At 69.5% G+C, this 115,343-nt stretch carries 95 protein-coding genes, 3 tRNA genes, 1 other RNA gene and 4 pseudogenes (2 of these 103 only partly in view); 59 read left to right on the top strand and 44 right to left on the bottom strand.

Annotation, left to right across the window (positions count from 1 at the left end; genetic code table 11):
- Positions 1-177: the 5' end (the start) of an APC family permease gene (locus QE410_RS04460; RefSeq protein ID WP_307328436.1), read on the bottom strand. It extends 1,296 nt beyond the left edge of the window; 177 of the gene's 1,473 nt are visible here — the first part of the coding sequence; it begins with the start codon at positions 175-177; the stop codon falls past the left edge of the window.
- Between the two features lie 200 nt (positions 178-377).
- Between QE410_RS04460 and QE410_RS04465 the strand changes: the two genes are divergently transcribed.
- The 3 genes from QE410_RS04465 to ffs all read left to right on the top strand — a co-directional run bounded on the left by QE410_RS04465 (position 378) and on the right by ffs (position 2,723).
- Positions 378-1,877, top strand: a complete 1,500-nt coding sequence (locus QE410_RS04465; protein ID WP_307328438.1) for an APC family permease — start codon at positions 378-380, stop codon at positions 1,875-1,877.
- A 40-nt stretch (positions 1,878-1,917) separates the two neighbouring features.
- A complete protein-coding gene (locus tag QE410_RS04470; RefSeq protein WP_307328441.1) occupies positions 1,918-2,574 on the top strand; it encodes a helix-turn-helix domain-containing protein in 657 nt (218 codons plus the stop codon).
- Positions 2,575-2,626: 52 nt separating this feature from the next.
- Positions 2,627-2,723: signal recognition particle sRNA small type (gene ffs, locus QE410_RS04475), an RNA gene on the top strand.
- Positions 2,724-2,740: 17 nt separating this feature from the next.
- Here the strand turns inward: ffs and QE410_RS04480 are convergent.
- Complete coding sequence (locus QE410_RS04480; RefSeq protein ID WP_307328445.1) at positions 2,741-3,589, bottom strand: transposase; 849 nt, start codon at positions 3,587-3,589, stop codon at positions 2,741-2,743.
- Between the two features lie 412 nt (positions 3,590-4,001).
- A complete protein-coding gene (locus QE410_RS04485) occupies positions 4,002-4,670 on the bottom strand; it encodes an NUDIX domain-containing protein (RefSeq protein WP_307328447.1) in 669 nt (222 codons plus the stop codon).
- Between the two features lie 88 nt (positions 4,671-4,758).
- Here QE410_RS04485 and pta point away from each other — a divergent pair, with 88 nt between their 5' ends.
- From pta to QE410_RS17090, 6 genes are all read left to right on the top strand, one after another.
- Positions 4,759-6,936: a phosphate acetyltransferase gene (gene pta, locus QE410_RS04490; RefSeq protein ID WP_307328449.1), complete on the top strand. Its 2,178-nt coding sequence runs from the start codon at positions 4,759-4,761 to the stop codon at positions 6,934-6,936.
- On the top strand, positions 6,933-8,162 hold the full coding sequence (locus QE410_RS04495; RefSeq protein WP_307328451.1) for an acetate/propionate family kinase: 1,230 nt from the start codon (positions 6,933-6,935) through the stop codon (positions 8,160-8,162). The genes pta and QE410_RS04495 overlap by 4 nt, the downstream gene beginning before the upstream one ends.
- Positions 8,163-8,249: 87 nt before the next feature.
- Complete coding sequence (locus tag QE410_RS04500; protein ID WP_307328453.1) at positions 8,250-9,374, top strand: glycosyltransferase family 2 protein; 1,125 nt, start codon at positions 8,250-8,252, stop codon at positions 9,372-9,374.
- A 100-nt stretch (positions 9,375-9,474) separates the two neighbouring features.
- Positions 9,475-10,209, top strand: coding sequence for an HAD family phosphatase (locus QE410_RS04505; protein ID WP_307328456.1), 735 nt, complete (start codon positions 9,475-9,477; stop codon positions 10,207-10,209).
- 118 nt (positions 10,210-10,327) lie between these two features.
- Positions 10,328-12,865, top strand: coding sequence for a glycoside hydrolase family 65 protein (locus QE410_RS04510; protein WP_307328458.1), 2,538 nt, complete (start codon positions 10,328-10,330; stop codon positions 12,863-12,865).
- Positions 12,866-13,290: 425 nt separating this feature from the next.
- On the top strand, positions 13,291-16,890 hold the full coding sequence (locus tag QE410_RS17090) for a DNA polymerase III subunit gamma and tau (protein ID WP_373459361.1): 3,600 nt from the start codon (positions 13,291-13,293) through the stop codon (positions 16,888-16,890).
- 627 nt (positions 16,891-17,517) lie between these two features.
- On the opposite strand, the gene QE410_RS04525 is transcribed toward QE410_RS17090, so the two are convergent.
- Positions 17,518-18,918 (bottom strand): threonine/serine exporter ThrE family protein, encoded by a 1,401-nt coding sequence (locus QE410_RS04525; protein ID WP_307328460.1) that lies wholly within the window; start codon positions 18,916-18,918, stop codon positions 17,518-17,520.
- Positions 18,919-19,103: 185 nt separating this feature from the next.
- On the opposite strand from QE410_RS04525, the pseudogene QE410_RS04530 reads away from it, so the two are divergent.
- From QE410_RS04530 to QE410_RS04560, 7 genes and pseudogenes are all read left to right on the top strand, one after another.
- Positions 19,104-20,391: pseudogene (locus QE410_RS04530) on the top strand (aspartate kinase).
- A 237-nt stretch (positions 20,392-20,628) separates the two neighbouring features.
- Complete coding sequence (locus QE410_RS04535) at positions 20,629-21,699, top strand: aspartate-semialdehyde dehydrogenase (protein ID WP_307328463.1); 1,071 nt, start codon at positions 20,629-20,631, stop codon at positions 21,697-21,699.
- Positions 21,700-21,801: 102 nt separating this feature from the next.
- Positions 21,802-23,274, top strand: a complete 1,473-nt coding sequence (locus tag QE410_RS04540; RefSeq protein WP_307328466.1) for a malate:quinone oxidoreductase — start codon at positions 21,802-21,804, stop codon at positions 23,272-23,274.
- Positions 23,275-23,281: 7 nt separating this feature from the next.
- Positions 23,282-23,887 carry a thymidine kinase gene (locus QE410_RS04545; RefSeq protein ID WP_307328469.1) on the top strand — a complete coding sequence of 202 codons (606 nt, stop codon included), beginning with the start codon at positions 23,282-23,284 and terminating at the stop codon, positions 23,885-23,887.
- 166 nt (positions 23,888-24,053) lie between these two features.
- Entirely contained in the window at positions 24,054-25,082 is a 1,029-nt protein-coding gene (gene galE / locus QE410_RS04550) for a UDP-glucose 4-epimerase GalE (RefSeq protein ID WP_307328472.1), read from the top strand.
- 64 nt (positions 25,083-25,146) lie between these two features.
- On the top strand, positions 25,147-25,887 hold the full coding sequence (locus QE410_RS04555) for a FadR/GntR family transcriptional regulator (protein WP_307328476.1): 741 nt from the start codon (positions 25,147-25,149) through the stop codon (positions 25,885-25,887).
- A 9-nt stretch (positions 25,888-25,896) separates the two neighbouring features.
- On the top strand, positions 25,897-26,718 hold the full coding sequence (locus tag QE410_RS04560) for a siderophore-interacting protein (protein WP_307328479.1): 822 nt from the start codon (positions 25,897-25,899) through the stop codon (positions 26,716-26,718).
- 61 nt (positions 26,719-26,779) lie between these two features.
- Here the strand turns inward: QE410_RS04560 and QE410_RS04565 are convergent, their stop codons facing one another.
- Positions 26,780-27,559: an HAD-IIB family hydrolase gene (locus QE410_RS04565; protein ID WP_307328483.1), complete on the bottom strand. Its 780-nt coding sequence runs from the start codon at positions 27,557-27,559 to the stop codon at positions 26,780-26,782.
- A 312-nt stretch (positions 27,560-27,871) separates the two neighbouring features.
- Between QE410_RS04565 and QE410_RS04570 the strand changes: the two genes are divergently transcribed.
- Entirely contained in the window at positions 27,872-28,951 is a 1,080-nt protein-coding gene (locus QE410_RS04570) for an IS1249 family transposase (RefSeq protein WP_307334339.1), read from the top strand.
- 133 nt (positions 28,952-29,084) lie between these two features.
- On the opposite strand, the gene QE410_RS04575 is transcribed toward QE410_RS04570, so the two are convergent.
- The 4 genes from QE410_RS04575 to QE410_RS04590 form a co-directional block, all read right to left on the bottom strand.
- Positions 29,085-29,161 (bottom strand) — tRNA-Pro (locus QE410_RS04575).
- 220 nt (positions 29,162-29,381) lie between these two features.
- Complete coding sequence (locus tag QE410_RS04580; protein WP_307328486.1) at positions 29,382-30,902, bottom strand: hypothetical protein; 1,521 nt, start codon at positions 30,900-30,902, stop codon at positions 29,382-29,384.
- A gap of 115 nt (positions 30,903-31,017) precedes the next feature.
- Complete coding sequence (locus tag QE410_RS04585; RefSeq protein ID WP_373459319.1) at positions 31,018-31,947, bottom strand: metallophosphoesterase; 930 nt, start codon at positions 31,945-31,947, stop codon at positions 31,018-31,020.
- On the bottom strand, positions 31,938-34,637 hold the full coding sequence (locus QE410_RS04590) for a transglycosylase domain-containing protein (protein WP_307328495.1): 2,700 nt from the start codon (positions 34,635-34,637) through the stop codon (positions 31,938-31,940). The genes QE410_RS04585 and QE410_RS04590 overlap by 10 nt, the downstream gene beginning before the upstream one ends.
- Before the next feature lie 117 nt (positions 34,638-34,754).
- Between QE410_RS04590 and QE410_RS04595 the strand changes: the two genes are divergently transcribed.
- The 3 genes from QE410_RS04595 to QE410_RS04605 all read left to right on the top strand — a co-directional run bounded on the left by QE410_RS04595 (position 34,755) and on the right by QE410_RS04605 (position 36,387).
- On the top strand, positions 34,755-34,973 hold the full coding sequence (locus tag QE410_RS04595) for a DUF4177 domain-containing protein (RefSeq protein ID WP_058232572.1): 219 nt from the start codon (positions 34,755-34,757) through the stop codon (positions 34,971-34,973).
- Positions 34,970-35,437, top strand: a complete 468-nt coding sequence (locus QE410_RS04600) for a RidA family protein (protein WP_307328501.1) — start codon at positions 34,970-34,972, stop codon at positions 35,435-35,437. Before QE410_RS04595 ends, QE410_RS04600 begins: the two co-directional genes overlap by 4 nt.
- A gap of 158 nt (positions 35,438-35,595) precedes the next feature.
- Complete coding sequence (locus QE410_RS04605; protein ID WP_307328503.1) at positions 35,596-36,387, top strand: hypothetical protein; 792 nt, start codon at positions 35,596-35,598, stop codon at positions 36,385-36,387.
- Positions 36,388-36,503: 116 nt separating this feature from the next.
- On the opposite strand, the gene acs is transcribed toward QE410_RS04605, so the two are convergent.
- Positions 36,504-38,471: an acetate--CoA ligase gene (acs, locus tag QE410_RS04610; protein ID WP_307328508.1), complete on the bottom strand. Its 1,968-nt coding sequence runs from the start codon at positions 38,469-38,471 to the stop codon at positions 36,504-36,506.
- A gap of 478 nt (positions 38,472-38,949) precedes the next feature.
- On the opposite strand from acs, the gene QE410_RS04615 reads away from it, so the two are divergent.
- The 11 genes from QE410_RS04615 (at position 38,950) to QE410_RS04665 (ending at position 49,215) form a co-directional block, all read left to right on the top strand.
- Positions 38,950-39,930 (top strand): TadA family conjugal transfer-associated ATPase, encoded by a 981-nt coding sequence (locus tag QE410_RS04615; RefSeq protein ID WP_373459320.1) that lies wholly within the window; start codon positions 38,950-38,952, stop codon positions 39,928-39,930.
- 2 nt (positions 39,931-39,932) lie between these two features.
- Positions 39,933-40,829, top strand: coding sequence for a type II secretion system F family protein (locus tag QE410_RS04620; protein ID WP_307328510.1), 897 nt, complete (start codon positions 39,933-39,935; stop codon positions 40,827-40,829).
- Positions 40,830-40,973: 144 nt separating this feature from the next.
- A complete protein-coding gene (locus QE410_RS04625) occupies positions 40,974-41,210 on the top strand; it encodes a DUF4244 domain-containing protein (RefSeq protein WP_307328513.1) in 237 nt (78 codons plus the stop codon).
- Entirely contained in the window at positions 41,207-41,536 is a 330-nt protein-coding gene (locus QE410_RS04630) for a TadE family protein (protein ID WP_307328516.1), read from the top strand. The genes QE410_RS04625 and QE410_RS04630 overlap by 4 nt, the downstream gene beginning before the upstream one ends.
- Complete coding sequence (locus QE410_RS04635) at positions 41,536-41,865, top strand: Rv3654c family TadE-like protein (protein WP_307328519.1); 330 nt, start codon at positions 41,536-41,538, stop codon at positions 41,863-41,865. Before QE410_RS04630 ends, QE410_RS04635 begins: the two co-directional genes overlap by 1 nt.
- Before the next feature lie 59 nt (positions 41,866-41,924).
- Positions 41,925-44,837, top strand: a complete 2,913-nt coding sequence (gene topA, locus QE410_RS04640; protein ID WP_307328522.1) for a type I DNA topoisomerase — start codon at positions 41,925-41,927, stop codon at positions 44,835-44,837.
- Positions 44,834-45,508: a dTMP kinase gene (gene tmk, locus QE410_RS04645; RefSeq protein ID WP_307328525.1), complete on the top strand. Its 675-nt coding sequence runs from the start codon at positions 44,834-44,836 to the stop codon at positions 45,506-45,508. Before topA ends, tmk begins: the two co-directional genes overlap by 4 nt.
- Before the next feature lie 123 nt (positions 45,509-45,631).
- A complete protein-coding gene (locus QE410_RS04650) occupies positions 45,632-46,810 on the top strand; it encodes a DNA polymerase III subunit delta' (RefSeq protein ID WP_307328528.1) in 1,179 nt (392 codons plus the stop codon).
- Positions 46,807-48,348 (top strand): alpha/beta hydrolase, encoded by a 1,542-nt coding sequence (locus QE410_RS04655; RefSeq protein WP_307328531.1) that lies wholly within the window; start codon positions 46,807-46,809, stop codon positions 48,346-48,348. Before QE410_RS04650 ends, QE410_RS04655 begins: the two co-directional genes overlap by 4 nt.
- 45 nt (positions 48,349-48,393) lie before the next feature.
- Positions 48,394-49,065: a deoxyribose-phosphate aldolase gene (deoC, locus tag QE410_RS04660; protein WP_307328534.1), complete on the top strand. Its 672-nt coding sequence runs from the start codon at positions 48,394-48,396 to the stop codon at positions 49,063-49,065.
- 77 nt (positions 49,066-49,142) lie between these two features.
- A tRNA-Thr gene (locus tag QE410_RS04665) sits at positions 49,143-49,215 on the top strand.
- A gap of 103 nt (positions 49,216-49,318) precedes the next feature.
- Here the strand turns inward: QE410_RS04665 and QE410_RS04670 are convergent.
- On the bottom strand, positions 49,319-50,428 hold the full coding sequence (locus QE410_RS04670) for an IS1249 family transposase (RefSeq protein WP_307328537.1): 1,110 nt from the start codon (positions 50,426-50,428) through the stop codon (positions 49,319-49,321).
- 145 nt (positions 50,429-50,573) lie between these two features.
- Here QE410_RS04670 and QE410_RS04675 point away from each other — a divergent pair, with 145 nt between their 5' ends.
- From QE410_RS04675 to QE410_RS04685, 3 genes are read left to right on the top strand one after another with little or no spacing between them, the layout of a single operon-like run.
- Positions 50,574-51,023: a hypothetical protein gene (locus QE410_RS04675; RefSeq protein WP_307328541.1), complete on the top strand. Its 450-nt coding sequence runs from the start codon at positions 50,574-50,576 to the stop codon at positions 51,021-51,023.
- A 41-nt stretch (positions 51,024-51,064) separates the two neighbouring features.
- Entirely contained in the window at positions 51,065-53,272 is a 2,208-nt protein-coding gene (locus QE410_RS04680) for an efflux RND transporter permease subunit (RefSeq protein WP_307328544.1), read from the top strand.
- Between the two features lie 47 nt (positions 53,273-53,319).
- The gene (locus QE410_RS04685; RefSeq protein WP_307328547.1) at positions 53,320-53,898 is read left to right on the top strand and encodes an isochorismatase family protein; all 579 of its coding nucleotides are present in this window, start codon (positions 53,320-53,322) and stop codon (positions 53,896-53,898) included.
- Between the two features lie 6 nt (positions 53,899-53,904).
- Here QE410_RS04685 and QE410_RS04690 read toward each other — a convergent pair whose 3' ends face one another.
- The 6 genes from QE410_RS04690 to QE410_RS04715 form a co-directional block, all read right to left on the bottom strand.
- Complete coding sequence (locus QE410_RS04690; protein ID WP_307328550.1) at positions 53,905-54,924, bottom strand: PAS domain-containing sensor histidine kinase; 1,020 nt, start codon at positions 54,922-54,924, stop codon at positions 53,905-53,907.
- A gap of 188 nt (positions 54,925-55,112) precedes the next feature.
- On the bottom strand, positions 55,113-56,702 hold the full coding sequence (locus QE410_RS04695; protein WP_307328553.1) for a molybdopterin-dependent oxidoreductase: 1,590 nt from the start codon (positions 56,700-56,702) through the stop codon (positions 55,113-55,115).
- 97 nt (positions 56,703-56,799) lie between these two features.
- Positions 56,800-56,985 carry a hypothetical protein gene (locus tag QE410_RS04700; protein WP_307328556.1) on the bottom strand — a complete coding sequence of 62 codons (186 nt, stop codon included), beginning with the start codon at positions 56,983-56,985 and terminating at the stop codon, positions 56,800-56,802.
- A gap of 137 nt (positions 56,986-57,122) precedes the next feature.
- A complete protein-coding gene (locus QE410_RS04705) occupies positions 57,123-58,163 on the bottom strand; it encodes an aldo/keto reductase (RefSeq protein WP_307328559.1) in 1,041 nt (346 codons plus the stop codon).
- A gap of 90 nt (positions 58,164-58,253) precedes the next feature.
- Positions 58,254-59,282, bottom strand: coding sequence for a methionine synthase (locus QE410_RS04710; RefSeq protein ID WP_307328562.1), 1,029 nt, complete (start codon positions 59,280-59,282; stop codon positions 58,254-58,256).
- A gap of 20 nt (positions 59,283-59,302) precedes the next feature.
- On the bottom strand, positions 59,303-60,295 hold the full coding sequence (locus QE410_RS04715; RefSeq protein ID WP_307328564.1) for a putative oxygenase MesX: 993 nt from the start codon (positions 60,293-60,295) through the stop codon (positions 59,303-59,305).
- A gap of 122 nt (positions 60,296-60,417) precedes the next feature.
- On the opposite strand from QE410_RS04715, the gene QE410_RS04720 reads away from it, so the two are divergent.
- Positions 60,418-61,359 (top strand): LysR family transcriptional regulator, encoded by a 942-nt coding sequence (locus QE410_RS04720; protein WP_154922794.1) that lies wholly within the window; start codon positions 60,418-60,420, stop codon positions 61,357-61,359.
- Positions 61,360-61,475: 116 nt separating this feature from the next.
- Here the strand turns inward: QE410_RS04720 and QE410_RS04725 are convergent, their stop codons facing one another.
- Both QE410_RS04725 and QE410_RS04730 read right to left on the bottom strand, forming a co-directional pair.
- Complete coding sequence (locus QE410_RS04725; protein WP_307328568.1) at positions 61,476-61,640, bottom strand: hypothetical protein; 165 nt, start codon at positions 61,638-61,640, stop codon at positions 61,476-61,478.
- An 11-nt stretch (positions 61,641-61,651) separates the two neighbouring features.
- Positions 61,652-62,818 carry a glycosyltransferase family 2 protein gene (locus QE410_RS04730; RefSeq protein WP_307328570.1) on the bottom strand — a complete coding sequence of 389 codons (1,167 nt, stop codon included), beginning with the start codon at positions 62,816-62,818 and terminating at the stop codon, positions 61,652-61,654.
- Positions 62,819-63,253: 435 nt separating this feature from the next.
- On the opposite strand from QE410_RS04730, the gene QE410_RS04735 reads away from it, so the two are divergent.
- Both QE410_RS04735 and QE410_RS17095 read left to right on the top strand, forming a co-directional pair.
- A complete protein-coding gene (locus tag QE410_RS04735) occupies positions 63,254-64,714 on the top strand; it encodes a family 16 glycosylhydrolase (protein ID WP_307328576.1) in 1,461 nt (486 codons plus the stop codon).
- 482 nt (positions 64,715-65,196) lie between these two features.
- A pseudogene (locus QE410_RS17095) lies at positions 65,197-65,334 on the top strand (helix-turn-helix domain-containing protein); the annotation flags it as partial.
- Positions 65,335-65,679: 345 nt separating this feature from the next.
- Here QE410_RS17095 and QE410_RS04740 read toward each other — a convergent pair.
- A complete protein-coding gene (locus tag QE410_RS04740; RefSeq protein WP_307328579.1) occupies positions 65,680-66,168 on the bottom strand; it encodes a hypothetical protein in 489 nt (162 codons plus the stop codon).
- Between the two features lie 54 nt (positions 66,169-66,222).
- Positions 66,223-66,387, bottom strand: coding sequence for a hypothetical protein (locus QE410_RS04745; RefSeq protein ID WP_307328582.1), 165 nt, complete (start codon positions 66,385-66,387; stop codon positions 66,223-66,225).
- A 505-nt stretch (positions 66,388-66,892) separates the two neighbouring features.
- On the opposite strand from QE410_RS04745, the pseudogene QE410_RS04750 reads away from it, so the two are divergent.
- Together QE410_RS04750 and QE410_RS04755 are read left to right on the top strand one after the other, a co-directional pair.
- A pseudogene (locus QE410_RS04750) lies at positions 66,893-67,609 on the top strand (fatty acid desaturase); the annotation flags it as partial.
- A gap of 130 nt (positions 67,610-67,739) precedes the next feature.
- On the top strand, positions 67,740-68,069 hold the full coding sequence (locus QE410_RS04755) for a hypothetical protein (RefSeq protein ID WP_307328585.1): 330 nt from the start codon (positions 67,740-67,742) through the stop codon (positions 68,067-68,069).
- Position 68,070: 1 nt separating this feature from the next.
- Here QE410_RS04755 and QE410_RS04760 read toward each other — a convergent pair.
- Positions 68,071-68,965 (bottom strand): IS5 family transposase gene (locus QE410_RS04760; RefSeq protein WP_307327282.1). Its coding sequence is split into 2 segments (ribosomal slippage): positions 68,071-68,613 and positions 68,615-68,965, totalling 894 coding nucleotides; the frame shifts between segments, so codons are not numbered across the junction.
- Positions 68,966-69,478: 513 nt separating this feature from the next.
- On the opposite strand from QE410_RS04760, the gene QE410_RS17100 reads away from it, so the two are divergent.
- Complete coding sequence (locus QE410_RS17100; protein WP_373459362.1) at positions 69,479-69,646, top strand: helix-turn-helix domain-containing protein; 168 nt, start codon at positions 69,479-69,481, stop codon at positions 69,644-69,646.
- A gap of 16 nt (positions 69,647-69,662) precedes the next feature.
- On the opposite strand, the gene QE410_RS04765 is transcribed toward QE410_RS17100, so the two are convergent.
- The 6 genes from QE410_RS04765 to QE410_RS04790 form a co-directional block, all read right to left on the bottom strand.
- Positions 69,663-72,242, bottom strand: coding sequence for an AAA family ATPase (locus tag QE410_RS04765; RefSeq protein ID WP_307328588.1), 2,580 nt, complete (start codon positions 72,240-72,242; stop codon positions 69,663-69,665).
- Between the two features lie 842 nt (positions 72,243-73,084).
- A complete protein-coding gene (locus tag QE410_RS04770; RefSeq protein ID WP_307328591.1) occupies positions 73,085-74,884 on the bottom strand; it encodes a hypothetical protein in 1,800 nt (599 codons plus the stop codon).
- Positions 74,885-75,045: 161 nt separating this feature from the next.
- Positions 75,046-75,351: a hypothetical protein gene (locus tag QE410_RS04775; protein WP_307328594.1), complete on the bottom strand. Its 306-nt coding sequence runs from the start codon at positions 75,349-75,351 to the stop codon at positions 75,046-75,048.
- Between the two features lie 605 nt (positions 75,352-75,956).
- Positions 75,957-76,032 (bottom strand) — tRNA-Lys (locus QE410_RS04780).
- Positions 76,033-76,071: 39 nt separating this feature from the next.
- Positions 76,072-77,082: an iron chelate uptake ABC transporter family permease subunit gene (locus tag QE410_RS04785; RefSeq protein WP_307328597.1), complete on the bottom strand. Its 1,011-nt coding sequence runs from the start codon at positions 77,080-77,082 to the stop codon at positions 76,072-76,074.
- Positions 77,079-78,125, bottom strand: a complete 1,047-nt coding sequence (locus QE410_RS04790) for an iron ABC transporter permease (RefSeq protein ID WP_307328600.1) — start codon at positions 78,123-78,125, stop codon at positions 77,079-77,081. Before QE410_RS04790 ends, QE410_RS04785 begins: the two co-directional genes overlap by 4 nt.
- A 185-nt stretch (positions 78,126-78,310) precedes the next feature.
- Between QE410_RS04790 and QE410_RS04795 the strand changes: the two genes are divergently transcribed.
- Positions 78,311-79,201, top strand: a complete 891-nt coding sequence (locus QE410_RS04795) for an iron-siderophore ABC transporter substrate-binding protein (protein ID WP_307328602.1) — start codon at positions 78,311-78,313, stop codon at positions 79,199-79,201.
- 108 nt (positions 79,202-79,309) lie between these two features.
- Here QE410_RS04795 and QE410_RS04800 read toward each other — a convergent pair whose 3' ends face one another.
- On the bottom strand, positions 79,310-79,984 hold the full coding sequence (locus tag QE410_RS04800) for a fasciclin domain-containing protein (protein WP_307328605.1): 675 nt from the start codon (positions 79,982-79,984) through the stop codon (positions 79,310-79,312).
- A 317-nt stretch (positions 79,985-80,301) separates the two neighbouring features.
- Here QE410_RS04800 and sigK point away from each other — a divergent pair, with 317 nt between their 5' ends.
- The 4 genes from sigK (at position 80,302) to QE410_RS04820 (ending at position 83,516) form a co-directional block, all read left to right on the top strand.
- Positions 80,302-80,904: an ECF RNA polymerase sigma factor SigK gene (gene sigK / locus QE410_RS04805; RefSeq protein WP_307328608.1), complete on the top strand. Its 603-nt coding sequence runs from the start codon at positions 80,302-80,304 to the stop codon at positions 80,902-80,904.
- Positions 80,901-81,722 (top strand): anti-sigma factor, encoded by an 822-nt coding sequence (locus tag QE410_RS04810; protein ID WP_307328611.1) that lies wholly within the window; start codon positions 80,901-80,903, stop codon positions 81,720-81,722. Before sigK ends, QE410_RS04810 begins: the two co-directional genes overlap by 4 nt.
- Before the next feature lie 52 nt (positions 81,723-81,774).
- Positions 81,775-82,413, top strand: coding sequence for a DNA-directed RNA polymerase subunit beta (locus QE410_RS04815; protein WP_307328613.1), 639 nt, complete (start codon positions 81,775-81,777; stop codon positions 82,411-82,413).
- 218 nt (positions 82,414-82,631) lie between these two features.
- On the top strand, positions 82,632-83,516 hold the full coding sequence (locus QE410_RS04820; protein WP_307328615.1) for an aminodeoxychorismate lyase: 885 nt from the start codon (positions 82,632-82,634) through the stop codon (positions 83,514-83,516).
- 277 nt (positions 83,517-83,793) lie between these two features.
- On the opposite strand, the gene pstB is transcribed toward QE410_RS04820, so the two are convergent.
- The 4 genes and pseudogenes from pstB to pstS all read right to left on the bottom strand — a co-directional run bounded on the left by pstB (position 83,794) and on the right by pstS (position 87,839).
- On the bottom strand, positions 83,794-84,573 hold the full coding sequence (gene pstB / locus QE410_RS04825; RefSeq protein WP_307328618.1) for a phosphate ABC transporter ATP-binding protein PstB: 780 nt from the start codon (positions 84,571-84,573) through the stop codon (positions 83,794-83,796).
- A gap of 18 nt (positions 84,574-84,591) precedes the next feature.
- Positions 84,592-85,693: pseudogene (gene pstA, locus QE410_RS04830) on the bottom strand (phosphate ABC transporter permease PstA).
- Positions 85,694-85,695: 2 nt separating this feature from the next.
- Positions 85,696-86,649, bottom strand: coding sequence for a phosphate ABC transporter permease subunit PstC (pstC, locus tag QE410_RS04835; RefSeq protein ID WP_307328621.1), 954 nt, complete (start codon positions 86,647-86,649; stop codon positions 85,696-85,698).
- Positions 86,650-86,729: 80 nt separating this feature from the next.
- Complete coding sequence (gene pstS / locus QE410_RS04840) at positions 86,730-87,839, bottom strand: phosphate ABC transporter substrate-binding protein PstS (protein ID WP_307328624.1); 1,110 nt, start codon at positions 87,837-87,839, stop codon at positions 86,730-86,732.
- A 159-nt stretch (positions 87,840-87,998) separates the two neighbouring features.
- Here pstS and QE410_RS04845 point away from each other — a divergent pair, with 159 nt between their 5' ends.
- The gene (locus QE410_RS04845) at positions 87,999-91,943 is read left to right on the top strand and encodes a Pls/PosA family non-ribosomal peptide synthetase (RefSeq protein ID WP_307328627.1); all 3,945 of its coding nucleotides are present in this window, start codon (positions 87,999-88,001) and stop codon (positions 91,941-91,943) included.
- Entirely contained in the window at positions 91,940-93,235 is a 1,296-nt protein-coding gene (locus QE410_RS04850) for a M1 family metallopeptidase (protein WP_307328631.1), read from the top strand. Before QE410_RS04845 ends, QE410_RS04850 begins: the two co-directional genes overlap by 4 nt.
- A gap of 300 nt (positions 93,236-93,535) precedes the next feature.
- Here QE410_RS04850 and QE410_RS04855 read toward each other — a convergent pair whose 3' ends face one another.
- The 6 genes from QE410_RS04855 to QE410_RS04880 form a co-directional block, all read right to left on the bottom strand.
- Positions 93,536-93,994, bottom strand: coding sequence for a GNAT family N-acetyltransferase (locus QE410_RS04855; protein ID WP_307328634.1), 459 nt, complete (start codon positions 93,992-93,994; stop codon positions 93,536-93,538).
- Positions 93,995-94,332: 338 nt separating this feature from the next.
- Positions 94,333-95,808, bottom strand: a complete 1,476-nt coding sequence (locus tag QE410_RS04860; RefSeq protein ID WP_307328636.1) for an HNH endonuclease signature motif containing protein — start codon at positions 95,806-95,808, stop codon at positions 94,333-94,335.
- 521 nt (positions 95,809-96,329) lie between these two features.
- The gene (locus QE410_RS04865; RefSeq protein WP_307328641.1) at positions 96,330-97,037 is read right to left on the bottom strand and encodes a hypothetical protein; all 708 of its coding nucleotides are present in this window, start codon (positions 97,035-97,037) and stop codon (positions 96,330-96,332) included.
- The gene (locus tag QE410_RS04870; RefSeq protein WP_307328643.1) at positions 97,034-97,972 is read right to left on the bottom strand and encodes an NUDIX hydrolase; all 939 of its coding nucleotides are present in this window, start codon (positions 97,970-97,972) and stop codon (positions 97,034-97,036) included. Before QE410_RS04870 ends, QE410_RS04865 begins: the two co-directional genes overlap by 4 nt.
- Positions 97,969-100,137: an RNA degradosome polyphosphate kinase gene (locus QE410_RS04875; protein ID WP_307328646.1), complete on the bottom strand. Its 2,169-nt coding sequence runs from the start codon at positions 100,135-100,137 to the stop codon at positions 97,969-97,971. The genes QE410_RS04870 and QE410_RS04875 overlap by 4 nt, the downstream gene beginning before the upstream one ends.
- Before the next feature lie 113 nt (positions 100,138-100,250).
- Positions 100,251-100,943, bottom strand: a complete 693-nt coding sequence (locus QE410_RS04880; protein ID WP_307328649.1) for a response regulator transcription factor — start codon at positions 100,941-100,943, stop codon at positions 100,251-100,253.
- Positions 100,944-101,058: 115 nt separating this feature from the next.
- On the opposite strand from QE410_RS04880, the gene QE410_RS04885 reads away from it, so the two are divergent.
- From QE410_RS04885 to QE410_RS04900, 4 genes are all read left to right on the top strand, one after another.
- Positions 101,059-101,349 (top strand): hypothetical protein, encoded by a 291-nt coding sequence (locus tag QE410_RS04885; protein WP_307328652.1) that lies wholly within the window; start codon positions 101,059-101,061, stop codon positions 101,347-101,349.
- 130 nt (positions 101,350-101,479) lie between these two features.
- The gene (locus QE410_RS04890) at positions 101,480-102,079 is read left to right on the top strand and encodes an FABP family protein (protein ID WP_307328654.1); all 600 of its coding nucleotides are present in this window, start codon (positions 101,480-101,482) and stop codon (positions 102,077-102,079) included.
- 57 nt (positions 102,080-102,136) lie between these two features.
- Positions 102,137-103,171, top strand: a complete 1,035-nt coding sequence (locus tag QE410_RS04895) for a folate-binding protein YgfZ (RefSeq protein ID WP_307328656.1) — start codon at positions 102,137-102,139, stop codon at positions 103,169-103,171.
- Complete coding sequence (locus QE410_RS04900) at positions 103,168-104,277, top strand: FUSC family protein (protein WP_307328659.1); 1,110 nt, start codon at positions 103,168-103,170, stop codon at positions 104,275-104,277. Before QE410_RS04895 ends, QE410_RS04900 begins: the two co-directional genes overlap by 4 nt.
- Before the next feature lie 99 nt (positions 104,278-104,376).
- Here the strand turns inward: QE410_RS04900 and QE410_RS04905 are convergent, their stop codons facing one another.
- Positions 104,377-105,174, bottom strand: a complete 798-nt coding sequence (locus QE410_RS04905) for a class I SAM-dependent methyltransferase (RefSeq protein WP_307328662.1) — start codon at positions 105,172-105,174, stop codon at positions 104,377-104,379.
- 51 nt (positions 105,175-105,225) lie between these two features.
- Here QE410_RS04905 and QE410_RS04910 point away from each other — a divergent pair, with 51 nt between their 5' ends.
- A complete protein-coding gene (locus QE410_RS04910; RefSeq protein ID WP_307328665.1) occupies positions 105,226-105,972 on the top strand; it encodes a phosphoglyceromutase in 747 nt (248 codons plus the stop codon).
- 63 nt (positions 105,973-106,035) lie between these two features.
- On the opposite strand, the gene phoU is transcribed toward QE410_RS04910, so the two are convergent.
- The gene (gene phoU, locus QE410_RS04915) at positions 106,036-106,719 is read right to left on the bottom strand and encodes a phosphate signaling complex protein PhoU (protein ID WP_307328668.1); all 684 of its coding nucleotides are present in this window, start codon (positions 106,717-106,719) and stop codon (positions 106,036-106,038) included.
- 172 nt (positions 106,720-106,891) lie between these two features.
- Between phoU and QE410_RS04920 the strand changes: the two genes are divergently transcribed.
- Positions 106,892-108,106 carry a cell wall metabolism sensor histidine kinase WalK gene (locus tag QE410_RS04920; RefSeq protein ID WP_307328671.1) on the top strand — a complete coding sequence of 405 codons (1,215 nt, stop codon included), beginning with the start codon at positions 106,892-106,894 and terminating at the stop codon, positions 108,104-108,106.
- Entirely contained in the window at positions 108,103-108,786 is a 684-nt protein-coding gene (locus QE410_RS04925; protein ID WP_307328673.1) for a response regulator transcription factor, read from the top strand. The genes QE410_RS04920 and QE410_RS04925 overlap by 4 nt, the downstream gene beginning before the upstream one ends.
- Positions 108,787-108,840: 54 nt before the next feature.
- Here QE410_RS04925 and QE410_RS04930 read toward each other — a convergent pair whose 3' ends face one another.
- Positions 108,841-109,407: a DNA modification methylase gene (locus QE410_RS04930; protein ID WP_307328676.1), complete on the bottom strand. Its 567-nt coding sequence runs from the start codon at positions 109,405-109,407 to the stop codon at positions 108,841-108,843.
- A gap of 204 nt (positions 109,408-109,611) precedes the next feature.
- On the opposite strand from QE410_RS04930, the gene QE410_RS04935 reads away from it, so the two are divergent.
- Both QE410_RS04935 and ispD read left to right on the top strand, forming a co-directional pair.
- Positions 109,612-110,094, top strand: a complete 483-nt coding sequence (locus QE410_RS04935) for a CarD family transcriptional regulator (RefSeq protein ID WP_056229249.1) — start codon at positions 109,612-109,614, stop codon at positions 110,092-110,094.
- A gap of 49 nt (positions 110,095-110,143) precedes the next feature.
- The gene (ispD, locus tag QE410_RS04940; RefSeq protein ID WP_307328679.1) at positions 110,144-111,346 is read left to right on the top strand and encodes a 2-C-methyl-D-erythritol 4-phosphate cytidylyltransferase; all 1,203 of its coding nucleotides are present in this window, start codon (positions 110,144-110,146) and stop codon (positions 111,344-111,346) included.
- 157 nt (positions 111,347-111,503) lie between these two features.
- Here the strand turns inward: ispD and QE410_RS04945 are convergent, their stop codons facing one another.
- Complete coding sequence (locus QE410_RS04945) at positions 111,504-111,965, bottom strand: GNAT family N-acetyltransferase (protein ID WP_307328681.1); 462 nt, start codon at positions 111,963-111,965, stop codon at positions 111,504-111,506.
- 68 nt (positions 111,966-112,033) lie between these two features.
- Between QE410_RS04945 and cysS the strand changes: the two genes are divergently transcribed.
- The 3 genes from cysS to QE410_RS04960 are packed head-to-tail and all read left to right on the top strand — an operon-like array spanning position 112,034 to position 115,091.
- Complete coding sequence (gene cysS, locus QE410_RS04950; RefSeq protein WP_307328684.1) at positions 112,034-113,434, top strand: cysteine--tRNA ligase; 1,401 nt, start codon at positions 112,034-112,036, stop codon at positions 113,432-113,434.
- Positions 113,427-114,425 (top strand): 23S rRNA (guanosine(2251)-2'-O)-methyltransferase RlmB, encoded by a 999-nt coding sequence (gene rlmB / locus QE410_RS04955; RefSeq protein WP_307328688.1) that lies wholly within the window; start codon positions 113,427-113,429, stop codon positions 114,423-114,425. The genes cysS and rlmB overlap by 8 nt, the downstream gene beginning before the upstream one ends.
- Before the next feature lie 24 nt (positions 114,426-114,449).
- Complete coding sequence (locus QE410_RS04960) at positions 114,450-115,091, top strand: NAD(P)-dependent oxidoreductase (RefSeq protein ID WP_307328690.1); 642 nt, start codon at positions 114,450-114,452, stop codon at positions 115,089-115,091.
- Between the two features lie 231 nt (positions 115,092-115,322).
- Here the strand turns inward: QE410_RS04960 and QE410_RS04965 are convergent, their stop codons facing one another.
- On the bottom strand, positions 115,323-115,343 hold the 3' end of the coding sequence (locus tag QE410_RS04965; RefSeq protein WP_307328692.1) for a DUF4032 domain-containing protein. It continues 1,302 nt past the right edge of the window; the window shows 21 of its 1,323 coding nt (coding positions 1,303-1,323); its start codon lies beyond the right edge, outside the window — the gene reads right to left on this strand; the stop codon is at positions 115,323-115,325.

The following is a 115,343-nucleotide window of genomic DNA, read 5'->3' on the forward strand; positions in this document are numbered from 1 at the left end:
CAGCGTCGGGAAGCCCGCGCCGTTGCCGATCAGGATGCCGAGGGGCGCGGCGCCCCCGACGACGGTGAGGGGCGAGGCGGCGGCGACGACCATGAAGACGATCGCCGTGACACCGAGGGAGCCCTGCAGCGTCCGCTTCGCCGACGCCGCCACCCCCTTCGATTCGAGCTGGGTCATGTCGGTTCCTTACGGGTTCGGGTGTGCCACCGAGGTTCCTCCCGGCGCGTTGCCGCGTCGTTGAGCCGGTGTGAAGGTGTGGATGCCGTGAGTGAGACGCGGGCCCGGCGACGTCTCATTCGGCGACACGCGTTGGAAACACGGGTGTCTCGACGGGGCAACCCCCGCGGCGTACCGTCGGCTGATCCCACGGAGACGACATGACCGCACTCTCCCGCGCCATCGCGCGGCCCACCCCCGTCGCCGGGTTCGGCGAACGCTCCCCGCTGCACGGGCTGGAACGCCGTCGCATCGGCATCGTCGACCTCGCCGCACAGTCGGTGGCGGCGGTCGCCCCCGCGGCGGCGGCCACCACCGTGGTGCTGCTGGTGGCCGGCGTCGCCCCCGGCATGACCGTGGCGGCGATCGTCGCGGCGGCGGTGCTCAGCCTCGCGGTCGCGCGAACCGTCGCCCAGTTCGCGCGGCGTTTCGCCGCGGCGGGGGGCGTCTACACCTACGCCGCCCGGGGTCTCGGCACACGCGCAGGTCTGGGAGCGGGCGCCGCGATCGTCACCGGCTACGCCGCCGTGGCGATGTTCGCGCTGCTCGGCGGCGCCTACTACGCGACGTACCTCCTCGCCGGGCTCTGGCCGGGCCTGAATCGCCCGCTCGCGGCCGCCGGCGCCATCCTCGTGCAGACGGCGATCGTCGCGTTCGTGCTCGTGCGCGGCATCCACGTGTCGGCGCGGGTCGCGCTCGTCGTCGAGGCGCTCTCGGTCGCGCTGATCGTGGTGCTGCTCACCGTGCTGCTCGTGCACATCGGACCGGTCGACGTCGGGGCCGTCTTCGCGGTTCCCACGACGGGCGGTGAGACCTTCGCCGTGGCCGCCGGCGCCGTGATCGCCGTCACGGCGTTCGTCGGTTTCGAATCGGCGACAACTCTGGGGGTCGAAGCCGTGTCGCCGCTGCGCAACGTCCCCCGCGCGATCACCGGCACGGTGATCATCTCTGGCGCGCTGTACGTGCTGGCGGCCGTCACCCAGGTGGCGGGCTTCGACGCGCTCGGCGCCGACCTCGCCGTGAGCGCGTCACCCGTCAACGACCTCGCCGCCGCTTATGGTCTGGGCGGATGGGGCGTCGTCGCCGATGTCGGGATCGCCGCCTCGTTCGTCGCGTGCGCGATCGGGTCGACGACGGCGCTCGTGCGCGTGCTGTTCGCCCTGAGCCGCGACGGGGTGCTGCCCGCGCGCGTCGGTCGCACGCACCCGCGGTTCGGCACTCCGGCCGCGGCCGTCGCGTTCGCTCTGCCGGCCATCGCCGTCGTCCCGCTCCTGCTGATCGGCGGCGGGGTCGACATGCGTGACGCGATGCACGTGACCCTCTCGGTCGGAGCCGCCGGCTACATCGTCGCCTACATCCTCGTCTGCCTCGCCGCGCCCGTGTTCCTGCGTCGCATCGGCGAGTCCACGCTCGGCCCCGCGGTCGTCGCCGCATTCGCCGCCGCCGCCCTGACCGCGGCGCTGGTGGCGTTCTTCATCGACGACACCGCGAGCGGCGGGACCGGTCTGGCCGTGGTGGGCGCGCTCGCCGCCGTGCTCGGGGGGATCGTGATCGCGCTGCGGCGTCGACACGGTCCGGGCTCGATCGGCGCGTACGACGAGCCGATTGCGGCCCAGGTGCTCGGGGGAGTCCCTTCGCCGAGGCCCTCCCGTGCCGGGTGAGCGTCGGGGACCCGCGCTGACCGCTCGACAGCCGGGTGCCGTGCACTCCGCGCTGTCGGTGCTGGAGGCCGTCGCCCATCTCGGGGCGGGTGTGACGGCGCAACGGCTCTCGGTGGAGCTGGGCCTGCCCCGCGCGACGACGTACCGCCTGCTGAACCTGCTCGTCGAGGACGAGTACCTCGTGCGCACCCCCGACCTGTCGGGCTTCGCGCTCGGCGCCAAGGTCGCGCAGCTGGCTGCCGTGGCCGCCCCGCCGGCGCGGCTGTCGTCGGCCGCGCGGGCCGTGGTGGCCGACGCGCGACGGCGGGTGCGCGGGGGAGTGCACGTCGTGCTCTTCGTCGAGGGCCGGGTCGTCGTGCTCGACGCCGACCCCGACTTCCCCCTCTCCGACCACACCCGTCTCGCACGCGAACCGGAAAGGTACGCGCTGGGCCGCCTCATGCTCGCCGACGATGCGGCGGCGCACGGACCTGCCGTCGACACCGCCCGCAGCGACCTCGCCCGCTGGGGGGCGACACGCCAGAGCGGTGAGGTCACCCCGGCCGCCGGGTGTCTCGCGATCCCGCTGCGCGACGGCGCGGGCGTGCTCGCGGGAGCGGTGGGCTTCTCCGGTCCGCGCCATCGCATCGACGAGCCCGAGGCGGTGCTGTCGGCGCTGGGTCCGACGGCTCGCGAACTCGGTCCGCTCGTGGTCTGAGAGCCCGCTCCGACCGCGGAGGAAAGCGGGCCGCGGCTTCGGGTAAGCTGTACTCGGCTCTCCGCGTGGCGGCATCCAGGCCAACTCCCCCAGGACGGAAACGTAGCAAGGGTAACCAGGCTCTACCGGGTGCGCGGAGGGTCTTTTCTTTGCCCGGCGACGGGGCTTATAGGCCAGAAATAGTGGATGGGGTCGGGCGTGTCATCCTCGTCCTGCCCATCCTGTTCTGAGCCAGAGGCCTTCGGTGGCGTCGAGGCCGTTGTCGTAGAGGGTTGGGGTGGGGTCCTCGAGGTCGATGGTGGCGTCCTCGTGCGGGGTTGGCGTTGTGGGGGGCGTGGGCGTAGCTGTGGGCGTGGTCGATGGGGACTTCGTGCAGCAGCAGGAACCATTCGACGGCGCGGCGTTGATGCGGGATCGGCATGCCCCGGTGATGGCGAAGGAGGTGCCTGATCTGGGCGTTGAGTCCTTCGAGGCGTGAGGTGGTGCGCGGGGCGTCGTGGCGGATGAAGGTGAACATGTGTTCGTTCTCGGCGACGCGGTGCAAGATCGCCCAGGCTTTGCGGAGCGGTTTGTGGGTGTAACCGAAGTGGCCGTTGTCATAGAGGGTGCGTTCGCGCAGGAGGTGCCCGTAGGTCTTCCACCAGGCTTCCAGCGTGAGGCGCCAGGTGATGGCGTCGTCGACGGTGTGGATGCCGCTGAGGGCGAGGGCGATCTGGCGCAGGTCTTTGCCGGCGCGCAGGCGCGGGTTCCTTGTCAGTTCGCGGGTGACGTTCAGCTGCAGGTGGAAGATGCAGCGTTGGATGGCGGTGGCGGGCCAGTGCAGGGCGAGGGCGGAACGGATCCCGGAGCCGCCGTCGGTGACCACCACCGTCGGGGCGGGAATGCTCTCGAACAGCGCGCCCCAGGCAGCAGCCGATTCGCGGGCGGCCCACTGCCATCCCACGACGGTGTTGGTGGTGGTGAGGGCGATGAGTAGACACCACGTTTCGATCCAGATCCCATCGACCAGGATCACCTCGTGTACTTCGCCTGTGACGGGCAGGCGCGGCTCGAGGGCCCAGCACCACGCGGGTGTCGCGACGGAACGAGCGGGCGCTGCGGGAGCTGGCGAGCTCGGCCTGTGAGGCCTTGCCCATCAGCCAGGTCAGGAACCGGTGCAGCTGTTCGCGGCGGGTAACGTCAGGGCGCCGACGGATAGTGGAGGACCCGCACGGCCGGCACCGCCACCGCTGCGTTCCTGAGGGGTGTCGTCCGTTCTTCACCAGCTTCGACCCGCATACCACGCACGAGCCCTGATTCGAGGGAAGGTCCACGACTAAGGGTCGCGGACCATACCAATCCCCGTTCTACCCCGGAATCACGCGGCTAGATCGAGGATTCATCCACTATTCCTGACCTATAACCCGGCGACGGGGGATGCCGAGCGCTCAGCGCCGCGCGAAGGGCCCGTCGAGCACCGCCCACTGCAGCAGCATGATGGTCTTGGCATCCTGGATCGATCCGTCGCGGATCATCGACAGTGCCTCGTCGATGTCGTACTCGAGGATCTCGATCTCCTCGCCCTCCGCTTCGAGGCCCCCGCGATCGCCCACGCGCGTCGCACCGTCGTACGCCGCAGCGAAGAAGTGCAGGCGCTCCGTGACCGAGCCGGGGCTCATGAACACATCGAACACGTGCTGCACGTCGTCGACGTGGACGCCGGTCTCCTCCTCGGCCTCTCGGCGGATCGCGGTGAGCGGGTCGTCGTCGTCGAGCAGCCCTGCAGCGGTCTCGATGAGCATGCCGTCGGGGTGGTCGTTGACGTAGACGGGATAGCGGAACTGGCGCGTGAGCAGCACCGTGCGTCGCGCGGGGTCGTACAGCAGGATCGTCGCGCCGTTGCCGCGGTCGTACGTCTCGCGCGTCTGCGTCACCCATTCGCCGTCGTCGCCGCGGTAGCGGAACGTCGTCGCCCGCAGCACGTGCCATCCGGCGGCGAGCAGCTCGACGCCGGTCACCTCGACGCGGGGGTTGCGGTCGAGATCGCGGCCGGTCAGGTGCAGCCCGGTGCGGCCGCGGTGGTCGGGGACGGTGGTGCCGGGTGCCGGGGTGCTCACGGTCGCGAGCCTAGACGCGCCCGTCCCGATCACTCGACACCGAAGCAACCCCGCGGCGATGTCGGGGGCCCCCACTAGCCTGGAATGCGTGACGCAGAGCATCTACATCACGTCGGCCGAAGGTCATTCGGGCAAGTCCTCCGTCGCGTTGGGCGTGCTCGACGCGCTCAGTCGCGTCACGCCGCGCGCGGGGGTGTTCCGGCCCATCGCGCGCTCCACCGCCGAACGCGACTACGTCCTCGAGATGCTGCTCGACCACGACAGCGTCGATCTCGCCTACGACGACTGCGTCGGCGTCACCTACGACGACGTGCGCGACGACGCCGATGCGGCGCTCGCTCGCATCGTCGAGCGCTACAAGGCGATCGAGGCGCAGTGCGATGCCGTCGTCATCATCGGCAGCGACTACACCGACGTGGGCAGCCCCGCCGAGCTCGCCTACAACGCGCGCATCGCGGCCAACCTCGGCGCTCCCGTGCTCCTCGTGCTCGGCGGCCGGGCGCAGCAGGGCCACAGCGAGACGCTGGGCCTGTCGGTGGCGCGCACGCCGCAAGAGGTCGGGCAGATCGCCTCGCTCGCCATCTCCGAACTGCAGCACGAGCGCGCCGCCCTGTTCGCCGTCATCGCCAACCGCGCCGATTCCGAGCGTCTCGACGAGGTCGTGGCATCCGTGCGTCACGTCGTCGACTCCGCCGCCGTCGTCGGGGGTACCGGCGAGAGGCGCAGCGTGCCCGTCTGGGCCCTCCCCGAAGACCGCTTCCTCATCGCTCCGTCGATGCGCGGCGTCCTGCGCTCCGTCGAGGGCGAGCTCATCAAGGGCGACCCCGCGCTGCTCACCCGCGAGGTGCTCGGCGTCGTCGTCGCCGGCATGTCGATGGTCAACGTGCTGCCGCGACTGAAAGAGTCCGCGGTGGTCGTCATCCCCGCCGACCGCTCCGAGGTGCTGCTCGCGGCGCTCCTCGCCAACGCATCCGGCACCTTCCCCTCGCTGGCCGGCATCGTCCTCAACGGCGGTTTCGAGCTGCCCGACGCGATCGTGCGGCTCATCGACGGCCTCGGCTCGCCGCTGCCGATCATCGCCACCGACCTCGGCACCTACGACACCGCGGTGCGCATCATGAGCACGCGCGGCCGCCTCGCCGCCGACTCGCAGCACCGCTACGACACCGCGCTCGCGCTGTTCGAGCGGCACGTCGACACCGAACAACTCACGCGCGAGCTGGGTGTCGCCCGCCCGAGCGTGGTCACCCCGCTGATGTTCGAGTACGGCCTCGTCGACCGGGCACGCTCCGACAAGCGCCGCATCGTGCTGCCCGAGGGCAACGACGACCGCGTCCTGCGGGCGGCGGCCACGGTGCTGTCACGCGGCATCGCCGACCTGACGATCCTCGGCGAACCGATCGAGGTGCGCGGGCGCGCGATCGAGCTCGGCATCGACATCCGCGACGCCGAGGTGCTCAGCCCCTTCGACGCCGTCCACGTCGAGAAGTTCGCGACCGAGTACGCCCGGCTGCGCGCGCACAAGGGCGTCACCCACGCCCAGGCCGCCGACACGGTGACCGACGTGTCGTACTTCGGAACGCTCATGGTGCACCTGGGTCTGGCCGACGGCATGGTCTCCGGTGCGGCGCACACGACCGCGCACACCATTCGCCCCGCGTTCGAGATCATCAAGACCGCGCCCGGCGTCTCGGTCGTCTCGAGCGTGTTCCTCATGGCGCTCGCCGACCGCGTGCTCGTCTACGGCGACTGCGCCGTCATCCCCGACCCCACCAGCGAGCAGCTCGCCGACATCGCCGTGTCGTCGGCCGCGACCGCCGAGCAGTTCGGCATCGACCCACGGGTGGCGATGCTGTCGTACTCGACGGGTGAATCCGGCACGGGTGCCGACGTCGAGAAGGTGCGCACCGCGACCGCCCTCGTGCGCGAGCGGGCGCCCGAGCTGCTCGTGGAGGGTCCGATCCAGTACGACGCCGCCGCCGACGCGGCGGTGGCGCGCGCGAAGATGCCCGGGTCGCAGGTCGCGGGCCGCGCCACGGTGTTCGTCTTCCCCGACCTCAACACCGGCAACAACACCTACAAGGCCGTACAGCGCTCGGCCGGCGCCGTCGCCATCGGGCCCGTGCTGCAGGGTCTCAACAAGCCCATCAACGACCTGTCGCGCGGCGCGCTCGTCGACGACATCGTCAACACCATCGCGATCACCGCGATCCAGGCGCAGGGCGGGTCCTCCGCGGGCACCGCCGCAGAAGGGAACGACAAGTGAGCGTGGTCCTGGTCGTCAACAGCGGTTCGTCGTCGTTCAAGTACCAGCTGCTCGACATGCAGCACGAGCGCGTGCTCGCCTCGGGGCTGGTGGAACGCATCGGTGAGGGCATGGGCGTCGCGACGCACACCGTCGAGGCGGCCGCGCTCGCCCCCGGCGACGACGCGCCCGCCGTGACCGATGCCACGTACACGATCGAGCGCGACATCCCCGACCACACCGCGGGTTTCGCGGTCATGCTCGAGGCTTTCACCGCCCACGGGCCCTCTCTCGAACAGCACGCGCCCGTGGCGGTCGGGCACCGCGTCGTGCACGGTGGTGCACGCTTCTTCGCGCCCACCGTCGTCACCCCGCTCGTCGAGATCAACATCGACGAGCTGTCGGTGCTCGCGCCCCTTCACAACCCGGCGAACCTGGCCGGCATCGTGGCGGCCAAGAGGGCGTTCCCCGACGTCCCGCACGTCGCCGTCTTCGACACCGCCTTCCACCAGTCGCTCGCGCCCGAGGCCTACACGTACGCCATCGATCGCGAGCTCGCCGAGGCTCACCGCATCCGCCGCTACGGCTTCCACGGCACCAGCCACAAGTTCGTCAGCGAGGCCGCCGCCGCGTTCGTCGGCCGCCCGCTCGGCGAGCTCAAGCAGATCGTCTTCCACCTCGGCAACGGCGCGTCGGTCACGGCGATCGAGGGTGGGCGCTCGGTCGACACCTCGATGGGGCTCACCCCGCTCGAGGGCCTCGTCATGGGCACGCGCTCCGGCGACCTCGACCCTGCCGTGCTGTTCCAGCTCGCACGTCGCGCCGACATGTCGATCGCCGACCTCGACACCCTGCTCAACAAGCGCTCCGGTCTGAAGGGTCTTGCGGGCGTCAGCGACATGCGCGACATCGGCGAGCGACGGGATGCCGGCGACCCGGCCGCCCAGCTCGCCTTCGACGTCTACATCCACCGCCTCCGCGCCTACGCGGGCGCCTATCTCGCGCAGCTCGACGGCGTCGACGTCATCTCGTTCACCGCCGGTGTGGGGGAGAACTCGATCCGGGTGCGCGAGGAGGCCATGGCGACCCTCGGCTTCGCCGGCGTCGAGATCGATCCCGAGCGTAACGCGCGACGCGAGCGCGGCATCCGTCGCATCTCCACCGACGCCTCGCGCGTGATCGTGCTCGTCGTCCCCACCGACGAAGAGCTCGAGATCGCCCGGCAGACGCTGTCGGTCACCTCCTGATTCACCCTCAGGCGCGACCGATCTCACCCTCTTTCCCGCGGCGTCCGTGGTGCGTGGGGCGTCGGGGACGCGTGTGAGCATCGGGGGATGCCCTTCCTCTCTCATTCCTCCGCGTCGCTCCGCGCGCGTATCGATCACCGGGCGACCGCCGACGGCTCCGTCGCGATCGTGGATGTGACCACGACCGCTCACCTCGCGGCCGAAGAGGTTGGAGCGATTCTCGCGGCGGACACCGTTTACCCGGCGTGGGGGAGGCGTCAGGTGCGACACGCCCGGAGGCTCGTGGGAGGGGAGGAGGAGCGACCGACCGAGCGTCCGGTGCGTCCGACCCGTCCCCTCGTCTCGGTCATCCTGCCGGTCTTCAACGGCGAGAGATATCTGGCGGAGACGCTCGACGCCGTCCTGGCCCAGACGTTCGCGGACTTCGAACTGATCGTCGTCGATGACGCGTCGAGCGACGGATCCCTCGCGATCGCGCGCCGGCGCTCGGCCGGGCTGCCCCATGTTCGGGTGGTGTCGCTGTGGCGCAACACGCGCAAGTGCGGCGCGGTGGCCGTCGGGCTCGCGGTCGCCGAGGGACGCTACGTCATGGAGATCAACGCCGATGACGTGCTGGAGTCCGACGCCCTCTCTCGTCTGACCGCGCCGCTACGCGACGGTGTCGATGCGGACTGCATCTTCGGCGATCACACCGTCATCGACTCGCAGGGCGTCGTCCGGCCGCACGCGGCGCAGCGGTGGTCGCGTTCGACCGGACGCGCCGACCTGACCGCCGGCCCTGTCGCCGACCCGCGCCGACGGCACCTCCGTCACGGTCTTGTCCCGGCAGGGGTGTGTGCGCTCATCCGGCGTGACGTCATCGGGGCGTTGCCGGCCTCCACCGAGGTTCACACCGACTACTGGCTCGCGTGGCGAGGGGTGCGTCGCGAGCGGGTGTGGTTCGTCGGTCCGGAACCGCTCGCGCGCTACCGTGAGCACGAAGGCGGCGTCACGCTTTCGTTCCACTCGCGACGTCGGGCGTGGACGCGTCTGGTGATGGATGCCGCGGTACTTCGCTCGATCGGCCTCCGCGAGGTGCCCGCGCTGTTCCGACGGTTCGCTGATCACAGTTTCGACATCGTCTTCGGCCCCGGCGGGCGCGCCCGGGCACGGACACTGGTGCGTCCGCGGGCGTGGCAGCACGGCGAATTCAACGAATCAGCCGCTCCCTGAGGCGCTCTCCGGAGAGGTGGTGGAGGGCCACCAGCCACTACGCTGGAAGCGTGATGCGGCGTCGCGTCAGCACGCCCCGCCCTGCGATCTGGAGCCCGCCGTGACCGACACCCCCGCCCTGACCGACCTCACCTCGTTCCAGGGCGTGCTGTTCGACCTCGACGGGGTGCTCACCCCGACCGCCGAGGTGCACATGCGCGCGTGGAAGACCATGTTCGACGAACTGTTCGCGGCGTGGAAGATCGAGCCGCCGTACACCGATGGCGACTACTTCGAGTACGTCGATGGCAAGAAGCGCTACGACGGCGTCGCGAGCCTGCTGCGCAGTCGTGACGTCGAGGTGCCGTGGGGCGACCCCGCCGACGACCCGTCCGAAGACACGGTGTGCGGCGTCGGCAATCGCAAGAACGAGGTCTTCTCGCGCATCCTGCGCAGCGAGGGCATCCGGCCCTACCCGGGCTCGATCGCGCTGCTCGACGTGCTTCAGGCCGCCGGAACCCCCATCGCCGTCGTGTCGAGCTCGAAGAACGCCGTCGAGGTGCTCGAGGCCGCCGGCATCCGTGATCGCTTCCCGGTCGTGATGGACGGCGTCGTCGCCGAGCGCGACCACCTGGCATCCAAGCCCGCTCCCGACGTCTTCGCCGAGGCCGCGCGCCTGCTCGGCGTCGACCCCGCGCGGTCGGTCGCCGTCGAAGACGCACTCAGCGGGGTGCAGTCGGCCGTCGCCGCCGGCTACGGCGTCGTCGTCGGCGTCGACCGCGGGGTTGGAGCCGACGATCTGCGCGCCGCCGGAGCCAACGTGGTCGTCGACGACCTCTCGGCGTTCGTAGACTGAGCCATCGCCTGCAAGCGACACCCCTCTCGCCGTTCCCGAGCGGCGAACCCGAGCACCACCCGCGAACGGCCGGCCGCCGTTTCGCGGCACCCGAACCTGCCACCGGAAGGCACCCCCGATGATCGATCGCGATCGTTTCCCCGTCGACGAGTGGCGCCTCGTCGAGACCCAGTTCTCGCTCGACGACGTGGGGGTGACCGAGACCCTCTTCGCCGTCGGCAACGGCTACCTGGGCCTGCGGGGCAATTCCATCGAGGGCCGGTTCGCCCTCGAGCAGGGCACCTACATCAACGGTTTCCACGAGACGTTCCCGATCCGTCACGCCGAGCAGGCCTACGGCTTCGCCGAGGTCGGGCAGACGATCATCAACGCACCGGATGCCAAGGTCATGCGCGTCTACGTCGACGACGAGCCGCTGTCGCTCGACGTGGCCGACGTGCGCGAGTACGAGCGGGTCCTCGACATGCGCCAGGGGATCCTGCGTCGCAGCCTCCTGTGGGTCACCCCCTCGGGCAAGCGCGTTCGCATCGAAGACGAACGCTTCGTCTCGTTCGACGAGAAGCACCTCGCCGTCCTCCGCCTGACCGTGACCGTGCTCGACGCCGACGCGCCCGTCACCGTCAGCAGCCAGCTGCTCAACCGTCAGGACGGCGAAGGCATCTACGGCGGGTCGCCGATGGCATCCACCAAGGCCGGCTTCGACCCCCGCAAGACCGAGAAGCTCAGCGACCGCGTGCTGCAGCCGCGCGAGTACTGGCAGGACGGCGAGCGCTCGGCCCTCAGCTACGAGGTCAGCGAGTCGAACATGACGCTCGCCGTCATCGCCGACCACCTCGTCGACACGCAGAACGAGTACACCGCGCGGCGGCTCATCGAGCCCGACATCGCCAAGAACGTCTACCGCGTGCACGCCCGCGCGGGGGTCCCCACCACGATCACCAAGCTCGTCAGCTACCACACGTCGCGCGGCGTCCCCACCGGCGAACTGCTCGACCGGTGCCGCCGCACGCTCGACCGCGCCGTCGAGATGGGCATCGATGCGCTGTTCTCTCAGCAGATCGCCTGGTACGCCGACTTCTGGGACCGTTCCGACGTACGCATCGGCGGGCACGGCGACCTGCAGCAGGCCACCCGTTGGTGCCTGTTCCAGCTCGCGCAGGCGGCGGCCCGCGCCGACGGTCAGGGCGTCCCGGCCAAGGGCGTGACCGGCTCGGGCTACAGCGGGCACTACTTCTGGGACACCGAGGTGTACGTGCTGCCGTTCCTGGCGTACACGTCGCCGCTGTGGGCGCGGAACGCCCTGCGCATGCGCTACCTCATGCTGCCCGCCGCCCGAAAGCGCGCGCACCAGCTCAACGAGGCGGGAGCGCTGTTCCCCTGGCGCACGATCAACGGCGAAGAGGCGTCGGCCTACTACGCCGCCGGCACGGCGCAGTACCACATCAACGCAGACGTCGCCTTCGCGCTGGCGAAGTACGTGCGCGCGACCGGCGACGAGGAGTTCCTCGCCCGTGAGGGCGTGGACATCGCCGTCGACACCGCGCGTCTGTGGTCGACGCTGGGCTTCTGGCGCTCCAGCGACGACGCCTCCGACGGCGAGCACGACTCGTTCCACATCCACGGCGTCACCGGGCCCGACGAGTACACCACCGTCGTCAACGACAACCTCTTCACCAACGTGATGGCGCGGTTCAACCTTCGTTTCGCCGCCCGCACCGTGCGCGACCTGGCCGAGAACGACCCCGACGCCTACGCGAAGATGGCCGAGCGCATGAACCTCGACCCCTCCGAGCCCGAGCGCTGGGACAAGGCGGCCGAGGCCATGCACATCCCGTTCAGCGAGGCTCTCGGCATCCACCCGCAAGACGCCGTGTTCCTCGAGCGCGAGATCTGGGACCTCGAGAACACCCCGCCCGATCAGCGTCCGTTGCTGCTGCACTTCCACCCGCTGGTGATCTACCGCTACCAGGTGCTGAAGCAGGCCGACGTGGTGCTCGCTCTGTTCCTGCAGGGCAACCACTTCACGGATGCCGAGAAGCTCGCCGACTTCGAGTACTACGACCCGCTGACCACCGGTGACTCCACGCTGTCGGCCGTCGTGCAGTCGATCCTGGCGGCCGAGGTCGGCTACCAGGACCTCGCGCTGGAATACTTCCGTCAGGCCGCGTTCGTCGACCTCGGCGATCTGCACCACAACGCCAGCGACGGCGTGCACGTGGCGTCGGCCGGCGGTGTCTGGACGGCGCTGGTCAGCGGCTTCGGCGGCATGCGCGACCACTTCGGGCAGCTGACCTTCGACCCGCGTCTGCCCGCCGACTGGCCCGAGCTGTCGTACGTGCTGCACTGGCACGGCACTCGCCTCGACGTCACCCTCCACACCCATGCGCTGACGCTGCGTGCCGGGCGTGAGGGGGCGTCGGTGGCGTTCGCGGTGCGCGGGGTCGACTACACCGTCGCCCCCGGCGAGACGGTGCGCGTGCCGCTGCACGGGCAGGGCCCGGTGCGTCCGGGCCGCCCCTCGATCCGCCAGCTCGAGGGCTCCGTGCGCGAGGACGGCACGCTGCTGTCGGCGTCGGTCCCCATCGTCACGGCCGCGATCCCGATCGTCAGCGAAGACGACGCCCCCATCGCGGTCGGTCTCGACGGCGGCTTCTGAGCGACGCGGACGCGGCGGCTCCCTCGGGTGAGGGCGTCGCCGCGTTCGTGTTTCCAGCGGGATGTGCGGCGTGGCGGCCGGTGCGGTCGGGCCGAGGAGGGGTGCGGGTGTCACGAGAACAGGGGATGCCGCGACGGCAGGGCGGATGACGGGAGCTCGGCCTGTTCGGGGCTCATGGCGCGTTCCGGTGACGGTGGGCGGACGGGCCGGGTGCACCACCGGGGCCGGCGGTGCCCGCGCCGCGGCGGGCGGTGCCCGCGACCGACGGTGTGGCGGGGAGGTTCGGCACCCGGTGTCCTTGGAGGTGGAGCTGGGGTGCGGACCACGGCGGAAGCGGCCACGGAGGCGATGTCGGAGGGACGCCGTAGGCTGGTGTGGTGACGACAGCCCTGTACCGCCGATACCGCCCCGAGGCGTTCGGCGAGATGATCGGGCAGTCGCAGGTGACCGAGCCGCTCATGACCGCCCTGCGCAGTGATCGCGTGGGTCACGCCTACCTGTTCTCGGGCCCGCGCGGCTGCGGAAAGACCACGTCGGCGCGTATTCTCGCCCGCTGCCTCAACTGCGCGGCGGGCCCCACCGACACCCCCTGCGGAACGTGCGACAGCTGCGTCGAACTGGGCCGTGGCGGCGGCGGGTCGCTCGACGTGGTCGAGATCGACGCGGCCAGCCACAACGGTGTCGACGACGCCCGCGACCTCCGTGAGCGCGCGATCTTCGCACCGGCCCGCGATCGGTTCAAGATCTTCATCCTCGACGAGGCGCACATGGTCACGCAGCAGGGCTTCAACGCTCTGCTCAAGCTCGTCGAAGAGCCGCCCGCGCACGTGAAGTTCATCTTCGCCACCACCGAGCCCGAGAAGGTGCTCGGCACGATCCGTTCGCGCACCCACCACTACCCGTTCCGGTTCGTCCCGCCCGCGGCCATGCTCGAGTACGTGCAAGAGCTGTGCGAGACCGAGGGCGTGGGCGTCGAAGCAGGTGTGCTGCCTCTCGTGGTGCGTGCCGGTGGCGGCTCGCCGCGCGACACGCTCTCGCTGCTCGACCAGCTGATCGCCGGCAGCGATGCGGATGCCACCGGGCACGTCCTCGTGCGGTACGAACGCGCTGTCGCCCTGTTGGGCTACACCCACTCCGAGCTGCTCGACGAGGTCGTCGACGCCTTCGCCGCGAACGACGGCGGCGGGGCGTTCGCCGCTGTCGACCGGGTCGTGCAGACCGGACAAGATCCGCGGCGCTTCGTCGACGATCTTCTCGAGCGACTGCGCGACCTCATCGTCGTGGCGGCGACGGGCGCGGGGGCGTCCGCCGTGCTGCGCGGCGTGCCCGACGACGAGTTGGAGCGCATGGCGCGCCAGGCGACCGCCTTCGGCGTGCACCGCCTCTCGCGCACGGCCGATCTCGTTGTGGCCGCCCTCGACGAGATGACGGGTGCGACCTCGCCCCGCCTGCAGCTGGAGCTGCTCGTGGCGCGCGTGCTCACCCACGCGGGGGTGTCGCAGGGCACCTCGCCCGCCACCGCCCATGACCTCGAGGCATCGCGCGACGCGTCGTCCGGCGCGCCGCAGCTCGCACCCGCGACGGGACGCCCGGCGTCGCCCGCCGCCGACATCGCCGCGCCGGGGGGAGCGCACGCCGCCTCCGCCGCGCCCCGCGTCGCCGCGCCGGGCGTCACCCCGTCGCGTATTGCGGCTCCGGCTGTCGCCTCGCCGGGTGTTGCCTCGCCGGGTGTTGCCTCGCCGGGTGTTGCGTCGCCTGGTGTCGTGTCGCCTGCGGTCGCGTCGCCGGGCGGAGTGGCTCCGACTGTCGCGTCGCCTGGCGCCGCCCCGTCGCGTGTGGCCTCGCCGGGTGTTGCGTCGCCTGCGGTCGCGTCGCCGGGCACAGAGGCTCCGGCTGTCGCCTCGCCGGCGGTCGCCGCACCGGATGTCGCCGCACCGAACGTTGCGGCTCCGGCTGTCGCTTCACCCGCGGTCGCCTCGCCGGGTGTCGCCGCACCGGACGTTGCGGCTCCGGCTGTCGCGTCACCCGCGGAAGGGGAGACCCCCCGCGCGACGTCGCCCGGTGTCGCGCAGCCGTCCTCGCCGCCGCCGGGCACCGCGTCGCCGGTTGTCGCGGCTCCCGTCGCCCCGGCTTCACCGACGGTATCCGACGCGCGCGCCTCGCTCGCGAATGCGGCTGACGCTTCCGGACCGTACAGCGACGACGACGCACCACCGCCGTTCACCGACGACGATGCGCCACCGCCGTTCGACGACGAGCCGGTGATGACGAGCGCTGTGCGCGCAGCGCAGAACCCGGTCGCTCCGGCTTCATCGACCGAACCATCGCGCCCCGTTCGGACGGCGCCGGCTGCGACCGACTCCGACGCGCACCCGTTCGACACCGCGCCGACCCCCGACTCCGCGCCGACCCTCGACACCGCGTCTGCCTCCGACACTCCGACGTCGACGACCGCCGCGGCCGGTGCGTCGGGCGACGTCGGTCGTCCTTCGGCGTCCGATGGCGCCGCCGACGTGCTGCGCGCGACCGACGGCTCCGCCGCGCCCACCGATACCGCCTCGCCGCTCGAACCCCCCGCCCCGACCCCGCCCGTCACACCGGTCGGTCCGATCGAGCTCGGCCACGTGCGCGACGCGTGGCCGGAGGTGCTCGCTCAGCTCGAGGTGGCCAGCCGGCCGTCGTGGCTCGTCGTGTCGACCGCCACCGTGCGCGCGTTCGACGACGAGGTGCTCACCCTGTCGTTCCGCACCACGGGAGACCTGAACGCCTTCAAGACGCGCACCGCCGACGGCGGCCCGAGCGAGGATCTGCGTCAGGCCATCCGAACCGTGCTCGGCGTCCGTGTGAAATACCTCGCGCGTCTCGAGGGCGACGCTCCCGGAGGTCCCGGCCCCGCGGCGCCGCCGCGCGGCCCGTCCTCGCCGCCGGCCGGGTCCGGTGCTCGCCCGGCGATGCGCACCGGCCCGACGAGCGGTCCGCGCTCATCCGCGCCATACACGACGTCGGTCACCGAGTGGGCTGTCGCGCCGATCCCGTCCGCCGAGGGGCTCCCGAGCGCGACGGCCACGGCCGCCGCGCCGGGGGGCGCCGCGCACGGGGCCGTCTCGCCGGCGGTCACGACCACGGCCTTGGCCGTCGACGACGAGCCCGACGAAGCGTCCCCCGCCCCTGGAACATTCGCGGTGCACCCCGGCGTCGTCCTGCCCCCGCGCGAGGTCACGGCATCGGTCCCCGCGCCCGACGAGGTCGACGATGATGACGTCATCCCGCCGGCCGACGCACGTCGAAGCCCCCCTGCCCCCGGTCGTCGTGCCGCGCATGGCTCCCCTCAGCGGCGGCGTCCAGCGTTACGGCGAGGCGGTCGTCCGCCAGATGCTCGGCGCCACGTACGTGCGCGACGAGCCCCACGAGCCCCCCACGAGGTTCAGCTGATGTACGACGGCATCGTCCAAGACCTGATCGACGAGTTCGGGCGCCTCCCCGGCATCGGTCCGAAGTCCGCGCAACGCATCGCCTTCCACATCCTGCAGTCGCCCTCGTTCGACGTATCGCGCCTGTCGACGCTGCTCGGCGAGATCCGCGACAAGGTCAAGTTCTGCGAGATCTGCGGCAACGTGTCCGAGCAGGAGCGCTGCTCGATCTGCCGTGATCCGCGACGCAACCCCGCGCTCATCTGCGTCGTCGAAGACGCGAAAGACGTCGCGGCCATCGAGCGCACGCGCGAATTCCGCGGGCTGTACCACGTACTCGGCGGTGCGATCAGCCCGATCGCCGGAATCGGCCCCGACGACCTGCGCGTGACGCAACTCATGCAGCGCCTCGCCGACGGCACGGTGCAAGAGGTGATCCTCGCGACGAACCCGAACCTCGAGGGGGAGGCGACGGCCACCTACCTCAGTCGGCTGCTGCACACCCTCGAGATCCGCGTGACCCGCCTGGCATCCGGTCTCCCCGTCGGCGGCGACCTCGAATACGCCGACGAGGTCACCCTCGGCCGTGCCTTCGAGGGGCGTCGCACGCTCTGACCGACGCCCCCAGCGGCGCACGCAGCTCGTTGTGCACGACTCTCTGCACGCGCCCTCGTGCACAACGGCGGATGTCGTCGCCGACGCGCCGTCTCGGATGACCCGGTGTCGGCGTGTCGCCGACGTGTCCTGCCGTTGTGCACGCCGGGGCGCGTCTGTCCGCATCCGTGCACAACGGCGGATGTCGTCGCTGACGCGCCGTCTCGTATGATCCGGTGTCGGCGTGTCGCTGACGTGTCCTGCCGTTGTGCACGCCGGGGCGCGCCTGTCCGTATCCGTGCACAACGGCGGATGTCGTCGCCGACGCGCCGTCTCGGCTGATCCGGTGTCGGCGTGTCGCCGACGTGTCCTGCCGTTGTGCACGCCCGGCCCCGGGTCGTCGCCGCCCCGTCGTCGAATACCCCTCGACGTGAACCGACCCCCGGCCGCTACCCGCGCTCGCCACCCGCGGCCCGCGCCCGCTACCCGCGCACCCGCACCCGCGCACCCGCGCCCGCCACCCGCGCACCCGCGCCCGCGCCCGCTACCCGCGGGCCCGCACCCGTTGCCCGCGTGCCCGCGCGCCCGCACCCGCCACCCGCGCGCCCGCCCCCGCCACCCGCGGGCCCGCACCCGCTCCCGCGCCCGCTACCCGCGCGCCCGCGCCCGCACCCGCGTGACGCTCGACAGCGTCGCGCGCACGGGCTGGCCGACGTAGATGCCGAGCGAAGCGCCGACGGCGAGGGCGATGCCGATCGTCGCGGCACCGGCCAGGGTCGTGACGCCCGTCATGAGCACGGCGGCGTCGTCGCCCGACTCCACCACACCCAGCAGCCCGCGGAACACCGCCGCACCGGGCACGAGTGGCAGGATGGCGGCCGTCGTGATGGCGACCGACGGTACGTGCAGGCGGTAGGCCACGACGATGCCGACGAAGCTGCCGATGAATGCCCCCACGCCGCTCGCGGCGGCCACCTCGAAGCCCAGCGTGCTCGCCCCGACGTAGCCCGCCCACGCGACCAGACTCAGTGCGGCGCTGACCACGACGATGCGCGCGCCCGCGCCGTTGTAGACCGCGACCGCGATCGCGATGACCGCGGCGCCGACGAACTGCACGGTGAGCGGCCCCAGCGGCAGGGCGTTCGAGGGCGGAGACATACCCAGGCCGATCACGCGCACGGTCTCCAGGCCCGCGAGGATCCCGAGCACCACACCGAGGGTCTGGGTCGTGAGCTCGAGGATGCGTCCGGTCGCGGTGAGCGCGAACCCGTCGATGGCGTCCTGGGCGGCGCCGACCACGGTGAGTCCGGCGAGCATGAGCACGATCCCGGATGCCACGATCACCGACGGCCGGACGTCGGCGGCGGCGTCGAGGCCGGTGTAGCGCAGCAGGGGGGAGAGGGCGGCGACGACGGTCAGGACGAACCCGCCCGCGATCTGCGCGAAGAAGTACGGGACGTGTGCGCGGGCCATCACGTGCTGGGTCGTCGCGGCGAGGGCGGCCGCGACGAACGACAGCACGAGCGCCAGCCAGTTGGCTCCGAACATGATCGCCACGCCCGCCGCGAGCGACGCCTGCGAGGCGACGACGATCGCGGGGCGATAGCGGAACGGCAGACGACGGATGGCGCGGCAGCGCGCGACGGCATCGTCGAGCGCGAGGCCGTCGGTGATGTCGACGACCAGGGCCTGCAGCCGCTGCAGCTTCGCGTGATCGGGCACCGACCCCCGCACCACGCGCAGTAGCGTCGTGGGGTGGTTCGCCCCGGGGCGGCTGTGCGCGATCGTGATGGAGTTGTAGGTCACGTCGACGTGCACGGGATCCAGCCCGTAGGCGCCGCACACCCGCACGATGGTCAGGGTCACCTCGTTGGCCGGGGCGCCGACGACCAGCATCGTCTCGCCGATGCGGATGGCGAGGTCGAGGATCCGCGTGGCCAACGCCTCATCGATGACCGGCAGCAGGGTCGTGTCGAGGGATGCCGCGTCGTCGGCGGAATGCGTCAGGCGCCGCAGCGAAGAGAGCCAGTGGACGGGGGTGAGCGGCATGCGATCGCTCCAGGGGGAGGGGGTGGAACCCGTCGATCCTAGCTGCGGAGGACGGTGCGTCCGCTGGACGCCGATGCGCATGGCGGACGCGGTATGAGCGCGCATCTAAGATGATCCCTTGGGCGCGGCACCAGCGCCGGCGTCGTGGCATCGGCGACGCACGACCCCCTCCGGGAGTTCTCCTCATGGCTCTGATCGTCCAGAAGTACGGCGGCTCGTCCGTCGCCGACGCCGAGAGCATCAAGCGCGTCGCCAAGCGGATCGTCGACACGCGTCGCGCCGGCCACGAGGTGGTCGTCGCGGTCAGCGCCATGGGCGACACCACCGACGAGCTGCTCGACCTCGCGGGGCAGGTGGCCCCCATCCCCGCGCCGCGCGAACTCGACATGCTGCTCTCCAGCGGTGAGCGCATCTCGATGGCGCTGCTGGCGATGGCCATCCACTCGATGGGTTTCGAGGCGCGCTCCTTCACCGGCAGCCAGGCGGGCATGATCACGGATGCCACGCACGGCGCCGCCCGCATCGTCGACGTCACGCCCGTGCGACTGCGCGAAGCCCTCGACGAGGGGGCGATCGTCATCGTCGCCGGCTTCCAGGGCTTCAACCGCGACACCCGCGACATCACCACCCTCGGCCGCGGCGGCTCCGACACCACCGCCGTCGCGCTCGCCGCGGCGCTGAAGGCCGACGTCTGCGAGATCTACAGCGACGTCGACGGCATCTTCACCCGCCGACCCGCGCGTGGTCCCCCTCGCCCGAAAGCTCAACCGCGTCGGCAGCGAAGAGATGCTCGAGCTCGCCGCCAACGGCGCGAAGGTGCTGTACATCCGCGCGGTCGAGTACGCCCGTCGTCACGGGGTGCTCATCCACGCGCGCTCCACCTTCAGCTCGGGCGAGGGCACCTGGGTGCTCGACGCCTCCAAGACTTCACCGCTCGTCCCCGAGGGAGACACCATGGAAGAGCCCATCGTCGCCGGCGTCGCCACCGACCTCAGCCAGGCGAAGATCACCGTCATCGGCGTTCCCGACGTCCCCGGCAAGGCCGCCGACATCTTCAAGATCGTCGCGAAGTCCGGCGCCAACGTCGACATGATCGTGCAGAACGTCTCGGCCGCCGCCACCGGCCGCACCGACATCTCGTTCACGCTCCCGAAGACCGACGCCACGACGGCGCTCAAAGCGCTCGCCGGCGAGCAGTCCGATGTGGGTTTCGAGAGCCTCGTGCACGACGACCAGATCGGCAAGCTGTCGGTCGTCGGTGCCGGCATGCGCACGCACTCGGGTGTCTCGGCGACGCTTTTCGAAGCGCTCAGCATGGCGGGGGTCAACATTGAGATGATCTCGACCTCGGAGATCCGCATCTCCGTCGTCGTGCGCGGTGTCGACCTCGCCGAGGCCGCCCGTCTGGTGCACACCGCGTACGGTCTCGACAGCGACATCGAAGCCATCGTCCACGCCGGCACCGGACGCTGACGAGACCTCTCCTCGCCGCCCCGCGGCATCCCTCCGTGCCCGCTCCGCCCGACATGACGCAGGAGTTCCGGTCGCGGGGCCGCCGACCGGTCGGCGGATTCCTGCCGACCTGCGGTCGCCGAGCGACAGTTCTCCTCCGGTGCGTCGCACCGGTCGTCGCCCCGCGGCGACACGCGCTACCCTGACCCGAACGCCGCCGTCGCGGCATCCACCACCCCTACACCCGAGGTACCTCGCATGACCCGCATCTCCGATTCCGGAATCTCCCTCGCCGTCGTCGGCGCCACCGGCCAGGTCGGCACCGTCATGCTCGAGATCCTCGCCGAGCGGTCGTTCCCGATTCGCGAGCTGCGCCTGTTCGCCACGGCGCGCTCCGCCGGCACCTCCGTCGACTTCGCCGGTCACTCCGTGGTTGTGGAGGACGTCGCCACGGCCGACCCCGCCGGCGTGGAGGTCGCTCTCTTCTCGGCCGGCGCCACGGGCAGCCGCGCGCACGCCCCGCGCTTCGCCGAGGCCGGCGCGCTCGTGATCGACAACTCCAGCGCCTGGCGTATGGATGCCGAGGTTCCCCTCGTCGTCAGCGAGGTCAACCCGCACGCGATCGACCAGGCCGTCAAGGGCATCGTCGCCAACCCCAACTGCACCACCATGGCGGCCATGCCCGTGCTGAAGGTGCTCGACGCCGAGGCCGGACTCGAACGCCTCATCGTCAGCACCTATCAGGCCGTCTCCGGCTCGGGTCTCGCGGGGGCGCAGGAGCTGCTCGGACAGGTCGAGGGCGTGCTCGCGCAGGGCGATGTCGAGCGACTCGTGCGCAACGGCTCCGCGCTCGACTTCCCGAGCCCCGAGAAGTACGTCGCCCCCATCGCCTTCGACGTCATCCCGTTCGCCGGCAACCTCGTCGACGACGGCTTGAACGAGACCGACGAAGAGAAGAAGCTCCGCAACGAGAGCCGCAAGATCCTCGAGCTGCCCGACCTGCGCGTCGCGGGCACATGCGTGCGCGTTCCCGTCTTCACGGGCCACTCGCTCAGCATCAACGCCGAGTTCGCCCGCGACATCACGCCCGAGCGGGCGCGCGAGCTCCTCGCCGACGCCCCCGGCGTGCGCCTCGAAGAGGTGCCCACGCCTCTTCAGGCCGCCGGCACCGATCCCAGCTACGTGGGCCGCATCCGCGCCGACCAGTCCGCTCCCGAGGGCAAGGGTCTCGTGCTGTTCATCAGCAACGACAACCTGCGCAAGGGGGCAGCGCTGAACGCCGTGCAGATCGCCGAGATCGTCGCGCAGAAGCTCTCCGCGCGCGTCTGAGCACACGGCATCCGGATGCCGTCGGGCCGGGGTTGTCTCGACATCGAAGGGACAGATCTCTTGATGTCGAGACACCTCACGGCTCGCACCTAGAATCGTCGGGTGACTGAAAACGTCGATGTTCTCCTCATCGGTGGCGGCATCATGTCCGCCACGCTCGGCACTCTGCTGAAGGACCTGCAGCCCGATCTCAAGATCGCCGTGCTGGAACGCCTGAGCGATGTCGCGCAGGAGAGCTCGAACGCCTGGAACAACGCCGGCACCGGTCACGCCGCTCTCTGCGAGCTGAACTACACGCCCGAGGCGAAAGACGGCTCGATCGATCCCGCGAAGGCGGTGACGATCAACGAGCAGTTCCAGCAGAGCCGCCAGCTCTGGGCCTCGCTCGTAGCCGAGGGGGTGCTCGACGAGCCGTCGACGTTCATCAACGCCACCCCCCACATGACATTCGTGCGCGGCGAGAAAGACGTGGCCTTCCTCCGCAAGCGCTACGAGATCCTGCGGCAGCAGCCGCTGTTCGCGGGGATCGAGTACAGCGAGGACTCCCGTGTCATCAACCAGTGGGCGCCGTTGCTCATGCAGAAGCGACGCAAGGGCGAGCCCTTCGCCGCCACACGTGTTCCCGCCGGCACCGACGTGGACTTCGGTTCGTTGACCCGTCAGCTGTTCTCCAACCTGCGCGAGAAGGGCGTCGATGTCGCGACCAATCACGACGTCAAGAAGCTGAAGAAGAAGAAGGACGGAACCTGGGAGGTCTCGTACCGCCACGTCATCGGCGGCACCCCCGGCTCGATCAACGCGAAGTTCGTCTTCGTCGGCGCCGGCGGATGGGCTCTCAAGCTCCTGCAGCGTTCGGGCATCCCCGAGATCAAGGGGTACGGCGTCTTCCCCATCGGCGGCCAATGGCTGAAGACCTCGAACCCCGACATCGTCGCCCAGCACCGCGCCAAGGTGTATTCGCAGGCGTCCGTGGGCGCTCCGCCCATGTCGGTGCCGCACCTCGACACGCGCGTCATCGACGGCGAGTCGTCGCTGCTGTTCGGACCGTTCGCGACCTTCAGCCCCAAGTTCCTCAAGAACGGCTCGATGCTCGACATCGTCACCCAGGTGCGTCTGCACAACATCTTCCCGATGCTCAAGGTCGCCGTCGACAACCCGGGTCTGATCAAGTACCTCGTGAGCGAGCTGCTCAAAACGCACCCCAAGAAGGTCGACAGCCTGCGCGACTTCATGCCCACCGCCAAGGACGACGACTGGGAGCTGCTGGATGCCGGTCAGCGCGCCCAGGTCATGAAGCGCGACAAGGCGAAGGGCGGTGTGCTGCAGTTCGGCACCGAGGTGATCACGTCCGAGGATCGCTCCATCGCCGGGCTCCTCGGTGCCTCGCCGGGCGCGTCGACGGCCGTGTCGATCATGCTCGGCCTGATCAAGACGTGCTTCCCCGAGCGCATGGGGGAGTGGGAGCCGCGCCTGCGCGAGCTCATCCCCAGCTACGGCGAGACGCTCAACACGCAGCCCGAGATGGCTCGTCGAGAGCTGGATGCCACGGCACGCGCGCTCGCGATCAACCCCTGAGGCCCGCGTGGCGAAGCTGTACTTCCGCTACGGGGCGATGAACTCGGGCAAGTCGACGGCCCTCCTGCAGGCGGCGTACAACTACGAGGAGCGAGGACAGCGCGTGCTGCTCGCGAAGCCCGAGATCGACACCAAGGGCGCCGATCAGATCGAGAGCCGCCTCGGCGTCGCCCGGCCTGTCGACTTCCTCGTCGGGGCCGACGACGATCTGCGCGCCGTCTTCCAGGCCGCCGCGGGCCACGCGCCCGTGGCATGCCTGCTGGTCGACGAGGCGCAGTTCTTCACCCCGGCGCAGGTGGACGACCTGCTGCGCATCGCCGTGCTCGACGGCATCCCGGTCCTCGCGTACGGCATCCGCACCGATTTCCGCACCGAGGCCTTCCCGGGGTCGGCGCGCCTGCTCGAGATCGCGCACAGCCTCGAAGAGCTCAAGACCATCTGCCGGTGCGGACGCAAGGCCATCTTCAATGCCCGGCTGGTCGGCGGACGTTTCGTCTTCGACGGCGATCAGGTCGCCATCGACGAGGGGCAGATCCAGGGCGAGGTCACCTACGAGTCGATGTGCGCGGTCTGCTACCTGCGCGAGTCCGGCGGGCGGCTCGACGGGCGCTGAGACTCATGATGCCGTCCCCGGGCTCGCCCCGGGGCGCCCACAGACTGACTTGCGCCACATGTCCGCACGGGATGCCGACCGGTGTGCGTTCGGCGCGAGTCAGCGCCCGACTGTCCGACGATCGGACTCGACCGGCGATGTCGGCGGCGACCGATAGCCTGAGATCATGCGCGTACTCCTGGCCGGCGGTGCCGGTTACATCGGAACTCACACGGCCGTCGCTCTGCTCGAGGCCGGTCACGACGTCGTCCTTCTCGACGACCTCTCGGGCACTCACGCCGTCGCCGCCGAGCGCGTCGAGAAGATCACCGGCAAGCCCGCGCCGCTCGTCGTGGGTGACGCGGCCGACGACGCCGTGGTGGCGCGCGTCTTCGACGAGCACGGCCCGATCGATGCGGTCATCCACCTCGCCGCGTTCAAGGCGGTGGGCGAGTCGACGCAGAAGCCGCTGGCCTACTACTCCAACAACCTCGACACCACGTTCGCGCTCCTGCGGGTCGGCATCGACCGCGGCATCCGCTCGTTCGTGTTCTCCAGCACCGGCACGGTCTACTCCGACCCGGCCGACCTGCCCTTCACCGAAGAATCGACCACGAGCGTCGACCTCTCGAACGCCTACAGCAAGTCCAAGCGCATGAACGAGGTCGTGCTGGCCGACGTCGCCCGTGTGAACCCCGGCCTCAACGTCACGGTGCTGCGCTACTTCAACCCGGTGGGTGCACACCCCTCGGGCCTCATCGGCGAAGACCCCGCCGGCATCCCGAACAACCTCATGCCCTACGTCTCGCGCGTCGCCATCGGCACACTCGATGAGATCGGCGTCTTCGGCGCCGACTACGACACCCCCGACGGCACGGGATTGCGCGACTACATCCACGTCGTCGACCTCGCCGAGGGGCACGTGGCGGCGCTCGAACAGGCGCAGCCCGGGCACCAGGTGTTCAACCTCGGCACGGGACGCCCGGTCAGCGTGCTCGAGCTGGTGGCGTCGTTCGAGAAGGCCGTCGGTCACGAGCTGCCCAAGAAGATCCTCGACCGTCGTCCGGGTGACGTCGCCGCAACGTATTGCGACCCCGCGAAGGCGGGGGAGGTGCTCGGATGGCGCACGCGGCTCACCATCGACGACGCGTGCCGCGACTACTGGAACTGGCAGACCACCAACCCCGCCGGTTACGCCACCGCAGCCGACGCCTGACCATCGACGCGCAGGGTGGTGGGGCCTGGCCGCATCGCCCCGTCCGGTTGCGAAGGGGGGATACATGGCCGACACCGCACCACGGGCCTGGCAGATCGTTCTCGAGCGCATCGAGAGCGACCTGCGCGACGGACGCCTTGCTCCGGGCGACCGCCTGACGCCCGAGCGTGAGCTGGCCGCTCAGCTGGGCGTCGGCCGGTCCAGCGTGCGGGAGGCGATCCGCGTTCTCGAGGTGCTGGGAGTCGTGCGCACGGCGACCGGCTCCGGGCCGTCGGCGGGAGCGATGATCGTCACCACGCCCCGCGGCGGTCTCGCCGCTTTCCTGCGCCTGCAGGTGGCGGCCAACGGGTTCCCGTTGGTCGATGTCGTCCGCACCCGCATCGTGCTGGAGTGCGATGTCGCCGAGCGTCTCGCGCAGTCCGACGCCGATCTCGCCGGCATCCACGACATCCTCGCGGCGATGGATGCCGCCGACCTCACCCCCGAAGAATTCCTCGCTCTCGACGCGCGCTTCCACCAGGCACTCGCCGAGGTGTCGGGCAACGTCGTGATCTCGGCGATGATGGCGGGTCTGCGCAATTCCATCGAGAGCTATACGAGTGCGGGCGCCGCCCGCCTCGACGCGTGGCCACGCGTCGCCGAGCGATTGCGGCGCGAGCATCGGCATATCGTCGATGCGGTGTCACGGGGCGAGGTCGACGAGGCCCGCGAGGCCGTCCGCGCTCACATCACCGACTACTACACCGAGGTGGCGGAGGCACTGCGTTCGATGGATGCGGTCCCCGACGCCGGCCCCACCGTCTGAGGAGCATCCGTGACCGATCGACCCGTGCGCCCGCCGCGGCCCCAGCACGTTCTGCACGTCGTTTCGACCGAGCAGCTGAGCCCGCACCTCGTGCGCATCCGCGCGCGCGGGGAAGACCTCTCCGCCTTCCGCGACAGCCCCCACACCGACAAGTACGTCAAGATCACGTTCGCGAAAGCCGAGCTCGGGCTCGAGCCGCCGTACGACCTCGCCGCGCTACGCGAGACGCTTCGCCCCGCCGACCTCCCCGTGACCCGCACGTATACGGTGCGAGCGGTGGACGGCGATGTGCTCACGATCGACTTCGTCGTGCACGGCGACGAGGGTCTCGCGGGCCCCTGGGCCGCACGTGCGCAGGTGGGGGACCGGCTCGTCGTGTCGTCACCGGGAGGAGCATACGCTCCCGACCCGTCGGCCGCCTGGCACCTGCTCATCGGCGACGAGTCGGCGATCCCGGCCATCGCCGCCGCGCTCGAGGCTCTGGCGCCGGATGCCACCGGTGCGGCGTTCCTCGAGGTGCAGAACGCCGACGAGCAGCTCGAACTCACCGCTCCGGCGGGGGTCGACATCGTGTGGGTTCATCGAGGCGTCGCAGAGGCCGGGGCGACCGCGGTGTTGGCCGACGCGGTGGCCGCGTGGCATCCGCTCGAGGGTCGAGGGCAGGTGTTCGCGCACGGGGAGCGCGAGAGCATGAAGGCGCTGCGCGACATCGTCTTCACGCGATGGGGATTGCAGCGGGACCAGGTCTCGCTGTCGGGTTACTGGGCGTACGGTCGCACGGAGGACCGCTTCCAGGCCGAGAAGCGCGAGCCGATCGGGCAGATCCTCTGAGACCCCGCCCGGCGCCTGGATCTCCCGGATCGAGCTCGACGGGCGCCGGCAGGGGGTGTGCTCAGGCCTCGGTACGCTCCGGCAGGGTCGGCAGCAGCTTCTCGAGGAACGTCGCGGTGTCTTCCCAGCCGTGGACGGCCTGGCACTCCACGCCCATCGCGAGCACGGGGTAGTCGTTGCCGTCGGGGTCGAGGCGGTCGCCGACGAAGAGCATGTCGTCGAGCGGGATTCCCGTGGCTTCGGCGAGCTTGTTCATGCCGTAGGCCTTGTCGATGCCGCGGTGGGTGATGTCGACCGAGGTCGAGCCGCCGGAGCGGACCTCGAGGTCCGGGATGCGTGCTGCGACGGCCTCGCGGAGGCTGTTCTTCTTCTCGCCCGTCGGGTCCCACGCCATCTTGGCGTCGAGGGGAGCCGACTGACCGAGAGCGGAGAACGTGATCTGCGAGCCGCGATCCTCGAGGATGTCGCCCCACGGTTCGGCTTCCCACAGCCCCAGCCGCTCGGCTTCTTCTCGGACGGCGGTGAGGGCGCGCTGCTTCTCATCGTCGGTCAGGGAGTGGGCGTAGACGGTCTGCACACCGTCGCGGGTGAGACGGTAGTACTGCGTGCCGCACGTGGGCATCAGGTGGAATCGCGAGAGCACCTCGGGCGCCGCCTCGGGAAGACGCTCGACCACCTGTGAGCGGAACTGCTGCAGCTGGCCGCCCGAGATGATTGCGACCTCGACGCGTTCTGCGAGGGCCAGCAGCAGCTCACCGATGCGGGGGTCGATGGCCGACTTCGACGGTGCGAGGGTGTCGTCGAGGTCGAAGGCGACGAGGCGGGGCGAGGCGTCGGACACGGTGCTCCTGGAGGTCTCGGGTTCGTGGTGCGATCATCCCCCGTCGGGGCGTGCACGGCGCGGGCCGCTGACGGCCCACGACGATTCTACGGGGGCGCGTTGCGCGTGTTCGCCGGAGTGCGTTCACTGCGGTGCGGGGGCGAGTGCGGCCCGGTCGGGCGGCGGCGACTGCCGGTGATCCGACATCTGTGGGTTATAGGTCAGGAATAGTGGATGAATCCTCGATCTAGCCGCGTGATTCCGGGGTAGAACGGGGATCGGTATGGTCCGCGACCCTTAGTCGTGGACCTTCCCTCGAATCAGGGCTCGTGCGTGGTATGCGGGTCGAAGCTGGTGAAGAACGGACGACACCCCTCAGGAACGCAGCGGTGGCGGTGCCGGCCGTGCGGGTCCTCCACTATCCGTCGGCGCCCTGACGTTACCCGCCGCGAACAGCTGCACCGGTTCCTGACCTGGCTGATGGGCAAGGCCTCACAGGCCGAGCTCGCCAGCTCCCGCAGCGCCCGCTCGTTCCGTCGCGACACCGCGTGGTGCTGGGCCCTCGAGCCGCGCCTGCCCGTCACAGGCGAAGTACACGAGGTGATCCTGGTCGATGGGATCTGGATCGAAACGTGGTGTCTACTCATCGCCCTCACCACCACCAACACCGTCGTGGGATGGCAGTGGGCCGCCCGCGAATCGGCTGCTGCCTGGGGCGCGCTGTTCGAGAGCATTCCCGCCCCGACGGTGGTGGTCACCGACGGCGGCTCCGGGATCCGTTCCGCCCTCGCCCTGCACTGGCCCGCCACCGCCATCCAACGCTGCATCTTCCACCTGCAGCTGAACGTCACCCGCGAACTGACAAGGAACCCGCGCCTGCGCGCCGGCAAAGACCTGCGCCAGATCGCCCTCGCCCTCAGCGGCATCCACACCGTCGACGACGCCATCACCTGGCGCCTCACGCTGGAAGCCTGGTGGAAGACCTACGGGCACCTCCTGCGCGAACGCACCCTCTATGACAACGGCCACTTCGGTTACACCCACAAACCGCTCCACAAAGCCTGGGCGATCTTGCACCGCGTCGCCGAGAACGAACACATGTTCACCTTCATCCGCCACGACGCCCCGCGCACCACCTCACGCCTCGAAGGACTCAACGCCCAGATCAGGCACCTCCTTCGCCATCACCGGGGCATGCCGATCCAGCATCAACGCCGCGCCGTCGAATGGTTCCTGCTGCTGCACGAAGTCCCCATCGACCACGCCCACAGCTACGCCCACGCCCCCACAACGCCAACCCCGCACGAGGACGCCACCATCGACCTCGAGGACCCCACCCCAACCCTCTACGACAACGGCCTCGACGCCACCGAAGGCCTCTGGCTCAGAACAGGATGGGCAGGACGAGGATGACACGCCCGACCCCATCCACTATTTCTGGCCTATAAGCCACATCTGTTGCCTGGACGAACAGCGAGACCCCGTCCGGAGGCGGGGTCTCGCTGTGTGGAACCGCCGTCCTCCGAGGAGGGGTTCCATGTCTTATTGGTCGGGGTGACAGGATTTGAACCTGCGGCCTCGTCGTCCCGAACGACGCGCGCTACCAAGCTGCGCCACACCCCGTGGCAACTTGAAAAGTCTACCCTGTTCCGGGCCGTGTTCCGAACCGGGGGTCGGTTCGGGCGCGTCGCGGCAACGGATGCCGCTGGGTAGCCCGGCGCGAAGACCCGCGTGCCGCCCACCCGCGGCGGTCCTCCGCACATTCCGGAGTGGCGGGATCGCCGCGGGTGGGGTGAGTGCGCGGCCGCCGGGGAAGGCGAGCGTCGCGTGCGGCCTGCAGAGATCAGATCTTCGGGGTGGAGCGCCGCCGCGCGAAGGCCCACGCCACGACGCCGAGTCCGAGTGCGGCGGCGGCAGCCCCACCGGCTCCACCGAGGGATGCCGCGGACATCCCCGTCGCCGCCAAGGCGGCGGGCGGCGCGGACGGCGCGGGCGGTGCGGGCGGCGCGGGCGCCGACGGAGCGGGCGCCGCCGGTGAAGGAGTGGGCGACGCAACGGAGTCCGCGCGTGGCGGTTCGGGCGCGAGTTGCTCGGTCTGGCTGGGTGAGGCGAAGCGCTCCTGCCAGCGGTAGTGAGGGGGCAGGTTCGCGACCACGTCGGGATCCTGATCGTCACGCTCGACGCGCCACACGGCTGTGTAGACGCCCGGTCCCGGCAGCGCGTCCGACACGACCGTGTAGGTACCCGCCCCCGTGAGCGGATCGGTTCGCAGGGTGAGGCGCATGACAGGGGCGAGGTTCGAGGGGATGTCGACGGACTCGGCGGGGTAGGCGCCGGTGCGGTAGACGTCGGCGGTGGCCGAGATGACCACGAGGGATCCGTCGGCGTGGCGGGGCCAGACACCGTCGGCCGCCGACACCGTCACGAGGTCGACGAACCGGCCGCCCTCGATGCGCGCGATGGTCTCGATGCGCGGTGAGAAGCGCACGGGGCGAGGCGTTGCATCCTGCGTCGTCAGCGTGAAGGTCGTCGGATCGGCGGGCCCGGCGGATTCCTGCTGCCCCGGTGTGGAGAAATAGTGGATGGCCGCCGATCGCACGGCGAAGGAGCCCGTCGCGCGGACCGCGTAGGGTCGGCCGTCGACCGACGACGAGGCGGGAGCGACGATGTCGTAGACCTGTCCGGCGCGCACGTCGGAGCGGTCGGCGACGCCCGTGTCGGCGAAGACGGCGTTGTCGAGGTGCAGGGTGCCGGTGGCGGTGGCGTCCACGTCGGCGGTCACGGTGCCGCGGGTGGGGTCGTCCTCGAGGGCCGTGAGCGTCAGGGCGCCACCGACCCGGGGGACGCTGATCGCCTCGGCTTCCGCCAGGTAGCGCACGGCGTGTTCCTGGACCGCCGCACTGTTCTCGGGGCTCGCACGTCTCATGATGTGGTCGATCGCCTCGGGGAAGCTGTCTCCGGTGTACCCCCAGGAGTGAAGCGTGGTGTCGCGATCCACGATCGCTTTGACCGCCCATCCGACGCCCGCGGCCTGCACGGGATCGCCGGTCTGCCCGTAGGTGGAGACCAGGTAGTTGATCGACACCAGTTGCTTCGGACTCAGGCCGTTGACGTCCGACGAGATTCCGCGGTCGGTCGTCGCGTCGGTGGCGACGGGGAGCCCGGGGTGGATGCAGTAGGTGTGCACATCGCCTACCCGCATCGAGCCGTGCCATCCCGTGCGAGACAGCGGCGCCCAGGTGCCGAAGCCGGTGCCCCGATCGGCGGCCTGTGCGGCTGGAACGGTTGCGAGTCCGCCCAGCAGGGCGGCGATCACGCCGAGAGCGGCCAGAGTGCGTCGGCGTGACGGGGGAGGGTGATGCATGCGAGGAGTCCCTTCGTTCGAGGAGACTCGATCGTGCTCCCGCACCCGGGTGCGGGAACGGCGGAAGGGGCCGATCCGTGAATGGATCGGCCCCTTCGCCAGGTGGGGAGGATGCTCAGCGGGGGAGGAGCGTCAACAGCGTCGCCTCCGGACGACAGCCGAACCGCACGGGCGCGTAAATTGAGTGGCCCAGACCCGCGCTGACGTTCAGGGGCACGGTCCGGCCGTCGTGCGTCCACTCGCTCAGGCCCCGGGCCTGATCGAGCGGGATGTCGCAATTCGACACGAGCGCCTTCCGGCTGAACGGGACGCGCACCTGACCGCCGTGCGTGTGACCCGCCAGCAGCACGTCGGCACCGAGATCGATGAAGGTGTCGAGCGTGCGACGGTACGGCGCGTGCATCACGCCGAGGGTGAGATCGGCGGCATCCAGAGTTTCGAGGATCGGCGGGAGAAGCTCGGGGTGGTCCCAGTTGCGGTGGCCGTCGTTGACGCCGAACGCGGTCACGCGCAGCCCCTTGAGCTCGAACGAGACCGCCGTGTGGTCGAGGATGCTCCACCCGAGATCGTCGGCGAAGAAGCGATCCAGCGCGTCGACGTCGAGGTGCTTGTGCGCCGGAAGGTTCCCCGAGGGCCCGAGGAAGTAGCGGAGCGGATTGCGCGGCGCGGGTTCCTGGTAATCGTTGGAGCCGTGCACGACGAGCCCGGGCACCTCCCGCAGGGGGGAGAAGGCCGTGCGGATGCCCGTGAGGCCGTCGCGATGTCCCAGGTTGTCGCCGGTGTTGACGACGAGATCGGGGGCCAGCTCCGTCAGGCGTGCCATCCACTCCTGTTTGCGGTGCTGCCACGGCGCCATGTGCGCGTCGGAGACGTGCAAGACGCGGAGGGGCTCGGCGCCCTTCGGCAGCACCCGTAGCGCGTGATAGCGCACCGTGAAGAGGTAGCGCTCGATCCCGACTCCCCAGACCGCCGCCCCGACGGCCGCCGCCCCCGCGACCCCGAGGGGCGCGAGGGCGGCGGTCACGAGGGGGCGCCTCACGGGCATTCCTTCGCGACGACCGACAGGGCGATCGGCGTGCTCTTGTTGGCGGAACTGCCGCCCGCCGGGTTGGTGCCGGTCACCTGGCCCTCCGCGGGGGCGTTCGCGTCGCGTTGGCATCCGCCGATCGAGATGTTGCCGTAGCCGGCGGCCGCGAGAGCGGCGCGGGCGGCAGCGACCGTCTGCCCATCGACGTTCGGCACGGTGCCGCCCTGCCCATTGCCGGGGTTGATCGTGATGGTCGATCCGGCGGGAGCCGAGCCGCCGTTCGGGCTCTGTGCGGCGACGGTGTCGGAACCGGACGCGGAGTCGACGGGTTCGCCCACCGTGACGCGGAACCCGGCGCCGGTCAGGGTCGATCGCGCGCTGTCGATCGACTGACCCACGACGTTGGGCAGGTCGCGCTGCTGTGTGCGCAACAGGTTGGACACCGGGTCGGGGAAGCGGTCGCCGCCGTAGAACTCGTTGGCGGCGCTCTGGATGTCCTTCGCCAGGACGTACCGCATGCTGCTCAGCTGGTTGCCCTTGGCGTACTTCCCGAACAGATCCTTATCACCGTCCCAGTTGCCGACCCACACAGCGGTCGTCGCGTTGGTCGACGACTCGATCATCCACGTCTGGAAGCCCTCGTGCGTTCCGGTCTTGCCCATCACCGGAGTGCCGTCGTACGGGTTGGCGTCGACGCCCGTGCCCTGCCCCTGCATGACGCCCTGGAGGGCGTACGCGGTCGTCGCGGCGATCTCCGGCGTGAGTGCCGCCTCGCACGTGCGCTCCGGGATGGGGCGTTCCTCACCGTCGGCCGTGGTGACCTTGTCGATGACCTTCGGCTGGCAGTACGTGCCGCCGTTGGCGACCGTGGCGAACGCGCCGGCCATCGCGAGCGGCGACACGTTGTCACTGCCGATCACCTCGTTGGCGTTCCGCATCTCGATGTCTTCGCCGGTTCCCTTGGTCACGCCCAGCTTCTTCACGACCTTGGCGATGTCGCACAGGTCGAGCTCCGCCGCCATGGCGAGATAGCCGGTGTTGAGCGAGTCCCGGGTGAACATCATCGGCGTGCCCACATAGCCCGGGTTGCGTGCGAAGTTGTTTATGACCGTGCCGCCCTGGTTGACCCAGTTGCCGGCACACGAGTTCGTCATGTTCGGCACCGGCCGCAGGCGGCCGTTCAGTGACTCGTTGAGGGAGTGACCCTTCTCGAGCCAGTCGACGAGGGTGAAGAGCTTGAACGTCGACCCGACGGGGAAGCCGATCGAACCGCCGTTGGTGGAGTCTCCTGCGAAGACGATCTGGTTGTACGACGGGTCGGATTCGGAAAGCTCGCGATCCTGCGTGAACTTGGTGTTCTGCGCGATGGCGAGGACGCGGCCGGTCTTGGCCTCGAGGCTCACCGCGGTCGAGCCGAACTTCATCCCCTCGATGCTCTCGGGGGTGTTCTCTTTCATCGTGTTCTGCGCGGCATCCTGCATGCGCCAGTCGAGCGTGGTCTGGATCGTCAGGCCGTCCTGGCGCAGGGCGCGCACGCGGTCGTCGGTCTCGGCGCCGAAGGCCGGGTCGTTGAGGATCGTCGACACGACGTACTGGCAGAAGTACGCCGCCCCCGACGAGCCGCAACCCTGCTCGGTCTCCGACAGGTTCGGCGTGATGGGCTCGATCGCGTACTGCACGTACTGCTCGTGCGTGATCTTCCCGTCGGCCTCCATGCGGCTGAGCACGTAGAGCTGACGGCCCTTGGTCTCGCTGTAGCCGTCGGCGGCCGCAACGAGCTGCTCCTGCGTGATCTCACCGTTGTCGCGCAGGGTGTAGAGGGCCTGGATCGTGCTCTGATCGACATCGTCGATGGAGCCGTCGGGCTGCTTGTTGTACGGGGTTCCGTCGCTGTCGAAAATGGAGCCTTCGGGCCGGTCGATGCGGAAGCGGTTCGGGTTCTGCACCATGCCGGCGAGCACGGCCGACTGGCCGATGTTCAATTCGGAAGCCGAGACGTTGAAGTATCGCTTCGCCGCGGCGTCGATGCCGTAGGTGACGCCGCCGAAGTTGGCGATGTTGAGGTACCCCAGAAGGATCTGGTCCTTCGAGTACTCCTTCTCGAGCTGGATGGCGTAGCGCATCTCTTGCAGCTTGCGCTGATATCCCTCGGGGCCATCCGCCTGAACGGCAGCGCTGGCGCACTCCTGGAGGGCCTCGTCACGCGTCTTGCCGACGGTGGTCTCGGTGGCCTCGACGGCCTTCGCGTCGCGCTCGCACCGCTGCACGAGGACGTTCTTGACGTACTGCTGGCTGATCGAGGATCCGCCCTGCGTCTCGCCGCTCGCGGCGTTGTTCAGCAACGCGCGCGTCGTACCGATCAGGTCGACCCCGCCGTGCTGGTAGTAGCGCGGGTCTTCCGACGACAGGACGGCGTCGTACATGACGGGCGCGATCTGCTCGAAGGTGACGGGGGAGCGGTTCTGGTCGTAGAACTTCGCCAGTACCCGGTCGCCGGCCATGAGCGTCGTCGGCTGCATGAGCTCGTCGGGCTGCAGGTAGCTGGGCATCTCGTCGAAGATGGTGATGGCGCTGGAGGCAGCGGCACCGGAGACGGCGATGGCCGGCGTGACGGCGGCGGTGACCAGGAGTCCGGCGACCGCGCTGAGTCCGACGAGGCCCAGGATGCCGCCGAGGGCACCGCTAGCCGTACGTTTGTTCTCGGGCATAGGCTTGATGCTAAGCGACGTTGCTGGGCGATGCCTTGAAGGCGTGCGCTCGCGCGCGTACGCCCTTCGTCCGCGCGCGCACGCCTGCGCGCTCCGAGCCACCGCCGGGAGCCCGACATGACCACGTGGGAATACCTCACCACGCCGCTGCTGATCCACAACACCGCCGCCATCCTCAACAACTGGGGCAAGCAGGGGTGGGAGCTCGTGCAGGTGGTGCCCGGGCCCGAGGGTGGGCTCGTCGCCTATTTCAAGCGCCCCACCGGCGGCGGCACGGCCAACGCCGGCCTCGGTGCTGCCGAGGCGGCCGCGCGCCAGTTCGAGGGCCAGCAGTGAGCGTCTCGGAGCGTCTCGCCGAGCTGGGGGTGGAGGTCCCCGGCGTCGTGCCGCCCGTCGCCGCCTACATTCCCGCGAAGCGTCACGGCGACCTCGTGTACACCTCGGGGCAGCTGCCCATGATCGAGGGGGCTCTCCCCGCCACCGGCAAGGTCGGGTTGGGCGAGGGCCTCGTCGACCCCGCGGATGCCAAGACCTACGCCCGCCAGTGCGCCCTCAACGCGCTGGCTGCGGCGGCGGCCGTCGTCGGCGGCGTCGACAATCTCGTCGGTGTGCTGAAGATCACGGGCTTCGTGGCATCCGTTCCCGACTTCACGGGGCAGCCCGGCGTCATCAACGGGGCGAGCGAGTTCCTCGGCGAGGTGTTCGGCGAGGCGGGCGCTCACGCGCGCTCGGCGGTCGGCGTGCCGGTCCTGCCGTTGGACAGCCCGGTCGAGGTCGAGGTCGTTTTCGCCGTCGCATGAAATGGTCGGGCGCTCGAGAAATGAGAGCGTAACGTACCGTATTTCCCGATTTTTCAGAATCTCCAGATCCTCCTATTAGGGTATTTACGGGGAGGCGCATCTGCGTCTGCCTTTCGCCACGCAATGCGGGGCGCATTCTTAGGGGAAATCGGGGAAACATGAAGAAGACGACGAAATTCTGGGCGGCCGGCGCAACGGCGCTCGCTCTCGCGGTCGGCGCCGGGATCAGCGTCCCCGCTGCCTACGCAGCCGACATCACGGGCGATGTGCGGGTCACGCTGGACTTCACCACGCCCGACGAGGTCTACGTCGCGGTCTGGGCGAAGAACACCTCGGCCGTCACCGCGTACGGCTCGGCGACGGTCGCCCAGACCAACGGGTGGGTCGAGACCTTCAGCGAGAAGCGCTTCGCGCCCGGTGAGACCTGGACCTGGTCGGCGTCGTTCGACGGGTACGACTGCAGCGACCTCGACACCACCGCGGGTGTCGCGTTCGGTTCGTCGTCGCGTGGCGGCGACCCCGAGTGGACCTCGGGCGTCATCACGGCGTGGGACTCGCGGGTCACGGTGATCGGCTGCGACCTGCCGCCGACGCCCACCCCGACGCCCACCGTCGCACCGACCGCTCAGCCGACGATCGCGCCCACCGCCCAGCCGACGGTCGCGCCGACCGCGCAGCCGACGGCCTCGCCGACGACGGCCCCGACCGGTGGCCCGACTCCGACCGCTACGCCGACGGCCACCTCGACGCCGACGGCCGCGCCGACCGCCACGCCGACGGCCACCTCGACCGCGGTTCCCGTGCCGGCCGCGAACAGCCAGTCGGGTAAGGGTTCGCTCGCGGCCACCGGTATGTCCGGCGCCGCTCTGCTTCCCATCGCCCTGATCGCCGCGGGTGCTCTGGCGGCGGGTGCCGTCATCCTCCTGCTCCGCCGTCGCCGCTCGGTCTGACGACGTTGAAACGGGGCCGTTCGTCCGAACGGCCCCGTTTTCCTGTCCGCGGGCGGGCACATCGTGCGTGGTGCCCTCCGTGGATGCCGACACGTCCGGCATCCACGGATCCGGTGTCATTTCACCTGGGCGCTGATGACGCTCATCACGGCGGTGTCCGCCAGGGTCGTGGTGTCTCCGACTTCGCGACCCTCGGCAACGTCGCGCAGCAGGCGGCGCATGATCTTGCCCGAACGGGTCTTGGGCAACTCGCCGACGATGTAGACGTCGCGAGGGCGCGCGATGGGGCCGATCTGCTCGCCGACCCACCGGCGCAGCTCGTCTCCGAGTCCCTCGACGGCGTTCTGCTTCAGGTAGCGGCTCTTGATGATCACGAACGCGACCACCGCCTGGCCCGTCGTCTCGTCGGATGCTCCCACCACCGCCGCTTCCGCTACGCCTTCGTGGCCCACCAGCGCCGACTCGATCTCGGCGGTCGACAGGCGGTGGCCGGAGACGTTCATCACGTCGTCCACGCGCCCGAGCAGCCAGACGTCACCGTCGTCGTCGAGTCGTGCGCCGTCGCCGGCGAAGTAGTACCCCTTGTCGGCGAACTTCTCCCAATACGTCTCGCGGTAGCGGTCGGGATCGCCCCAGATACCGCGCAGCATGCTCGGCCATGGCTCGGTCACCACCAGCAGACCCCCGCTGCCGTTGGCGACGGGCTCCCCGCTGTCGTCGACGACGGCGATCGAGATACCGGGCACCGGGACCTGAGCGGAGCCGGGCTTCGTCTCGGTGACGCCCGGCAGAGCCGAGATCATGATGGCCCCTGTCTCGGTCTGCCACCACGTGTCGACGATGGGCGTCTCGTCGGCGCCGATGATCTCGCGGTACCAGATCCACGCCTCGGGGTTGATGGGCTCGCCGACCGAGCCGAGCAGTCGCAACGACGACAGATCGAACTTCTGCGGCACGTCACGTCCGATCTTCATGAAGGAACGGATCGCGGTGGGGGCGGTGTAGAAGACCGTGACGCCGTGCTTCTCGATCAACTCCCACCAGCGGCCGGGGTGGGGTGTGTCGGGTGTGCCCTCGTACAGCAGCTGTGTCGCACCGTTGGCGAGGGGACCGTACGCGACGTAGGTGTGACCGGTGATCCAGCCGATGTCGGCGGTGCACCAGTAGACATCGCTCTCGGGGTGGACGTCATGGACGACGCGGTTCGTGAACGCCGCCTGGGTGAGGTAGCCCCCCGAGGTGTGGAGGATCCCTTTCGGCTTCCCCGTGGTACCGGAGGTGTACAGGATGAACAGCGGCGTCTCGGCGGGGAAAGCCCGCGCCTCGTGCTCGGCGGACGCCGGCGGCACGATGTCGTGCCACCACAGGTCGCGCCCGTCGGTCCACTCGACGTCGTTGCCGCCGCGTTTGACCACGATGACGTGCTCGACGCTTTCTTGGATGCCGGATCCGTTGCGATCGGCCAGGGCCTGGTCGACGGCGGGCTTGAGGGGCGAGACCTTGCCTTTGCGCCAGCCGCCGTCGGCGGTGATGACGACCTTCGCCCCGGCGTCGTCGATGCGCGCGCGCAGGCTGTCGGCGGAGAATCCGCCGAACACGACGGAGTGCACCGCGCCGATGCGGGCGACCGCCAGCATCGAGGCGATCGCCTCGGGGATCATGGGCAGGTACAGCGCGACCCGGTCGCCCTGCTCGACACCCAGATCGGTGAGCACGTTCGCGAGCCGTTTGACCTCGTCGGTGAGCTCGGCGTAGGTGACGTTGCGCGTGTCGCCGGGTTCGCCTTCCCAGCGCAGGGCGATGCGATCGCCGTTTCCGGCCTCGACGTGGCGGTCGAGGCAGTTGTAGGCCACGTTCAGCTCGCCGTCGGCGAACCATTCGGCGAAGGGCGGGTTCGACCAGTCCAGTACTCGGGTGAACGGCGTGTGCCAGTGCAACTCCCGCGCCTGATCGGCCCAGAACCCTTCCCGGTCGGCGGACGCGTGCTCGTACAGGGCGCGGTCTCCCACGGCGTGTTCGACGAATGCGGCCGGCGGCGGGAACCGACGGGATTCGGACAGGAGGTGGTCGATCTGGCTGCTCATCGCGGCGCTCCTTCGCATCACGTGACGCCCGCGTCAGCGCTTGGCGTCATCACCCCGGTCACGCTATCGACCGCCCCCGGCGCGGGCCACCTCCGATAGTTGGCATCTCGAATAAGACGAAACAGGTGATATATCGCCGTGGATGGGTGTGTGGAGTTGGTTAGATCAATTTCCATTGCGTAATCTAGGCAGGCCCGAACATCGCTTCCGGCATTTGCGTCGGGGGGAGCCCCCCAATATTCCTCCGGCGCACGGCGGCATCCCTCGCCCCCCACTGACGGGATGCCGCCCCCTTCTTTTTCGCCTCGCGGTTGGCCACCGGTCCCTCCCGCCGGGTCGTGTGCGGATCCCCTGTGCGGCTTATGAGAGGCGCGGGGAACCGTGCGAGCTCCTCCCCAGAGGCTCGATCGCACCCGCCGTCCACGGATCGCCCCGTCGGGCCTCCGCGCCCGGGGGTGTCGTCTCTACGGTCGTCGGCATGTCCTCGATCGCTCCCTCTCCGCACACGACGACGGCCGCCGCCATGGCGTGGCGGGATCCGGCCCTGACCTTCTTGCGGCCGTTCCTCGACGATCCCGACGTCACGGATCTGTTCATCAACGGCGATCGAGGACTCTTCGTCGACCGCGGAGACGGTGCGGTGCGCGTACCCTCCTGGCAGGCGAGCGAGGATGAAGTGCGCCGGATCGCGATTCGCCTGATCGCGCTGGGCGGCCGCCATCTCGACGACGCCGCACCGTGCGTCGACGTCCGACTCGAGCGCGGGGTGCGGGTCCACGCCGTGCTCGCGCCGGTCGCCGCGACCGGAACGACGCTGTCGGTGCGCGTGCCGCGGTGGGACGCGCCGGGTCTGTCCGACCTCGAGCGGGGAGGGATGCTGTCCGCTGCGCAACGCGCGTACCTCGAAGAACTGGTCGCCCGTCGCGAGAACGTCCTGATCGCCGGCGCCACGGGGGCCGGTAAGACGACGCTGCTGTCCGCCCTGCTCGCGTGCGTGCCGTCGACGGAACGCATCATCACGGTCGAAGAGGTGGCCGAACTGCGTCCGGCCCACCCGCATCACGTGGCACTCGAAGCCCGTCAACCCAACATCGAGGGTGCCGGCGGCATCCCTCTCGCCCGCCTCGTGCGTGAAGCACTGCGGATGCGGCCCGACCGGCTGGTGGTCGGCGAGTGCCGGGGGGAGGAATTGCGCGAACTGCTGATGGCGTTGAACACCGGTCACGATGGCGGGGCGGGCACCCTGCATGCGAGCGGGCTGACCGACGTCGCGGCGCGCTTGGAGGCCCTCGGGGCGCTGGCGGGAATGGATGCCGCGGCGACGGCGCGGCAGACCGCCAGCGCGATTGATGCCGTCATCCACGTCGAGCGGGTGGCCGGACGCCGGCGGATGACGGGGTGGGGGCGTCCCGTGGTGCGCGCGGGGCGCATCACCATCGAGCCCGGGCGGTGGATGTGACCGTGGCCGGGCGGGCGGCCGGGTCGGCGGTGCCGCCCGATGCCATCGAGACGATCATGCGGCTGGCCGTCCTGCTGTCCGCCGGGTTGCCCTCGACGAGAGCCTGGACGTACCTCGCCGAAGATGGCGGCCCCCTCGTGACCGCCGCAGCGCGGGCCGCCGGGGCCGGTGGCGACGTCGGGACCGTCCTGGCCGCAGCGGGCGGAGCGTGGGCCGACGCCGCGGCGGTGTGGACCGTCGCGGTCGAGACGGGCGCACCGCTCGCCGACACGCTGCGCGCTGTCGGGGGAGCCCTCCGCGACGCGGCCGAGGTCAGGGCCGATGTCGGCGTGGCGCTGGCGGAGCCCGTGGCGACGGCCCGACTGCTCGGCTGGCTACCGGTCCTGGGCATCCCGCTGGGGGCCGCGCTCGGGTTCGACCCCGTCGGCATCCTGTTCTCGGATGTCAGGGGGATGTCCTGCCTCGGAGCGGGCGTGACGCTCGTCGTGGTCGCCCAGGCGTGGTCGCGACGGCTCTCGCGTCGAGCTCGGCCTCCCACGTCGGTCCCGGGCCTGCGGGCGGAACTCTGGGCCGTTGCCCTTTCGGCCGGCGCGTCCGCCGACCGCGCGCGCGATCTGGTCGATGCGGTGCTGCCCCGCTCGGCCTCCGACGACGAGCCGGCGGATGAGGCGGCTCGCACGGTCGACTTCGCCCACCGTGCGGGCGTTCCCGCGGCGGAGTTGCTCCGCGCCGATGCGTGGCTGGCCCGCCACCGCGCACGGACGGAGGGGCGCACCGCGGCGGCACGGCTGTCCACGCGTCTGCTGCTGCCGCTGGGCGTGTGCACGCTTCCCGCTTTCCTCCTCCTCGGAGTCGTGCCGATGATGCTCGGCGTCCTCCAGTCCGGTGCGCTGCCGTGATCCGCTCCTCCCCGCCGGCTTCTCCGACGACACACCCCTCGCACCCATTGCCTCGACGGCGCCGACCCGCACGTCGGAGCATGCGCGCTCGAACCCTCCACCCGTGCCATCCCTCACCGATCACCCTCGACCCACAGGAGTCTCATGTCCCCGTTCTCGTTCGTTCCCCGTTCCGGCGACGCTCGTCTCGGCCTGCCGCCCCTGACGACCGCACGCGCCGGCGCGCTCTTCCTCGACGACCGCGGCGCCGCCACGGCCGAGTACGCCATCGCGACGATGGCGGCCGTCGCCTTCGCCGGGCTCCTGGTCGTCATCATGCGCAGCGACGAGGTCCGCGGCATCCTCACCGACCTCGTGCGCCGCGCGCTCACCGTGCAATGACACCGCGTCTGCTCGACGACCGCGGCGCCGTCGCGGCCGAATTCGCGGTGGCCCTTCCCGCTGTCGTCGTCGTCTTGGCCCTCGGCGTCGGCCTGCTCGGCACGGCGACCGCGACCGTGCGACTGCAGCACGCGGTGACCGAGGCCGCCCGCCTCCTCAGCCGCGGCGACGCCGACGCGCTCGACGGTCTCTCCGCGAGCGGAGGGAAGGCATCGGTGGAGCACCGCGACGGGCTCGTCTGCGTGGCCGCCACCGCGCCGGTGCGCGCGGTGCTCCCGCTCCCCGCCGTCACGGCGCGTGCGTGTGCCCTCGACGGAGGCCGGTGATGGCGGGAAGCGTCTCCACGGTCGGCGTCGTTGCCGCGTTGGTCGCCGTCACCGTCTCGCTCGGCGTTGTCGGCGGGGCCGTCGTCGAAGCGCGACGGGTGGCCGGCATCGCCGACGCCGCCGCGCTCGCAGCCGCGGATGCGGCCAGCGGCGCGGTGCCCGGCGTGCCGTGCGAGCGGGCCGGACGGGTCGCCGCGGCCGGCGATGTCCACCTCAGCACGTGCGATGTGGCGGGCCTCGTCGCGACCATCATGGTCGCTGGGGCGTACGGTGGAATCTCATTCGATGCGCGCTCGCGGGCCGGACCCCCCGACACTCCGAGCCCGTGAGCCTCCCGGAACCCGAACAGGGAGGCGTGTGTATGGTGTGCATCGAAGAAAGGACCCCAGTGGCAAACGGCAAGAAGCTCGTCATCGTCGAGTCCCCGACGAAGATGAAGTCGATCCAGGGATACCTCGGCGACGACTACGAAGTGCTCAGCTCGGTCGGGCACATCCGTGACCTCGCATCGAAGAAGGAGATCCCGGCCGACAAGAAGGCGGCGTACGGCAAGTACTCCATCGACGTCGAGAACGACTTCGACCCTTTCTACGTCGTGAACGACCGCAAGACGAAGACGGTCGCAGAGCTCAAGCGGGCTCTCAAGGGCGCCGACGAAGTCCTGCTCGCCACTGATGGTGACCGCGAGGGCGAGGCCATCGCGTGGCACCTCCTCGAGGTGCTCAAGCCCAAGGTCCCCGTCCGCCGCATGATCTTCCACGAGATCACCAAGGACGCCATCCGCGACGCGGCCGAGCACACCCGCGATCTCGACGTCTCGCTCGTCGATGCACAGGAGACCCGCCGAGTGCTCGACCGCCTCTACGGGTGGGACGTCTCGCCGGTGCTGTGGCGCAAGGTCGGCTCCGGACGCGAGGGCACGGCGCTCAGCGCCGGCCGCGTGCAGTCCGCCGCGACCCGCATGGTCGTCGAGCGCGAGCGCGAGCGCATGGCGTTCGTGTCCGCGTCGTACTGGGACGTCGAGGCGCTCGCATCGCGGGCGGGCTCGTCGTTCACGACCCGTTTGAACCGCCTCGACGGCGCGCCCATCGCGCGCGGCGGCGATTACGACGACAACGGTCAGCTCAAGAAGGCCGTCGTGGTGCTCGACGAGGCCGGCGCGCGCGCGCTCGCGGCGGCCGTCACCGCCGCCGGTCGTGCCACCGTCGCCAAGGTCGAGGCCAAACCCGGCACCCGCAGCCCCCGCGCCCCGTTCACGACCTCCACGATGCAGCAGGAGGCGGGCCGCAAGCTCTCGATGAGCGCCAAGCACGCCATGGGCGTCGCACAGCGTCTGTATGAAAAGGGCTTCATCACCTATATGCGTACCGACTCGGTCGCGCTCTCGGCTCAGGCCGTCTCGGCCGCCCGTGCGCAGGCGGTGAAGCTGTACGGCGACACGGCGGTCCCCGCCAACCCGCGCGTCTACAAGAGCAAGTCGAAGAACGCGCAGGAGGCCCACGAGGCCATCCGCCCGTCGGGCGAGGAGTTCCGCACGCCGGCATCCCTGGCATCGTCGCTCGACCGCGACGAGCAGAAGCTCTACGACCTCATCTGGAAGCGCACCGTCGCCAGTCAGATGGCGGATGCCAAGTACGAGACGACCACGGTCACCCTCACCGTTCAGGCGGGGGCGCAGCTCGCCGAGTTCACGGCATCCGGCACCGTCTACACCTTCAAGGGGTTCCTCGAGGCGTACGAAGAAGGCGCCGACGAGAAACGCAACGACGACGACGCCGATCAGTCGCTGCCGGCCGTCGTCGTGGGCGACGAACTCGCTGTCAGCGACGTCGAGCCCAAGGGCCACAGCACGTCGCCGAAGCCGCGGTACACCGAAGCGAGCCTGGTCAAGGCGCTGGAGGAGAAGGGCATCGGTCGTCCCTCGACCTTCGCCAGCATCATCGGTGTGATCCTCGACCGTGGCTACGTCACGAAGCGCGGACAGGCCCTCGTGCCCAGCTGGCTCGCCTTCAGCGTGGTGCGTCTGCTCGAGGAGCACTTCGCCGACCTCGTCGATTACGACTTCACCGCGGCGCTCGAGGACGACCTCGACGCGATCGCGCGCGGCGAGCAGCGCCGCACCGAATGGCTGAAGTCGTTCTACTTCGGGTCCGAGAAGCAGGTGGGTCTGCGCCACATCGTCGACAACCTCGGCGAGATCGACGCGCGGGAGCTGAACTCCACGCGCATCACCGATACCGCGACCCTGCGTTTCGGAAAGTACGGCCCGTACCTCGAGGTCAGTGAGGCCGGTGCCGACCCCGAGGCGAAGCCGCGCATCGTCAACATCCCCGAGGATCTCGCGCCCGACGAGCTCACCCCCGAGAAGGCTCGCGAGCTCATCGAGGCGCCGGTGGCGGGTGACCGCGTGCTGGGGGAGAACCCCGACAACGGCAAGCTCGTCGTCGTCAAGGACGGCCGGTTCGGTCCGTACGTGCAAGAAGTGGATGCCGAGGAGCCCGACGAGGTCGATCAGGCCACGGGCGAGGTCGTCGAACAGCCGAAGAAGCGCGGCGTGAAGAAAGAGGCGGCACCGAAGCCGCGGACCGCGTCGCTGTTCCGCTCGATGTCGGTGGACACGATCGATCTCGACGCGGCCCTGCAGCTGCTGTCGCTGCCGCGCGTCGTCGGTGCAGACCCCGAGACGGGGGCGGAGATCACGGCCCAGAACGGTCGTTTCGGACCGTACCTGAAGAAGGGCACGGATTCGCGCTCGCTCGACAACGAGCAGCAGATCTTCGACATCACGCTCGAAGAGGCGATCGCCAAGTACGCCGAGCCCAAGTACGGCGCCCGACGTGCGTCGAGCGCTCTGAAGGAGTTCGACGCCGACCCGGTCAGCGGCAAGCCCATCAAGTTGAAGGACGGCCGATTCGGTCCGTACGTCACCGACGGCGAGACCAACGCCACGGTTCCGCGCGGCGAGAACGCGATGGAGATCTCGTTCGAACGTGCCGTCGAGCTGATCGCCGACAAGCGTGCGAAGGGTCCGGCACCGAAGAAGACCACCGCGCGCAAGACGACGGCGGCGAAGACCACGGCGGCGAAGACGACCGCGGTCAAGAGCACGGCGGCCAAGACCACGGCGGCGGCGAAGACCGCGGCCAAGACCACGGCGACGAAGACCACCGCGGCGAAGACCGCCGCGACCAGGACGACGGCGGCGAAGACCGCGGCGGCGAAGGCGACCACGGCGACCGCGACCAAGGCCGCGGCGCCCCGGGCTACGACCACGCGCAAGGCGCCGGCGACGGAGTCGTGACCGGCGACCCCACCCGGCCGCTGCACGCCCCGCGGGCGGCGGCGGCCGGGGGACCGGGCCTGTTCATCACCTTCGAGGGCGGTGACGGTGCGGGCAAGACCACCCAGGCCTCGCTTCTCGAGGACTGGGTGCGCACGCGCGGGCGGAACGTGGTCCGCACCCGCGAACCCGGCGGAACCGAACTTGGCCTGCGCATCCGCGAGATCGTGCTGCACCACCGTGGCCACATCGATCCCCGCGCTGAGGCGCTGCTTTACGCCGCGGACCGCGCGCACCACATCGCCACCTCTGTGCGGCCCGCCGTCGCGCGCGGCGATGTCGTCATCCAGGACCGGTACCTGGATTCGTCCGTCGCCTATCAGGGGGCCGGACGCGTCCTCGATGCGAACGACGTGCGTGCGCTCTCGCTCTGGGCGACCGACGGGCTGCTCCCCGACCTGACGGTGCTGCTCGACCTCGACCCGGCGGCCGCACGCCGCCGTCTGGACGCCGCCGACAAGCCCTTCGACCGGCTCGAAGCCGAGAAGGAGGAGTTCCACGCGCGCGTGCGTGAGGGGTTCCTCTCCCTTGCGGCCGACGAGCCGGGGCGTTTCCTGGTGCTCGATGCGCGAGCCGCTCCCGAAGAACTCGCTGCGCGCGTGCGCAACGCCGTGGCCGAGCGCCTGGGCTGACGACACCGCACGAGGCGCACCCGCCCGCTTCGCACGCACCGGCGCGGCCGACGCCGTCCGGCGCACGCGATCCACAGTCGACGGCCAGCAGGGGTGTCGTACCCCGCCGTTAGGCTGGAGCCCATGTCTGTCGCCCTCGACCCGTGGCCGTCGTCCGCCGGCGCGGCGGCCTTCCCCTGGGACGCGGTCTGGGGTCAGGACGACGCCGTCGAAACGCTGCGCACGGCGGCATCCGATCCTTCCGCTCTCGCCCATGCCTGGCTCATCACGGGCCCGCCGGGATCGGGCCGCTCCACCCTGGCCTACGCTTTCGCCGCCGCGCTGATCGCCGATCCGGGCGACGAGCGCGCGCAGCAGCAGGTGCTCGCGCGCACCCATCCCGACCTGACCGCGCTGCGCACGGAGCAGGTCGTGATCCGCATCGAGGAGGCACGTCGTCTCGTGGAGCGTGCGTCGTTCGCGCCCTCGCTCGGGCGTCACCGCGTGATCGTCGTCGAAGACGCCGACCGTATGGCGGAGCGCACGTCGAACGTGCTGCTCAAAGCCCTCGAAGAGCCGCCCGAGAAGACCGTGTGGGTGCTGTGCGCGCCGAGCGACGCCGATCTGCTGCCCACCATCCGCTCGCGCGTGCGGGTCCTGAGACTGCGCGAACCCACGGTCGCCGACGTCGCGGCGCTGATCGTGGAACGCACCGGCGTCTCGGCCGAGGTCGCCGAGGAGTCCGCGCGTCACGCGCAGCGCCACATCGGCATGGCTCAGCGCCTCGCGACCGATGACGACGCCCGCACGCGACGCGCCGAGACCCTCGCCGCCGTGCTCGCCGTGAGGGGGATCGGAGACGCCGTCGACGTCGCCGGCCGCATCATGCGCGTCGCCACCGACGACGCCAAAGCCCTCACCGCCACCCGTGACGACGAAGAGCGTCGTGCGCTCCTGCGCATGCTCGGCGTCGCCGAGGGAGCCGCCGTCCCGCCCTCGGTCCGCGGGCAGGTCAACGCCCTCGAAGACGATCAGAAGCGACGGGCCACTCGCAGCCTCCGCGACGGCATCGACCGGGTGCTCACCGACCTGCAGTCGTTGTTCCGCGACGTGGTGATGATCCAGTACGGCCGCGAGGCGGACCTCGTCAACAGCGAGCGGGTCGACGCCCTGCGCGCCCTCGCCGCCGAGTGGACGCCGGCTCGCACCCTCCGGGTGCTCGACCGCATCTCGGTCACGCGCCGCAACCTCGAGCAGAACGCCGCCCCGTTGCTGGCCCTGGAGAGTCTCATGATCACCGTGGCGAACGGGTCGGCGCCGTGAGCCTGCGCCGCCGCGCGGCGGCGTCCGTCGCGGTGCTGGCCGGCCTCGCCCTGGCCCTGTCGGGGTGCCTCTACGCGCAGATCCCGCCGATGGCGCCCGACACGGGGCGTTCCCTCGCTCCGCAGACCGACGATGTCGACGCGGCCCTGCTGCCGTACTACGGGCAGACGCTGACGTGGACCGAGTGCGGTAGCGCCGGCTTCGACTGCACCACGGTCACCGCTCCGCGCGACTACGCCGACCCATCGGCCGGCGATCTCGATCTGGCCGTCATCCGGCACCGCGCGACGTCGGGGGAGCCCCTCGGCTCCTTGCTCACCAATCCCGGCGGACCCGGTGTGAGCGGGGTCGACACCGTGCGCGATTCGCTGTCGCTCGTCGCCGACGAAGAACTGACCTCCTCGTACGACGTGATCGGTTTCGATCCGCGGGGGGTGGGGCAGTCCACCGCGGTCCGGTGTTACGACGCCGCCGGCATGGATGCTTTCCTGTACGACATCCCGCCGGGCGCGCGCGGCAGCGAGGAACGCAACGCGGCGCTCGAGCAGCGGCAGGCCGACTTCGCCCAGGCCTGCGAGGCCGGGAGCGACGGCATCCTGCCGTACGTCTCCACCGAGAACTCGGCGCGCGACATGGATCTGCTGCGGGCCGTGCTGGGCGACGCGACGTTGAACTACCTCGGTTTCTCCTACGGGTCGCTGCTGGGTGCCACCTATGCCGGTCTCTTCCCCGAACGGGTCGGACGCATGGTCCTCGACGGGGGCATCGACCCGAGCCTGCCCGGCAGCGAGAGCGGGATCGCGCAGGCCGTCGGGTTCGAGAACGCGCTGCGGGCGTTCATGGCGGACTGCCTGACACGCTCGGACTGCCCCTTCGGCGGTTCCGTCGACGACGCGATGAGCGACCTGAGCTCACTGCTGCAGCGGGTCGACGCGCGACCCCTCGACACGGGCGACGGACGCCGCCTCGGCGCGGACACCCTCGTGACGGCGGTCCTCGCAGCGCTCTACAGCGACCAGAGCTGGCCCTACCTGCGCATCGCGCTCACCGACGCGCAGAACGGCGACGCCTCGGTGGCCGTCCAGCTCGCGGATTTCTACAACGGCCGCGAGAACGGGCAGTACCCGAGCAACACGCTCGAAGCGCTGCGCGCGTACAACTGCGTCGACTATCCCGACGAGGGCGACACGGACGATGAGGCGCTGGAAGCGGAGCTCGCGCAGAAGGCCCCGGTCATCGCACCCTACTGGGTGGGCCCCGATCCGTGCGGCGCGTGGCCCGCGCCCCCGACGGGTACCCGAGCGGAGATCACGGCGCCCGGCTCGCCCCCGATCGTCGTCCTCGGCACCACCGGCGACCCGGCCACCCCCTACACCGAGGCCCAGGCGCTCGCCGAGCAGCTGTCGCAGGGCGTGCTCGTCACCTACGTCGGTGAAGGGCACCTGGCCTACAACAAGGGCAACGCCTGCGTGAACGGTGCCGTCGACGACTACCTCGTCGACGGCACCGTCCCCGACGCCGGGCTGCGCTGCGGATAGCGACCGCGCCTAGGCTTTTTTCGTCACACCCCGGAGGAGACCCCCATGACCGCGCCCATCGCCGACCTGGCGACGTACATCGACCACACCCTGCTCAAGCCCGAGGCCACCCGCGCCGACGTCGAGCGACTGATCGCCGAAGGTGCCGAGCTCGGCACGTACAGCGTGTGCATCTCGCCGTCGTTCCTCCCGATCGACGTGCCCGCGGGTCTGAAGCTCGCCGTCGTCTGCGGGTTCCCCAGCGGCACGCACCACGCCGAGATCAAGGCGGCCGAGGCAGCGCTGTCGGTCTCGCAAGGCGCCGATGAGATCGACATGGTCATCGACGTGGGCGCCGCCGTCGAGGGGCGCTACGACCACGTCGAGGCCGAGATCCGTGCCGTGCGCGAGGCCGCCCCGACGCCCACCGTGCTCAAGGTCATCATCGAGTCGGCGGCGCTCTCCGATGAGGCGATCATCGCCGTGTGCGAGAAGGCCGTCGCCGCCGGCGCCGACTTCGTCAAGACGTCGACGGGTTTCCACCCGGCCGGCGGGGCGAGCGTGCACGCGGTCGAGCTGATGAAGCGCACCGTCGGAGACCGCGCCCAGGTCAAGGCCTCCGGGGGTGTGCGCACCCGCGCCGCCGCCGAGCAGATGATCGCCGCGGGGGCGACCCGGCTGGGGCTGTCCTCCAGTCGCGACATCCTCGCCGACCGTTCCGCGACGGGCGACTACTGACCGCTGATCGGAGCGTGTGCGCTCGGACCTCCGGGAGCATGTAAGATCGATGATCGTGCACGCGACAGCGCGCACATGCCGCCTTAGCTCAGACGGCAGAGCGATTCACTCGTAATGAATAGGTCAAGGGTTCGATTCCCTTAGGCGGCTCCGAAGGCCCCCACCCGCTTCCACCGGGTGGGGGCCTTTCTGTCATCCGACGGCGGCCCGTCCTGGGCTTATAGGCCAGAAATAGTGGATGGGGTCGGGCGTGTCATCCTCGTCCTGCCCATCCTGTTCTGAGCCAGAGGCCTTCGGTGGCGTCGAGGCCGTTGTCGTAGAGGGTTGGGGTGGGGTCCTCGAGGTCGATGGTGGCGTCCTCGTGCGGGGTTGGCGTTGTGGGGGCGTGGGCGTAGCTGTGGGCGTGGTCGATGGGGACTTCGTGCAGCAGCAGGAACCATTCGACGGCGCGGCGTTGATGCTGGATCGGCATGCCCCGGTGATGGCGAAGGAGGTGCCTGATCTGGGCGTTGAGTCCTTCGAGGCGTGAGGTGGTGCGCGGGGCGTCGTGGCGGATGAAGGTGAACATGTGTTCGTTCTCGGCGACGCGGTGCAAGATCGCCCAGGCTTTGCGGAGCGGTTTGTGGGTGTAACCGAAGTGGCCGTTGTCATAGAGGGTGCGTTCGCGCAGGAGGTGCCCGTAGGTCTTCCACCAGGCTTCCAGCGTGAGGCGCCAGGTGATGGCGTCGTCGACGGTGTGGATGCCGCTGAGGGCGAGGGCGATCTGGCGCAGGTCTTTGCCGGCGCGCAGGCGCGGGTTCCTTGTCAGTTCGCGGGTGACGTTCAGCTGCAGGTGGAAGATGCAGCGTTGGATGGCGGTGGCGGGCCAGTGCAGGGCGAGGGCGGAACGGATCCCGGAGCCGCCGTCGGTGACCACCACCGTCGGGGCGGGAATGCTCTCGAACAGCGCGCCCCAGGCAGCAGCCGATTCGCGGGCGGCCCACTGCCATCCCACGACGGTGTTGGTGGTGGTGAGGGCGATGAGTAGACACCACGTTTCGATCCAGATCCCATCGACCAGGATCACCTCGTGTACTTCGCCTGTGACGGGCAGGCGCGGCTCGAGGGCCCAGCACCACGCGGTGTCGCGACGGAACGAGCGGGCGCTGCGGGAGCTGGCGAGCTCGGCCTGTGAGGCCTTGCCCATCAGCCAGGTCAGGAACCGGTGCAGCTGTTCGCGGCGGGTAACGTCAGGGCGCCGACGGATAGTGGAGGACCCGCACGGCCGGCACCGCCACCGCTGCGTTCCTGAGGGGTGTCGTCCGTTCTTCACCAGCTTCGACCCGCATACCACGCACGAGCCCTGATTCGAGGGAAGGTCCACGACTAAGGGTCGCGGACCATACCGATCCCCGTTCTACCCCGGAATCACGCGGCTAGATCGAGGATTCATCCACTATTCCTGACCTATAACCCCCGTCCTGGCACGTCGCGCGCCCGGCTCCGCGGGACACGCCCGATAGGCTGGAATGCCCCGCGCCTCTGAGGCGGCGGTGCCCGTCCGTTACCCGCTGGAGTCTGTCGTGTCGAACGCGCTCGATGCCCTCATCGAGATCTTCACGTGGGTGGGATTGGGTGGCGGCCTTCTTCTCGCGATGGCCGCGGCTGTCCTGCTCCTCGCAGACGGCACCTGGCTGCCCGCGCGAGCGGTGATCGAACGCGTCGGCGATGGTCGGGTCGTGCGCTGGTTCGACGACGAGGGTGGCGTGAACGAGGCGCCTCTGTCGGAGCACGACGACGCGAAGATCGGATCGGCCGATATGGCTGACATCTTCTTCCGGCGGGGGAGCGCACACCGCCTGCGTCTGACGCGGTCGTCCCCCGTCGTGCGATTCGTGTCGCTTCTCGCGGCGGGGGTGTCGACGCTGGGGCTGGTGGCGTTCATCGTGTCGATCGTGCTGTTGTTCGTCCGAGGATGACGGGTTGGCGCCGCCGGCACATAGCTAGATAAGCTAGCGATATGCCCGCTTCGCCCGCCCCTGCCCGCCGTCGGTCCCGCCGCGCTCCCCACCCGTCGCGGTGGCTGCGCGTCGGCATCCCCAGCCTCCTCGTGCTGCTGTGGGTGGTGGGCGGGTCGATCGGCGGGCCGTTCTTCGGGAAGGTCGACGAGGTCGCCACCAACGACCAGTCGTCGTTCCTGCCGCAGTCGGCCGATGCCACCCGCGTCAGCGAGCGTCTGCCCGACTTCGCCGGCAGCGACACGATCCCCGCCATCGTCGTCGCGGCCACCGCAGACGGCAGCGCCCTCAGTGACGAACAGGTCACCGCGCTGCGGTCGCTGGCGGTCGATGTCGCCGGCATCGACGGCGTGGTGGGCGAGGCTTCGCCGCCGGTCGTGTCCGACGACGCTCAGGCGGCGCAGATCTTCGTCCCGCTCGACAGCTCCGGCGAGGTCCGCGAGATGGTCGAGCGGGTGCGTGAGGCCGCCTCGACGGACGCCCCCGCGGGAGTGGAGGTCTGGGTCACCGGTCCCGCCGGGTTCACGGCCGATCTCGTGAAGGGCTTCCTCGGCATCGACGGCCTGCTGCTCGTCGTCGCCCTCGCTGCGGTGTTCGTCATCCTCGTCGTCGTCTACCGCTCGCCGTTGCTTCCGATCCTCGTGCTTACGACCTCGGTGTTCGCGCTCTGCGTCGCCCTGCTGACGGTGTGGTGGCTCGCGTACGCGGGCGTCGTCGTTCTCAACGGGCAGGTGCAGGGCATCCTGTTCATTCTCGTCATCGGCGCCGCCACCGACTACGCGCTGCTGTACGTCGCGCGCTTCCGCGAGGCGATCGGCGAGGGCGACCGACGGTGGGATGCCACGATCCGGGCGTGGAGGGGCGCCGTCGAGCCGATCCTCGCGTCCGGGGGCACGGTGATCGCGGGCCTGCTCTGCCTGCTGCTGTCGGATCTGGCGACCAATCGCGCGCTCGGTCCCATCGCATCGATCGGCATCGCGTTCGCGGTGCTGTCGGCTCTGACCTTCTTGCCGGCACTGCTCGCGTTGTTCGGTCGCACCGCATTCTGGCCGTTCCCGCCCAAGCCGGGCGCCGCGGCCCTGGCCGACGACCTCACCGTGCCCACGAAGGGCCTCTGGCCGCGCCAGGCGCGCTTCGTCGCTCATCGCGCGCGCCCGGTGTGGATCGTCTGCACCCTCGTCCTGCTCGCAGCGTGCGTGGGCGTCACGCAGCTGCGTGCCGACGGCGTGCCCGCGAGCGACCTCGTTCTCGGTGCCTCCGAAGCGCGCGACGGGCAGGCCGCGCTCGCGGCGCATTTCCCCGGTGGCTCCGGCAGCCCCGCGTATGTGCTGGTGCCGCAGAACCGTGCCGCCGACGCGATCGCGGTGCTGGAACGCACCCCGGGCATCGACGGCATCGGGGTGCTCTCGTCTGACGCGCCCGGCGGCGAAGCGCCGGTCGCGGCCGACGACGGCGCGCTCGTGACGACGGCCCTCGGCGCGCCCGGCACTCCCGCTCCGGCTCCGACGGTGTCCGACGGAGACGTGCTGCTGGCCGCCACCCTCGCCGACACGGCGGATTCGTCCGCCGCCGACGACACCGTGCGTCAGCTCCGCTCGTCGCTGAGCGCGGACCTCGGGGAGGGGACTGCGATCGTGGGCGGCGTGACCGCGACCGACATCGATTCGATCGACACGGCGATTCGCGACCGCACCCTCATCATCCCGATCGTGCTCGTCGTCATCCTGCTCATCCTCATGGCCCTGTTGCGAGCCGTGTTCGCGCCGCTGCTTCTCATCGGCACGGTGATCGTGTCGTTCGGCGCGGCCTTGGGCGTCAGCGCGCTGGTGTTCGACGGCGTCCTCGGCTTCCCCGGCGCCGATCCGTCGGTCCCGCTCTACGGTTTCGTCTTCCTGGTGGCGCTCGGGGTCGACTACAACATCTTCCTCATGTCGAGGGTGCGCGAGGAGTCGCTCGTGCACGGCACCCGGCCGGGAATCCTGCGCGGTCTCGTCGCCACCGGCGGCGTCATCACCTCGGCGGGACTCGTGCTGGCGGCGACGTTCGCCGCCCTGGGAGTCATCCCCATCCTGTTCCTCGCGCAGATCGCCTTCATCGTCGCCTTCGGGGTGCTGCTCGACACCTTCGTCGTGCGATCGTTGCTCGTGCCGGCGCTGGCGTACGACCTCGGGCACCGCATCTGGTGGCCGGCGCAGCGAGGACGGCGATGACGGAGACGACCATCGAACACACGGCGGCGCGCGCGTAGGCTCGGAGCATGTCCCGCGCCCTCTTCATCGTCGACGTGCAGAACGACTTCACCGAACGCGGCGCGCTCGGTGTCGAAGGCGGCGACGCGGTCGCCGAACGCATCTCGCGCTACCTCGATGCGCACGCCGACGAGTACGCCGTGATCGTCGCCTCGCGCGACTGGCACCACGGTGACGACGACAACGGCGGGCACTTCTCGGCCGCGCCCGACTTCGTCGACACGTGGCCGGTGCATTGCGTCGGCGGCACGTACGGCGCCGACTACGACGAGGTGTTCGACACCGCCCGCGTCACGCACCACCTCAAGAAGGGGCAGGGCAAGCCCGCCTACTCGTTGTTCGAGGGGGTGTCCGACGACGGTGAGACCGCCGGGACCATCCTCGACGCGCACGGCATCCGCGAGATCGACATCGTCGGTATCGCGACCGACTACTGCGTACGCGCGTCGGCGCTCGACGCGCTGGGTGCCGGTCGGCGCGTGCGCGTGCTGACCGATCTGATAGCGGGCGTCCACCCGGTCTCCAGCGATGCGGCGCTCACGGAGATCGCCGGAGCCGGCGCAGAGCTGGCGCCATCAGCGGGCTGACGCGCCTCAGCAGCTTGACGCGTCGTCCGTTCGGGGGACCGTCATCGTGACCGTCGTCCCCGTCCCGGGGATGCTGGTGATGCGGAGGGTTCCGCCGTGCGCGCCGATGATGCGCTGGACGCTCGCGAGCCCGGCTCCCTGACCGCCGTCCGTCGCGTCGGCGAGGCGCGCGCGCTCTCCCTCGTGGCCGATGCGGGCGAGATCGTCGGGGTGGATGCCGCGGCCTCTGTCGCGCACACGGACGACGGCGCCCTCGTCGGTCTCGAACGCGTCTATGTCGATGAGGGCGTCGGAGTACTGAGCGGCGTTCTCGAGCACGTGGGCGACGGCCCGGCGGAGTCCGCGCACGTCGGCGGAGACCGGCACGGCATCCATCTGCCCGAAGACGACCCGGCCCAGGCCGTCGCCGGGAAGCACGAGCGAGACCGCGCTCCGGGCGATCACGTCGAACGTCGTCCGTCGCCGACCGCGGTCGATGGGCGTGCCCGTATCGGCGCTCATCGATCCCGCCATCGCCAGGATGCGCTCGCTCGCCTCTCTCGCCCGGCTCAGCAGGCGGTGATCGGTTCCCAGCTCCTGCGCGAGCAGGTCGAGACAGGCGCTGAGGGCGTTCGCGGGCGACAGCAGGTCGTGGGCGAAGGTGCGTCGCGCCGTCGCGCGCTCATCGGCGGCCCGCTTCTCGGTCGTCAGATCGCGCACGATCTTCACGAAGCCCAGCACCTGGCCCTGATCGTTGCGGATCGCCGAGATGGTGACGCGCGCCCAGAACTCGCTCCCGTCGTTGCGCACGCGCCAGCCGGTGTCCTCGACATGGCCGTCGCGTTGCGCGGCCGCGAGCAGGTGGTCGGGGAGGCCTCGTCGACGATCCTCCTCGCGGTAGAACCGCGAGAAGTGCGAACCGATGATCTCGTCGTCGGTGTACCCCTTGATGAGCTGGGCGCCGAGGTTCCACCCGCGCACGAACCCGCCGCTGTCGAGCTTCACGATGGCGAAGAGGTCGACCTGGTCGTCCCAGTCGACCGGCATGGACCGGCGGATGCTGGTCGGGGTGCGCGGCGCCGGATCACGCGGTCCGAACGGTGGCGTCGGAGGACCGCCGGGAACGGCGCTCACCGGCGCGACCTCGGTCGGGCGGGAACACGCGTGCGGGGCATGTCACGATCATGCCGTCTCCGGGGCCCCGCGCCGAGCGATTGACAGCGGACGCCTTCGCGTCAGGACGACACGGTGACGAGGGTCCGCTGCCAGCCGCTCGAACCGTCGGGGGCGATGGGAGCCTGATCCTGGATCTGCAGGTTGCCCTGCTTGTCGGTCGCGCGCACGGCGATGTAGTGCGAGCCCGGCTCCGCGGTCCACTCCAGCCTCCACTGCACCCACGACTGGTCGTTGATCGGGGTGGACAGCTGCGTCTCCTGCCAGTCGCCGTCGTCGATGCTGACCTCGACCTTCTGCACCCCCACGGGCTGCGCCCAGGCCATGCCCGCGATGACGACGGTCCCGGCCGCGACGGGCGCGCCGATCTTGGGCGTGTCCACGCGGGACGACATCTTGATCGGCGCCTCGGCGGAGTACCCGCGCGGAGTCCAGTAGGCCTCGGCCTGGTCGAAACGCGTGACGGTGAGCTTGGTGACCCATTTCGTCGCCGAGACGTAGCCGTACAGGCCCGGCACGACCATGCGTACGGGAAAGCCGTGCTCGAACGGCAACGGTTCGCCGTTCATGGCGACGGCGAAGATGGCATCCAGGTTGTCGTCGGTCAACGACGACAGGGGAGTGGATGCCGTGTACCCGTCGACGCTCTCCGAGAGCACCATGTCGGCATCCCCCTGCACACCGGCCATGCGGAGCACGTCGCGGATGGGCACGCCAGTCCAGATGGCGTTTCCGACCAGACCGCCGCCGACCTCATTCGAGACGCACGTGAGGGTGACGCCGTATTCGTCGAGCCCCATGCCCACGAGGTCGTCGAAGCTCAGCTCGACGGGGGTGTCCACCATTCCCTCGATCGACAGGCGCCACGTCGTGGGGTCGACGTTCGGAACGGTCAGGGCGGTGTCGACGCGGTAGAAGTCGGCATTGGGGGTGATGATCGGGGTGAGTCCGTCGATGTCCCAGTTCGCGCCCTCGGGCACGGTGACCTTCGTGCGGGCCGCGGGCAGGCGCAACGCGTCACGGGCCGCGGCCACGGAGGCGGTCGTCGCGTTCAGCACGCGGGCGCCGACCCCGACCACGACGGCCCCGACCGCCGCGATGCCGGTGAAGACCAGGAACTGCCGACGGTTCGTGCCCGCGGCCTGCGCGGCGCCGGCCTGTGCGGCGGAGATCCACCGGCGCAGTCGCGCGATGCTCAGCAGCAGCGCGGCGACGCCTGCGATCGTCCCGAGTACCGGCGGGAGCCACGCCAGCGCTCCCGCGCCCGCACGCGTGAGGATGGCGGCCGTGGCGAGCACGCCCCCGATCCCGAGGAGGGTGACCCCGACGAACCGGAACCGGTATTCGAGCACGCCCGCGACGGCGGCGGCGACGGCGGCACCGAGCCCCACGCCGACCAGCAGGGCGATCTTGTCGCTCTCGCCGAACAGCGTGATCGCCAGTTCTTTCAGGGGCCGGGGCACTATGTCGACGATGAACGACCCGACCGCGAGCACGGGACTCGCCGAGCGCGCGACGAGGGCGGCGAACACCTCGGCGACGGCGAGCAGTACGGCCGCTGCGACGATCCCCGCGACGGCGGCCCACGGCCAGGCGTGCGGGCGACGCACGGTGGCCGCTCGTTCCGTGCGGGTCGCGGTGTCGGTGGTCATGGCATCCCTCGTTTCCGCGGACGCGCACGCGCGAACCGCCTCGACGGTTCTTCGGAGCGACGGGGGGATCGGATGCCGGCGCGCCCGCGGGAGAGGGTCAGCGGGCGCGGCGCTGCTTGAGCACCTTGGCCGCGACCTTACGGCGCACCTTCTGCACCTTCGGGTCCTTCCAGACCCGGTACGCGACGGTTCCCGCCGCGACGGCGCGGCCGAGGGCCGTGCGCGCGAGCACCGCCCCCGCCAGTCCGACGGCTCCGGTTCCGATCCAGCGTCCGACACCCATGGTGACTCCTTTCGTAGGTCGTTGCTTCCAGCCAAGGCGAGGCGCGTGCCGATCCGAGGGCCGTTGCTTCGCGCGTCCGGGTGTGCTGTGCGGGTGCGACGTCGCCGCGCGTGCGCCCGCTCGAGCGCGCGGATCGTTCAGGCGATGCGTTCTCCCACGGGGGCGGCGAACGCGTCGAGCGCCGTGATGACGTCATCCGTCAACCCGGTCGTGCTCGCCGCGACGGCATCGTCGATCTGGCTCGTGCGCGAAGCCCCGATGATCGCGGTGGTGACCACGGGGTCGCGCAGCACCCAGGCGACGGCGAGCTGCGGGATCGACAGACCAGCCTCCCGGGCGACGCCGTCGATGCCGCGGATACGTTCGAGGTAGTCGTCGGTGAGCGCCGAGGCATCGAGGAACCGGCTGTCGGCGGCCCGCGAGTCGGCGGGAACGGTGCCGTCGAGGTACTTGCCGGTCAGCAGGCCCTGCGCCAGGGGCGAGAAGACGGCGCTGCCGACGGCGAGCTCGCGCAGCGCCGGGAAGAGCTGCGCTTCGGGGGTGCGGTCGAACAGCGAGTACCGCGGCTGGTGCACGAACAGCCGCACACCCTCCGCCGCGAGCAGGTCGTGGGCGCGGCGGGTGAGCTCGGCGGGGTAGTTCGAGATGCCCGCATACAGCGCCTTGCCGCTGCGCACGATGTCGGCGAGGGCGTGCACGGTTTCTTCGATCGGCGTATCGGGGTCGACGCGGTGGGAGTAGAAGACATCGACGTAGTCGGTGCGCATGCGCGTGAGACTCTGCTCGAGCGAGCGCACGAGGTACTTGCGCGATCCGCCGTCGCCGTAGGGGCCCGGCCACATGTCGTAGCCGGCCTTCGTCGACAGGAACAGCTCGTCGCGGTACCGCCGCAGGTCGGTGTCGAGCACCGTTCCGAACGTGGATTCCGCCGCCCCGTACGGGGGGCCGTAGTTGTTCGCGAGGTCGATGTGCACGACCCCGCGATCGAAGGCGTGGCGGAGGATCTGGCGCTGCGTGTCGAGGGGGCGGGCGGTTCCGAAGTTCTGCCAGAGTCCGAGCGAGACACGGGGGAGGGGGATGCCGCTGGCACCGGCGCGCTGGAAGGGCACGTCGTCGTAGCGGGTGGCGGCAGCGTCGAAGGGGGAGGTCAGGCGGGGGTCATCGGCGGCGATGGGCATGGTCCGACTCTGCCACGGCGGACCCGACGCCAGGCGCACCGATGCCGACGCGGGTCGGGGCGCCGTGGCATCCGACCCGCGTCGAGGGACTCAGCCCGCGAGTTCCTCGCGTAGCAGACGCGCGCCCGCCGACAGGGCGCTGATCTTGTCGAGGGCGACGCGGCGCGGCAGCGGCGCCATGCCGCAGTTGGAGCTGGGGATGAGCTTGTCGGCGTCGACGAACCGCAACGCCCGGCGCAGGGTGTCGGCGACCTCGTCGGGTGTCTCGATCCGCTCGCTGGCGACGTCGAGGGCGCCGAGCATGACCTTCTTGCCGCGGATGAGCTCGACCAGGTCGATCGGCACGTTGGAGTGGTGGCTCTCGAGTGAGACGATGTCGATGCTCGACTGCTGCAGCAGCGGGAACGACTCCTCGTACTGCCGCCACTCCGACCCCAGCGTCGCCTTCCAGTCGGTGTTGGCCTTGATGCCGTAGCCATAGCAGATGTGCACGGCCGTCTCGGCGCTCAGACCCTCGACGGCGCGCTCGAGGGCGGCGACGCCCCAGTCCTTCAGCTCGTCGAAGAAGACGTTGAAGGCCGGCTCGTCGAACTGGATGATGTCGACACCGACGGCCTCGAGCTCGCGCGCCTCCTGGTTGAGGATCGTGGCGAACTCCCACGCCAGCTTCTCGCGGCTGCGGTAGTGGCGATCGGCGAGCGTGTCGATCATCGTCATGGGTCCTGGCAGGGCCCACTTGATCGGCCGGTCGGTCTGTGCGCGTAGGAACGCCGCGTCATCGACGAACACCGATGCCCGGCGGCTGACGTCTCCCACGACCGTCGGCACGCTCGCGTCGTAGCGATCGCGGATGCGGACGGTCTCGCGGTGCTGGAAGTCCACGCCGTCGAGGTGCTCGATGAAGGTCGTGACGAAGTGCTGACGGGTCTGCTCGCCGTCGCTGATGATGTCGAGACCGCGGCGCTCCTGCTCCTGAACAGCCGCCCGCAGCGCGTCGTGCTTGCCCTCGACGAGGATGTCGCCCTCGAGCTCCCACGGCGACCACAGCACCTCGGGCTTGGCGAGCCAGGCGGGCTTGGGCAGGCTTCCGACGGTGGAGGTGGGCAGGAGCCTGGACACGGCGGTCGATCCTTCGCGGGTCATCGGGCGGCGAGCGAGTAGTCGGCGGCCCACTGGTCGAGGATCGCCCGATGCGGCGTGACGAAGTGCTCCTCGGCGTACCGCCCCTGCACGACGGCGAGCTGGCTGCGCTCGACGCGGTCGTAGGTGACCTCGGTCGGCTCGAAGTCCGGCGCTTCGAGGCTGGGCCGGTACGTCTCGCCGGCCGCGGTGCGGGCGTTGTAGATCTCGGGGCGGTAGATCTTCTGGAACGTCTCCATGGTGCTGATCGTGCCGATCAGTTGCAGGTCGGTGTAATCGGCCAGAAGGTCACCGCGGAAGTAGAACGCCAGGGGAGCGACGCTGCCGCGCGGCATGAAGTAGCGCGCCTGCAGCCCCATCTTGCCGAAGTACTCGTCGGTCAGCGACGAGGTGGTGTCTTGCGCGTACTCCACACCCAGTACCGGGTGGACGACGCCCGTGCGGCGGTAGGTGCGGCTGGTGGAGACGCTGATGCAGATGACGGGCGGCAGAGCGTATCGATCGCGGTACGCCTCGGAGGCGAGGAAGTGCTGGAAGAGCTTGCCGTGGAGGTCGCCGAAGTCGTCGGGCACGGTGAAGCCGCCGGCGGCGGCCTGCGCCGCGGGCAGGACGACGCTGAAGTCGTAGTCGCGCAGGTACGACGAGAAGTTGTTGCCGACGATGCCCTGATGGCGCTCGCCGGTGACCGTGTCGACGATGTGGACGTCGAGGACCTCGATGACGGGCAGATCTTCGTCGGCGCCGTCGGCGAAGCGCAGCTGCACCGAGACGATGTCGAGTTCGACCCGGTAGCGGTCGCCGCCCTCGTCGTCGGCCGACGCGAGCTCGTTGAAGCGGCGATCGATCATCGTCAGCGCGGTGCGCAGGTTCTGCTGACGGCCCTCGCCACGGGCGAGGTTGGCGAAGTTCGTCGTGACGCGCGAACCCTCGGCGGGGGCGTAGTCCTCATCGAAGCGGGTCGTGGAGATGCTGAACGTGATGTCGTTCGCCATGGGATGCCAATCCGGGAGCAGAGAGGCGCTGCGGCCTCGCGAAAGTCGGTGAACTCATCGTGCAGCGCGCACGCGGGCATCGGGTAATTCCACCGCGCTATGTCCTGATATAGCCTCGGCCTATGCCCAGGAAGCCGAGCGGGATCACGCTGCAACAGCTGCAGTACTTCATCGAGGTCGCCGCCGGGGGATCCATCAGTGCGGCCGCCGACCTCCTGTACGTCGCGCAGCCGACGATGTCCGCGGCGATGCGCGATCTGGAGAATCGCGTCGGGCGGGAGCTGCTCACCCGCTCGGCACGCGGCGTCACGCTCACCGTCGACGGCGTCGAGTTCCTCGGGTATGCCCGCCAGGTCGTCGAACAGGCCGAGCTGCTCGAACAGCGCTACCTCGGGCGTCCCCCGTCGCGCCGATTGCTCGGCGTGTCGGCGCAGCACTACTCGTTCGTCGTCGACGCGTTCGTCCGGATGGTCAAGGCGACGGATGCCGCGGAGTACGAGTTCTCGCTCCGTGAGACCCGCACCTTCGACATCATCGAAGACGTCCGCACGCTCCGCAGCGAGCTCGGCATCCTCTTCCGCAACGACTTCAACCGGAACGTGATCGACAAGCTGCTGCGGGACTCGGGACTGGCCTTCCATCCGCTCTTCCTTGCCGAACCCCACATCTTCGTCTCGCGCCGCAACCCGCTGGCATCCCGATCGCGGGCGACGCTCGACGACCTCGCGGACCTGCCCCGACTGACCTTCGACCAGGGAGCGAACAACTCCTTTTACTTCGCGGAGGAGATCCTCTCGACGCTGTCGAGCAGGCAGGAGATCCGCGTGTCCGATCGCGCGACGATCTTCAACCTCATGATCGGCCTCGACGGGTACACGATCTCGACGGGGATCATCAGCGACGACCTCGATCCCGAGATCGTCGCCGTTCCTCTGGACGTGCAGGAGCGCATCGAGATCGGATGGATCGGTCGCGCCGCCATCCCCCTCACCGAGCAGGCGCAGCGTTACCTCGCCGAGGTGCGCGACGTGGTGGCCGGGTTCGGGGTGGCGCTGCTGGGCTGATCGTTGTCGCTACGAACGCTCGGCGCAACGAGCGCGGTGACTCGTCGAGATAGGCGAACGACCGCCCACGCGAGAATGCGTGGGCGGTCGGTTGCGGTGCGGTGCAGACGAGGGTGTCAGTTCTCCCGCGTGCGCCGGCGGGGGACGATGCGCATGACGGCGGTGCCGGCGGCGATGAGGGCGAAGGCGGCCAGACCCAGCCAGACCGAGTCGAACCCGGTCATGGCCAGTGCGCCGGCGCCGACGCCCGCTCCGGTGGACGATGCGATGTTGTTGTACATGTGTTCTCCGATCACCAGTCGCGCCGACGACGAGTCAGCGCGTCCAGGTATGCCTTGGTGTGGACGATCTGCAGGAACAGATCGATGACGAGCTCGTACATGAGCCCGGCGGCGAGCATGTAGCGCCACCCGCGGTGGCGGACCGTCACGATGCGCTCGATGACGAAGATCGCGGTCACGCCGAGCCAGAACGGCTGCACCGTGAAGCTGTTGAAGAAGACCGCGTAGACGATGGTGGCGAGGTAGACGTAGGTGATGACGCAGCCGGTCATCGTGAGCAGCTGCCGGCCCCAGTAGGGCCACGTGATACGGGTCACCCCGTACTGCACGCAGTTCTCCACCGCGCCGCGCTTCCAGCGCAGGCGCTGCTTCCAGAGGTCCGTCCAGGTGGGCATGATCTCGGTCACGAGTGTGCAGCCGGCGGGGCTGAGAACGTCGTAGCCGAGGTGGCGGATGGCGAAGGTCAGCTCGTTGTCTTCGGTGAGCACGGAGGTGTCGTACACGCCGCCGCGACCGTCGCCGGCGGGGAGCTCGCCGGCGAGGCGGGCCGCGCCGATCTGGCGGAGCATGCCGGCCTTCATGACCGCTGCGGTTCCGGTCACGACGAGGCACTTGCCGCCCAGACGCTGCACGTCGCGGGCGTAGCGGGCGTACTCGTTGCGCTGCAGGTGACCGACGAAGCCGCCGCCCTCGCTGCCGCGGAAGACTCCTCCTACCGCGCCGATCTTGCCGCGCAGGTTCTTGCGGGCGATCTCGAGGAAGTCCGGGTCGAGGGCGGAATCGGCGTCCTGCACGAGCACCAGGTCATCTTCCCGCAGGTGCGGGAGGGCCTCGGCGAGGAACTGATTGAGGGCACCGGCCTTCTTATGCGTGTTGCCGGTGGTGATGAACACCTCGGCGCCGTGCGCGCGGGCGATCTCGACCGTGCGGTCCGTGCAGTTGTCGGCGATGACGACGATGTGATCCGGCGGCGAGGTCTGGTTCTGCAGCCCCTGGATCGCGGCGGCGATGCCCGCCTCTTCGTTGTGGGCCGGAAGGGCCGCCACGAGCCCGCCGGTGCGGGGCGCCTTTCGGCCGCGTCGCGTGGGCAAAGCGTCCGGCGCCGGCTCGGCGACCACCGTCGTGGTGGCGGCGTTCGATCGCTCGAGAAGAGCCGTGGCTCCGGCCGCGGTGCTCACGGTGCGGCGCCCCGTGCGCCGGGAACGCCGCGTCGGCAACGGCTCGGGCATTGCCTCCCAGGACGTGCGACGGGCGCGCGCCGGGGCGTGCGTGCGTGAGCGCAAGGCTGTGGTCATCGCCGGGCTTCCTATCGGTCACGGGCACGCCGGAACATGCGGATTGCTCGCCGATCGGGGAGTTCGCAGCCACCCACTCGCGAGAGGTTCGTCGGACTGTGCCTTCCGACGTACCGAATCTATGCAACGGAATGCGAGGTGAGGTGAACCCGTACGCAACGCGACCTCAAGGTTGCCGCAAGACCGGAAAACCACTCCTTGCGCAGTTCTTGCGTCTTCTGTCAGGTTCTGCTCAGATTCTCTTCAGGTTGATTGATATGACGGTGCTGCGCGATTGTTACGCCCGTGCCGTCCATTCCGGAAAGACAGGACTCGCCCGTGCTGCGTACTTTCTCTGTGGTTCCGCGTAAGATCGCGGCCGCTCTCGCCGTCCTCGTCGTCGTCGGACTCTGCGCTCCATCGGCCCCGGCCGAGGCTGCGGACAGCGCCACCGAGGCGCTCCCCTCGGCGGTCCTCGCCGCAGCGCCGGCGGACGCGCCGGGGTGGACGACCCTCTTCCGTGACGACTTCAGCGGTCCCGCCGGTTCCGCCGTCGGCGCGAAGTGGGAGCACGAGGTCGGCACGTGGGGCACGGGCGCGGTCGATCGCACCACCGCCTCCACCGACAACGTCTTCCTCGACGGGTCGGGCGCTCTCTCGATCCGCGCGCTGCGCGACGCGTCGGGGGCGTGGACGTCGGGGCGCATCATCACCGCGGACAAGTCTTTCGCGGCTCCCGTGGGCGGGCGCCTGCTGATGACGGCATCCGTGCGTCTGCCCGCCGTCGCCGACCCGACGGGCTATTGGGCGGCGTTCTGGGCGCTCGGTCGTGATGCCGACGCGCAGATCGACTGGCCGCGCACGGGCGAGTTCGACATGCTCGAGGCCGTCAATGGGACGCCGCAGGTCATCCAGACGCTGCACTGCGACCTCCCCGACGGTGGCGCCTGCGACGAGCCGTACGGCATCACCAGCGGGCTGCAGGACTGCGCCTCCTGCCTCACCGACTTCCACACCTACTCCGTGCTGGTCGACCGCACCGTCGCGGGCGCGGAGCGGCTGGAGTTCTTCGTCGACGGCGTGACCACGCACTCGATCGAGGAGTCCCAGATCGGTGAGGCCGCGTGGGATGCCGCCATCCCGAACGCGTACTTCCTGGTGCTCAACCTCGCCATCGGGGGTGGGCTGCCCAACGGCGTCTGCGGGTGCGACAGCGCCGCCGCGCCGAAGACCTCGGGCGGCACGATGTCGGTGGATCACGTCGCCGTCTACCAGTCGGGCGCACCGGTGGTGGCGGTCCCGACCATCTCGGGCACGGCCGCGGCGGGCGCAACGCTCGTGGCGGATGCCGGGCGGTCGACTCCCGTGGCGTACCAGTGGCGCGCCGACGGCGTCGCGATCTCGGGGGGCACCGCCAGCTCGTATCTCCTGCCGGGCAGCAGCGTCGGTAAGCGCATCACGGTAACCGTCTCGGCGCTGGACGGATCGGATGCCGTGACGTCGCTCCCCACCGCGCCCGTCAGCGCCGGCACGCTCGGGGCGCTGACCCCCACGATCAGCGGCACCGCGAAGCTCGGCAACACATTGACCGCCGTGCCGGGAACGTGGACGCCGAGTCCGGTGACGCTCACCTACCGGTGGAAAGCGGACGGCGTCGACATCGCGGGCGCGACGGGCAAGACCCTCAAGGTCGCCACCACGCAGATCGGCAAGCGCATCACCGTCACCGTCACCGGTACCAAGACCGGTTTCACCACCGCCCAGCGCACGTCGGCACAGACGGCGGTCGTCGTGCGCTGACCGCGGGTTCGGCGCGCTGGTGATGGAGAAGATGCGGTGGGGCTCGTTCAGAGGTACTCGAGTAATTCGACAGGGGTGGCGAAGCTACGCCAGCTGGTAACTCTGAGGCCAAGCCGGGTTGCAGTGGCCAGGCGCCCCGTACCCCGCAGAGCTCGACGTCTGACTGATTCGGAGAAGCTGGTGTTCGTCGAGGGATTCAAGCGGGGAGAGCTGGTGGCAGATCTGGCTCGGCAACTAGGGGTGCACCGCACGACGCTCGACACGCTGGTTGCTCGCTTGAAGCTGAGCCGAGTCGATCCGAATGAGGTGTCAGCGAAGGTACGCGGCTCCCTGGTTGAGAAGTACCGTGCAGGGGAGTCCCTAGCTTCGATCGGTGATCGGCTCGGGTTCAGTGCCAACAAGGTGCAGCGGCTACTCGTGTCGATGGGCGAGCCGATCCGGCCACGTGGTCAAAGAAGCCAGCGGTCACGGGCGAGCAGGTCCAGCAGATGGTCTCGCAGTACGAGCTGGGCGAAGCGATCGCAGCTATCGCGGTATCGGCCGGCGTCAGCTACGCGCAGACCAGATCGCGCTTGGTGAAGGCGGGCGTACAGATGCGGCCGCGCGGGGGAGCGCGGTGACTAGGCAGCCTTCTTCTCTTCTGCCTCGTCTCGCGCGATTGCGAGCAGGACACGGGCTAGCTTGTCGAAGTCGACGTCCGGTCTAACGACTCCTTCGGTACGGATGACGTATGCCTTGTTCGTGCGCCTCCCACCAGAAGGTCTTTTTGGTTGCGGTGGTGCCGCCTCGAGTTGCGCAATGACCTTGGTGAACTCGGCGTAAGCCTTGCCGGCACGGTGGGGGAGGCTCGGCCACTTCGCCGACCCGCGCGATTTCTTCTTGCTTCGAGAGAATCTCGGGGATGGACTCATGCATCCCGCGCGTTGACCACGGGCGACCGGCGGGGTGTCTTTGCGACGGCTCGGCTAGGGCTTCGCCGGTGTTTGCTCGAATGTGATCAGTTCAGCCTCGCGGGCAATGGCGTCGGCTCGAGATCTTTCTGCCTCTGCTGCTGCCGCCAGTCTGGTGTGCGCGTTGAGGCGATCTCTTTGGATCTTCGCGGTGATGGCTGCGAGGTGGTCGGCGAGGAATGTTGCCAAGCCGGATTTGAGTTCTTCCAGATTGGTGTTCGCGATTTCGAGGCGCCGGTCCGACACGCGGAGCGTGACTGATGGATAGCCGGCGTCAGAGAGGGTCTGCTGGGTCGCCGGGGAGTGCAGTGCGGTCACTTCTTCTGACTGTGGGCGGCGGTTGAAGACGGCGTCGACCTGGTAGATGTCGGGCGCGGTCAGTGTGCCGAGGCTGGGCGGCAGTGATCCAGGGAGAACGGAGGTGAGGCCGAGGGGGTTTGGGTATGCCGAGGGGGTGGGTGTCGCGGGCGACGTGGATGGCGTGGAAGACGTATCGGTGGTCATGGGTCTCGGGGACCCCTCTCTGGGGTTGCGTGACCGCGGGAGCGCAGAGGCCGCCTAGGATGCGCGTCGGGCGTTGCGGGTTCGGATGAGTCCGAAGATGAGGGTGCCGATGAAGAGCACGATGCCGATGATGGCGAGCCAGAGCAGGCCCTCGAACGTGAATCCCACGATCGTCAGCACCGCCCAAGCGACGAGGAGGATGACGAGTGTGAGCCACATGCTTGCGACTCTACGCCTACTATTCGGATCGGGTGTCAATTCTTCTGTCCAAGAAGGAGGGTGGGCTGAATTGAGATTTTGAGAAGAGTTGCTTTACGGAATTTCGGGGCGAGCGAACACCCATCGACAGTTGCCCGATCTGCGAAATCTGCCGTCGCATAGTGTCGCGGTCATCGGCACCCAATATCTCGTGAACGACGTCGAGCGTCAGGACGTCGGTGATCGTCTGTACGTGTTGCGCTCCGGCAAGCTGCGCGAGGGCAGGGCAAGGTCGGTGGCAGTCTTCTAACGGTCGAAACCTTGGTCGCTTGTCGCCTGAGGTCGCTCAACTGCTGGCGGCGGCGCTTTCGAAGCTGGGCGGTGCCGCCGTGGTGAACGGAACGGGTGTGCGCACAAGCGGGATCCGCCTGTGGGGCGACGTCCCTGACACGGACGCACTGAACACCTTCGCTGCATATTGGCAGCTACGAACACAGTTCGCGAAATTCTGGAGATTATCGAAAAAGCGAAGCACACCCGGCATCACGCCAACCCGAACCGTGTCGGCAAAGATCCGGATATCGAGGTCGACACCGTCTCCTTCCTCGACGCCGACGCCGCGGACGCACGTGGACTGCGGCGATGGAGCACCCGGCGGCAGGGGTGGCTCTTCTTCCCCCTCCTCACGCTCGAGGGCGCCAACCTGCACTTCCTCGCGTTCAGACACCTTCTGTCCCGCGGCGAGGTGAAGGGACGCCGCCGCGAGCTCACGATCCTCGCGCTTCGGTTCTCGGTCTTCGTCGCCCCGGTGTTCGTTTTCCTCCCTCTCGGAATGGCGTTCGCATTCCTGGGTATACAACTCGCGGTCTTCGGCGTGTACATGGGCGCATCGTTCGCCCCGAATCACAAGGGCATGGCCGTCATCGCCCCGAACGCGAAGCTCGATTTCTTCAGCAAGCAGGTCCGCACCTCACGCAACATCACCGGTGGGTGGTGGGCGACGTGGCTCATGGGCGGCCTCAACTACCAGATCGAGCATCACCTCTTCCCGAACATGCCCCGGCCGCATCTGAGCCGGGCCCGCGCGATCGTCAAGGAACACAGCGAGACGCTGAACGTCCCTTACGTCGAGACCAGTCTCTGGCGTTCGTACGGCATCGTCATCGCGTATCTCAACCGTGTCGGCCTCGCGGCCCGAGACCCCTTCGAGTGCCCCATGACTGCCGCGGCCGCCCGAGCCTGATGCGCGACGCCCAACGTCATGGATGCCACGTGCCAGTAGCCGCGTCGGTTGCAGTCAACAGGTCTACCCGGACGATAGTCCGTCTCTGGAGCGTCTATCATCGCGCTTACCACGCGCGTAGAGTCCAGCTATGAGCGGCACATCGACGGACGACGAAGACGGCACCGCTTCCGAGCACTCGACGGACAGCGAAGACGGTAACACCTCGGATGAGTCGCGGCGCAGCCGTGCCCGCCGGGTACGGTGGACGACGGCGACCGGTGAGCATTGGCAGGGCAACGCCGCCACCACTGAGACACAAGCTCGACGCGATGCGGAGATCGAACGCGACAGGCTTTCGACCGACGACGAGGTGGCGCGGGAGCACTGGGATGACGATGGCGGACCGAATCTGCCCCCACATCCGCCAAGGACTCGATCTCATTCGCCTCATCCCATCGCGCATTTCCCACCTCTCTGAGCTAGGGCGTGTCTCCTAAATGGCGGGTCCAGGCGATGACGGCGTTGAGGACGGCTGCTGAGCGGTAGACGGTGGCGAGTTTGTCGTAGCGGGTGGCGAGGCCTCGCCATTGTTTGAGGGTGGCGAAGCGGCGTTCGATGACGTTGCGGTTTCGGTAGTCGTCGCGGTCGTAGGTGATGGGTCGTCCGCCGTGTGAGCCGCGTCGGACGCGGTGGCCGATCTGATCCGATGGCTGCGGGATGACGGCCTGGATGCTGCGGTCACGCAGGTGCTGTCGGATTGCCCGGGACGAGTACGCCTTGTCGCCTCGGAGCCGGTCGGGTCGGGTGCGGGGGCGACCGATCGGGCGGGCGACGCGCAGCTGCTGCAGCAACGGGATCAGCATGGGCGAGTCCCCGGACTGGCCCGGCGTGACCGCGATCACCAGTGGCAGGCCGCGACCGTCGACCAGGTGGTGGAGCTTGGTGGAGAGTCCGCCTCGGGAGCGGCCGAACCCGTGATCAGGCGGCTCGATCAGCGGATTGTTGTAGTTCGACGAAGCCCCCCGTGACCCGGGTGATGTTCGTCGCGTGCTGATGGGCGCGAGCGATCGTGGAGTCCACCGACACGGACCAATCGAGCTTGCCGGTCGCGTCGGCGCGAGCCAGCAGCGCCGCGTGGACACGATCCCAGGTTCCATCGCCGGCCATCCGACGGTGCCACTTCCACACCGTCTGCCACGGGCCGAACACCTCCGGCAGATCCCGCCACGCGATCCCTGTCCGATAGCGATACGCGATCGCCTCGACCATCGTTCGCGCGTCCGAGAAGGGGCGGCCCTTACGGCCGGTCGGACCGGGCAAGAACCCGCTGATCAGATCCCACTGAGTATCCGAAAGCAACTGGAACCGCGACACGTCTCTAGCATCACCGACTCACCCCACCCATTTGGGAGACACGCCCTAGGTGCGCTGGCCTGACGATCCCCCGACGTTCCGCTTACCTGGACTGCAGTCACCATGCCGTCGGAACGCAGAGTCAACGGTGATCCGCGACAGCTTCCACTGAGATCGCAGCGATGGGTCGAGAGATGAGTCCAGCGACTGTTGTATGGGAGCCGGCCGCACCCCGCAGCGCGAAGGGGGTGAGTGGGCGCGGTAGGACCAACCTCTAAAAAATCAGGAGGGCTGCTTCCACCTCTGGAGAAGTTGCAGAAGTTGGCAGAACTTGCGGCCGCCGTGTCTGCGAATTCCGCCCTTGACCTCGACGAAACGGACCGTTCCTGGCTCATCCGCCGCCGCCTCAGCGATGACCAGGTAGCGGAGATGGTGAAGCTATATCGGTCAGGGGTTGGCACGCCTGCGCTGTCCGAGCGGTTCGGCATCTCGAAGCCGAGTGTCCTTGAGCTGCTTCACGGTCATGGTGTCCGTATGCGGCGTCAACCACTGACGAAGCCACAACGAACTCGCGCCGTGCAACTGTACGAAGAGGGTCTTGCGATCAAGCCAATCGCAGCCGAGCGTGGCTCAAGTTACGGCGCCGTGCACCGTGTGCTGCAGGCGTCAGGCGTCAGGCTGCGACCGCGTCCAGGGAGATGACCGGGCCCGGCCCGGTTCAGGCATAGCTGACGATCCGCTTGTACCAGGCATCGATTCGGTCAAGCTCGGCTGCCAGCTCTTCCACTGTCGGTGGTACAAAGTTGATTTCCTCGCTCTTGTCGTGACGAGGAGCCCACTTCGTTACCTGGCCGTAGCCGCTTTGGAAATCAGTGTTGTCAGCCGGAGTGATCTGCGCCAGGAGCTTCACCATCTTTGGCCGCACCTCGGTGGTTCCGCGGTCGACGACCTTACCGACAACATCGTTGCGCACGATGCGCTCCCAAGTTTCTGACAACTTGCCGGCCCACAGCTGCACTCGATTGCCGAAATCCTCAAGCGTCAGCGCCGGTTGCTCCTTCTTCAACCTCGCGAGTTCTTCCCGCAGATCGCCGATGCGCTTCTTCGCATCTTTAGCCTTCCAGGGGTGGGTATCTAGTACGGTGCCGGGCACGCCCCTGCTGTCCTTCACAATTGAGTGTTCCCTTAATGCGACTCCTTCTTCGTCAGTCGCCCGTATGAGATCACCGAGAAATGTGAGATCGTGCGTAAACACGACGACTTGACGTTTCCCCGCGAGTTTGGCGATTCGTCGCGCGACCTTCTCGCGACGCCCGTGGTCGAGCGACGTGATTGGGTCGTCGAGCACAAGAGCAGACTCCGACTCGTCAAAGTTGATCTCCGTCAGTAGGCCGGCAAGACCAAGCGCCGTCTGTTCGCCTTCGCTCAAGACGTCGCGCACGGTCTTGGTCGCCAGCGTCGCGCCGAGCAGTGCCGGCTTATGACGCAGACGTGCTTTGCCGCCACCCTTGTCATCGAGTTTGACGTGCTCAAGCCCGAGTCGATCGGACTCGCGCGAGAACCTATCGTTGACCTGTTCGTTTACATAGATCCTCGTAAGGGAGATTGCTTGCTTGGTTATGGGTTGAGTACTAATGGTCGACCGAATGGCCGTGATGTCTTTGATGGCTCGCTGTCGAGCAGCATCTTGTTTCAAGTTCGCGACGTGCTTAGCAAGCTCCATCGCATCCTTAAGCTCATTCTTCGCGTCGGTCGCAGCCTTCAACTGTGTCGCGAACGCGGCTGAATCGATCTTCTCCGACCGTTCGCGTACGAGGGAAGAACGGATCCTGAGGCCGTCTGTGTCGGTGGCAGTTAGCGGCAACGCTGGCTCGGTTGTCTCCCCGCGCAGCCGCTCGCCGATACGCGCCCGCGCTGCATCCGCGTTCTCAAAGACCGTCCGCAAGTTCTCGACGAGGGCTGGGTCCTCCGTCTCGATCGCTGCGAGTGCGTTTGTGGTTGCAACGGTTGCCACTTGAATATCCGTCAACTTCTTGATGGCGGCGCGCATCAGAGCCTCAGCGGCCGATGCCTTTTTGGCCGTTTCATCGTGGACGAAGGCTTGAAAACGCGTCAATCGATCGACCGCTTCGTCGTTGAGTTCCTGCTGGCAGAGCGGACACCGTGCCCCCTCGCCCATATGAGGAAAGGCATGCTCATGATATGCCTCCTGCTGTGAATATGCTTCCGCCGCAGACCAAAGTGCGCGCCAAGTTTCTGATCCCACTCCATCAAGGGGTTCTTCGATGAAGTTTGCTTTCGATGCCAAATCGGCCGCAACCCGTAGGTTACGGGTGTCGCGAAGCTGGACCTCGAGTTTGGTCGCGGTGTCGGGATTCAGGCCACTCTGGATAGCATCGAGATGATCGGCAATCACAACCAATGCGCTCGCGACTTTGAGGAGGCGAGATTTCTCGGTACTGGGATTAGTCGACTGGAGGCGCCCTTCTTCCTGAACGCGCTCTGCGAGGACCGCGTCCGGATCCTCGGGGAGCTTGGCGGCAGCGTCGACTTCTTCGTCGGTCACCTCGTGCCCAAATGAGGCGACAAATTTACCAGCTGCTGTCGATGGGAGGAGCCCTGGAACCTCGTAGTTCTCTTTCTTGAACTTCGCGAGCTCGTCGTCGAGGGCATCTCGCAGTAGGTCAACAGCTTTCACGAGCTCGTCTAGCACGTTAAGCGCTGAGGGGCGGTAGCTTAGTTCCGTGTCAGTAACGAGGTATTGGTCACCGCAAGCCTCGTCGTAGAAGTGAATCTGCGTGAGCTCTGCATCCACATCGGTTGGCCAATTGAGCGCGCGCTCTGTGCCATCTACTCTGTACGTAATGGTCGCACTCTGGGTTTTTGCCGCGGCTGGGTCGAAGGCATTAGGCAGGATGTCCTGACGATGCCGCGCCCCTACAACATCTTTCACGAGCCGCGCGAACCCCGACTTTCCACTGCCGTTGTCTCCGTAAATGACGGTGAGACCATCATCGCCGAACGTAAGAGTTGAATTGTCGGCGAGCGCGTTCACATTCTTGAGGTTGCCGATCGAGGCAAGTTCGACACGTGCACCAGTGCTTGTCGAATTCGGAAGGTGTTTAGCTGTTAAATTTTCGAGGGTGCCCAGCGGTCGATTACCGATTAAGTCGACCGCGAGCTTGTGCGCAAAAGGCTTATCAACGTGCCCTGCTCGTAGTACCTCCGCTGCAAGAATGCGGACCCAGTCAGAGCGCAGGTTCAGCCAAGCTGCGATTTCTTCTTCGATCGATGGCATGGTGCCCCCAGGAAAAAACTAATTAGTATATATGTAACATGGTAACTAATACTGCTAGCTATGTCACGCATACGGTGTTGCGGCCGCGACGCAACAACCGTATTGCGATCCATGTCGTTGGTCGAACAGGCGCGCCACTGTAGTCTGAGTGAGACTTTGCTTGGGGCGACATATTGGGGGACCATGCGCGAACTCTCGGCGGGTGCAGGCCCGCGACTGCACGCAGTCGATCTGGCCTCCAGCTCGGCTCTGGCGATGTGCGGTGATGCATGGATGTTGGCGGGGGGCTGTCACGCCTTCTTTGGGCTGATGCGTTGGGAGGCTTGACGTGTTCTCAACTGTTATTCCCAACTGGGCCGAGGGTGTGACCGCTGCGGCTTCCGTCGTTACTCTGATCGCGATTGCTCTCGCTGTCGTACAGATCCGGCATGTAAACCGGCAGATGCATCGTGAGTTCGAGATGGAGTATCTTCTGCGCTTCTGGCAATTGATGGACCGGCGATCGCCGAGGCTGCGAGCGGGGAAGCGTCCCACTCGCGAAGATCGGCTGCTGATAGCAGATTATCTGGAGCTATGTGAGGACCAGATTGCTCTTCGTGGCCTCGGTCGTGTTACGGATCACACCTGGGGGTATTGGCGCCGCGACATTCGATTTATGTGTGAGTCGACTCTCGTCGCTCGGCAAATTGCTCGTTCGACCGTGCACTCGCTTCCGCATCTACGTATTCTGCTCGCCAACAGCGACTACGATCCGTGTGACCGTGGACGACTCTGGAGGCTGTGGAACGGGCTATGACCACGCTGGCGGTCGACGCCCTCAACAAAGCTTGATTAGGCGCGATTTAGGAGAATGTTGACATATCGCCCTGCGTCCGCTTGAAGAGTGACCAGATTGGCCAAGTCCTCAATAGTTCGCTTGATTCTTCCGGAATGTTGGCGAGCAAGTCCTGAACTTCTTCGGCATCGGCCAGCAGAACGGCACAAGACAACGCCAGCAGCATGGCTTCATCTGTGTTTTTGCTCGAAGCTTCTCGTCGAAGTTTACGCACGGCAGATCTTTGCTCTTTCGATAGACCTCCATTTCGCGCTATAATCTGCCATCGGTTAACTAGGTGGTGTGGTTCTGGCCCCTGTTCCGAAACGAGCCATTCATTAAGTCGCTCTGCGGCGGCGAGCAACTTATCACTCTGCGGTCCGTCGGCATCAGCGGCGAGTATGAGCGCGAGGACACGTTCGTTCGCAACTCTGTAGGTTGTCTCGTACTCGGCGATGGCCTCATAGGCGCCAACAACCCAGTCGAGTTTCATGTTTAGCGCGGTCGGCAAATGCTCCGGCTCGATAATCTCATAGGCTGTGACTGGGATCTCTGATTGTCCACTGGTAGCTCGCCAACGGAACTGTCGGCGCTTGTCGATCTCGAACGGGTCGACGTAAGTCCAGCTCATGGGATCTTTTCCCGGCACCAGCATGAGCATCAGCTTCGACCGCCCTACAAATTGCATCACTCGTGACACTTCGCCGATAGGGTCGTGTAACTCTTCTCCCTGGATCATGACGCGATGAAGCAGATTTAGCTGTTTGTACTGATTTTCGTTCATCTCATCGAGGTCAACGAGTCGAGTGTCGACACCCAGTAGGAGAAAGAGTTCGGTCAGAGCGCGTAGTGTTTTAAGGTGATCGTAAAGGTCGGAGAACTCTTTTTGCGAGGTCACATCGAGGTGTGATCGACGGCCGTCGATCGTAAATGATCTTGTTTCGAGAAGTGCAGCAAAAAACTCTAGCGACTTACAGCGTCCCGCCAGAGTTGGCTCCAGCGTCACGGTGACGTTCGTCCGTTCGTTTCCCGGTACGTTGGAGAAAACGAACGCGAGGCTCGATGAAAGTCGCGCCTCGATGGAATTCCGGCTTGTCCTGCGTACGGTCATGGATTCGTAGGTAATCTCCCCGCTGGTGGTCTGGACAGCTACTTCCCGTGCTGTGTACTCCGGTGGGTAGATATGCAGCGCCCCGTCGAGGGGCACGATCATGTTGTCGACCGTGCGGAGCTCGAGCGCGTAGTCGATCTCGCCCGGCCTGAGCTCGATTGGGGCACTAAAGTCGAGGTCAGATGAAGCATAGATTGTGATGCTCTCGAACCGCTCCATTAGAGCCGAGTCGAAGCCTGTTGCTGGATTCTGTGCGTGGGACTGATGCGCGAGGGCAACTATACGCTCGATCGCTTGTGGGTCATTCGGAAACGGCTTGAGGGGAACGGAAACCTCGTCGTACTCCTCAGGTGTCGAAGTCAGTAGGTGTTCGATTGTGAAGGGCGACAGCAGTGCGTAGTACGGCCGAGTCTTGCCGGACTTTGCATCCACCGTCACGACGAAATAAAGGACGCCAGAGAGTTCTCGAAATGCTGCGAGGGCCGTTTTGGATATTGAATAGGCAGGTGCCTTCTTGGAGAGAGCGCGGCTTCGTGCCTTCACCTGGACATCAACTCGCCCGCGCCACTCGTGGTTGCTTCGGGACAACCCGTTGTACATATCTATGTGGCCGTCGGTGAACGGTGTCTTGTCGTTGGCGGTTAGGAAGGCCTTCAGGTGTGGACAGCGTGAGACCATCGTGTTGATTCGGCTGATTCCCAAGATTTCGGCGTCCACGCGCTCATTGTCTCAACTACAGCGGACATCGGGGCGTCTACGGCATCTGGTTGGGCCGTATGCAGGGTGCTGGTTCATGTATCTGAGTGCGGTCGGGGGCGGCCGGCGAGCAAGCGTCCAGGTAGGACGAAGCTCGAGCCGGCCGCCCGGAGGTGGAACCGTTAGGCGTCCTGAGGCCTCGGCGGCGTCCGAGTCTTCGACGCCGGGGTGGCGTTGAAGATGGCGGCGATCGCGTCGCGCTTGCCTGCCGCCTCGCGTTCGATCTCATCGCGGACATCCTTCGCGCGGCGTTGAATGTGCGGGTCGGTTCGAGCCTTGTCGATCCAAGCTTCGATGGCGAGGCGGACTTCGTCGGTGACGGTCCGGTCGCCCAGCTGGGCGATGATGTCCAGCTGGGTGCGGGTGGACTCGTTGAGTCTGACCGCAAGCGGTTTGATCGGGCCGTAGCCGAGTCCGTGAGCGGACACGAAGGATATCGAGCGTGCTGTCGCTCGCGCGGTGAAGGCTCTTGCTCTCGATCCCGACTTTTCGGCTGAGATGAAGCGGCATGTCCACGAAGCGCTACAGGTGCAGCAGCAGGGGGAGCGGGAGGCCCGTGCACGTTTGGCCGCGCAGCTGAAGAAGCTGGAGGTTCAGGAGGCGAACCTGCTCGACGTCGCCGCGGACGGAGAGCTTGCTGCAGAAGCGGTCAAGGTGCGTTTGCGAGCGATTGCGGTGAAGCGGAGAACCGTGGTCGACAAGCTCGCGCGCTCGGATGAGCAGATTCCCCACCACGCGGACGTGGTCTTGGCGTACCTCGACCTCCTTGCCCGGCCGTATAGCTTCTACGTCTCGGCGTCCGATGCGATCAAGCGGCGCATCCTGGAAGCCTTCTTCTCGCGACTGTGGGTCGACGATGAGTCGCATCAAGTGAGCGCGCAGGGGGAGCTACACGAGCCAATCGTTCTGATTCAAGCCGCTGCCGCCGAGTGGGCAGCAGCCAAAGCAAAGAGCGCCAGCGATATCGCTGACGCTCTGGACTCCACCCCGAGCAACCTTTATCTCAAGGCAATTTGTTCGAGTAAGACAAGTCTGGTGGGCCCCGTGGGGCTCGAACCCACGACCCGCGGATTAAAAGTCCGATGCTCTACCGACTGAGCTAGAGGCCCTCGGCATCCACCCTACCGGCCGTGACGGGGCGTTCGTGCTCATCGGCGGGTGCGCGCGACGATCCAGAACAGGTAGGCCCCTCCCACGACGCCGGTGAGCAGGCCGACGGGGATCTGCAGAGGGGCCAGCGCGCGTTGCGCGATCACATCGGCGACGAGGAGCACCGTCGCTCCCGTCAGGGCGGAGCCCACGAGCGGGATGCCGCTGCTGCCCATCGCGCGACGCGCCAGCTGCGGAGCTGCGAGGGCGATGAAACCGATGGGACCCGCGACCGCGGTCGCGGTGCCGGTGAGGAGGGCGGCGATGACGACGAGCAGCAGCCGCGAACGCCCCGTCCGCACGCCGAGGGAGCGCGCGACGTCGTCGCCGAGCTCGAACGCGCGGAGGTCGCGGTGGGCGAGCAGCAGGACGACGCTCAGGATGCCGAGTGACGTAAGGAGCGGGCCCAGGTCGCTCATCGCGGTGGCGGCGAGGCTCCCGTGCAGCCACTGGTCGGCGTTGCGGGCGATCTCGAGCGGGGCGCGGGTGAGGAGGTAGTCGTTGACCGCGGCGAACAGGATCGACAGCGCGATGCCGGCGAGGATCGTCCGTTCTCGGGAGACGCCCACGCTGCGCGCGATCAGCATCACCACGATCACCGTGAGCAGTCCGCCCATCCAGGCTCCGGCGGCCGGCGATGCCGTCGGCGCGATGAGGGTCAGGCTGATCAGTGCTCCGGTCGCGGACCCGGCGCTGAAGCCGACGATGTCAGGACTCGCGAGCGGGTTGCGGGCCAGGGTCTGGAAGACCGCCCCGGCCAGCCCGAGAGCGGCGCCGATGGCGAGCGCGGCGATCACGCGGGGGACGCGCAGGCCCACCACCACGACGGAGGTGCGGGCGTCACCTCCGCCGAGGAGAGCGGATGCCACCTCGGCGGGCGACGCCTGGAACGAACCGGTGCCGAGGCCGGCGACGACCGCGATCGCAGCGATGGCCAGCGTCGCGACCACGGCGGTCACCGCCCGACCGGGGCCGACGAGGCGGCGACCGGCGAGGCGACGACCGGTCACGAGGATCTCCGCACGACGAGCCAGAGCAGAAGGGGGGCGCCGAGGAACGCGGCGACGATACCCGCCTCGACCTCGCCGGGCAGGGCGATCGCTCGACCGACGACGTCGCTCGCGAGCGTGAGCGCGGCCCCGGCCAGGGCGGCGATCGGCAGGCTCGCGCGCAGGTCGGTGCCGACGACCCCGCGGACGGCGTGGGCGACGAGCAGCCCGATGAAGGCGAGCGGTCCCGCGGCCGAGGTGGCCGTGGCGCACAACAGGGTGATCGCCGTGCCCGCCGCGACGATGACGACGGCGGGGGAGACGCCCATCGCCCGGGCGAGATCGTTGCCAAGCTGAAGGTGGTCGACTCCGCGAGAGACGAGCACGGCGATCACGACGCCGACGACGGCGAAGGGGAGCAACTGCGCGGCCACGTCGGGGTCGCGACGCTCGAAGGAGCCCACCGCCCAGAACCGGAACGATTCGAACGTATCGTCGTCGGCGAGCGTGATGATGCGCACGACCGCGCCCAGACACGCGCTGAGCGCCACGCCGGCGAGGATCAGCCCGACCGTGCCGCCGCGGCGCCCGGGCCGCGCGGCGGCGGTGACGAGGGACGCAGCGCCCGCCGCTCCCGCGAAGGCGAACCACACGTATCCGCCGGCCGTGCCCACGCCGAAGAAGGCGATCGCCACGACCACACCCAGAGCGGCGCCGGCGTTGACGCCGAGAAGACCGGGGTCGGCGAGCGGGTTGCGGGTGACCGCCTGCATCAGCAGCCCCGCGACCCCGAGGCACGATCCGGCGAGAAGGGCCGTCAGGGTGCGAGGCAGCCGAAGCCCGTGCACGATGACGCCCGCGGTGTCGCGCGTACTCGACAGCAGCGCCGTCAACACGTCGGTCGGCGCGAGAGCGCGGGAGCCGATGGCCAGGCTCGCGACGACGAGAACCGCGAGCGTGGCGATCAGCGCGAGCGTGTATGCGGCGATGCGGCGGCGGGCACTGAAGCGGCGACGAGCGATGTGCGCCACGCTCGCCGAGAGGGCGGTGGGCGCAGCGGTCACGCAGGTAAGGTTACCCTAACCTTGTCACTCGATTTCGTTTCCCGTCCTTCCCTCCTCTTCGCCCTCGTCGTCTCACCGTCGCCGCCATCGGCGCGGCGGCCGTCGTCGCCCTCGCCGGATGCGCGGGAGTCGCCGCGCCCGTCGCGAGCATCGACGCCGAAGCCGGTGCCACCGGTGAGTGGGTCGTGGCGCGCGACCTGGAGCCCGGGATGGGCTCCGCCGAGGCCGACGGCGTCTTCCCCCGTGAGGTGACGCACCTGAACGGCGTGACCGAGATCTCCACAGCGCCGTCGCGCATTGCGGTGGTCTCGACCGGTCAGCTCGACGCCGTCCTGACGCTCGGCCGCGTGCCCACCGCGGCCACGCGCGCCGAGAACAGCGGGCTGGTTCCGCAATACCTGCGTGACACCTTCCCGGCTGATGCCGCAACGCTCGACGCCATGGACGACATCGGCCAGCGCACGGAGCCCGATCTCGAGGCGATCGCGCAGTCCGCACCCGATCTCATCCTCGTCAACTCGACGCGCGGCGCGGAGCTCTACGGCGCGCTGTCCGCCATCGCCCCCACGGTCGTGACGAAGGGCAACGGGGTGAACTGGAAGAGCGACTTCCTCCTCATCGCCGATGCGCTGGGGGAGGAGGGCGCGGCGCGCGGCATCCTCGACGCGCTCCATTCTGAGAGTTCCGCATTCGCAGCGACCCACCCGGTCGGGGAGTCCACCGTGTCGTTCCTGCAGTCGACGGGCGATCGTACGCGCATCATGGGCGTCCCCTCGTTCGCGGGGGGCCTGGCGCAGGACCTCGGGCTGGGGCGCCCCGCGTCGCAGCAATTCGACGAGACGTCGCAGGAGATCAGCGCCGAGCGGATCGACCTCGCCGACGCCGATCACGTGTTCTACGCCGGTACGGGAGAGGGTGTCGCGTTCATCGAGAGCGCTCCGCTGTGGTCCACGATTACCGCGGTCGCCGACGGGAACGCCGTCGCGGTCGATTACGACCCGTGGTTCATGAACGCGGGGCCCATCGCCGCGCGCCTCGTGCAGAACGAGATCGTCCGCGTCGTCGAAGCGGACTGACAGACAAAAGAGCGAGCGCCGAACCCCCTCGCCTGGGGTCCGGCGCTCGCCGTCAGGTCGGTCGATCATCGACCGATCGGTCGCGCGATCACTCGCGCGCCCGAGGACTTACATCGGGGGCATCAGCACCGTGTCGATGAGGTACACCGTGGCGTTGGCGGTCTGGACGCCACCGCAGATGACGTTCGAGGTGCCGTTGACGGTGATCGAGTCACCCGAGCCGGCGACCGTGACGTCCTGACCCTCGACCGTGGCGTGCGTGCCGTCGATCTCGTCGGGCGCGATCTGGCCGGGAACCACGTGGTACGTGAGGATCTTGGTCAGCAGGTCGGTGTCGGTCTTCAGCGTCTCGATGGTGGCCGAGTCGATCTTGGCGAACGCGTCGTCGACCGGAGCGAAGACGGTGAACTCGCCGCCGTTCAGCGTGTCGACCAAGTTGACGTTGGGGTTCAGCTGGCCGCTGACCGCGGCGGTGAGCGTGGTGAGCAGCGGGTTGTTCGAGGCGGCGACCGCGACCGGGTCGGCGGCCATGCCCTCGACCGAGCCGGCGCCCGAGGGAACCGCGGCGGCGTAGTCGGCGCAGCCGGGGCCGACCAGGTTGGCGGCCGGGTCCATCGCGGACGACGAGGCCGACATCGACGGTGATGCCTCCATCGAGGGGGCGGTGCTCTCTTCGGTGGTCGAGCCACCGGAGGTCGTGCCACCCGAACATGCGGTGAGTGCGAAGGCCGAGCCCAGAACGAGGGCGAGACCGGCGACGACAGGCTTCTTGTTGGTGAGCATGACATTCCTCCGAAATCGTTCGGATCGCGGCTGCGACCCGTCAGGGACACCCCGGTGCGAGGGGCGGTTCGCCGTGGAGCGGCTTACACAGGGTCTTCGGGACCCCGCGGGGAACGGATTGCGAAATGTTGCCGATTCCCCCCGCTTTCGATCCTTGCAGATCGATGAAACCCAGGTCAGAGGCATATAAATATTCTTCAGAATATTTCTTGCGAGGGTGGAGGGCCCGGGGTGAGGACGCCCCGCAACGTAACGGTTCATCACGAAACCAACTCTCTCCCGCGCGTACGCGCGCGAGGGCGCGCGAGAGGTGAGCAATGATGGGTGTCATGGTGATCGACGGTTTCGACCTGCCCGAAGAAGGGCTCAAGAAAGTCGACCACATCGGCATCCTGCTCCAGCGCGTGGCCGACGGCGACCGCGCCGCCTTCGCCGAGGTGTACGACGCGCTGTCCGCTCGGGCCTTCGGTCTCATCCTCCGCGTGCTCGTCGATCGCTCGCAGAGCGAAGAGGTGCTGCAAGAGGTTTTCTTGGAGATCTGGCAATCCGCTGCGCGTTTCACTCCGAAGAGAGGTCAGGGGAGGTCGTGGGTTCTCACGATCGCGCACCGACGAGCGGTGGACCGCGTGCGGTCGTCGCAGTCGAGCGTCGATCGCGACGTGCGCGCGGGCTTCCGCGATATGGACGTCGCGTACGACCATGTCGCCGAGAGAGTCGAACTGAAGATGGAGGGGCGGCGCGTCGTCGATGCACTGGCGGCGCTTCCCGACGCTCAGAAGGAAGCGCTCACGCTGGCCTACTTCGGTGGATACAGCCAAAGTGAGATCGCTACCCTCGTCGGGGCACCGCTCGGTACGGTCAAGACCAGGATGCGCGACGGCCTGTCGCGCTTGCGAATGGAGATGGGGGTGGACAAGTGAACGAGAGGGATTTCGCCGACCTCGCCGTCGGGCACGCGCTGCATGCGCTCACCGAGGCAGATGAACGCGCGTACCAGGAGGCTCTCGCGGGCAACCCGCACTGGGACCACCACGTGCGCGAAGCGGCCGACACCGCCACCGCCATCAGCTCCACCATCGAACCGGTCGAGCCGCCGCCGTCGGTGCGCGCCGCGCTCTTCGCCCGGATTTCCGACTTGCCGCAGGAACCGGCGGCATCCGGCTCCTCTTCCGCCGTTGCCGATCAGGGCCGTGACGACGAGGACTACGCCGCCGCGGGAACCGCGCCCGTCGCGCCGATGCGCGCCGCCGAGCCGGCCCGTCCGTCGCCGGCATCCGGGTGGGGGGCGCGTCGATGGTTCGCACTCGCCGCATCGTTCGCGGCCGTGCTGGTGCTCGGCTTCGGCGCCGTGACCGTGAGTCAGCTGTTCACCCCTCCCGCGGCCGTCGTCGCGCTGGAGCAGATCGAGAAGGCGCCGGACGCGCAGTCCGCGACGGCGACGATGGCCGATGGAACGGTGGCGACGGCGCACTGGTCGCCCTCGACGGGGCAGAGCGTGCTCGTCACCGACGGCATGCCGGCCCTGGCCGACGGCACCACCTACGAGCTGTGGTTCGTGCGGGGTGAGACGCCCATCGCCGCGGGTACGTTCGAGCCCGATGCCGACGGCAACGCCACCGCGGTCCTCCAGGGCGAGATGCACGTCGGCGACATCATCGCCGTCACCATCGAGCCCGCCGGAGGGTCGCCCGACGGCACGCCCAGCAGCGAGCCCGTCGTCGCCGTCGCCACGGCCTGAGCGGCGACGCGGCTCGGCCCGCGGCCGACCGGTCACGCCCTAGCCTGGAACGATGAGCGATTCCCCCCGCGAGTTCCACAAGCCGGTGCGCCGCCCCGCCGAACTCTTCGACCGCCTCTTCGCGGCCGACGACCCGGCGGAGGTGTCGCGCGTCGCCCACAGCACCGCCCACGCGCTGCTGTCGCGCGTTCGGGCCGACCCCTCGGTCGACGTCGTCGAGCGGCTGGTGGCGTTCACCGACGACCACGGCATCGACGACATCGCCGAGCTCTGGTCGCGTTCGCCGGCGCGGTCGCTCCCCGGTGCCCTCTGGCGGCTCTACCTGCTCCAGCTGATGATCCACGACGACCCCGCGACGGCGGCGCTGCTGTACGAGCGCGGACGCGTCGAGATGTCGACGGTGGATGCCGTGGTGGCGGGCGCGCCGGCACCGGCGGGGCCGGAGGAGCTCGTGCAACTCATCGACACCATCCTGCGCGGGCTGTTCGAGGGCGACTTCGCCGTCGCGCTGGACCGCGCTGCCGCGTTCTGCCGGGTGCAGGCCGCCGGGTCGACGCATCTGGCCGACGACTACGAGAACACCGAGTCGGAGCGTGCGACGGCGTTGACGACGCGGGCCCTGCGCCTGGCGACCTATGCCGACGATCTGGCGGCGTGCGCCGCGCTGTGGCGTCGCGATGCGTTGAGCTGAGCGGCGAACGCGGGGACCCGCACTAGAGCAGCCGAGAAGAAAAGTGCCGGACCGCAGAACGCCTCTCGGCGCATGGCCGCTCATAGCGGCAGAAGATGGAGCCCGGGGTTACTGCGGCCCGGCTATGAGAGTGTAACAAGCGCTCGCCCGAGACATTCCCTCCCGCGGCCCCGTTGACAAGACCCGGGCGTGTCGGAGTCGGCGCGTAGGCTCGCTGCATGGCCTGGCGTTTCGCTCTCCGCATCGACCCCGTGGCATTCGATGATCCGAGGGAGTCGTTCGCCGACACCCTGCGCGTCATCGATCCGCTCGCCCCCGCGCTCCCCGTCGGCGAGCTGAGCGCGCAGCGCGGCGACGGCATCTTCGAGTCGCTCGGCGTCGTCGACGGCCACCCGCAAGAGGTCGGGCCGCACCTCGAACGGCTCGCCCACTCGGCGCAGCTCTGCGAGCTCCCGACTCCCAACCTGGCCCAGTGGGGCGCCGCCATCGAGCGAGTGGCCGCCGAAGCGGGGGAGGGTGAGAGCGTGATCAAGCTCGTCCTCAGCCGCGGGGTCGACGGCGGTGCGTCCCCGACGGCGTGGATCACCCTCGCCGACGCTCCCGACAACGCCCGAGCCCGTGCCGAGGGCGTGCGCATCGTGACGCTCGACCGCGGCTACACCCTCGACGTGCCGGGGCGGGCGCCGTGGCTGCTGCTCGGCGCCAAGACCCTGTCGTACGCGACGAACATGGCCGCCATCCGCGAGGCGAAGCGCCGCGGGGCCGACGACGCCGTGTTCGTCACCAGTGACGGGTACGTGCTGGAGGCGCCGACGGCATCCGTCGTCCTGCGCTTCGGGGACCGGTTCGTCACGCCGACGCCGAGCGCCGGCATCCTGCACGGCACGACCCAGCTGAGCCTGTTCGCGCACCTGGAGCAGCGTGGCTTCGCAACGGCGTACGACACCGTCACCACCGCACAGCTCGCGCAGGCGGATGCCGCGTGGCTGCTCTCGAGCGTGCGTCTGGCCGCACCCGTGGCAGCGGTCGACGGGCAGCCGATGGCGATCGATCGGGCGTTCACCGATGAGCTCAATGCGTATCTGCTGAGCCCGCGCGACTGAACGGCGCCTCCGGACGGGGCGGCGCTCTCCGCGCGGCGCCCCGCCGCAGCGCGGCCACGTTTCGAGCGGCCCCGCCCGCGCGGCCACGCCCTCACGCGGATACGCCCTCGCGTCGCCCCGCCCTCACGCGGCCACGCCCTCACGCCGCCACGCCCTCGCGTCGCCACGCCCTCACGCGGCCCCGCCCGCGCGCGGCTCCGCCGTCGCCGAAACAGCCGTCGGCGGCATCCGGATACACGAAAGCCCCGCCGGAGCGGGGCTCTCGCGGACGCACGGCTTATCCGAAGCGGCCCGAGACGTAGTCCTCGGTCGCCTGCACGGAGGGCGTGGTGAAGATCGTCGAGGTGTCGTTGTACTCGATGAGCTTGCCGGGCTTGCCGGTGCCGGCGATGTTGAAGAACGCCGTCTTGTCGCTCACGCGGGACGCCTGCTGCATGTTGTGCGTGACGATCACGACCGTGTAGTCGCTCTTCAGTTCGTCGATGAGCTCCTCGATCGCGTACGTCGAGATGGGGTCGAGAGCCGAGCACGGCTCGTCCATCAGGATGACGTCGGGAGAGACCGCGATCGCGCGCGCGATGCACAGTCGCTGCTGCTGACCACCCGACAGTCCCGAGCCGGGCTTGTCGAGTCGGTCCTTGACCTCGTTCCAGAGGTTGGCGCCCTTCAGCGACTTCTCCACGAGGTCGTCGGAGTCGGACTTGGTGATGCGGCGGTTGTTCAGCTTCACGCCCGCCAGCACGTTCTCTCGGATCGACATGGTCGGGAACGGGTTGGGGCGCTGGAACACCATGCCCACCTGACGACGCACGAGCACGGGGTCGACACCCGGGCCGTACAGGTCGTCGCCGTCCAGCAGCACGCGACCCTCGACGCGGGCCTTGGGGATGACCTCGTGCATGCGGTTCAGCGTGCGCAGGAACGTGGACTTGCCGCAGCCCGAGGGACCGATGAACGCGGTGACGCTGCGCGGCTCGATCTCGAGGGAGACGCCCTCGACGGCGAGGAAGTCGCCGTAGTAGACGTTGAGGTCGTTGACTTCGATGCTCTTTGACACGGGATTCTTTCTTTCGGGTCAGCGACCGGTCTTGGGGGCGAAGAACTTGGCGATGGAGCGCGCCACGAGGTTCAGCAGCATGACGATCACGATGAGCGTCAGTGCCGACGCCCAGGCGCGGCCGATGAAGGCCTCGGCCGGGATGCCCTGGTTCATGTACTGCGTGTAGGTGAACACGGGCAGGGTCTGCATGCGCCCGTCGAACAGGTCGTAGTTCATGGATGCCGTGAATCCGGCGGTGATGAGCAGCGGCGCCGTCTCGCCGATGACGCGCGAGATCGAGAGCATCACGCCGGTGGTGATACCCGCGATGGCGGTGGGAAGGACCACCTTGGCGATGGTCAGCCACTTCGGCACGCCGAGGGCGTACGACGCCTCGCGCAGCTCGTTCGGGACGAGGCGGAGCATCTCCTCGGTGGAGCGGACCACCACGGGGATCATCAGCACCGCCAGCGCGATGGAGCCCATGATGCCCAGGCGGACGCCGGGGCCGAGGAAGAGCGCGAACAAGGCGTACGCGAACAGGCCCGCCACGATCGAGGGGATGCCGGTCATCACGTCGACGAGGAAGGGTGATGCCGCGGGCGAGACGGTTGTTCTGCCCGTACTCGATCAGGTAGATCGCGGTGAAGATGCCGATCGGGATGGAGATGACGGCCGCGGCGAGCGTGATCAGGACGGTACCGACGATGGCGTGCAGCGCGCCACCGCCCTCACCGACGACGTTGCGCATCGAGGAGCTGAAGAACTCGCCGCTCCAGCTCGGCGCGCCCAGGGTGACCACCGTGAAGGCGACCGACACCAGGGGGACCATCGCGATGAGGAACGCGAGCGTGACGACGCCCGTCACGAGCCGGTCGACGGCCTTGCGATGTCCCTCGACGATGGTCGAGATGACGGTGATGAGCACGAGGTAGACGAGGGCCGACAGGATCAGCCAGCCGGGGACGTTGAGCCCGGCGCCGGAGGCGGCGGCCAGAACGGCGAAGATCGCGCCGACGATGGCGATCGAACCCGCCAGCAGCGCCCAGGGGGCCCACTTCGGAAGGTGCCCCGTGGTCAGGCTCGCCGAACGCGCGGGCTGCGTGGTCGGGCGCGGGGGAGAGATGGTCGCGGTCATGGTCAGTTGGCCCCCGAGAACTCTTTGCGACGGCTCACGATGTAACGGGCGAGCGCGTTCACGGCGAAGGTGACGATGAAGAGGATGAGTCCGGTGGCGATGAGAACGTTGACGTTCGTGCCATAGGCCTCGGGGAACGTGAGGGCGATGTTCGCGGCGATCGTGGAAGGGTTGCCCGCGGTGAACAAGGCGAACGTCACCCCGCCCGAGACCGAGAGGACCATCGCGACGGCCATGGTCTCGCCGAGGGCGCGACCGAGACCGAGCATGGCGGCCGAGACGATGCCGCTGCGGGCGAACGGGAAGACCGCCATGCAGATCATCTCCCAGCGCGTGGAGCCGAGAGCGAGCGCGGCCTCCTCGTGCAGGGTGGGCGTCTGGAGGAAGATCTCGCGGCAGATCGCGGTGATGATCGGGGTCACCATGACGGCGAGCACGATCGACGCGGTGAAGATGGTGCGGCCGGTGCTGGAGACGGGACCGGAGAAGAGCGGGAACCAGCCGGCGTTGTCGACGAACCACGAGTAGACGGGCTGGACGGCCGGAGCCAGTACCCCGATACCCCAGAGGCCGAAGACGACCGAGGGCACGGCTGCGAGCAGGTCGACGACGTAGCCGAGGGCCTGCGCGAGGCGGCGAGGAGCGTAGTGGGAGATGAAGAGGGCGACGCCGATCGACAGCGGGACCGCCATGAGGAGGGCGAGCGCGGCCGCCCAGACGGTCCCGAAGACGAGGGGCCCCACGTAGGACCAAAAGCTGTCGCCGAGAATCGAGGCGTCTTCGCCGGTGGCGACGAACGCGGGGAGCGACTGGATGATCAGGAAGACGGCGACCGCGGCGAGGGTCACGAGGATCATCGAGCCGGCGAAGAGTGCGGTACCGGAGAACCAGCGATCGCCCGGGCGGGTCTTCGCGGTCGGCGCTCCAGTCGAGGTGACCTCGGGTGTGGTGGTCATTTCGTCGATTCTGTGCGATGGGCGGGGACCGCACGAGGTGCCCGACCCCACGTGAACGCAGGACCGGGCACCTCAGCGGATTACTTGATGGCCTCGATGGCGGTCGTGACCTGCTCGCGCAGCGTGTCCGAGATCGGGGCGGAGCCGGCGGCCGACGCGGCGGCCTCCTGGCCCTCCTCGCTGGCGGCGTAGGTGAAGAAGCCCTTCACCAGCTCGGCGGTGGCGGCGTCCTTGTACTCGGCGCACCCGATGAGGTAGCTGACGAGGACGATGGGGTACACGCCGGCCTCGGTGGAGGTGCGGTCGAGCTTGATGGCGATGTCGGTCGCGGCACGGCCCTCCTCTTCCGGCGACGCGTCGACGATGGCGGCGGCGGCCTCCGGCGAGTACGACACGAAGTCGCTGCCGACCTGGATGGCGACGGTGCCGAGGTTGCCGGCGCGCGAGGCGTCGGCGTAGCCGATGGTGCCCTGGCCTCCCTCGACGGCCGAGATGACGCCCGAGGTGCCCTGAGCGGCCTCGCCGCCGAGCGCCGGCCACTCCTCGACCGAGCCGGCGGTCCACACGTCGGGCGCCGTCTTGCCGAGGTAGTCGGTGAAGTTGCCCGTGGTGCCCGACTTGTCGGAGCGGTGGACCGGGGTGATCGCGGTCGCGGGGAGCGAGACGCCGGAGTTGAGCGCGGCGATCGCCGGGTCGTTCCAGGTGGTGATCTGGCCCGCGAAGATCTTGGCGAGGGTGGTCGCGTCGAGGTTCAGCGAGTCGATGCCCTCGAGGTTGAACACCACGGCGATGGGCGAGATGTAGGTGGGCAGCTCGACGAGGTCGCTGCCGTCGGCGCAGCCGTCGAAGGGGCCGGCCGTGATCTCGTCGACCTTGAAGGCGCGGTCGGAGCCCGCGAACTGCACGGCGCCGGCCTGGAACGACTCGCGGCCCGTGCCCGAACCGGAGGGGTCGTAGTCGATGGTGAGGTCGGGGTTGGCGGTCTGCAGACCCTGGGTCCACGCCTGGACGGCCACTTCCTGCGACGAAGCGCCGCCGCCGACCAGGGTGCCGGTGAGGGAGGAGGCGCCCGCGGGAGCCTCGGACGAACCGCCGCTGGAGGCGCCGCCCTCGTTCGAGGCGCAGCCGGCGAGGGCGAGGGAGGCCACTGCGGCCACGGCGCCCAGCTGGGCGAATCGGGAGATCTTCACTGTGTGAATCCTTCAGGTGTCGGGAACACGAACCCGGTGCAGGGTTCATCGGGAAAGGTAACCTCCGACCCTTAAGAGACTGCGCCCCTCGGGTGAACGGGAGGTGAACCGGGGTGGCCGTTCCGACGCGTTCTCCTGGGGGTTGTACTGTTCACCCCCGTGACGACCCCCGCCTCCGCCCCTCAGGCTCCCCTCGATCGACGGGATGCCGCCGCACCTGCGCGCACCCTCATCGACATCCTCGCCGACGTCGCCGCACGGCATCCTGAGGCCTCCGCCATCGACGACGGGTCGGGCGCGCTCAGCTACCGCGAGCTTTCGGCACGAGTGTGGAAGACAGCCGCGGCCCTCCACGAGGCGGGCGTCCGCCGTGGCGACCGGGTCGGGGTGCGCATGCCCTCGGGCTCGAAAGAGCTGTACGTCTCGATCCTGGCGGTGATGGCGGCGGGGGCGGCCTACGTCCCGGTGGATGCCGATGACCCCGACGACCGCGCGCGCCTGGTGTTCGGCGAGGCCGGTGTGCGCGGCATCGTCGCGGGCGACGGCGAGTTCGTCGCGCGGGATCAGGATGCCGCCCTCGTGCGCCTGTACGACGGTGCCGCCCCGCATCCGAGCACGAACGCCGTGCCGATCGTCGCTCCGCCGACCGTCGACGACGACGCGTGGGTCATCTTCACCTCCGGATCCACCGGCGTGCCGAAGGGTGTCGCCGTCTCGCATCGCTCGGCCGCCGCATTCGTCGAGGCGGAAGCCCGCATCTTCCTGCAGCAGGAACCGCTCGGCCCCGGCGACCGGGTTCTCGCGGGGCTGTCGGTGGCTTTCGACGCGTCGTGCGAGGAAATGTGGCTCGCGTGGGGGCACGGCGCGTGTCTCGTGCCGGCGCCGCGCTCGCTCGTGCGCTCGGGCGAGGACCTCGCGCCGTGGCTGCTGCGGCAGGGCATCACGGTGGTCTCGACCGTGCCGACGCTGGCGGCGATGTGGCCCGCCGACTCGATCGAGAACGTGCGCCTGCTCATCTTCGGCGGTGAGGCGTGTCCGCCCGAGCTCGCCGCCCGGCTCGTCGCCGAGGGTCGCGAGGTCTGGAACACCTACGGCCCCACCGAGGCCACCGTGGTCGCGTGCGCCGCCCCGCTCGACGGCTCCCTGCCCGTGCGCATCGGCCTGCCCCTCGACGGGTGGGCTTTGGCGGTGGTGGATGCCGAGGGCCTTCCCGTGGCGGAGGGGCAGGTCGGGGAGTTGATCATCGGCGGTGTCGGTCTGGCCCGCTACCTGGACCCGGCGAAGGATGCCGAGAAGTACGCGCCGATGCCCACCCTCGGGTGGGAGCGCGCGTACCGCTCCGGCGATCTCGTGCGCTTCGAGCCGGAGGGGCTGGTGTTCCAGGGCCGCGCCGACGATCAGGTCAAGGTCGGCGGTCGTCGCATCGAGCTCGGCGAGGTGGAGTCGGCGCTGCAGGATCTCGCCGGAGTCAGCGCCGCGACGGTGGCTGTACGCACGACGGAGGCCGGCGTCCCGGTGCTCGTGGGCTACCTCGTCATGGACGAGGGTGTCGAGCTCGACCGGGGCGCGGCTCGTGCGGCTCTCGCGGAGCGTCTGCCCGCCGCGACCATCCCGCTGCTCGGTGTCGTCGACTCCCTGCCGGTGCGCACCTCGGGCAAGGTCGACCGTGCCGCCCTCCCGTGGCCGCTTCCCGGTGTCGACGCTCCCGCCGCCACCGACTTCTCGACCGATGAGATCTGGTTGGCCGAGCAGTGGCAGGCCGTGCTCGGCCTCCCGGTCACCGAGCGCAAGGCCGACTTCTTCGACCTCGGCGGCGGTTCGCTGGCCGCCGCTCAACTCGTCTCGCGCATCCGCGCGCGCGTGCCGGAGTTCTCCGTCGCCGACATCTACGACGTTCCCCGCCTGGGTGCGATGGCCAAGGCCCTCGGCCCGCAGCTGGCCGACGAGACGCCTCTCGAGTTCCATCGCGCCGCGCCGACGCCCCGCACGACCCAGTGGGCGCAGACCCTTCTCGGCGCCCCGCTGTTCATCCTGTCGGGCGTGCGGTGGCTGCTGTACCTGCTGACGGCCTCGGCGATCCTGCAGCTCGTGCCGGGCTTCGACGTGCTGCCGAGCGTTCCGTGGCCGGTGCTCGCGGTGGGCCTGCTCGTCTTCGCCACACCGTTCGGCCGCATGGCGATCGCCGTGGCATCCGCTCGTCTGCTGCTCGCGGGGGTGCGGCCGGGTGACTATCCGCGCGGGGGTTGGGTGCACATCCGGCTGTGGCTGGCCGAGCAGATCGCCGATCAGGTGGATGCCGTGGGCCTCGCCGGAGCACCGTGGGTGTCGTACTACGCTCGTGCGCTCGGCGCCCGCATCGGTCGCAACGTGGATCTGCATGCGCTCCCGCCGGTCACCGGCATGCTCGAGGTCGGGGATGGCGCGTCGATCGAGCCGGAGGTCGACCTGACCGGGTATTGGATCGACGGCGACCTCGTGCGCATCGGCGAGGTGCGCATCGGAGCGGATGCCACGGTGGGCGCCCGCTCCACCCTCGCTCCGGGCACGCGCATCGGCCGGCGGGCGGAGATCGCCCCCGGTTCAGCGGTGTTCGGCCGTGTGAAGGCCGACCAATCGTGGGCGGGCTCGCCCGCGGTCCGTGTCGGAGGCACGGCCAAGGGGTGGCCCACCGAGCGGCCGCCGGCGCCGACGCGCTGGCTGTGGGCGTACGCCGCGTCCGCGGTGGTGCTCGCGCTGCTGCCGCTCGCCGCGTTCACGGTTGGCGGCCTGGTGATCGCACAGGGCATGCGCGGCGCCGACGGCCTCGGGCAGGCGAGCCTGGCGGCCTTCGCGTGGCTCGTTCCCGCCGTCGCCGTCACGGGGCTCGTGTTCGCGGCATCCGTCGTGCTGCTCGTGCGCCTGCTGTCGCTGGGCCTCGCCGAGGGGACCCACCCCGTGCGCAGTCGCGTCGCCTGGCAGGCCTGGACGATCGAGAGACTGCTGGATGCCGCGCGCACGATCCTCTTCCCGCTCTACTCGTCGCTGTTCACCCCGGTCTGGCTGCGGATGCTCGGCGCGCGCGTCGGCCGCGACGTCGAGGCATCCACGGTGCTGCTGATCCCGTCGATGACGCGGATCGAAGACGGCGCGTTCCTCGCCGACGACACGATGGTCGCGTCCTACGAATTGCGGGCCGGGTGGCTGCGGCTCGGTCCCGTGCGCATCGGCAAGCGTGCCTTCCTCGGCAACTCCGGTATGGCCGCTCCCGGGCACCGTGTTCCGCGCGACGGGCTCGTCGCCGTGCTGTCGGCGGCGCCGCCGAAGGCCAAAGCAGGCTCGTCGTGGCTGGGGTCGCCGGCCGTGCGGCTGCGGCGTCTGTCGGCCGAGGGCGACGAGTCGCGCACGTACAACCCCGGGCCGGCGCTCCGTCTCGCCCGGACGTTGTGGGAACTGTGCCGTTTCGTTCCCGTCGTCGTCACCTGCGGTATCGGCCTGGGCGTGCTGTTCACGCTCGCGGCGCTGTGGGAGGCGACCGGGCCCATCTGGACGCTGCTGCTGTCGGGTGTCGTGCTGCTGGCCGCCGGCGCGGTCGCCGCCGGGGTGTCGACCGCCGCGAAGTGGGGGATCGTCGGTGTGATCCGCGCCGGCGAGCAGCCGCTGTGGTCGAGTTTCGTGTGGCGCACCGAGGTGTCGGACACCTTCACCGAGATGGTCGCCGCGCCCTGGTTCGCCCGCGCCGCGGCCGGCACGCCCGCGCTCGCCGTGTGGCTGCGGACCCTCGGCGCGAAGATCGGGCGGGGCGTCTGGTGCGACAGTTACTGGCTGCCCGAGCCCGACCTCGTGACGTTGGGCGACGCGTCAACGGTCAATCGCGGATGTGTCGTTCAGACGCATCTGTTCCATGATCGAATCATGAGCATGGATACCGTCGAGCTGCAGCCCGGGTCGACCCTCGGCCCCCACAGCGTGGTGCTGCCGGCATCCACTCTGGGAGCGCACGCCACGGTGGGACCCGCGTCGCTGGTGATGCGTGGCGAGACCGTGCCGATCGGCTCCCGGTGGAGCGGCAACCCCATCGGCCCCTGGCGTGCGGTGAAGGTGCGCGCGTACCAGTCGACGACGTGAGCGCGACCAATCCCTATGCGCCGCAGAGCGGCGACTCCTCGTACGGCGTTCAGTCGTACGACCTCGTGCTCGGTTATCGCGTGCGCACCAACCGCCTCGAGGGGACCGCGACGATCGTGGCGGTGGCGCGCGAACCGCTGACGTCGTTCGCTCTCGACCTCGTGGGGCTGCGTACTTCGCGTGTGCGCGTCGATGGCGCATCGGCGCGTTTCTCGGCGGGTCCGCGCGTGCTGCGCGTGACGCCGCCGCGGCAGCTGGCCCCGGGCACCGTCTTCGAGGTCGAGGTGGTCTACGCGGGCGCTCCGGCACCGCGGCGCTCGCGGTGGGGTGCGGTGGGATGGGAGGAGCTGACCGACGGCGCCCTCGTGGCCGGGCAGCCGATCGGCGCGCCCACCTGGTTCCCCTGCAATGACCGGCCCGACGATCGCGCCCGCATGCGCATGCAGATCACGGTCGACGAGGGGTACACGGTCGCGGCGACCGGCGTTGCGGGCGCCACGACGCGGCGAGCCGGTCGTGTCACCACCACCTTCACGTCGGATGTGCCCACGGCGACCTATCTCGCGGCCGTGCACGTGGGTCGTTATCGCACGCGCACTCTGACCGCCGGCGGCGATGGTGTGCCGGCGGTCGTCGTCACCGCGCCTCCGGCGCTCGGTGCCGCTGTCGATCGCGCGTTCGCGGCGGTGCCCGACATGCTCCGCGTGTTCGCTGAGCTGTTCGGAACGTACCCGCAGGACACGTGCACGCTCGTCGTCACCGCCGACGAGCTCGAGATCCCGCTGGAGGCGCAGGGTCTCGCCGTCTTCGGCATGAATCATCTCGTGCCGGCCGCGCAGCGTCTGGTGGCGCACGAACTCGCGCACCAATGGTTCGGCAACAGCGTGGGTATCGCGCGCTGGCGTGACATCTGGCTCAACGAGGGCTTCGCCTGCTATGCCGAATGGCTGTGGTCCGACGCCTCGGGCGGCGTGCCCATGGAGACCTGCGTCGCCGACCACTACGCGCGTCTCGCCGCGAAGCCTCAAGACCTGCTGCTCGCCGACCCCGGGCCCGACGACATGTTCGACGACCGCGTGTACAAGCGCGGCGCGCTCGCCGTGCACGCGTTGCGCCGCACTCTCGGCGACTCGGCGTTCTTCGATCTCGTTCGTGCCTGGACGTCACAGAACCGGCACGGCCTCGTCACGACCGACGACTTCCGCGCCGCGGTCGAGCGCGCCGGGGGTCCGGATGCCGCGGCGGTGCTGTCACGCTGGATCGACGTCGAGGCTCTGCCGGCGCGGCCCTGACACGAGGAGTTCCGGAGGTTCGGGTCGGCTAGGGACCTCGATCGGCAGCAGAGCTTCCGTGCGAGGTCCGCAGGCGGCGTCTCAGCGCGGGGGTCCCCGTTCCGTCGTGTCTGAGTGGTGCCCGGCTCCGGGCGGCGGGTGGCAGCCGGACGCTCTCGCGGCGGGCGGCGGGCGGCGGGCGGCGGGCGGTCCTGGGTCGCCGCGTCCGATAGTGCCGGTGGGTACGCGGCCCACCCGCGGATACCTTTGGCGTGACCGCACCCCTCGCCGGCGCCGCACGCGGTCGCGAGGTGAGTTCGATCAGGCGCCGAGAAGGAGTCGCGACCAGGCTACTTCGCGATCGAGTTGCCCGGTCTGCTGGAAGAGACGTACCTGGTGCGTGTCAGCCAGTGCTCGCGCAAGCTCGTCACGATCAGCGGGCTCGAACCCGAGGCTCTGCCAGAACGGTCCCGAACGGCGGCTGAAAAGCCATGCCCTGGTGACTCCCGCCTCCTTCGCACGCTCGAGTGCGAAGCGTGCGAGAGCCGTGCCTCGACCATGTGAACGCTGCGCCCGGACGACCGCCACGCTCCGAATCAACGCGTGCCGACCATCAGTGCTGATCTCGTACCCGGTGCTTCCCGCGATCGCGCCGCTCTCGTCGCGCTCGATCCACAGTCGAACGCTCGGCGCACCCAGACCGCTCACGGTGAGATCGACGTCATTCAAAAACGCCGTCAGCGCCTCGACGTCGGTCGCTCCGCACCGTTCAAGAATCATCCCGTCGAGTCAATCACCCCCCCCGGTTGTCTGGGCGGGGTGACGACGCGGGTGTGACTTCTGGCGTTTCGAGTGCGTCGCGGTCCGCGCGCGTGGTCGAGATCACGGTGGCGTGTGCGCGCGAGTGCGTCGGATGGCCGGTGGCGTGTGCGCGCGAGTGCGTCGGACTGCCGGTCGCGTGTGCGCTTCGTCCCGTCCAGCGTCGGCGTCGGCGTCGGCGCCGGTGCGCACGCGCGCCCTGTCGCGATCGGAGCCGTGAATCGCCGCGCGGGTCATCCTCGAAGCCGTGTTCCCTCGTCGGGGACGTGCTTCGTTGGTGGGGCCGCCGCTTTGCGATGTCAGAAGGGCGGTGGGCCTTGTTCGGGGTCGGGTGGGGGTGGGTCGTCGGGGAGGAAGCGGGTGGCGGGGGAGTAGGGGAGGGGTTCGTCGGTGTAGGTGCGGCCGGTGGGGCTGGTCCACTTGAGGACTTCGTCGGGGAGTTGCTTCACCTGCCAGCGGGTGAGGTGTTTCTGGGTGTGGTGGCGTTGGCAGAGGTGCGCGAGGTTGGTGATGGTGGTGGGGCCGCCGTGGGCGTGGTCGTGGGTGTGGTCGACCTCGCAGCGGGTGGCGGGGGTGGTGCAGCCGGGGAAACGGCAGGTGCGGTCGCGGGCGCGGAGGTGACGGTCGATGGCGGTGGTGCGGTGGTAGGTGTCGGTGTGCAGGACGGCGCCGGTGATGGGGTGGGTGATGACGCGGTCCCAGGGCAGGGTGGTGGCTTCGGCGAGGGTGCGAGCGGTTGCGGCGTCGAGGGGTCCGTGGCCGACGAGCTCGGCGGGGTCGGTGTTCTCGGCGCCGGGCTTCAGCATGGTCAACGCCGGGACGATGACTTGGATGCGGGCGCGGATGGTGCCGAGGGTGCCGGGCCCGTCGTCGGTGCGGGTGGGGTCGGCGGTGGGGGCGGCGGTGAGGAGCAGGTCGGCGAGGATGTCGGCGCGGAGTTGCGCGGTGGTGCGCTCGTCGGTGACCGACGCTGTACCGGCTTCTCTGTCACTTCGCTCCGTCGCGACCGTGCTGCGGGGCGCGGCGCTGCGGGACGCTTCCGTGTCGTGGTGAGCGTGGTTCGCGTCTGAATCTGACGCAGGATCGGCGGGTGTGTCGGCCAGCGCGGCGGTGATGCCGGTGCGGGTGTCGATGATGGCGCGGCTTTGTTGGGTGAGGCGGTCGTAGATGCCGACGGCCAGCACCGTGGGGAGGGTGGCGATGAGGTCGGACATGCCGTCGTGGCCGGTGACGATGCGGACGCAGCGGGTGTCGCGCCCGCGGTGGTGGCGTTCGGTGATGGTGGTGGGGTGCAGGCGTTCGGCGAGGACGGCGAGGCGTGCGCGCAGGCGACCGGGGCTGAGCCCGTCAGCGGTGGCCACGGCGAGCAGGTCGAACTCGGTGCGCGCCTCGACCGGGAGCGGGGTGCCGATGTCGACGATGGCGTGTACGTGGGCGCGGGTGATCGCCCCGGCTTCCCACGCGGCGAGGGTGTGCGGGTAGTGGTCGACGAGGGTCATCGCCCGCCCGATCTGGGTCTGGACGGTGCGGTCGGAGAGGTTTTCGGCGGCGGCGATTTCGGAGGCGACTTCGCGGAGGGCGAGTTCGGCGGCGCGGGCGGCGGCGCGTTGGTCGGCCATGACGTCGAGGGCGAGGTGCCCGGCGGCGGCGAGGGCGCGGGTGCGGGCGACGTCGGCGGCGGCGAGGGCGGCGCCGGTTGCGAGCACGTCGTCGAGCACCGCGGTCAGGGCCGCGGGCCCGCCTTTCGGGGCTGTCGGGACGATGCGATCAGGCATGTGTGCATGCTAGCGACGACCTCCGACATTGCCCCGGGCTCGCGAGCTGGATCGGGGATGGATGAGCGAACCAGTGCACGGGGGAGGAGGGGCGTCGCCCCCGCCCGGCCGGCCCCGGTGGCTTAGACAGGCTCAGCCACCTGGCGTCAGCCCGGCCCTGCGGCGTCGGTAGCCTCAGCCACCCCACGCGTCAGCCCGGCCCCGGTGGCTTCGACAGGCTCAGCCACCTCGAACCCGTGCGGGGTCCGGCGGCATCGACAGGCTCAGGCACCTGGCGTCAGCCCGGCCCTGCGTCCTCGGTAGCCTCAGCCGCCCCACGCGTCGCCCGACCCTGCGGCTTCGACAGGCTCAGCCACCTCGAATGCCGCGCGGGGTCCGGCGGCTTCGACGGGCTCCGCCACCTCGAACGCCGCGCGGGGTCCGGCGGCTTCGACAGGCTCAGCCGCCTCACGCGTCAGCCCGGCCCGCGGCTTCGACAGGCTCAGCCACCTCGCGCCGCCTCAAGGCGCGATTGTTCAAGCTCACTCCACCATTACGGCCGCCTCGACCGCCACCGCCAACACGACGCCCGCGGGACCGTCGAGGTCCCACCCGCGCCACTCGATGCGACCCGCGCCCGACGGATGTCGGTTCGATTCGGTGACGCGTGCCACCCACCCGTCCCCTGTCGCGCGCACGGTGACTCGGGACGGGTCCACGCGGAGTCCTCGCCCGTCGGCCTTCAGCACCGCCTCTACGCGCGCCCACTCGCGCGCGTCGGCCGCGCTGCGCGCCCGGGCGAGAGCGTCCTCCACGCGCGCCCAATCGAGCGCATCGGCCACGCCGTGCAGCCGGGCGGGAGCGTCCTCGATGCGCGCCCAATCGAGCGCATTGGCCGCGCCGCGCACCCGAATGTGCACGTCCTCCACGCCCGCCCACGCCCGCTCAGCCGAGCGCCCGGGCAGCACACGCTCGAGCCCCCCGGCCTCCGCCGGAACAGCGTCGACCCCGATCCGCGGATGCTCACGCGTCACCGCGACGACCGCCCACCCGGGTACGTACGACACCGACACCGCGGCATCCACCCCTTCCACCCGGACGCGACCGTGATCGCCGCCGCATGCCGCGCACCGCGAGACGAAGGATGCGCCCGGCAGCAGCTCCGCGAGCAGAGCGCGCGACGCCCCGCGTCGCGGGGCACCCGGCGGCACCGCGCGCCAGGCGATCCGGATGCCGGCAGCGGGGCTCACACCCGCGGTTCGTGCGTCTCGATCGCGACGATGCCCGCGCCGGGATGCTCGACCGGCACGTGTACGACCGAAAACGCCCCGGTCTCGAGCGTCGACGCACTGCCGAGGTACGAGCCGCTCATCGTGCCTGTCGCCAGCGCGAGCTCGTGCATGATGTCGGGCAGCACGGGGCCGTGACTGGTGAGGACGACCGGCTTGCGCGCCCGCACCCGGTGTCCCACGACGAGGCGTGCGTCGGCGCGGCCCTGTTCCCACGCGTCCTGGCTGATGTCGGCGCACAGCTGCACGCGCTGGCCGATGGCCTGGGCGATCGGGGTGGCCGTGCGCACGCAGCGCTCGGCGGGGCTCGAGACGATGCGGCGCACGCCGAAGGCGAGGAGCGGTCCGACGATCGCCTCGGCCTGGGTGCGACCGCGGGACGTCAGCGGGCGGTCGGTGTCGGCGCCGTCCCACTCATCGCGCGAACGCGCCTTGCCGTGGCGCAGCACGACGATCGGGAACGTCGGCAGCGCCTGCTCGTCGACGAGGCGGGCGAACTCGTCGAGGATCTCGATGTCGACGGGGTAGCTCAGGTGCTTCCGCGCCTTCTTCATGCTCATCCACTCGATCGCGGCGACCTCCTTGTTCGGCACGAACGATGAGGTGCGCACGGCCGCATCGGTGGCTTCCGCCGCCCAATAGTGCACGATCTTCGTGCGCGAGTTCGGCATCCGGTATCGCGAAACGCCCACGGGGACGCCGAGGGCGACACGGATGCCGGTCTCTTCCCGGATCTCGCGCACGGCGGTCTCGGCGAGGGTCTCACCGGGGTCGACTTTTCCCTTGGGCAGGGTGAGGTCGCGGTACTTCGTGCGGTGGATGAGCAGGATGCGGAGTTTTCCCTCGACCCGGCGCCACACGACGCCGCCCGCGGCGTAGACCGCGGTCTCGGTCATCGGGCCGCCCGGGCGCGACGCTTGCGCTGCACGCGCGACATGGTGTGCTCCTGCAGGTCGATCAACGGGGCGCCGTCGGCGTCGACGCTGTGGCGCGTCCACTCGCCGTCCGCGCCCAGGTGCCACGAGCTCGTGCCGTCGTCCATCGCCAGATCGAACAGTGCCGTCAGCTCGCGCAATTGGTTCTCGTCGACGACGCGCACGAGGGCCTCGACGCGACGATCGAGGTTACGGTGCATCATGTCGGCGCTGCCGATGAAGATCTGCGGGTCGCCGTCGTTCGCGAACGAGAAGATGCGCGAGTGCTCGAGATAGCGGCCAAGGATCGAGCGCACGGTGATGTTCTCGCTCATCCCGGGCACGCCCGGCTTGATCGAGCAGATGCCGCGCACCCACACCTCCACCGGGACGCCGGCCTGGCTGGCGCGGTAGAGGGCGTCGATGATCTGCTCGTCGACCATCGAGTTGACCTTGATGCGGACGCCGGAAGGCTTGCCCTCGAGCGCGTTGCGGCGCTCCTTGTCGATGTGCCGCAGCAACCCCTTGCGCAGGTGCAGCGGGGCCACGAGCAGACGCTTGAACTTCTTCTCGATCGCGTAGCCGCTCAGCTCGTTGAAGAGGCGCGTGAGATCGCGACCGACCTGGTCGTCGACGGTGAACAGGCCGAAGTCTTCGTAGATGCGGCTCGTCTTGGGGTTGTAGTTCCCCGTGCCGACGTGGCTGTAGTGGCGCAGACGCCCCTCTTCTTCGCGGATGACGAGGGCGAGCTTGCAGTGCGTCTTGAGCCCCACGAGCCCGTAGACCACGTGCACGCCGGCCTTCTCGAGCTTGCGGGCCCACACGATGTTGTTGGCCTCGTCGAAGCGGGCCTTCACCTCGACCAGCGCCAACACCTGCTTGCCCGCCTCCGCGGCGTCGATGAGCGCCTGCACGATGGGGCTGTCACCCGAGGTGCGGTAGAGGGTCTGCTTGATGGCGAGCACGTGCGGGTCACGAGCGGCCTGCTCGAGGAACGCCTGCACGCTGGTCGCGAACGACTCGTACGGGTGGTGCACCAGCACGTCGGCCTTGCGGATCGCCCGGAACAGGTCGGCGCGGCCGTTCTGCTCGGGCGGTTGGAACGCCAGAGCGGTCTTGGGAACGTGCGGGGGATAGTGCAGGTCGGGGCGGTCGATGCGTGAGAGGTCGAAGAGTCCGCGCAGGTCGAGTGCGCCGGGCAGGCGGTAGACCTCCTGCTCGGTGATGTCGAGCTCGCTCAAGAGCAGGGAGCGCGTCACGTCATCCATGTCCTCCGTGATCTCGAGGCGGATGGGCGGACCGAACCGCCGGCGCAGCAGCTCGGCCTCGAGCGCCTGGATGAGGTTCTCGGTCTCGTCCTCTTCGATCGTCATGTCTTCGTTGCGGGTGAGACGGAAGGCGTGGTGGTCGAGCACCTCCATCCCGGGGAACAGGTCTTCGAGGTGGTTGGAGATGAGCTCCTCGAGGGGGAGGTAGCGAACGCCGGGGCCGTCGCCCGGCACCTCGACGAAGCGCGGCAGCATCGGCGGCACCTTGAGGCGCGCGAATTCCTGCCGGCCGGTGCGGGCGTTGCGGATGCGCACGGCGAGGTTGAGCGAGAGCCCCGAGATGTAGGGGAAGGGGTGCGCCGGATCGACGGCGAGCGGCATGAGCACCGGGAAGACGTTGCGCTGGAAGTACTCCGTCAGACGCGCGGCGGTGTCGTCGTCGAGGGAGTCCCAGGTCACGACCTCGATGCCTGCGTCGGCGAGGGCGGGGCGCACCTTCTCGGTCCACGCGGCCGCGTGGCGCAGCTGGAGGCGGTGGGCTTCGGCCGAGATGTCGGCGAGCACGTCGAGCGGTGCCCGGCCGACGTTGGTGGGAACGGCGAGGCCCGTGACGATGCGGCGCTTGAGGCCGGCGACGCGCACCATGAAGAACTCGTCGAGATTGCTGGCGAAGATCGCGAGGAAGTTCGCGCGTTCCAGCACGGGAACCGTCGGATCCTCGGCGAGTTCGAGGACGCGTTGATTAAACGCCAGCCAGCTCAGCTCGCGATCGAGATAGCGGTGATCGGGCAGCTGGTCGTCCACGGCCTCGACGGCCTCGTCGAAGTCGTCGTCGTCGGCGTCGCCGAGGCCGGCATCCAGCGCGTCGTGTTCCATCATCCCCACATCATTGCAGGGGTCGGTGACACGGGAGTGAACGGCGGTATGCGCGGCGCCGACCGGTGACGGATGCCACGGCGTCCGCCGGACATCCGCTGCGGGCGGCGGCGCGGTCAGACGGGGGCCGACACGGCGACGGGCGCGTCGTCTTCGTACACGTTGAAGCGGTAGCCGACGTTTCGCACCGTGCCGATGAGCTGCTCGAGGTCGCCGAGCTTGGCGCGCAGACGTCGCACGTGCACGTCGACCGTGCGGGTGCCGCCGAAGTAGTCGTAGCCCCACACCTCGCTGAGCAGCTGCTCGCGCGTGAAGACGCGCGAAGGGTGCGTGGCGAAGAAGTGCAGGAGCTGGAACTCCTTGTAGGTGAGGTCGAGCGGCTTGCCGTGCACCTTCGCCGAGTACGACGACTCGTCGATGGTGATCCCCGAGGTCTGGATGCGGGTCGAGACCTGGTCGGCGGTCCGGCGCCCCATGGCCAGACGGATGCGGGCGTCGATCTCGGCGGGACCGGCGGCCACGAGCACGACGTCGTCGATGCCCCAGTCGGTGGAGACGGCGGTGAGGCCGCCCTCGGTGACGACCAGGATGAGCGGCGCCTCGATGCCGGTGGTCGTCATGATCTTGCACAGCGACTTCGCGCCGACCAGGTCGAAGCGGGCGTCGACGAAGATGACGTCGGCGCTGGGGGCGTTGACGAGTTGCGCCGCCTCGGCCGGAATCTGCCGCACGCGGTGGCTCAGCAATTCGAGCGCGGGCAGGGCAGCGCCACCGCCCGGGGCGGAGCTGAGTACCAGAAGCTGTGCCAAGAGGACCTCCCGTGCGGCGTGCCGCGCACCCGATCATCTTAGGGTGACGACGCGGAGCCGCTCATCACCGGCGTCGCGCGTGCGCCGAACCGGCCTCCTAAGCGATGATGGGGGCATGTCGACTCCCGACCTCGCCCCGCGCCGCACCGTCGCCGGTGTCATCGCGGTGTGGGTGCTGGCTGCGGTCGCGGGCGTGGCGATCGGTCTGTTCGTCTCCGAGCAATGGCGTGCGCAGTGGGTCGCGGTCGCCCTCGGCGGCTGCGTGATCGTGGCCTTCGCCGTGCAGCTCTGGTACGGGCGTTCGCAAGCGTTCATCCAGCGGATGGCGTTGAGCTCGCTCGGCGCCATGGTCGTTCTCGGGGTCATCACCCTCGGATTCGGTCTCGCCGCTCTCGTCTCGGGCTAGAGTTGCAGCATGGACCTCCTCGCGCTCGAACTGTTCTTCGTGGGACTTCTCGGCCTCGCCTCGCTGGCGATCGCCTTCGTGTCGGGAACGGTCATCTGGAACCTCTACCGCGGCCAGCGCTGAGCGCGTCGTGATCGAGATCCCGACCGATCTTCCGGCCGACCTCGTCCCTCTGTCGTGGCTGGTCGGTGTCTGGGAGGGCACCGGCGTCATCGATTACGAGGCCGATGGTCGCTCGTACTCGGGTGAGTTCGCGCACCGCGTGAGCTTCAGTCACGACGGCGGGGCTTTCCTCAACTACTCGGCCGACGCCTGGCTGCTCGACGGTGACGAGCGTCGTCCCCTCGTCTCCGAGATCGGCTACTGGCGCCTGGCGCGTCCCGCGGCCGACGCCGACGCCGGTCCGGGCCTGCTTCCGGCCACGGCCGCGGCGGTCGCCCGCACGGCAGACGACGTCGAGGCACTGCGCAACGCCGACGGCGGGTTCGACATCGAGGTCAGCCTGGCGCACGCCGATGGCATCCTGGAACTCTACGTCGGTCAGGTGAAGGGGCCCCGGATCGACCTGGCGACGGATGCCGTGGTGCGCACCGCCGGCGCGAAGTCCTACACCGCGGCGACCCGCCTGTACGGCCTGGTCGACAATCACCTCCTGTGGGCGTGGGACATCGCCGCCCTCGGCCGCGAACTAGGCTCGCACGCCTCCGCCCGTCTCGCTCGGGCGGAGTGATCATGGCCTCCCTCACCGACGTGCCCGGTGCCGTCGTCGACGACCGTGGTCTGCGCCATGTCGGGGTCCCCCGTCGCCGAGCAACGCCGACTGGCATCCGGCTCGGCACTGGCGCCGCTCGGCGACCGTCGGGTCGTCTCCGTCGGCGGCGAGGACCGCCGCAGCTGGCTCGACTCGCTGTCGTCGCAGGCGCTAACCCACCTCGCGCCGGGAGTGTCCACCGAATTGCTCATCCTCGATCCCCAGGGGCGCGTCGAGCACGCGGCCGCCGTGGTCGACGACGGCGAGACGACGTGGCTCCTTGTCGATTCCTCCGACGCCGAGGCACTGGCATCCTGGCTCACCCGCATGCGCTTCCGTCTGCGCGTCGAGGTGCGCGACCGTTCGGACGACCTCTTCGTCGTCGGCGGGACCCGGGCGGCCGTGGCAGAGCTGACGACCGCGGCACCCGTGTGGGTCGACCCCTGGCCCGACGTGGCGCCCGGAGGGTGGGCCTACGCGCGCGTCGAACCGCATCCGGGCGCCGAGCGCGACTGGGCCGAGGCGATCGTGGATGCCGCCGAGTTCGATCGCGTGATCGGCTCGGCCGTGCGCGGTGAGCTGTCGTTGGCGGGCCTGGACGCCGTCGAGGCTCTCCGCGTCGCCGCGTGGCGTCCCCGCGTCGGAGTGGATGCCGATGAGCGCCTGCTGCCGCACGAGATGGACTGGCTGCGCACCGCGGTGCACCTGTCGAAGGGCTGCTACCGCGGTCAGGAGACGGTGGCGAAGGTCCACAACCTCGGACACCCCCCGCGTCGCGTCGTCGCCCTGCAGCTCGATGGCAGTGACAACGTGCTGCCCGTGCGCGGCGATGCCGTGCGCGCCGGCGACACCGTGATCGGGGCGATCACCTCGGTCGCCGTGCATCACGAGGAAGGGCCGATCGCCCTGGCCCTCGTCAAGCGCACGGCACCCGAGGGTGTGCCGCTCGTCGTCGACACCGCCGACGGTCCCCTCGCCGCCGCGGCGGAGACCGTCGTGCCCGCTGACGCCGGGGCGACCGCGGCGGTCCCGCACCTGCCCCGTCTCGGCCGCCGCCGCGCGGCGGAATGACCGGCGACGAGTCCTCGACGACCGTCGGGGTCGTCGTGCCCCGTTCGCGCCTGCGCGTCACCCTCGCCCGCCGTATCGTGCGCGTGCGCGAGTCGCTTCCCGCCATCTCGCAGATCGTGGTCGCGGCGACCGCGGCCTACGCCTTCGCGCACTTCGTCCTCGGGCATCCCGTGCCCCTGTTGGCGGCCACGGTGACGGTGTCGAGTCTCGGGCTCGTGCGCGACGCCCGTCCGTGGCGCGTCGCCGAGACGGTGGTGGGCATGCTGGTCGGCATCCTGATCGCCGAGGTCGTCCTCGTCACGGCGGGCACCGGCTGGTGGCAGATCGCGGTGGCGATGACGGTCACGATGCTGGTGGCGCGCTTCCTCTCCCCACAGCCGGCGTTCGCCCTCGCGGCGGTGGTGCAGTCGCTCATCGCCCTGGTGATCGTCACGGGGGTGCCGTTCCTGCGGCTCGTCGACGGGGCCGTCGGCGGGGTGGCCGCCCTCATCGTCACGGCGCTGATCCCACGGACGCTGCGGCGCACGGAGTTGCGCGACGCCGACGAACTGTTCGACGCGCTCGACGTCGCCATGGCGACGATCGTGCGAGCGCTGCGCAAAGGTGACCGCGCGCGGGCGGAGCGGGGGCTGGAGCGCGCCCGGTCGCTGCAGACGTACGTCGACGCCTGGAGCGGGTCGCTGGAGTCGGGGCGCGAGGTGGCGCGTATCTCGCCCTTCCTGCGCCGCCAGCGCACCGAGCTGCAGCGTCACGAGCGGGTGCGGGAGGCGCTGGATCTGACCACGCGCAACCTCCGGGTCGTGGCGCGCCGCGCCGCCTACCTCTGCGTCGACGGTGACGCGCGTCCGGTCCCGGCCGACCTGCTGGCCGAACTCGCCCGGGGCGCCTCGCTCGTGCGCGACAGTCTCGACGACATCTCGGTCGAACCGGCGGCGCGCGCCGCCCTGGTGGCGATCACCCGTCGCCTCGATCCGGCCGCGCTGCTGCCGGACGGCGGCGTCGGCGAGCTCAACCTCGTCGCCGCGATGCGGCCGCTGGCCGTCGATCTGCTGACCGCGGCCGGCATGCCCTCGGCTGAGGCGCGGGCGCTGCTCCCGCGCATCTGACCCGAGGCGCGGCGGCGCGGCTGCACGACTCCTGCACAGCGGCGGCGCGGGGGTGCCCGAGCCGTTCGATCCGTCCGGAGAACCGGAGCGGTGCAGTGCTCATCGCGGTGCGACGGCCTCCCACGCGACCCCCACCTCGCCGAGACGCCAGCGCTCCCGACGCACGAGGGGCCAGCCGGCATCCGTCATCGCGTCCATCGCGGTGCGCCACCGATGCGTGGGGCCGAAGGGCGCCACGGCGGCCGCACGCGTCCACTCCCGTTCGAGGGATGCCAGGAACGCGTGCACGCGCTCGCCCTCGACGTTGCGGTGGATCAGCGCCTTGGGCAGCCGCTCTGCGGAGACCGCGGGGGAGTCGAGCGCGGCGAGACGCAGCGAGATGGTGAGGGTCCGCGGCACCGCATCCGCGCCCACCTCCACCCAGGTGGCGACCCGGCCCATCTCGTCGCACGTGCCCTCGACCAGGATGCCGTCGGGCTGGAGGCGGGCGCACATGCGGGCCCACGCGTCGGCGACGTCGGCCTCGTCGTACTGGCGCAGCACGTTCATCGCGCGGATCACCGCCGGCCGTCGGCCGTGGGCGACCGGCACCTCGAATCCGCCGCGGGCGAAGGACACCCCGGCGACGCCGGCGGCCTGTTCCCGCGCACGGACGACCCGGTCGGCGTCGATCTCGAGCCCGAGCACCGTGGCATCCGGTCGCTGCACGCTCAGGCGGGCATGGAGCTCGAGCGGGGTGACGGCGCTCGCACCGAAACCGAGGTCGACCACGAGCGGGTCGTCGGTGCGACGCAGCACCGGGTGTCGTGCGATCCAGCGGTCGACCCGGCGGAGGCGATTGACCCCGGTCGTGCCCCGCGTGGGACGGCCGACGGGGGAGGAGGTCACTGACGACATGATGCCATCCACGGCTCCAGGTCGACGCCCGTGCGTCGATAGCATGGAGGCATGCCTCACACGCTGATCCTCCTCCGCCACGGGCAGAGCGAGTGGAACAAGACCAACCAGTTCACCGGCTGGGTCGACGTGCGACTCACCGACCAGGGCAAGGCCGAGGCGAAGCGCGGCGGCGAGCTGCTCGCCGAGTCCGGCGTGCTGCCCGACGTGCTGCACACCTCGGTGCTCAGCCGCGCGATCCAGACCGCGAACATCGCGCTCGACGCCGCCGACCGTCTGTGGATCCCCGTCAAGCGCTCGTGGCGCCTCAACGAGCGTCATTACGGGGCCCTGCAGGGCAAGGACAAGGCGCAGACCCTCGAAGAGTTCGGCAACGACCAGTTCATGCTGTGGCGTCGCTCCTTCGACGTGCCGCCGCCGCCGCTGCCCGCCGATGACGAGTACAGCCAGGTCGGCGACCCCCGCTACGCCGGGATCGACGGCGACGTGCCCGACACCGAGTCGCTCGCGATCGTCATCGACCGCATGCTGCCCTACTGGCACAGCGACATCGTCCCCGACCTGCAGGCCGGCAAGACCGTCCTCGTCACGGCGCACGGCAACTCGCTGCGGGGCCTGGTGAAGCACCTCGAGGGCATCAGCGACGCCGACATCGCCGAGCTGAACATCCCCACCGGCATCCCGCTCGTCTACCGCCTCAACGACGACCTCACCCCGGTGGGCCCGGGCGAGTACCTCGACCCGGAGGCCGCCGCGGCGGGTGCCGCCGCCGTCGCGGCGCAGGGCAACAAGCACTGACGCTGCAACGAGAAGAAGGGGGTGGATGCCGATCGGCATCCACCCCCTTCTGTGTCGTCGTGCTCAGATGACGGGGCTCGGCTCGTGCTCGGCCTCGTCGTCGGCGCCGGCCCAGTCGCCGGTCGCCAGATAAATGACCTTCTTCGCCACCGACACCGCGTGGTCGGCGAAGCGCTCGTGATAGCGGCTCGCGAGGGTGGCGTCGACCGTAGCCGTCGCCTCGCCCTTCCAGGAGTCGCCGAGCACCTTTTCGAAGACGCTGACGTGCAGCTCGTCGATGTCGTCGTCGGCGTCACGGATCGCCTCGGCGATGCGGAGGTCTTGCGTGCGCAGCAGTTCGGCGAGCTTGCGAGCCACCTCGACGTCGAGCTCGCCCATGCGCGTGAAGGTGGACTTGAGGCCCTTCGGGATCGCGCGCTCGGGGAAGCGCGAACGGGCGAGCTGGGCGATGTGCTCGGCCATGTCGCCCATGCGCTCGAGCGACGCGCTCACGCGCAGGGCGGTGACGACGATGCGCAGGTCGCGGGCGACGGGCTGCTGACGCGCGAGGATCTCGATGGCCAGCTCGTCGAGCTCGACGGCCTTCTCGTCGATGATCGCGTCGGCCTCGATGACTTCCTCGGCGAGGGCGACATCGCTCGTGCCGAACGCGCGCGTTGCCCGGTCGATGGCGATGGTCACGAGGTCGGCGATCTCGACCAGGCGGTTCTGAACGTCCTCGAGGGACTGGTGGAATACTTCGCGCATGGCGGGTACCTTCCTCGTCGGCGGCACGGCACATGGGTGTCCCGCAACCCTCGTGGATTCTTTCCAGCGAAGGTTAACGAGCGGTGCTGTGACAGTGAATAGTAGCCTCCGTGTGAGTCCGAGCGAGGGTGAACGGCGGGTGAAGAGGAAAGCCCGCCCCTACGCTGGAGGCATGGAACAACCGCAGCTCGCGCTGCTCTCGCTCCTTGCAGGCGTGCTGATCGGAGCCACCGTGGTCGGCCTCGTCGTCGGCGCTCTGCGAGCCCGGCACCGTTCTCTGGCGCAGACCTCCGTCGATGTGCCGGAGGGCGTGGACGCCATGCTCGAGGCGATGGACGACCCCGCGTTCGTGTGCGACATGTCGTCGACGGTGCTGGCGCTCTCTCCCGCGGCCGAGGTGTTCGGCGTGCAGGCCGGCGAGGTCGTCGCGAGCGACGAACTCAAGCGCGTCGCTCGCGTCGCCCGCGACACGGGCGCGGGAGTGACGGAGAACCTGCGGCTGCGTCGCGGGACCGGCCCGGCCGAGGCGCGCCTGGTCGCCGTGCGCGCCACGCCCATCTCCGGACGCCTCACCCTCGTCGTGCTGCGCGACATCACCGAGCGCGAGCGCGTGGAGGAGATGCGCCGCGACTTCGTGGCCAACACCAGCCACGAGCTGAAGACGCCGGTCGGCGCCGTGAGCCTTCTCGCCGAAGCCATCGAATCGGCGGCTGACGACCCCGCGCAGGTCCGCCATTTCGCCGCGCGCATGCAGGCCGAGGTGGCGCGGCTGAGCGCCCTGGTCAATCGCATCCTGAGCCTGTCGCGCCTGCAGGCGTCCGAGGAGCTGCGCGACGTGCGCGATGTCTCGATCGACGAGGTCGTCACGGCCGCCGTCGAGGCGCACACCGTGCAGGCCGACTCGGCGCAGGTCGTCGTCGTGCGCGGCGGCACGAAGGGGCTCTGGGTGCGAGGCGAACCGCAGATCCTCACCGAGGCCATCGGAAACCTCGTCGCCAACGCCATCGCCTATTCGCCGCAGGGGTCGAAGGTGGGTGTCGGGATCAAGCTCGACGGCGACGTCGTCGAGATCGCCGTCACCGATCGCGGCCTCGGCATTCCCGAGAGCGACCAGCACCGGGTGTTCGAGCGGTTCTACCGGGCGGACCAGGCCCGCTCGCGTCGCACCGGTGGCACCGGGCTCGGCTTGTCGATCGTCAAGCACGCCGTCCAGCGCCACGGCGGCGAGGTACGACTCTGGTCGCGACCCGGCCGCGGTTCGACCTTCACCATCCGCCTCCCGCTGACAGAGACCCCCGATCTCGAGATCGTCCGTCCGAAACAGCGTCGAAAGAGCCGGAAGGCCTCCGCCTCGACGCCCGTACCCGTGAAAGAAGACACCGCATGACCCGCGTTCTGATCGTCGAGGACGAGCCCGACCTGGCCGACCCGCTGGCCTACCTGCTGCGCCGGGAGGGCTACGAGGTGGAGATCGCCGAAGACGGCGCCGTCGCCCTCACGGCGTTCCGCGACCGCGGCGCCGACATCCTCCTGCTGGACCTCATGCTTCCGGGCATGCCGGGAACGGAGGTGTGTCGACAGCTGCGGCTGACGTCGCAGGTGCCGATCATCATGCTGACGGCCAAGGACTCCGAGGTCGACATCGTGGTCGGTCTCGAACTCGGCGCCGACGACTACGTCACCAAGCCGTACTCGACGCGAGAGCTGCTGGCGCGGATGCGCGCGGTCCTGCGCCGGCGCACCCCCGACGACGGCGACCTCGACGACCGCGTGCTGGCCGGCGGGCGCGTGGTGCTCGACATCGACCGCCACACCGTGGCAGTCGACGGGGGAGAGATCAACATGCCCCTGAAGGAGTTCGAGCTGCTGGAGGTGCTGATGCGCAACGCCGGGCGCGTGCTCACGCGCGGTCAGCTCATCGACCGGGTCTGGGGTACCGATTACTTCGGCGACACCAAGACGCTGGACGTGCACATCAAACGCATCCGCTCGCGCATCGAGCAGAACCCCAGCGAGCCCAGCATGCTCGTGACCGTGCGAGGACTGGGATACCGCTTCGAAGCGTGACCCGGAGACGACGAAGGCGCCGACGACATGCGTCGGCGCCTTCGTCGTTCGCGATCAGGAAGCCGGCGTCGGCGTGGCCGTCGGGGTCGGCGTCGCGGTGTTGGTCGGGATGGGGGCGATCGTGACCGTCGCCTCGGGGGTCGGCGCGAGGGGAGCGAGGTATTCGAGCGCACCGTCGAGCACGGGGACCTGCATGAGCGATCCCTCGCCGTCGCCGGACTGGAAGTAGACCGGCACGGTCGAGCCGGGCACGGCGTCGATGTCATTCAGGCGCAGCGGCTCGACGTCGTTCGCCAGGTCGCCCAGGCTGAGCGTGCGGCCGGCCGGCACGTTGACCGCGGCGCGGACGGCGGACGAGCCCTCGCCGACCTCGATGCGCAGAACCAACTGGTCGGTGGTGTCGTTGACGATCGCGGCGACAAGGTTGCCGGTCGTGCCGTCGTCGTTGGCGACGATCAGCGCGTTGCGCACCGACAGGGGGCCGGAGTCGGCGGGGATGTTCACGCCGTCCGAGGCCGAGTAGTCGATGGTGGTCGCCTGCGGAGCGATGAGGTTGCACCCCGTCGTGCCCAGCAGAACAGCGGCACCCAGGGCCACGGACGCGATCAGGCGCGTTTTCACGGATCCTCCAAGATCGACAGACGGCATCCCCCTCATCCTACGGGGTCCGCGGCGGGGGTCCGGGTCTTGCCCCGGCGTCTCGCCGGGAGCTCCCTCGCGCGGGGGCGAGCGACGCCCGCGTGAGGCAGAGTGGCGTGGAGCGGGCGGAACCTTAGCGCATCCGGGCCTGTGGTATCCTGGATGTTGCCGAAAGGACATAACTCCATGCTTTTTGAGGTTGGCGAGACCGTCGTTTACCCGCACCATGGCGCGGCCACGATCATCGAGGTCAAAGAACGCGTCATCAAGGGCGAGACGAAGAAGTACCTGAAGCTGAACGTCACGCAGGGAGACCTCGTCATCGAGGTCCCGGCCGACAACGTCGACCTGGTCGGCGTTCGCGACGTGATCGGCAAAGAGGGTCTCGACCGCGTCTTCGAGGTGCTGCGTGCGCCCTTCACCGAGGAACCGACCAACTGGTCGCGCCGCTACAAGGCGAACCTCGAGAAGCTCGCGTCGGGCGACGTCATCAAGGTGAGTGAGGTCGTGCGCGACCTGTGGCGCCGAGACCAGGACCGCGGTCTGTCGGCGGGTGAGAAGCGCATGCTCGCCAAGGCTCGTCAGATCCTCGTGTCCGAGCTCGCTCTGGCCGAGAAGACCGACGAAGACCGCGCGAGCGTCGTGCTCGACGAGGTTCTCGCGTCCTGACGCCTATTCGGCGCACGTCGCTCCAGCGACCTCGCGCTAGCGTGATCGGGTGACTCTCACCCCCGTCCCGCGTATCGCGGTCATCGTCGTCGCCGCCGGTTCCGGCACCCGCCTGCGTGGCGGGGCGCCGAAGGCGTTCGTCGGACTCGATACCAGGTCGATCCTGCACCGGTCCCTTCTGGGCGTCTTCGCGGGTCCGCTCGCGCAGGTCGTGGTGGTCGTGCCCGAGGGGTACGAGGGCGATGCTCTCACCGACGCCCGGGATGCCGCGGGAGCGGCCGCCGATCTCGTCACGGTCGTGACCGGCGGTGCGACGCGCCAGGCGTCCGTCGCCGCGGGTGTGGCGGCGCTGTGGGCCGACGTCGACATCGTGCTGGTGCACGACGCGGCGCGCGCTCTCACGCCCCCCGAGGTGTTCGAGCGCGTGGTCGCGGCCGTCGAGGCGGGGGCCGCCGCCGTCATCCCGACGGTGCCCGTCGTCGACACCATCAAGCGCGTCGATGCCGCGGGCCGCGTCGTCGCCGGTGTCGATCGATCCGAGCTCGCGGCGGCGCAGACCCCGCAGGGCTTCCGTCGTGCCGTCCTCGAAGCCGCGCTGGCCGAGGCCACGGCCGATCACACCGACGACGCCGCGGTCGTCGCCGCAGCAGGTCACACCGTCCTCACCGTCGCCGGAGACGCGGCGGCGTTCAAGATCACGACCGCCCCCGACCTCGAGCGGGCGCGAGCGATCGTGCAGGCCGCATCCGCCGTATCCCCGGATCCGACGCCCGTGGCCCGCGGGCCGCGTGTGGGGATCGGTACCGATGTGCACGGGTTCGGCGGTGCGGGCACGCTGTGGCTCGCCGGTCTCGAGTGGCCGGGGGAGCAGGCCCTGTCGGGGCACTCCGACGGCGACGCGGTCGCACACGCGATCGTCGACGCGCTCCTGGCGGCGGCCGGTCTCGGCGACATCGGCACGCACTTCGGCACCGATCGACCCGAGTTCGCCGGCGCGCACGCCGAGGCGTTCCTCGTCCACACGCTCGGTCTGCTGCGCGAGGCGGGCTGGAGCGTCGGCAACGTGTCCGTACAGGTGCAGGCGAACCGTCCGCGCTTCGCCGCGCGCCGCGTGGAGGCGGAACGGGCGCTGTCGGCGGCGCTCGGGGGAGCCGCGGTGTCGGTCAGCGCCACCACCACCGACGGCCTCGGCTTCACTGGCCGCACCGAGGGCGTCGCGGCGTTCGCCACCGCGCTCGTCGTGCCCGCCTGAGCCCCGTGCAGCGCGTCGTCGCCGCCGTGACGGCCCCGGGCGTGCCCGCCTGCGGCGCCGTGCAGCCATCCTCGTCCGTGACGACCCCTGTCGCCTCCTCCTGAGCAGACGCGCCGCGAGCGTCGCAGCGCTCAGTGACGGTTCCGGCGGTGTGCGCTCAGAGCTCGCGCGTCATGAAGGTCGAGAGCGGATCGGGTGCGTAGGGCGCGAATGCTTCGCACTCCCGGAACCCTTCGCTCGCGTAGAGCCCGCGCGCCGCGGCGAAGTCATCGGTACTGCCGGTCTCGAGCCAGAGGCTCCGGATGCCGCGCTCCGCGGCATCCTCCATGATGTGCCGCAGGATCGCCCGGCCGATGCCCTGCCCGAGGAAGCGCCCGACGACGCGCATCGACTTCAACTCGGCGCGATCGACGCCCAGGTCTTTGCACGCCCCGATGCCGGCGAGCTCGTCGTCGACCCACGCCGACCACACGGTGATCCCGTCGGCGCTCAAGCGGTCCGCATCCAGAGCGTGCACGCTTTCGGGCGGCGTGTTCTCGAGCATGCCCGCGAGGTGCGAGGCGACGAGCGCGCGGGTCTCGGCGCCGGTGAGGTCATCGGGGCGGATGAGCAGCGGCATACCCGCCACGGTATCCGTTGCGTGTTTCCCCCAGGTGTCGCGCACAGGGTGGCCGGTAGGCTTGAGCAGTGACTGTTCGGCTGTACGACTCGAAGGCGCAAGACCTGCGCGACTTCGTCCCTCTCGACCCCTCGAACGTCACCGTCTACGTCTGCGGCCCCACCGTGCAGTCGGGGCCGCACATCGGCCACGTGCGCGCAGCCCTCGTTTTCGATCTTTTGCGGCGCTGGCTCGCTCACCGGTTCGGACGCGTCACCTTCGTCCGCAACGTCACCGACATCGACGACAAGGTGCTCGCGAACGCGACCGACGACGAGCCGTGGTGGGCGCTGGCGTACCGCATGGAGCTCGAGTTCACCAGGGCGTACGCCGCCGTCGGCATCCTGCCCCCCACCTACGAGCCGCGCGCCACCGCCTCGGTGACGCAGATGCAGGAGCTCATCGCCGAGCTGATCGATCGCGGGCACGCGTACCCCGCCGCCGGCGACGTCTATTTCGACGTGCGCTCGTGGCCCGCCTACGGCGAGCTCACACGACAGAGCCTGGATGCCATGGAGCCGGCGGCCGACGCCGACCCCCGCGGAAAGCGCGACCCGCGCGACTTCGCCCTCTGGAAGGGCGCCAAACCGGGCGAGCCCGCGTCGGCCACCTGGGCCTCGCCGTGGGGCGAGGGTCGGCCCGGCTGGCACATCGAGTGCTCGGCCATGTCGCGCCGCTACCTCGGATCGGAGTTCGACATCCACGGTGGCGGGCTCGACCTGCGCTTCCCCCACCACGAGAACGAGCTCGCGCAGTCGACCGCGGCCGGTGACGCCTTCGCGCGCTACTGGGTGCACAACGGCCTCGTCACCGTCGACGGGCAGAAGATGTCGAAGTCGCTGGGCAACTTCACCCTCGCCGCCGACGTTCTCGCCGCGCACGATCCGCGGGTCGTGCGCTACGCCCTCGCTGCGGCGCACTACCGGTCGAACCTCGACGTGTCGGACAGGGCGTTCGCGGAGGCGGCATCGGCGCTCGACCGCATCGACACGTTCCTCGAAGCGATGGATCGCGTCGTCGACCCAGCGGGTCCCCGCTCGCTGCCCGACGCCTTCGCCGAGGCGCTTGACGACGACCTGAACGTGCCGCGCGCGCTGGCCGTGCTGCACGAGACCGTTCGCGCGGGCAACACCGCGTACGACTGGAGCGGTGACCCCTCCACCGAGATGGAGGGCTACGCCGCCGACGTACGCGGCATGGTGGAGTTGCTTGGACTCGCCCCCGTTGACGTCGCGGCGGCTGGAGCGACGCGCGGCGCGGCGGCGTCGGCAGCCCTCGACGCCCTCGTGCGGGAGATGATCGCGCAGCGCGCCCGGGCGCGCGCAGACAAGGACTGGGCAGCCGCCGACCGCATCCGCGATGCCGTCGCCGCCGCCGGAATCACGCTGGAGGACACTCCGGCCGGAACACATTGGAGCATCGATGGCTAAGCCTGGACGACCGGGAGCACGCAACCCCGGCAAGAAGAAGGGGCCCCTGAAGGGCACCGGCGGGCACTCCCGCAAGGCGCTCGAGGGGCGGGGTCCCACCCCGAAGGCGGAGGACCGCGCCTGGCACCCGGCCGGCAAGCGCAAGGCCGCGGAGGAGCGTTACGCAGCCGCGGGCGGAAAGGGGCGCCCCGGCGTCCGTGCGGTCGGCAGCGCCTCGAATCGCAAGAGCCCGAAGGCCGCCGACGACACCGAGACGGTCACCGGCCGCAACTCGGTGCTCGAGGCCCTGCGCGCGAAGATCCCGGCGACCGCCTTCTACATCGCGCAGCGGGTCGAGATGGACGATCGCGTGAAAGAGATGCTGTCGATCGCGACGAACCGCGGCATCCCGGTTCTCGAGGTGACGCGCCCCGAACTCGACCGCATGGCCGGTTTCGACGGCGTGCACCAGGGCGTGGCCCTGAAGGTGCCGCCCTACGCCTATGCGCACCCGCAGGACCTGCTCGAGAAGATCATCGACCGCGGTGACGTTCCGCTGCTGGTCGCCCTCGACGGCGTCACCGATCCGCGCAACCTCGGCGCGATCATCCGTTCCACGGGTGCCTTCGGCGGCCAGGGCCTGATCATTCCGCAGCGGCGCTCGGCGAGCGTCAACTCCGCCGCCTGGAAGACCAGCGCGGGAGCGGCGGCCCGCATTCCGGTCGCCCTCGCCGCGAACCTCACCGCGACCCTGAAGGACTTCAAGAAGCAGGGCGTGTTCGTGCTCGGCCTCGACGGCGACGGCGACGTGTCGCTGCCGGCGCTCGAGCTCGCCGACCGCCCCGTCGTCATCGTCGTGGGCTCGGAGGGCAAGGGCCTGTCGCGCCTGGTGACCGAGACGTGCGACCAGGTCGTGTCGATCCCCATCTCCACCGCCACCGAGTCGCTGAACGCCGGTATCGCGGCCTCCGTCGCCTTGTACCAGGTGTCGACCCTGCGCGCCGCGCGCTGACCCGCTCTCCCAGGAAGGAACGCCATGCCCCGCATCGCCGTCATCGGAGGCACCGGCTACGCCGGCAGCCACATCGTGACCGAGGCCGTCCGCCGCGGCCACACCGTCGTCTCGATCGCCCGCTCGGTGCCCGCCGAGCGCGTCGAGGGAGCGACCTACCTCGAGGGCACGGTCCTCGACGTCCCCGGGCTCGTCTCCCAGCTCGAGGGGGTCGACGTCGTGGTGTCGGCCGCCGCCCCCCGCGGCGACATGGAGGGCAAGCTCCGCCCCGCCATCGCCGAGCTCGTCACGGCCCTCCCCGAGAACGTGCGCGTGGGCGTCGTCGGTGGAGCCGGCGGTTCGCTCGTCGCCGAGGGCGGCCCCCGCCTCATCGACACCGAGGGTTTCGCCGAGGAGTACAAGCCCGAGGCGCGTGAAGCGATCGGCATCCTCGAAGACCTGCAGGCCGACGACACCGGCCGCGACTGGTTCTACGTGCACCCGGCCGGCGGCTTCGGCTCGTGGGCGCCGGGAGAGCGCACCGGCTCCTACCGCGACGGCGGCGGCGTGCTCGTCGTCGACGACAACGGCGACTCCTTCATCGGCGGCGCCGACTTCGCCATCGCCGTCCTCGACGAGATCGAGGACGCGAAGCACACCCGCGAACGCTTCACCGTCGGGTACTGAGCCCGCGCGACACCGAGGCCGTGGCATCCCGGATTCGATTCCGGATGCCACGGCCTCGGCGTTGCGGTCGGCGCTGCCGGTGTGTTCCGTCGGCACGGCGCGAGAACATGTGACCTCGGCGAAGCCACCCGCTTCGGCGTGTGGGTTCGGCGAGAACACGTGACCTCATGCGGGGTGGTCCCCGCTTCGACGTGCGCTCGAGGAGATCACGTGATCTGGTGCGGGGTGGGGTCAGACCAGGTCGCGCCAGTC

Origin of the sequence: Microbacterium sp. SORGH_AS_1204, from assembly GCF_030818935.1 — a bacterium.
Lineage (GTDB): Bacteria > Actinomycetota > Actinomycetes > Actinomycetales > Microbacteriaceae > Microbacterium.

Bases quoted from the DNA above. Each gene is read 5' to 3' on its own strand.
- QE410_RS04740 (WP_307328579.1), bottom strand. From the start codon at position 66,168: ATGACCACCGATACGTCTTCCACGCCATCCACGTCGCCCGCGACACCC.
- galE (WP_307328472.1), top strand. From the start codon at position 24,054: ATGCGCGTACTCCTGGCCGGCGGTGCCGGTTACATCGGAACTCACACG.
- QE410_RS04935 (WP_056229249.1), top strand. From the start codon at position 109,612: ATGCTTTTTGAGGTTGGCGAGACCGTCGTTTACCCGCACCATGGCGCG.
- QE410_RS04925 (WP_307328673.1), top strand. From the start codon at position 108,103: ATGACCCGCGTTCTGATCGTCGAGGACGAGCCCGACCTGGCCGACCCG.
- QE410_RS04590 (WP_307328495.1), bottom strand. From the start codon at position 34,637: ATGCCCGAGAACAAACGTACGGCTAGCGGTGCCCTCGGCGGCATCCTG.
- QE410_RS04765 (WP_307328588.1), bottom strand. From the start codon at position 72,242: ATGCCATCGATCGAAGAAGAAATCGCAGCTTGGCTGAACCTGCGCTCT.
- QE410_RS04605 (WP_307328503.1), top strand. From the start codon at position 35,596: ATGAAGAAGACGACGAAATTCTGGGCGGCCGGCGCAACGGCGCTCGCT.
- QE410_RS17100 (WP_373459362.1), top strand. From the start codon at position 69,479: ATGCGGCGTCAACCACTGACGAAGCCACAACGAACTCGCGCCGTGCAA.
- QE410_RS04905 (WP_307328662.1), bottom strand. From the start codon at position 105,174: ATGTCGTCAGTGACCTCCTCCCCCGTCGGCCGTCCCACGCGGGGCACG.
- QE410_RS04725 (WP_307328568.1), bottom strand. From the start codon at position 61,640: ATGTACAACAACATCGCATCGTCCACCGGAGCGGGCGTCGGCGCCGGC.
- QE410_RS04960 (WP_307328690.1), top strand. From the start codon at position 114,450: ATGCCCCGCATCGCCGTCATCGGAGGCACCGGCTACGCCGGCAGCCAC.
- QE410_RS04635 (WP_307328519.1), top strand. From the start codon at position 41,536: ATGGCGGGAAGCGTCTCCACGGTCGGCGTCGTTGCCGCGTTGGTCGCC.
- QE410_RS04585 (WP_373459319.1), bottom strand. From the start codon at position 31,947: ATGCCCGTGAGGCGCCCCCTCGTGACCGCCGCCCTCGCGCCCCTCGGG.
- QE410_RS04650 (WP_307328528.1), top strand. From the start codon at position 45,632: ATGTCTGTCGCCCTCGACCCGTGGCCGTCGTCCGCCGGCGCGGCGGCC.
- QE410_RS04465 (WP_307328438.1), top strand. From the start codon at position 378: ATGACCGCACTCTCCCGCGCCATCGCGCGGCCCACCCCCGTCGCCGGG.
- QE410_RS04720 (WP_154922794.1), top strand. From the start codon at position 60,418: ATGCCCAGGAAGCCGAGCGGGATCACGCTGCAACAGCTGCAGTACTTC.
- QE410_RS04555 (WP_307328476.1), top strand. From the start codon at position 25,147: ATGGCCGACACCGCACCACGGGCCTGGCAGATCGTTCTCGAGCGCATC.
- QE410_RS04745 (WP_307328582.1), bottom strand. From the start codon at position 66,387: ATGTGGCTCACACTCGTCATCCTCCTCGTCGCTTGGGCGGTGCTGACG.
- QE410_RS04895 (WP_307328656.1), top strand. From the start codon at position 102,137: ATGTCGGGGTCCCCCGTCGCCGAGCAACGCCGACTGGCATCCGGCTCG.
- QE410_RS04705 (WP_307328559.1), bottom strand. From the start codon at position 58,163: ATGCCCATCGCCGCCGATGACCCCCGCCTGACCTCCCCCTTCGACGCT.
- phoU (WP_307328668.1), bottom strand. From the start codon at position 106,719: ATGCGCGAAGTATTCCACCAGTCCCTCGAGGACGTTCAGAACCGCCTG.
- QE410_RS17090 (WP_373459361.1), top strand. From the start codon at position 13,291: ATGATCGGGCAGTCGCAGGTGACCGAGCCGCTCATGACCGCCCTGCGC.
- QE410_RS04535 (WP_307328463.1), top strand. From the start codon at position 20,629: ATGACCCGCATCTCCGATTCCGGAATCTCCCTCGCCGTCGTCGGCGCC.
- QE410_RS04615 (WP_373459320.1), top strand. From the start codon at position 38,950: ATGTCCTCGATCGCTCCCTCTCCGCACACGACGACGGCCGCCGCCATG.
- QE410_RS04870 (WP_307328643.1), bottom strand. From the start codon at position 97,972: ATGACCGAGACCGCGGTCTACGCCGCGGGCGGCGTCGTGTGGCGCCGG.
- sigK (WP_307328608.1), top strand. From the start codon at position 80,302: ATGATGGGTGTCATGGTGATCGACGGTTTCGACCTGCCCGAAGAAGGG.
- QE410_RS04685 (WP_307328547.1), top strand. From the start codon at position 53,320: ATGTCCCGCGCCCTCTTCATCGTCGACGTGCAGAACGACTTCACCGAA.
- QE410_RS04510 (WP_307328458.1), top strand. From the start codon at position 10,328: ATGATCGATCGCGATCGTTTCCCCGTCGACGAGTGGCGCCTCGTCGAG.
- QE410_RS04680 (WP_307328544.1), top strand. From the start codon at position 51,065: ATGCCCGCTTCGCCCGCCCCTGCCCGCCGTCGGTCCCGCCGCGCTCCC.
- QE410_RS04595 (WP_058232572.1), top strand. From the start codon at position 34,755: ATGACCACGTGGGAATACCTCACCACGCCGCTGCTGATCCACAACACC.
- QE410_RS04910 (WP_307328665.1), top strand. From the start codon at position 105,226: ATGCCTCACACGCTGATCCTCCTCCGCCACGGGCAGAGCGAGTGGAAC.
- QE410_RS04500 (WP_307328453.1), top strand. From the start codon at position 8,250: ATGCCCTTCCTCTCTCATTCCTCCGCGTCGCTCCGCGCGCGTATCGAT.
- QE410_RS04690 (WP_307328550.1), bottom strand. From the start codon at position 54,924: ATGCCGGTCGACTGGGACGACCAGGTCGACCTCTTCGCCATCGTGAAG.
- QE410_RS04715 (WP_307328564.1), bottom strand. From the start codon at position 60,295: ATGGCGAACGACATCACGTTCAGCATCTCCACGACCCGCTTCGATGAG.
- QE410_RS04525 (WP_307328460.1), bottom strand. From the start codon at position 18,918: ATGCCGCTCACCCCCGTCCACTGGCTCTCTTCGCTGCGGCGCCTGACG.
- QE410_RS04855 (WP_307328634.1), bottom strand. From the start codon at position 93,994: ATGATTCTTGAACGGTGCGGAGCGACCGACGTCGAGGCGCTGACGGCG.
- QE410_RS04920 (WP_307328671.1), top strand. From the start codon at position 106,892: ATGGAACAACCGCAGCTCGCGCTGCTCTCGCTCCTTGCAGGCGTGCTG.
- QE410_RS04695 (WP_307328553.1), bottom strand. From the start codon at position 56,702: ATGACCACCGACACCGCGACCCGCACGGAACGAGCGGCCACCGTGCGT.
- QE410_RS04945 (WP_307328681.1), bottom strand. From the start codon at position 111,965: ATGCCGCTGCTCATCCGCCCCGATGACCTCACCGGCGCCGAGACCCGC.
- QE410_RS04625 (WP_307328513.1), top strand. From the start codon at position 40,974: ATGTCCCCGTTCTCGTTCGTTCCCCGTTCCGGCGACGCTCGTCTCGGC.
- QE410_RS04800 (WP_307328605.1), bottom strand. From the start codon at position 79,984: ATGCTCACCAACAAGAAGCCTGTCGTCGCCGGTCTCGCCCTCGTTCTG.
- pstC (WP_307328621.1), bottom strand. From the start codon at position 86,649: ATGACCACCACACCCGAGGTCACCTCGACTGGAGCGCCGACCGCGAAG.
- QE410_RS04815 (WP_307328613.1), top strand. From the start codon at position 81,775: ATGAGCGATTCCCCCCGCGAGTTCCACAAGCCGGTGCGCCGCCCCGCC.
- QE410_RS04875 (WP_307328646.1), bottom strand. From the start codon at position 100,137: ATGATGGAACACGACGCGCTGGATGCCGGCCTCGGCGACGCCGACGAC.
- QE410_RS04755 (WP_307328585.1), top strand. From the start codon at position 67,740: ATGAGCGGCACATCGACGGACGACGAAGACGGCACCGCTTCCGAGCAC.
- QE410_RS04700 (WP_307328556.1), bottom strand. From the start codon at position 56,985: ATGGGTGTCGGACGCTGGATCGGAACCGGAGCCGTCGGACTGGCGGGG.
- QE410_RS04675 (WP_307328541.1), top strand. From the start codon at position 50,574: ATGCCCCGCGCCTCTGAGGCGGCGGTGCCCGTCCGTTACCCGCTGGAG.
- rlmB (WP_307328688.1), top strand. From the start codon at position 113,427: ATGGCTAAGCCTGGACGACCGGGAGCACGCAACCCCGGCAAGAAGAAG.
- QE410_RS04885 (WP_307328652.1), top strand. From the start codon at position 101,059: ATGTCGACTCCCGACCTCGCCCCGCGCCGCACCGTCGCCGGTGTCATC.
- acs (WP_307328508.1), bottom strand. From the start codon at position 38,471: ATGAGCAGCCAGATCGACCACCTCCTGTCCGAATCCCGTCGGTTCCCG.
- QE410_RS04820 (WP_307328615.1), top strand. From the start codon at position 82,632: ATGGCCTGGCGTTTCGCTCTCCGCATCGACCCCGTGGCATTCGATGAT.
- QE410_RS04630 (WP_307328516.1), top strand. From the start codon at position 41,207: ATGACACCGCGTCTGCTCGACGACCGCGGCGCCGTCGCGGCCGAATTC.
- QE410_RS04860 (WP_307328636.1), bottom strand. From the start codon at position 95,808: ATGCCTGATCGCATCGTCCCGACAGCCCCGAAAGGCGGGCCCGCGGCC.
- QE410_RS04580 (WP_307328486.1), bottom strand. From the start codon at position 30,902: ATGCATCACCCTCCCCCGTCACGCCGACGCACTCTGGCCGCTCTCGGC.
- QE410_RS04900 (WP_307328659.1), top strand. From the start codon at position 103,168: ATGACCGGCGACGAGTCCTCGACGACCGTCGGGGTCGTCGTGCCCCGT.
- deoC (WP_307328534.1), top strand. From the start codon at position 48,394: ATGACCGCGCCCATCGCCGACCTGGCGACGTACATCGACCACACCCTG.